At 42.5% G+C, this 115,343-nt stretch carries 93 protein-coding genes and 2 riboswitches (1 of these 95 running past the window's edge); of the genes, 39 read left to right on the forward strand and 54 right to left on the reverse strand.

All coding sequences use genetic code 11. The features are described 5' to 3' along the window. Positions 1-4 precede the first annotated feature (4 nt). A complete protein-coding gene (locus tag LCH52_04305) occupies positions 5-1,708 on the reverse strand; it encodes a T9SS type A sorting domain-containing protein (protein ID MCA0387695.1) in 1,704 nt (567 codons plus the stop codon). Positions 1,709-2,128: 420 nt separating this feature from the next. Between LCH52_04305 and LCH52_04310 the strand changes: the two genes are divergently transcribed. The 7 genes from LCH52_04310 (at position 2,129) to LCH52_04340 (ending at position 10,564) form a co-directional block, all read left to right on the forward strand. Further along, positions 2,129-4,759 carry a RecQ family ATP-dependent DNA helicase gene (locus LCH52_04310; GenBank protein ID MCA0387696.1) on the forward strand — a complete coding sequence of 877 codons (2,631 nt, stop codon included), beginning with the start codon at positions 2,129-2,131 and terminating at the stop codon, positions 4,757-4,759. Positions 4,760-5,018: 259 nt separating this feature from the next. Further along, a riboswitch (SAM riboswitch) is annotated at positions 5,019-5,094 on the forward strand. A 70-nt stretch (positions 5,095-5,164) separates the two neighbouring features. Next, positions 5,165-6,328: a methionine adenosyltransferase gene (metK, locus tag LCH52_04315; protein ID MCA0387697.1), complete on the forward strand. Its 1,164-nt coding sequence runs from the start codon at positions 5,165-5,167 to the stop codon at positions 6,326-6,328. 94 nt (positions 6,329-6,422) lie between these two features. Beyond that, entirely contained in the window at positions 6,423-7,061 is a 639-nt protein-coding gene (locus LCH52_04320) for a hypothetical protein (GenBank protein ID MCA0387698.1), read from the forward strand. A gap of 52 nt (positions 7,062-7,113) precedes the next feature. Beyond that, complete coding sequence (locus LCH52_04325) at positions 7,114-7,722, forward strand: hypothetical protein (protein MCA0387699.1); 609 nt, start codon at positions 7,114-7,116, stop codon at positions 7,720-7,722. 101 nt (positions 7,723-7,823) lie between these two features. Further along, positions 7,824-8,081 carry a hypothetical protein gene (locus tag LCH52_04330; protein ID MCA0387700.1) on the forward strand — a complete coding sequence of 86 codons (258 nt, stop codon included), beginning with the start codon at positions 7,824-7,826 and terminating at the stop codon, positions 8,079-8,081. 94 nt (positions 8,082-8,175) lie between these two features. Next, entirely contained in the window at positions 8,176-9,894 is a 1,719-nt protein-coding gene (locus LCH52_04335) for an ATP-binding protein (GenBank protein ID MCA0387701.1), read from the forward strand. Positions 9,895-10,153: 259 nt separating this feature from the next. Next, positions 10,154-10,564, forward strand: coding sequence for a HEAT repeat domain-containing protein (locus tag LCH52_04340; GenBank protein ID MCA0387702.1), 411 nt, complete (start codon positions 10,154-10,156; stop codon positions 10,562-10,564). Between the two features lie 59 nt (positions 10,565-10,623). Here the strand turns inward: LCH52_04340 and lptB are convergent, their stop codons facing one another. Genes lptB through LCH52_04380 form a run of 8 tightly spaced genes read right to left on the reverse strand, consistent with a single transcriptional unit; the run spans position 10,624 to position 17,818 of the window. Next, on the reverse strand, positions 10,624-11,358 hold the full coding sequence (gene lptB / locus LCH52_04345; GenBank protein ID MCA0387703.1) for an LPS export ABC transporter ATP-binding protein: 735 nt from the start codon (positions 11,356-11,358) through the stop codon (positions 10,624-10,626). Further along, entirely contained in the window at positions 11,333-12,826 is a 1,494-nt protein-coding gene (gene lptC, locus LCH52_04350; protein MCA0387704.1) for an LPS export ABC transporter periplasmic protein LptC, read from the reverse strand. Before lptC (LCH52_04350) ends, lptB begins: the two co-directional genes overlap by 26 nt. Next, the gene (lptC, locus tag LCH52_04355; GenBank protein MCA0387705.1) at positions 12,819-13,412 is read right to left on the reverse strand and encodes an LPS export ABC transporter periplasmic protein LptC; all 594 of its coding nucleotides are present in this window, start codon (positions 13,410-13,412) and stop codon (positions 12,819-12,821) included. The genes lptC (LCH52_04350) and lptC (LCH52_04355) overlap by 8 nt, the downstream gene beginning before the upstream one ends. Continuing rightward, positions 13,409-14,428, reverse strand: a complete 1,020-nt coding sequence (locus LCH52_04360) for a KpsF/GutQ family sugar-phosphate isomerase (protein ID MCA0387706.1) — start codon at positions 14,426-14,428, stop codon at positions 13,409-13,411. Before LCH52_04360 ends, lptC (LCH52_04355) begins: the two co-directional genes overlap by 4 nt. Positions 14,429-14,432: 4 nt before the next feature. After that, entirely contained in the window at positions 14,433-15,239 is an 807-nt protein-coding gene (gene kdsA / locus LCH52_04365; GenBank protein ID MCA0387707.1) for a 3-deoxy-8-phosphooctulonate synthase, read from the reverse strand. A gap of 2 nt (positions 15,240-15,241) precedes the next feature. Beyond that, a complete protein-coding gene (gene ruvB, locus LCH52_04370) occupies positions 15,242-16,267 on the reverse strand; it encodes a Holliday junction branch migration DNA helicase RuvB (protein MCA0387708.1) in 1,026 nt (341 codons plus the stop codon). Further along, positions 16,268-17,356 carry a DUF1624 domain-containing protein gene (locus tag LCH52_04375; GenBank protein MCA0387709.1) on the reverse strand — a complete coding sequence of 363 codons (1,089 nt, stop codon included), beginning with the start codon at positions 17,354-17,356 and terminating at the stop codon, positions 16,268-16,270. Positions 17,357-17,362: 6 nt separating this feature from the next. Continuing rightward, complete coding sequence (locus LCH52_04380; GenBank protein MCA0387710.1) at positions 17,363-17,818, reverse strand: RidA family protein; 456 nt, start codon at positions 17,816-17,818, stop codon at positions 17,363-17,365. A 67-nt stretch (positions 17,819-17,885) separates the two neighbouring features. Between LCH52_04380 and mazG the strand changes: the two genes are divergently transcribed. Further along, positions 17,886-18,644 (forward strand): nucleoside triphosphate pyrophosphohydrolase, encoded by a 759-nt coding sequence (gene mazG / locus LCH52_04385; protein ID MCA0387711.1) that lies wholly within the window; start codon positions 17,886-17,888, stop codon positions 18,642-18,644. Between the two features lie 33 nt (positions 18,645-18,677). Here the strand turns inward: mazG and dnaX are convergent, their stop codons facing one another. Genes dnaX through lon form a run of 3 tightly spaced genes read right to left on the reverse strand, consistent with a single transcriptional unit; the run spans position 18,678 to position 23,141 of the window. Beyond that, positions 18,678-20,168, reverse strand: coding sequence for a DNA polymerase III subunit gamma/tau (dnaX, locus tag LCH52_04390; GenBank protein MCA0387712.1), 1,491 nt, complete (start codon positions 20,166-20,168; stop codon positions 18,678-18,680). Between the two features lie 9 nt (positions 20,169-20,177). Continuing rightward, positions 20,178-20,678, reverse strand: coding sequence for a GAF domain-containing protein (locus tag LCH52_04395; protein ID MCA0387713.1), 501 nt, complete (start codon positions 20,676-20,678; stop codon positions 20,178-20,180). Continuing rightward, a complete protein-coding gene (gene lon / locus LCH52_04400; protein MCA0387714.1) occupies positions 20,679-23,141 on the reverse strand; it encodes an endopeptidase La in 2,463 nt (820 codons plus the stop codon). Between the two features lie 270 nt (positions 23,142-23,411). On the opposite strand from lon, the gene LCH52_04405 reads away from it, so the two are divergent. From LCH52_04405 to LCH52_04440, 8 genes are all read left to right on the forward strand, one after another. Beyond that, positions 23,412-27,683, forward strand: coding sequence for a choice-of-anchor A family protein (locus tag LCH52_04405; protein ID MCA0387715.1), 4,272 nt, complete (start codon positions 23,412-23,414; stop codon positions 27,681-27,683). A gap of 358 nt (positions 27,684-28,041) precedes the next feature. Beyond that, on the forward strand, positions 28,042-29,286 hold the full coding sequence (locus tag LCH52_04410; GenBank protein MCA0387716.1) for a hypothetical protein: 1,245 nt from the start codon (positions 28,042-28,044) through the stop codon (positions 29,284-29,286). A 117-nt stretch (positions 29,287-29,403) separates the two neighbouring features. Continuing rightward, positions 29,404-30,138, forward strand: a complete 735-nt coding sequence (gene truA, locus LCH52_04415; GenBank protein ID MCA0387717.1) for a tRNA pseudouridine(38-40) synthase TruA — start codon at positions 29,404-29,406, stop codon at positions 30,136-30,138. A gap of 2 nt (positions 30,139-30,140) precedes the next feature. After that, positions 30,141-30,587 carry a hypothetical protein gene (locus tag LCH52_04420; protein MCA0387718.1) on the forward strand — a complete coding sequence of 149 codons (447 nt, stop codon included), beginning with the start codon at positions 30,141-30,143 and terminating at the stop codon, positions 30,585-30,587. A gap of 6 nt (positions 30,588-30,593) precedes the next feature. After that, complete coding sequence (locus tag LCH52_04425) at positions 30,594-31,088, forward strand: hypothetical protein (GenBank protein ID MCA0387719.1); 495 nt, start codon at positions 30,594-30,596, stop codon at positions 31,086-31,088. Then, positions 31,088-31,678, forward strand: coding sequence for a hypothetical protein (locus tag LCH52_04430; protein ID MCA0387720.1), 591 nt, complete (start codon positions 31,088-31,090; stop codon positions 31,676-31,678). Before LCH52_04425 ends, LCH52_04430 begins: the two co-directional genes overlap by 1 nt. 14 nt (positions 31,679-31,692) lie before the next feature. Then, positions 31,693-32,475: an enoyl-CoA hydratase/isomerase family protein gene (locus LCH52_04435; protein ID MCA0387721.1), complete on the forward strand. Its 783-nt coding sequence runs from the start codon at positions 31,693-31,695 to the stop codon at positions 32,473-32,475. A 17-nt stretch (positions 32,476-32,492) separates the two neighbouring features. After that, positions 32,493-33,512 carry a hypothetical protein gene (locus tag LCH52_04440; protein MCA0387722.1) on the forward strand — a complete coding sequence of 340 codons (1,020 nt, stop codon included), beginning with the start codon at positions 32,493-32,495 and terminating at the stop codon, positions 33,510-33,512. On the opposite strand, the gene LCH52_04445 is transcribed toward LCH52_04440, so the two are convergent. The 5 genes from LCH52_04445 to LCH52_04465 form a co-directional block, all read right to left on the reverse strand. After that, on the reverse strand, positions 33,502-34,881 hold the full coding sequence (locus tag LCH52_04445; GenBank protein ID MCA0387723.1) for an insulinase family protein: 1,380 nt from the start codon (positions 34,879-34,881) through the stop codon (positions 33,502-33,504). The genes LCH52_04440 and LCH52_04445 overlap by 11 nt on opposite strands. Continuing rightward, a complete protein-coding gene (locus LCH52_04450; GenBank protein MCA0387724.1) occupies positions 34,878-36,143 on the reverse strand; it encodes an insulinase family protein in 1,266 nt (421 codons plus the stop codon). The genes LCH52_04445 and LCH52_04450 overlap by 4 nt, the downstream gene beginning before the upstream one ends. Positions 36,144-36,153: 10 nt before the next feature. Continuing rightward, positions 36,154-37,005, reverse strand: coding sequence for a signal peptidase I (lepB, locus tag LCH52_04455; protein ID MCA0387725.1), 852 nt, complete (start codon positions 37,003-37,005; stop codon positions 36,154-36,156). A 79-nt stretch (positions 37,006-37,084) separates the two neighbouring features. Next, positions 37,085-38,542: an Asp-tRNA(Asn)/Glu-tRNA(Gln) amidotransferase subunit GatB gene (gene gatB / locus LCH52_04460; protein ID MCA0387726.1), complete on the reverse strand. Its 1,458-nt coding sequence runs from the start codon at positions 38,540-38,542 to the stop codon at positions 37,085-37,087. 3 nt (positions 38,543-38,545) lie between these two features. Next, positions 38,546-38,860: an alpha-glucosidase C-terminal domain-containing protein gene (locus LCH52_04465; GenBank protein MCA0387727.1), complete on the reverse strand. Its 315-nt coding sequence runs from the start codon at positions 38,858-38,860 to the stop codon at positions 38,546-38,548. Between the two features lie 345 nt (positions 38,861-39,205). Here LCH52_04465 and LCH52_04470 point away from each other — a divergent pair, with 345 nt between their 5' ends. Then, complete coding sequence (locus LCH52_04470) at positions 39,206-40,702, forward strand: AAA family ATPase (protein ID MCA0387728.1); 1,497 nt, start codon at positions 39,206-39,208, stop codon at positions 40,700-40,702. 51 nt (positions 40,703-40,753) lie between these two features. Here LCH52_04470 and LCH52_04475 read toward each other — a convergent pair whose 3' ends face one another. The 8 genes from LCH52_04475 to LCH52_04510 all read right to left on the reverse strand — a co-directional run bounded on the left by LCH52_04475 (position 40,754) and on the right by LCH52_04510 (position 49,283). After that, positions 40,754-42,049 (reverse strand): DUF4147 domain-containing protein, encoded by a 1,296-nt coding sequence (locus tag LCH52_04475; protein MCA0387729.1) that lies wholly within the window; start codon positions 42,047-42,049, stop codon positions 40,754-40,756. After that, on the reverse strand, positions 42,036-43,154 hold the full coding sequence (locus LCH52_04480; protein ID MCA0387730.1) for a response regulator: 1,119 nt from the start codon (positions 43,152-43,154) through the stop codon (positions 42,036-42,038). The genes LCH52_04475 and LCH52_04480 overlap by 14 nt, the downstream gene beginning before the upstream one ends. 219 nt (positions 43,155-43,373) lie before the next feature. After that, positions 43,374-45,593: a TonB-dependent receptor gene (locus LCH52_04485; GenBank protein MCA0387731.1), complete on the reverse strand. Its 2,220-nt coding sequence runs from the start codon at positions 45,591-45,593 to the stop codon at positions 43,374-43,376. 95 nt (positions 45,594-45,688) lie between these two features. Beyond that, positions 45,689-46,144 (reverse strand): hypothetical protein, encoded by a 456-nt coding sequence (locus LCH52_04490; GenBank protein MCA0387732.1) that lies wholly within the window; start codon positions 46,142-46,144, stop codon positions 45,689-45,691. A 119-nt stretch (positions 46,145-46,263) separates the two neighbouring features. Then, entirely contained in the window at positions 46,264-46,632 is a 369-nt protein-coding gene (locus LCH52_04495; protein MCA0387733.1) for a hypothetical protein, read from the reverse strand. Then, complete coding sequence (locus tag LCH52_04500; GenBank protein MCA0387734.1) at positions 46,613-46,933, reverse strand: rhodanese-like domain-containing protein; 321 nt, start codon at positions 46,931-46,933, stop codon at positions 46,613-46,615. The genes LCH52_04495 and LCH52_04500 overlap by 20 nt, the downstream gene beginning before the upstream one ends. Positions 46,934-46,978: 45 nt before the next feature. After that, on the reverse strand, positions 46,979-48,076 hold the full coding sequence (locus tag LCH52_04505) for a TRAP transporter substrate-binding protein (protein MCA0387735.1): 1,098 nt from the start codon (positions 48,074-48,076) through the stop codon (positions 46,979-46,981). A gap of 4 nt (positions 48,077-48,080) precedes the next feature. Then, positions 48,081-49,283: a PP2C family protein-serine/threonine phosphatase gene (locus tag LCH52_04510; protein ID MCA0387736.1), complete on the reverse strand. Its 1,203-nt coding sequence runs from the start codon at positions 49,281-49,283 to the stop codon at positions 48,081-48,083. A 160-nt stretch (positions 49,284-49,443) separates the two neighbouring features. Here LCH52_04510 and LCH52_04515 point away from each other — a divergent pair, with 160 nt between their 5' ends. From LCH52_04515 to LCH52_04525, 3 genes are read left to right on the forward strand one after another with little or no spacing between them, the layout of a single operon-like run. Next, the gene (locus tag LCH52_04515) at positions 49,444-50,226 is read left to right on the forward strand and encodes an ABC transporter permease (GenBank protein ID MCA0387737.1); all 783 of its coding nucleotides are present in this window, start codon (positions 49,444-49,446) and stop codon (positions 50,224-50,226) included. Continuing rightward, the gene (locus tag LCH52_04520) at positions 50,211-50,966 is read left to right on the forward strand and encodes an ATP-binding cassette domain-containing protein (protein MCA0387738.1); all 756 of its coding nucleotides are present in this window, start codon (positions 50,211-50,213) and stop codon (positions 50,964-50,966) included. Before LCH52_04515 ends, LCH52_04520 begins: the two co-directional genes overlap by 16 nt. Then, the gene (locus tag LCH52_04525) at positions 50,959-52,023 is read left to right on the forward strand and encodes an MlaD family protein (GenBank protein ID MCA0387739.1); all 1,065 of its coding nucleotides are present in this window, start codon (positions 50,959-50,961) and stop codon (positions 52,021-52,023) included. The genes LCH52_04520 and LCH52_04525 overlap by 8 nt, the downstream gene beginning before the upstream one ends. A 159-nt stretch (positions 52,024-52,182) precedes the next feature. On the opposite strand, the gene LCH52_04530 is transcribed toward LCH52_04525, so the two are convergent. The 6 genes from LCH52_04530 to LCH52_04555 form a co-directional block, all read right to left on the reverse strand. Next, positions 52,183-52,704: a hypothetical protein gene (locus LCH52_04530; GenBank protein ID MCA0387740.1), complete on the reverse strand. Its 522-nt coding sequence runs from the start codon at positions 52,702-52,704 to the stop codon at positions 52,183-52,185. Between the two features lie 84 nt (positions 52,705-52,788). Then, positions 52,789-53,856 carry a hypothetical protein gene (locus tag LCH52_04535; GenBank protein MCA0387741.1) on the reverse strand — a complete coding sequence of 356 codons (1,068 nt, stop codon included), beginning with the start codon at positions 53,854-53,856 and terminating at the stop codon, positions 52,789-52,791. A 1-nt stretch (position 53,857) separates the two neighbouring features. Next, positions 53,858-56,077 (reverse strand): TonB-dependent receptor plug domain-containing protein, encoded by a 2,220-nt coding sequence (locus tag LCH52_04540; protein MCA0387742.1) that lies wholly within the window; start codon positions 56,075-56,077, stop codon positions 53,858-53,860. 34 nt (positions 56,078-56,111) lie between these two features. Further along, positions 56,112-56,301: riboswitch (cobalamin riboswitch) on the reverse strand. 261 nt (positions 56,302-56,562) lie between these two features. Beyond that, a complete protein-coding gene (locus LCH52_04545) occupies positions 56,563-56,757 on the reverse strand; it encodes a hypothetical protein (protein ID MCA0387743.1) in 195 nt (64 codons plus the stop codon). Positions 56,758-56,773: 16 nt separating this feature from the next. Then, positions 56,774-62,011: a hypothetical protein gene (locus LCH52_04550; GenBank protein ID MCA0387744.1), complete on the reverse strand. Its 5,238-nt coding sequence runs from the start codon at positions 62,009-62,011 to the stop codon at positions 56,774-56,776. Positions 62,012-62,108: 97 nt separating this feature from the next. Next, positions 62,109-62,303: a hypothetical protein gene (locus LCH52_04555; protein ID MCA0387745.1), complete on the reverse strand. Its 195-nt coding sequence runs from the start codon at positions 62,301-62,303 to the stop codon at positions 62,109-62,111. Between the two features lie 602 nt (positions 62,304-62,905). Here LCH52_04555 and ppk1 point away from each other — a divergent pair. The 8 genes from ppk1 to LCH52_04595 all read left to right on the forward strand — a co-directional run bounded on the left by ppk1 (position 62,906) and on the right by LCH52_04595 (position 70,755). After that, positions 62,906-65,020: a polyphosphate kinase 1 gene (gene ppk1, locus LCH52_04560; protein MCA0387746.1), complete on the forward strand. Its 2,115-nt coding sequence runs from the start codon at positions 62,906-62,908 to the stop codon at positions 65,018-65,020. Between the two features lie 9 nt (positions 65,021-65,029). Further along, a complete protein-coding gene (locus tag LCH52_04565) occupies positions 65,030-66,139 on the forward strand; it encodes an Mrp/NBP35 family ATP-binding protein (GenBank protein ID MCA0387747.1) in 1,110 nt (369 codons plus the stop codon). Beyond that, entirely contained in the window at positions 66,129-66,365 is a 237-nt protein-coding gene (locus LCH52_04570) for a NifU family protein (GenBank protein ID MCA0387748.1), read from the forward strand. Before LCH52_04565 ends, LCH52_04570 begins: the two co-directional genes overlap by 11 nt. Before the next feature lie 60 nt (positions 66,366-66,425). After that, positions 66,426-67,061: a cobalamin-dependent protein gene (locus LCH52_04575; protein ID MCA0387749.1), complete on the forward strand. Its 636-nt coding sequence runs from the start codon at positions 66,426-66,428 to the stop codon at positions 67,059-67,061. 180 nt (positions 67,062-67,241) lie between these two features. Then, positions 67,242-68,003, forward strand: coding sequence for an ABC transporter permease (locus tag LCH52_04580; GenBank protein ID MCA0387750.1), 762 nt, complete (start codon positions 67,242-67,244; stop codon positions 68,001-68,003). Beyond that, positions 67,996-68,733 carry an ATP-binding cassette domain-containing protein gene (locus LCH52_04585; GenBank protein ID MCA0387751.1) on the forward strand — a complete coding sequence of 246 codons (738 nt, stop codon included), beginning with the start codon at positions 67,996-67,998 and terminating at the stop codon, positions 68,731-68,733. Before LCH52_04580 ends, LCH52_04585 begins: the two co-directional genes overlap by 8 nt. A 1-nt stretch (position 68,734) precedes the next feature. Continuing rightward, positions 68,735-69,796: an MlaD family protein gene (locus LCH52_04590; protein ID MCA0387752.1), complete on the forward strand. Its 1,062-nt coding sequence runs from the start codon at positions 68,735-68,737 to the stop codon at positions 69,794-69,796. Further along, complete coding sequence (locus LCH52_04595; protein ID MCA0387753.1) at positions 69,793-70,755, forward strand: hypothetical protein; 963 nt, start codon at positions 69,793-69,795, stop codon at positions 70,753-70,755. The genes LCH52_04590 and LCH52_04595 overlap by 4 nt, the downstream gene beginning before the upstream one ends. On the opposite strand, the gene gltX is transcribed toward LCH52_04595, so the two are convergent. The 8 genes from gltX to metG all read right to left on the reverse strand — a co-directional run bounded on the left by gltX (position 70,745) and on the right by metG (position 84,691). After that, on the reverse strand, positions 70,745-72,205 hold the full coding sequence (gene gltX / locus LCH52_04600; protein MCA0387754.1) for a glutamate--tRNA ligase: 1,461 nt from the start codon (positions 72,203-72,205) through the stop codon (positions 70,745-70,747). The two genes, LCH52_04595 and gltX, sit on opposite strands and share 11 nt — an antisense overlap. Positions 72,206-72,235: 30 nt before the next feature. Beyond that, complete coding sequence (locus tag LCH52_04605; GenBank protein MCA0387755.1) at positions 72,236-74,608, reverse strand: response regulator; 2,373 nt, start codon at positions 74,606-74,608, stop codon at positions 72,236-72,238. An 83-nt stretch (positions 74,609-74,691) separates the two neighbouring features. Next, positions 74,692-75,669, reverse strand: a complete 978-nt coding sequence (locus LCH52_04610) for a MoxR family ATPase (protein MCA0387756.1) — start codon at positions 75,667-75,669, stop codon at positions 74,692-74,694. A 10-nt stretch (positions 75,670-75,679) separates the two neighbouring features. Continuing rightward, on the reverse strand, positions 75,680-76,954 hold the full coding sequence (locus LCH52_04615; GenBank protein MCA0387757.1) for a peptidylprolyl isomerase: 1,275 nt from the start codon (positions 76,952-76,954) through the stop codon (positions 75,680-75,682). Positions 76,955-76,979: 25 nt separating this feature from the next. After that, positions 76,980-78,971, reverse strand: coding sequence for a peptidylprolyl isomerase (locus LCH52_04620; protein MCA0387758.1), 1,992 nt, complete (start codon positions 78,969-78,971; stop codon positions 76,980-76,982). A gap of 151 nt (positions 78,972-79,122) precedes the next feature. Further along, entirely contained in the window at positions 79,123-80,874 is a 1,752-nt protein-coding gene (locus tag LCH52_04625; GenBank protein ID MCA0387759.1) for a S8 family peptidase, read from the reverse strand. Continuing rightward, positions 80,874-82,598 (reverse strand): S8 family peptidase, encoded by a 1,725-nt coding sequence (locus LCH52_04630; GenBank protein ID MCA0387760.1) that lies wholly within the window; start codon positions 82,596-82,598, stop codon positions 80,874-80,876. Before LCH52_04630 ends, LCH52_04625 begins: the two co-directional genes overlap by 1 nt. An 8-nt stretch (positions 82,599-82,606) precedes the next feature. Beyond that, positions 82,607-84,691: a methionine--tRNA ligase gene (metG, locus tag LCH52_04635; GenBank protein MCA0387761.1), complete on the reverse strand. Its 2,085-nt coding sequence runs from the start codon at positions 84,689-84,691 to the stop codon at positions 82,607-82,609. A 155-nt stretch (positions 84,692-84,846) separates the two neighbouring features. Between metG and LCH52_04640 the strand changes: the two genes are divergently transcribed. The 5 genes from LCH52_04640 to LCH52_04660 all read left to right on the forward strand — a co-directional run bounded on the left by LCH52_04640 (position 84,847) and on the right by LCH52_04660 (position 91,563). Then, on the forward strand, positions 84,847-85,716 hold the full coding sequence (locus LCH52_04640) for a hypothetical protein (GenBank protein MCA0387762.1): 870 nt from the start codon (positions 84,847-84,849) through the stop codon (positions 85,714-85,716). Between the two features lie 29 nt (positions 85,717-85,745). After that, entirely contained in the window at positions 85,746-86,642 is an 897-nt protein-coding gene (locus LCH52_04645; GenBank protein ID MCA0387763.1) for an ABC transporter ATP-binding protein, read from the forward strand. Next, positions 86,642-87,478, forward strand: coding sequence for an ABC transporter permease (locus tag LCH52_04650; GenBank protein ID MCA0387764.1), 837 nt, complete (start codon positions 86,642-86,644; stop codon positions 87,476-87,478). Before LCH52_04645 ends, LCH52_04650 begins: the two co-directional genes overlap by 1 nt. An 11-nt stretch (positions 87,479-87,489) precedes the next feature. Next, positions 87,490-88,164 carry a hypothetical protein gene (locus tag LCH52_04655; GenBank protein ID MCA0387765.1) on the forward strand — a complete coding sequence of 225 codons (675 nt, stop codon included), beginning with the start codon at positions 87,490-87,492 and terminating at the stop codon, positions 88,162-88,164. A gap of 81 nt (positions 88,165-88,245) precedes the next feature. Continuing rightward, positions 88,246-91,563 (forward strand): CHAT domain-containing protein, encoded by a 3,318-nt coding sequence (locus LCH52_04660; GenBank protein MCA0387766.1) that lies wholly within the window; start codon positions 88,246-88,248, stop codon positions 91,561-91,563. 18 nt (positions 91,564-91,581) lie between these two features. Here the strand turns inward: LCH52_04660 and glnA are convergent, their stop codons facing one another. From glnA to LCH52_04715, 11 genes are all read right to left on the reverse strand, one after another. Then, a complete protein-coding gene (glnA, locus tag LCH52_04665; GenBank protein ID MCA0387767.1) occupies positions 91,582-93,009 on the reverse strand; it encodes a type I glutamate--ammonia ligase in 1,428 nt (475 codons plus the stop codon). Positions 93,010-93,045: 36 nt separating this feature from the next. Then, positions 93,046-93,492 carry an Lrp/AsnC family transcriptional regulator gene (locus LCH52_04670; GenBank protein MCA0387768.1) on the reverse strand — a complete coding sequence of 149 codons (447 nt, stop codon included), beginning with the start codon at positions 93,490-93,492 and terminating at the stop codon, positions 93,046-93,048. Positions 93,493-93,670: 178 nt separating this feature from the next. Beyond that, on the reverse strand, positions 93,671-94,486 hold the full coding sequence (locus tag LCH52_04675) for a glycosyltransferase (GenBank protein ID MCA0387769.1): 816 nt from the start codon (positions 94,484-94,486) through the stop codon (positions 93,671-93,673). Beyond that, complete coding sequence (locus LCH52_04680; protein ID MCA0387770.1) at positions 94,487-95,701, reverse strand: peptidase C1; 1,215 nt, start codon at positions 95,699-95,701, stop codon at positions 94,487-94,489. It lies immediately after the preceding gene. 243 nt (positions 95,702-95,944) lie between these two features. Next, positions 95,945-97,660, reverse strand: a complete 1,716-nt coding sequence (locus tag LCH52_04685; protein MCA0387771.1) for an ATP-binding protein — start codon at positions 97,658-97,660, stop codon at positions 95,945-95,947. Positions 97,661-97,854: 194 nt separating this feature from the next. Continuing rightward, on the reverse strand, positions 97,855-98,154 hold the full coding sequence (locus LCH52_04690; GenBank protein ID MCA0387772.1) for a 4Fe-4S dicluster domain-containing protein: 300 nt from the start codon (positions 98,152-98,154) through the stop codon (positions 97,855-97,857). Positions 98,155-98,402: 248 nt separating this feature from the next. Next, positions 98,403-100,406, reverse strand: coding sequence for a TonB-dependent receptor (locus LCH52_04695; GenBank protein MCA0387773.1), 2,004 nt, complete (start codon positions 100,404-100,406; stop codon positions 98,403-98,405). A gap of 40 nt (positions 100,407-100,446) precedes the next feature. Continuing rightward, positions 100,447-100,953 carry a hypothetical protein gene (locus LCH52_04700; protein ID MCA0387774.1) on the reverse strand — a complete coding sequence of 169 codons (507 nt, stop codon included), beginning with the start codon at positions 100,951-100,953 and terminating at the stop codon, positions 100,447-100,449. A gap of 35 nt (positions 100,954-100,988) precedes the next feature. After that, positions 100,989-101,585: a thymidine kinase gene (locus LCH52_04705; GenBank protein ID MCA0387775.1), complete on the reverse strand. Its 597-nt coding sequence runs from the start codon at positions 101,583-101,585 to the stop codon at positions 100,989-100,991. 110 nt (positions 101,586-101,695) lie between these two features. Beyond that, positions 101,696-102,091: a cytidine deaminase gene (cdd, locus tag LCH52_04710; protein MCA0387776.1), complete on the reverse strand. Its 396-nt coding sequence runs from the start codon at positions 102,089-102,091 to the stop codon at positions 101,696-101,698. Next, positions 102,092-103,498, reverse strand: coding sequence for a TIGR00366 family protein (locus LCH52_04715; protein ID MCA0387777.1), 1,407 nt, complete (start codon positions 103,496-103,498; stop codon positions 102,092-102,094). A gap of 93 nt (positions 103,499-103,591) precedes the next feature. Here LCH52_04715 and LCH52_04720 point away from each other — a divergent pair, with 93 nt between their 5' ends. The 6 genes from LCH52_04720 (at position 103,592) to LCH52_04745 (ending at position 109,980) form a co-directional block, all read left to right on the forward strand. Beyond that, a complete protein-coding gene (locus LCH52_04720) occupies positions 103,592-105,658 on the forward strand; it encodes a choice-of-anchor D domain-containing protein (GenBank protein ID MCA0387778.1) in 2,067 nt (688 codons plus the stop codon). Between the two features lie 123 nt (positions 105,659-105,781). Then, positions 105,782-106,315, forward strand: a complete 534-nt coding sequence (gene ruvC / locus LCH52_04725; GenBank protein ID MCA0387779.1) for a crossover junction endodeoxyribonuclease RuvC — start codon at positions 105,782-105,784, stop codon at positions 106,313-106,315. Next, the gene (gene ruvA / locus LCH52_04730) at positions 106,315-106,914 is read left to right on the forward strand and encodes a Holliday junction branch migration protein RuvA (GenBank protein MCA0387780.1); all 600 of its coding nucleotides are present in this window, start codon (positions 106,315-106,317) and stop codon (positions 106,912-106,914) included. Before ruvC ends, ruvA begins: the two co-directional genes overlap by 1 nt. A gap of 87 nt (positions 106,915-107,001) precedes the next feature. Continuing rightward, on the forward strand, positions 107,002-108,177 hold the full coding sequence (locus LCH52_04735) for a nucleotide sugar dehydrogenase (GenBank protein MCA0387781.1): 1,176 nt from the start codon (positions 107,002-107,004) through the stop codon (positions 108,175-108,177). Positions 108,178-108,192: 15 nt separating this feature from the next. After that, a complete protein-coding gene (locus LCH52_04740; protein ID MCA0387782.1) occupies positions 108,193-109,212 on the forward strand; it encodes an NAD(P)-dependent oxidoreductase in 1,020 nt (339 codons plus the stop codon). A gap of 3 nt (positions 109,213-109,215) precedes the next feature. After that, entirely contained in the window at positions 109,216-109,980 is a 765-nt protein-coding gene (locus tag LCH52_04745; GenBank protein MCA0387783.1) for a glycosyltransferase, read from the forward strand. Positions 109,981-109,999: 19 nt separating this feature from the next. Here LCH52_04745 and LCH52_04750 read toward each other — a convergent pair whose 3' ends face one another. The 4 genes in view from LCH52_04750 to LCH52_04765 are tightly spaced (at most 26 nt apart) and all read right to left on the reverse strand, a layout consistent with a single transcriptional unit that may run on beyond the window. Next, the gene (locus LCH52_04750) at positions 110,000-111,790 is read right to left on the reverse strand and encodes a hypothetical protein (GenBank protein ID MCA0387784.1); all 1,791 of its coding nucleotides are present in this window, start codon (positions 111,788-111,790) and stop codon (positions 110,000-110,002) included. A 26-nt stretch (positions 111,791-111,816) separates the two neighbouring features. After that, positions 111,817-112,473 carry a fumarylacetoacetate hydrolase family protein gene (locus LCH52_04755; GenBank protein ID MCA0387785.1) on the reverse strand — a complete coding sequence of 219 codons (657 nt, stop codon included), beginning with the start codon at positions 112,471-112,473 and terminating at the stop codon, positions 111,817-111,819. A gap of 8 nt (positions 112,474-112,481) precedes the next feature. Further along, on the reverse strand, positions 112,482-114,911 hold the full coding sequence (locus LCH52_04760; protein MCA0387786.1) for a DUF5686 and carboxypeptidase regulatory-like domain-containing protein: 2,430 nt from the start codon (positions 114,909-114,911) through the stop codon (positions 112,482-112,484). Positions 114,912-114,917: 6 nt separating this feature from the next. Continuing rightward, positions 114,918-115,343 carry the 3' portion of an O-antigen ligase family protein gene (locus LCH52_04765; protein ID MCA0387787.1) on the reverse strand. 1,620 nt of this gene lie beyond the right edge of the window, so the window shows 426 of its 2,046 coding nt (coding positions 1,621-2,046); the start codon falls outside the window, past its right edge; the stop codon is at positions 114,918-114,920.

Consider the following 115,343-nt stretch of genomic DNA (forward strand, 5'->3'; position numbering starts at 1 on the left):
AGTTCTACTTATTCACCACCATCTTAATTGCAGCCGAGTGGTTACCCGTTTCAAGGCGGAAGATGTAAACGCCCGAGGGGAGACCTGCTGCATTGAACTTCAGTTGGTGACTGCCGGCAGGGGTTTCACCATCGATCAGGGTTGCCACTTCTCGCCCGAGGATATCGTAAACCGTGCCGTTCACCCAACCGGTAACGGGCAACGCGTAACGGATAACGGTTTCAGGGTTAAAGGGATTCGGGTGGTTCTGTTCAAGTGTAAAACCCTGGGGGAGCGTTCCCGTGGTTTCCTCAATGCCGAGCGGTACATCAGCAGTGCCGAGATGAACGCGGTTAAGTATTGTATCATAAGCGGCACGCGTAACCGTGATCGAGTTGAACTGATCGCTTCCCCTGCCGATAATGATACCCGTGTGGAAGGTTGCCGTGCTGCCGGCGGAAAGATTAAACCTGCCCGATGACACAATGTTCCTTTTATCCGCAAGGTGATTATCGATCCACCCGGTATTCGCAACAGGGTCGCCGGAGTAGATCAGTCTGTTATCGATGCCCGCGCATGGAACACCACCTCTTACTTCACCCCACTGCCAGTTGCAGGGATCCATCGGGTCACCCGAGGGGCGTTTCCCCTCCATGTAGTTGCGGAGCTGCGAAGTGGTGAGGAAGTCTCCCTGTGTGGGGTGGGAGCTCAGGAACATTATGCTTCCCGTTACTCCGGAGTTTTTTGCTCCCGGGACATACTGTTTCGGGAAAGGTTTGCCGAAGTGGAGCACCGCGCTGTCGAGGGGGATATCGGTACCGGGATCATAAACACCGTTGTTGTTGTTGTCGGTGAAGGTTTCTCCGGGGATAAAGACCGGGGTTCCGAGCAGGAATGAGTGGAATACCGCCGGAGGGTTGTTGCCAAACTGACTGTCGGGTGTCCGGTTGTAGTAGTATGCCGAGTTTCTCGCCACATCGGTACCCGTGAGGTCGTCGGAGTAGTTCCCAAGGTCGGTGTCGGAGTACATTCCGAATATCATATCCGAAAGATCCTGCACAACACTTCCCGTGTTTTTCACTTCATACCTGAAGAAGACGGCATCACGGATCTCTGCGACATCCGAATGGGGAAAGGCATATACCGTCTGCATCACTTCAATTCCCATCGGGAGAACATCTTTGAACTTCCGGAGGGCGGTGTCGGCGGCATCGTTAAAAATACACCAGACGGAGATCTCACCGAGTATTTCGGGCATGTCCTCGTTTGGATCCCATTTGCCGTTGCTGTTCAGATCGACGGGGTTATAGTTGCCGTCGTTGTTGCCGTCCCAATAACGGGCACCGAGGGCTACTGCATCGCTCCAGTTCTGCCAGCTTGTACCGAAAGCGGGATCGTTGAGGGAGACCACATAAAGCCGGTTCTTAGGGTCATTGGAGGGTGTGCCGGCTTTCCCGGGGATGAAGTCCCACACACGGGCGGCAGACATCACGCCGTTAGCCCAGAGGGTTGAGTTCTTCATGCCCGAGAGGGCAAAACCGCCCGAGTAGATGGTGGAAATGCCGTCATACTTCACTCCCGAACTGCCGTTTACCGTTACTTCACCAACCACACCCCGGTTGTCCAAAGGCAGTTTTATCCGCCCCGTGTTAAGCTCATACACGCTTTGAGCTGTGAGCAGGGTGGCCATGCTTACAAGGAATAACAATGTGCTGTAAAATTGTTTCATTTGGGTTCCTCCCACTCTTTGTTAATGAATAAATTCTTTGTTATGTTATTAATAAAATACATATCAAAAAAAAACAAAGTACCATCATAAAATAGGCAAAAAACAGTGACCTAAAAGTGGGGGAGTTTGTTCAGTTGGTACCACATCACGGTACTCCTTTTGATAAGCCATTTACTGAACACCGGGTCATCCGTCTAATACTTTCCGGCAAGTTGATGACCATTACTCTTTTTTAATTCTCATTTAAGTTTACAATCCTGTTATTTTTCGCTACTGTTTGTTATCCGTTGGCAGCGTTACAAGTGGAGTATGAAATCTCTCCCCGTTGGGCACAGGTATAAGTTTTTAATATCATTCAACTCCTCGAAACAGCCCTGAATGATTTTCTCATGTCGTGTGAATTTTATACATTTGCATCTGATGACACCACAAGAAGCATTAAAAAAATATTTCGGCTACAACTCTTTCCGGCAGGGACAACTCGAGATAATCGAGGCGATCCTGAACAAAGAGAATGTCCTTACGATTCTTCCTACAGGGGGTGGGAAATCGATCTGCTATCAGATTCCGGCGGTTATTTCCAAAGGTTTCTCTATCGTTATCTCACCCCTTATCGCCCTCATGAAAGATCAGGTTGACAACCTGAGAAAAGCTGGGATCACAGCCGAATTTATCAACAGCTCACTCGGAGGATATGAGATCGAGAGAATTCTCCGTGATCTGGAACAGGGACTGATAAAGCTGCTCTATGTAGCACCTGAAAGACTCGAAAACACCTCTTTCGCAGAAAAAATAAAGGAGTTAAAGCCTTCTTTTGTATTCGTGGATGAAGCACACTGCATAAGCGAGTGGGGACATAATTTCAGACCGGGCTACCTTAAAATTCGTGATTTTATCACCTGGACGGGAATAAAAAACATCTCGGCATTTACCGCCACCGCCACGGAAGAGGTTCGCGAAGACATTACCAGACAACTGAACATGCGCGACCCCCTCATCTTTGTGAGAGGATTCGAGAGAGACAACATTTCTCTTTCCATTCAGGAGGTGAAAGACAAAAAAGCCAAAACAGCGGAATTATTGAGAACTTACGGAACCCCCGCAATAATATACACAGGCTCACGAAAAAAAGCGGAAGAACTTTCAGAACACCTCACTATGAGGAAGATAGAAAATCTTTTCTATCACGCGGGACTCCCGAACGAACAGAGGAAAAAGATACAGGACCACTTCCTTTCGGGACGGGTTAAGGTGATAGTTGCTACCAATGCCTTTGGAATGGGAATCGACAAGGAGGATGTGCGGCTTGTAATCCATTATAACATGCCCGGCACTATCGAGAGCTACTACCAGGAATTTGGAAGAGCGGGAAGGGACGGCAAGGATTCTTTTGCAGTAATGCTTTTCGAGAGAGCTGACTTGAAACTGCAGCAGTTTTTTATCGATTCCGCCTTCCCGCGAAAAGACCTTGTCGGAGAGATTTATGATGCCCTCCTCGATTCGGTTTCAGTGCAACAGGGGGAACTCCCCGAAAAGCTGTTAAAAATTGATTATGACCTGATCAACCTGATCCTCGGTAAAAATATAGCCAGAGGCACGATACTCGGTGCCCTCTCAATACTCGAGAAGGCAGGTTACCTCGCAGCCATTTCCGACTTCAGGCAGAAACACTTCTTTTCATACATCCTGAACAGCGAGCAGCTAAAAAAATATACCAAAAACCTCCCCGACAATATTAAAAAGGAGGCAATACTGTATCTGGTGAGGGAATATGGAGCCATCCCTTTCGAAAAAACCGTACTTCTCGACATGGATAAAATGTCCCAGGAAATGTCGGTGGGTGAAAATACACTTCGCGAAACCATGTTCGAACTTGATAACAGCGGGATACTCTCATTCTCCGCTCCCTCTTCAAAAGATACTTTCAAACTGCTCATTCCCCGGATAAAAAGTGCCAAACTTGTTGTTGATTCCAGGTACATGGATCAGAACTACAACAACTCTTTCAATAAGCTGAAGCAAATGGAATCTCTCGTTTACCATACAGGCTGCAGATTTGCATTTATACTGAAATATTTTGGGGACAAAAAGGAATATAAATGCGGGAAGTGCGACAACTGCATGAAGGAGAGCGAGACCCTCCCCGCGGATGCATACCAGTTTATAAATGAGTCGATACTTCGAACAGTGCATCTCTTTTCGGACGGCATCAGTCCTGTCCATATTTTTACAATTATTATGGGGAACTCGAAGTCGGAGGGTTATCAGAAACTGCCCGTTTTTGGCATCTGTTCCGGCTTCAAATACGGACACATCAAACCGGTGTTCAACCAGCTCCTTAATACGGGATATATCTTCGAGAACCGCTCAAAATCGAACAGGATTTTTCTTTCCAACAAGGGATATGCGGCTCTGGTGGAATTGCGGCTTGTAACCGATGAACAATCAGGCACCCCCACCGATCCCAACACCGATCTCGAACTCTATTTCAAGTTGAAAGCATTAAGGGAGAGAGCGGGTCTAAAATTCTCACAACCGCCGTATCTTATCTGTAATGATGAGGTGCTGCTGAAGTTCTCCCAAATGAAACCGAAGACCAAAGAAGAGTTTCTGGAAGTGGGGGGCTCAAACGAGCGGATGTTCAACAAAATCGGCGATGAAATTCTTTCGGTAATAAACAGTATCACGATAAAAAATGAACAGGGACAAAAGAAAAAACTGAATATACCCGCTTCCCACTTCCCTGTTTGGGAGATGGCGAAAGAAGGGAAAACCCTCGCCGAAATGGCAAGTGCAAAAAATCAGAGTGAGACGGTAATATCGATGCAACTGGAAGAACTGATTGGAATGGATCCTTCGATAGACCCCGAAAAAATTCTCACTCCACCCAGGTTCAAAATAATGTATGCAAAATACAAGGAAGGCTTTGTAGAACTTAAGGCTCTTAAAACAAAGCTGGGTGAAGGCTTCTCATACCCCGAGGTGCGAATATTCCTCGCCCGGTTTAAGCATCGTGAACCAAATTATGGAAAAGGATCGCAGTTGCATTGAGATAAGGCTGAGGGCTGAAGGTCGACGGCTGAATAGCCAATCATGGTAAAAACAGAGTAAAATCATAAAAAAATGAAAAATAATTTAAAAAGTACTTGCATATGTCAAATATTAGTTTTACATTTGAGCATTAGGAAATAAAAATTCTGAATGTCGTTTTTATCAAGTTACTTGCTGCGACAAAAAACAAGAGCTAAAGGCTGACCCGCCTTGAGCGGGTTTTTTGGTTTTAAGAGGTCAGTTGATAGCTGAACAGGGTTTTGAGGACGGTCGTGATTTGTGCGTATTGCAAGCGACCTTAAATAATTTGCTAAAAAGTACCCCGAGATACACCTCCCCGCTTTTTTCGCACATAACTAATTCCAAAAATGATTGAATTTTTCAAAAAAAACAAAAGGAATAATTATGTCCAACGAATTTTATTTTACATCCGAGTCAGTTTCCGAAGGTCACCCCGATAAAGTTGCCGATCAGATATCCGATGCCGTGCTCGATAACTGCCTGGCTCATGACCCGAACTCAAGAGTTGCATGCGAAACACTCATCGGGAAAAACCTGGTAGTATTGACAGGTGAAATCACCTCAAGCCACAAACCCGATTACGAAAAAATTGTCAGAGATACACTAAGGAAAATTGGTTACAGCAAAAATTTCCCCGGAATCGACCCCGATGCCTGCACCGTCATCATCAATATCGTAAAACAGGTCGAAGAGATCAACCAGGGAGTTGACCAGGCTTCAGGTAACACGGGAGCCGGTGACCAGGGAATAATGTTTGGCTATGCCACAAATGAAACTGATGAATACCTGCCCGTAACTTTGGCCTTGTCGCACAGAATATTAAAAGAGCTTGCCCGTATCAGACACGCCGGTGAGGTGGATTGGCTCCGTCCCGATGCAAAGTCACAGGTGACTGTACGGTATGAAGACGGCAAACCGGTTGCGATAAACACAATAGTGGTCTCGACACAGCACTCTGAAAAGATTGCACAGACAGAAATAAGGGATTTCCTGACAAAACGGGTGATTGAAAACGGTAAAATTATCCCGCAGGAGCTTTTGAAGGAGGGATACAAATTACATGTGAATCCGACGGGTGCTTTTACAGAAGGTGGTCCCGTCGCGGATGCCGGACTGACAGGAAGAAAAATAATAGTTGATACCTATGGAGGTGCTGCTCCCCATGGTGGTGGTGCCTTTTCGGGGAAAGACTACACAAAAGTGGACCGCTCGGCGGCGTACATCGCCCGTTATGCTGCCAAGAATGTGGTAGCCGCCGGTCTGGCTGACAAGTGCACCATCCAGCTATCTTATGCAATTGGAGTCACCGAACCAATTTCGATACTGATCGATACCCATGGAACGGGAAAAAACGACGAAAATGAAATAAGCGATGCAGTGAAAAAGGTGTTTGATTTCAGTCCAAAAGGGATAATCGAAACACTTCGATTGAAAAGACCGGTTTATGCAAAGACGGCTGCTTACGGACATTTTGGAAGAGATGATGAAGATTTTACCTGGGAAAAAACAGATAAGGTTGATCAACTGAAAAGTCTGCTGAATAAATAAAAAAAGATAAAATATATTCGCCCCGGGAGTTCTGCTCCGTGGTAACTCCCGGGATTAAATTAACAGATGTTAAGATAAATTACAGAGGTTGCTGATGTATCCAATAAACCGCGTTTTAAAGTGCCGGGTTGAAGAACTTGGCTTGACAAAAAAAGAAATTGCCGAAAAGATGGGCTACAAAAATCTCTCAAAAGGGATTTCAAAAGTCCATGACCTTGTTTACCGTGACTACTACTCCCCCTTTTTCCTGAAACAGTTTCTCGAAGTGGTGCCCGTGGACGAATTTGTCCTCGAGCTTGCTGTGGAAGCCACCGAGTCGATATTCGCCCTGAGAAAAAAAATTGAAACCGAAAGAGACAGGACATACGACTATGAAGAGGCAGTGCTGATTGAGAGAACTGTTGACCCCTACATCCTGAGAAGAACGCAGCGAAAAGTCTCCCCCTGGGCTTTTCAGAATCCGAAGAACAGATGGATGATGCCGAAATTATGTCCCTCGTTCCTCGGAACGATTAAAGACCTTGGCAGAGCCGAGGCACTTGCACTCGTGAAGGAGTTTATCAAGGAGGATTTTGCCGCCACAGGGGGTTCGGTAAGAGAAGCCGGGAAAATAATCTGCTACTACTTTGTCCGCGATTTTAGAACAGCCTGCCAGCTCGATACCGAGGGGAATGTTATCAGACCAAATGTAAGGCTGGTTTCGGGCGAAATCGTAGAGTGGTCACGCTATTAATCCGGTTTTTGAAAAAATAATATTTGAGCATTAAACAGAAGGAGAATTTGATATGTACCCGATAAACAGAATAATTGCCGCAAGAATGACTGATCACGGTATCAGCAAAAGAGAGCTGGCTAAAAAAATCTATCATAAAAAAGCTGAAAAAGGTCTGAAAATCATTAACGATTTTTTGTATAACGACCGCTACAACCCGGAACTTGTGCAGCAGCTTTTACAGTATGTACCCGTTGAGGGTTACATTGTGGAGGCTTTCCTCGAAGCGGGAGAACAGATTAAAAGACTGCATGACAAACTCGCCGAGGAGAGGGCAAAGCAGAGCGAACAAAGAGCCATCAGAAGACAGATGAAAAACTTTGAACCCAAGTTGATAAGAATCCCCGCAGAGTTTGAGGCAACTGAAAAAGCCAAAAAGTCGATGTTTCGAAAATACCCGCTCGAAATTTATCTGTTTACCAGGGATGAGATTCAAAAACGCTCCTGGAATAACCAACTGGAGCTTGTTAAGGAACTGATACTTGAGGATTTTGCCCTCTATGGGAACAAAAAGTTTACCCCCTACGACATTACGGGATATCTATTCCATAAGGAATATTTCGAGAAGTATGAATTTAATGTAGAAGGCGAACTGACATACTTCGACAACAGGTTGGATTAAAATCCTGTTCTCCGGGGCATCCGCTCCGTGTGTCCCGGGGAACTCTTCTTTCTATTATACTAAACCGTTTATATTGGATTATCAACACAGGAGGATTTGAAATGTATCGATTTGTAATGTTTCTTGTCTCGGCAGTCATTTATATATATATCGGTGTGTGGTTTTTCCTCGCAATAGTGGCTTTTATGATTGTCGTCTGGTTCATGTTGATTCTGTGGAACCGGGTGCTCTCCGAGATTTTGCCCCTCCCCGAAATCGGCTGGTTTGGGGGGATAATTTTCACAATTTTTGTGATTGTCATATCGACGACGCTCTGGGGTTTTTGGGTTTTAGCTACTCTTCCCCATGTCGCGAAATAAAAATATTCTCATTATTTTGGTGACGGACGAGACGGCACAATACTATTTACAAATCGCTATATTTGTGCATGCGAACTATAAAAAATCCGACAAAATGAAAAAGCTAATTCCTTCAAAATCTGCCAACTTTACTGCTCTCGTCAACGGAAATGCGTTTTATGTTGACAAAACAGCATTTATTAAAGAATTAGAGCAACTGAGCGATAAATACCTCTTCTTTCTCCGTCCAAGGAGATTCGGGAAATCTTTACTTCTTTCAACATTTGAACATTATTACGGAATTCAACATAAAGACAACTTTGAGAAACTTTTTGGTGGTTTTCACATCGGCAAACCCGGAAACAGTACACCACTAAAAAACAGCTACTATATTCTCCCCTTCAATTTCAGCGGGATAAAAACAGAGATTGAGTCTGAGATTTTTTATCATTTCACAATGGAAGTAAAAGGTTCCGTCGAGTCATTTCTTAAAAGATATGACCTTCTGTCTGAAAGCGACAGGCAGGATATCCTCTCAGTCGATGATGCCATCGCGATAATACGGAAGTTGTTCCATAAATTGGAATCTGCCGGTTTATCTAACAAATTGTATATTCTTATCGACGAATACGATCATTTCACCAACGAACTATTCTCATTCAATGAGGATTACTTTAAAGAAATAGTTTCGGGTAACGGCTGGGTTCGTAAATTTTATGAAGTAATCAAACAATTTACAGGTTCGGGACTCATCGACCGTTTTTTTGCGACGGGAGTCACACCCGTAACTCTCGACAGCATGACAAGCGGGTTCAACATCGGATTGAATATCACCTTGGACCCCAGATTCAATAACCTCGCCGGGTTTACAGAGGCTGAGTTAAAAGAACTTATTATCGGTACAATTTATGAAGAGGGTAAATTTGATCTTGATAAACTGCTCCTCGACATGCGTGCCTGGTTTAACGGGAGCCGGTTCAACCGCAGCGGAGGTGAAAGACTCTACAATCCTCAACTCGTTTTAAGTTTCCTTGCGGCTTTTAGTGTTGGTTACACCTACCCCGCTGAAATAACCGATAATAATGTTACAAGCGACTGGAAAAAGATAAGCAACATTCTGGCTAAACTTCCAAAAAAAGACAGAGATTCGATCGTTGAAGAAGTTTACATTAATGAAGCTATCGAGGGTGGTCTCGCCACTCAATTCAACCTTGAAATGCCTTACAGAAGAGCTGACGCTATATCGGTTCTTTACTACAACGGACTCCTTACCATTGACAAAGAAGAGTACGGCATCATCAGGTTTGTAATCCCCAATTATGTCATTAAAACCATTTATTGGGAATATCTGCGGGCAAAATATGAGATTGAAGAAAATATCGCTTTTGATCTCTCCGAAAAAGCACCGATCTTCAAACAAATGGCAGGTGAAGGTAAAATCGATCTTCTTGTGGAGGAAGTGTCAAAAATCATGGAACCTTTAAGAGACAACGATTTTCAGAACTTCAGAGAGAGCAACATAAAGATGATTGTTATCTCCATACTTTCACTGAACAAAATCTTCATCATCGACAGCGAAAGAGAGATTTCGAACGGTAGACTTGATTTGTTACTCACAAAATATGAACACTACGATTCAAAATTCCAGTTTCTGATTGAATTCAAATATGTCAAGATAAAAGACGAAGCAAAATACGAACAAATAAAGAATGAGGGGATCGCACAGCTTCAAAAATATAAATCATCCGATGAAATAAACCGCCTTGAAAACCTTAAATGCTACCTTGTACTCTTCAGCAACAAAAGAAAGGGAGAAGCGTTTTTAATCCAATAATGCAATAATGCAAAAATCCAATAATGATTGTGGATTTTTTAAATTGTTTACTTCTAAACAGGGGTTTTAAATTTCCATTTTAAGATTGATTCAACCAACAGTAATCTCATTTCACCCGCTATCATCATTTTAGTTCGATGATACATATCTGCTGTACACCACACCTTTAAACATGCATATTTCGCCCAGTTAATAATTAATTTATTGTAATCGATATCCTGTTCTGAAGAGATCAAACAAACAAAACCGGGAGTTCATTATGCGAACCAGAATTTTATCCTTCATCCTTTTTGCTCTGCTTTTTGCAGCTTTTGTTGCACCTGAAATCAGTGCAAACAACACACCAAAAAAATCCGACTCTTACAAAAAAGCCGAATTAAACTACATCCACGGAGTCGAATCAGACAATGCGGGACTGAGAGTAAGTGCAAGTTACTTCCTTGGCGAAATGCAGAGTGAGGCAGCAGTTATACCATTGTTAAGAGTATTGAAAAACTGTACAGATGAGGAATGCAGAATTGCTGCGGCACTTGCCCTTGTCAAAATAGGCGATGCCAGAGGTGTTTACGCAGTAAAGAAGGCTGCTGAATTTGATGACAGTAAACGCGTGAGAGACCTTTGCTGGAAGTTTTACATGTCTACTGTCAAGGCAGGAGCATCCAGATTCTAACTTCGGGACCTCAATCCTGAAGATAAGGCGTGTCCCATGCTTTCCGGGATGCGCCTTTTTTAATATCTGTCCAATTTGAAGTTTTCGCCCAGATACATCTTCCTTACCTCTTCGTCTTCAGCAAGTTCGTTCGCACCCCCCGAACGGAAAATAACTCCCGAAATTAAGATATATGCCTTGTCAACGATACTTAAAGTTTCATGCACATTGTGATCTGTAATCAGGACACCAATACCGCGGTTCTTCAGTCCGGCTACAATCTGCATGATATCTTCAACTGCAATCGGATCAACTCCCGCAAACGGTTCATCGAGGAGGATAAATCCCGGGTCAGTGCAGAGGGCACGGGCTATTTCAGTCCTTCTTCTTTCGCCACCACTAAGCTGATAGCCAAGGCTTTTTCTGATGTGTGTTATTCGAAAATCTTCCAGGAGTGATTCAAGTTTTTCCTTTCGTTCCTGAGAAGTCATCGGAAGCATTTGAAGTATTCCCTTGATGTTATCTTCAACGGAGAGTTTCCTGAATATGGAGGCTTCCTGAGGCAGATAACCAATACCAAGGCGTGCCCTTTTATACATCGGATAGGATGATATCTCGGTATCATCGAGAAAGACTCTTCCCTCATTCGGTTTAATCATCCCGACCATCATGTAAAAAGTTGTTGTTTTGCCCGCTCCGTTAGGACCCAGCAATCCGACGATCTCGCCTCTCGAAACAGATATTGAAACCTTGTTTACAACTGTTCGCTTTTTATAGATTTTTACTAAATTATCGCTGCTTAGATTTTCCGGCATAAAAAGGGTGCTCTACTTCCCGTATCTTGTTTAAAAATTCTCCAAAATGCTCCTTCTTCACGGGAGCCTTCCCGTAATCCATATATGTTGGAAGGAAATACTTCTTTTCGTTTCCCTTCACCAGATTTTCGGGATAATATTCGCTCACCGGATCACCATATAACCGGACATCCTCTACCTTGTTACTGTCAAAAGTAATTATCGCACTGTTGGAACTTGAGCGAATCAGTCCGTTCGGTGCCCCTTCATCGTAAACGAAATAGAAACTTAAAACATTCTCATAGATGTTGGTTTGTTTAAGCCTCCCCTCATCAAAACTCATGACAACATCCTTGCCCGAAACCTGATCATATCTGAATTCACCATTCTTTGAGATGATGAGACTGTTCTTTTTGATGAGTACTTTTTCAGCTTTTTTATTTTTTATAAAAAGATTTACCGTATCACCGGAAAGTTGTGATTTTTCGAACCAGAGGACCGGCGGAATTTTCTCGCCTCCCTTTTTGTAGGTATAGATTGCCTCGGGTGCTTCGGTATACTCGGTATATGAATTTTTCGATGCAAAATCCCCTTTAATAATCACAACTGAATCGTATGCAATCATTTTTACGCTGTCTCTCGTTGTGAAAGATTCCAGTTTTAATGCGCGAATGAGTAGTGTATCGACTGTGCTTCCTGCCGTATCAATCTGCATCACAAATGGTGAACCTTCGACTATTGTGTGCTTCTCAGCTCTGAAGTCCTGTACATGCTCACCAAGAATCAGTGTGTTTTCTTCAAAATTTTTGATCTGGACATTACTCCATGCATCGGTCGTTCTGTTCTTCTGATCGTAAACCAGACTGTCAGCGAGGACAATTGTGGCGCTGTCCATCACAGTAACATTTCTGAAGGCATGTGTGACGAGTGTAATCCTGTTATGCACCAGACTGTCGGCATCGAGAGAGCTCGACTTGTCCCACAACCGCACACCGCCGGAGGCATAGGCAGTCTGTGTATTGCGGAAATAGATCAACTCCGAAGAGGTCATCGTACCTGTGCTGTCGTAGAGTCTGACATTCTTCACAAAACGGGCTTTCGTCTCGGTAAAGAGGTACTCCCCTGTTTCTGCTTTTAGAAAGACTTTTTTGTCATCAAGCTCGACGGGTGTCGAGGCATAGGCTCTGCGGGTATTTCCGTAATAAAAACCCCTGTCCGTTTTAATCGTAAGTGTATCCTGAGTGATTACCACATTTCCAATCAGCTCGGCTTCATTTCTGTCGACAAAATGTACTGCAGAATCACAGGTAATTCTCACATTCAAGTGTGTAATTACCACATCACCGCCGAATCCTCTTATTTTTTCCTCATCGTTTTCCCTGCCCGTCATCCGCTCACCAGATATAACGATTTTCGGTTTGTCCTGAGAGAAAAGGAACACTCCGGGATAAATGATCAATACCGTGAGAATTACCAGAAGTTTATTCATCTCTGAATTCACTCCCCTCGGTAATCAGGGTAACTTTGTAGATTGTATAATTTCTCAATGACTGGTCCGATTCAAAACCGTAGCCTTCAATATCTTCTGTTTTGGTCTTTATTTTCACGAATTCATCCGTCCAGATCTTTCTGTCGGAGTTTCTCCACATCAGTTTTTCCGATTTCAATACCATACCGCTGTCGTTTTCCACCACCACATTTCCATAAATAAAAACATCTTTTGTAACATCGTCAACTCTTCCGCTATCACCCGTAAGCACCGCTTCCACTTTTCCCTTTTCATTGTAAAAATCAACTCTTACCTTGTTCTCCAGAAGTGTTTCATTTCTCAAATAGTAAACCTTTATTACCCCGGAAGTGAGGGTTGCGACAACCTTTCCCGAATCAGTAAAGTTGATGGTGGAATTTATACTCTGCTGATCGGGCAACACCTCGGTTTTGATCCCTTTTTGAAGCGGATTCAACTTTTCGGTACTGTCACAACCGGAAAGGAGAATCAACAGGAACAGCAAGGAAAAAATAACAGATGTCCGACACAAGATACCTGACGGATAAAGTCTGATATCCAAATTCATCTCATTCTCAAGCCCAGATTGACCAGGTCGTGCAGGTGAACTATGCCGACAGGTTTGTCTTCTTTATCGGTGACAGGAAGGCAGGTAATTTTATGGCTTTCCATCTTCTGAAGTGCGAGGGATGCGAGTTGTCCTGGTTTTACGCTTTTCGGATTTTCCGTCATCATCTCTCTGGCAACAAGTCCAGAAAGGTCGGTAGTCCTCTCCAGCAGTCTTCTTAAATCGCCATCGGTTATCACGCCGAGCAGTTTTCCATCATCATCAACCACGCAGGTAACACCAAGTCTTTTTGAAGTGATTTCGAGGATTGAATCCTTGAATGAAGTATTTTCGTGTACAACAGGTATGGCATCACCCGTGTACATTATCTCTGATATTTTAAGTGAGAGCCGCTTACCGAGGCTTCCGCCGGGGTGAAGCATCGCAAAATCCTGCTGGGTGAATCCCCTGAGTTTAAGAAGTGCAACCGACAGGGCATCGCCCATTACAAGTGATGCAGTCGTGGATGCCGTGGGTGCGAGATCGTATGGACAGGCTTCTTCCAAAACCTCTACATCCAGTATCACATCCATTTGCCTTGCCATCCTCGACTTCACATCACCAAGCATGCCAATCAGAGGCACCTTCAATCTTTTTAACATCGGAATCAACATTTGCAGTTCTTCAGTGGCACCCGACTTCGAGAGCAATATCACCACATCCTCTTTTCTCACCATCCCAAGATCGCCATGAAGCGCATCGGTCGGGTGAAGGTAGATTGCAGGGGTACCTGTGGAATTCATGGTTGCCACTATCTTTCGGGCTATCAATCCGGATTTTCCGACTCCCGTCAGTACCACCCTTCCGTCACTCCTCATTATAAGATCGACAGCTTTGGCGAAACCCGCATCTATCTTCTCATAAAGATTCTTAACAGCTTCAGATTCTATCCGGATGACTTCCTTCCCGATTGTGATTATCCGGTCGAGACTGTATCGTTTTTTTTGAGTCTTTGTGACTGATTTCTCTTCGTGCATGGCTTTACCTGACTGCCTCATCAATTTTTTTAATGCCCGTCAGAAATTCCTCGAGCTTCTCCAGAGGAAACTGACTTGCAGCATCACTTTTTGCATTTTTTGGATCAGGGTGAACTTCGAGGAAGAGAGCATCTATTCCAACAGCTACAGCAGCCCGGGCAAGTGGTTTTATATATTCAGGCTGGCCACCGCTCTCTGTCCCTTTTGAAGGAAGCTGAACGGAGTGTGTAGCGTCCATAACAACGGGATAACCTGTTTTTCTCATAATGACCAATGAACGCATATCCACAACGAGATTGTGATAGCCAAAGGTGGTTCCCCGCTCGGTCAGTAAAATATTCCTGTTCCCTGTAGAAGCCACCTTTGCGGCGGCGTGTTCCATATCCTCGGGGGCAAGAAACTGTCCCTTTTTTATATTAACCGCCTTACCTGTCCGACCCGCCGCAAGAAGCAAATCTGTCTGTCTGCAAAGAAACGCCGGAATCTGCAGCATGTCAACGGAGTCGGCTGCCATTACGGCATCTTCAGGGGAATGGATATCAGTGACGACGGGCAGCCCGAGAGTGTTCCTGACGCTTGACAATATCTTCAAGGCTTTTTCGTCACCCGGTCCTGTAAACGAGGAAACACTGGTGCGGTTCGCCTTTTTAAAGCTTGACTTGAAAATGAACGGTATCCCGAGCCGTAAAGTAATTTCCTTTATCTTTGTTGCAGTAGCAAATATGATATCGGAATTTTCTACGACACACGGACCCGCAATGAGCACAAGAGGGTTTCCCCCTCCAATTCTAATATTGTTGATCTCAACCATGTTTACTCATCAAATAAAGAGACCTGGTCTCTCCTGAAAGGTTTGTTAAAATGTCTGTATGCAAATTCTGTGGCAATCCTTCCTCTCGGGGTTCTTTGTAAAAACCCTCTTTGGATCAGGAATGGTTCATAAACTTCTTCTATTGTGTCCTTCTCTTCACCTACTGCCACTGCTATGGTAGTAAGTCCGACGGGACCCCCGCCGTATTTCTCGATTATCGACATGATTATGTCTTTGTCCATCTCATCAAGCCCGAACTTGTCAACATCGAGGGCAGTAAGGGCAGTTTCGGCAACTTCCATATCTATGGTTGCTTTCTTGAGGTAGTCGGCAAAGTCTCTCGTCCTTTTCAGAAGGCGGTTTGCAATTCTTGGTGTGCCACGCGATCTGCCTGCAATTTCAAGAGCAGCTTCGGGGTTTATCTTTATACCAAGTATTGAAGAAGACCGCTCAATGATTCCTTTCAGGGTTTCATTATCGTAATAGTCCAGCCTGAAATTTATCCCGAATCTGTCCCGAAGTGGAGAGGTCAGCATGCCGGCTCTCGTAGTGGCACCCACAAGTGTGAACTTCGGAAGGCTGATCTGCACAGTTCTCGCAGCAGGACCGCTCTCGATCATGATATCAATCCGAAAATCTTCCATTGCAGAATAAAGGTACTCCTCGACTACGGGGGAAAGTCTGTGAATTTCATCGATGAAAAGGACACTTCTCTCCTCAAGTCCGGTTAAAATGCCCGCAAGGTCGCCCGGCTTTTCCAGTACAGGACCCGAAGTCAGCTTGATTGGTACCTTTAATTCATTCGCAATGATATTCGAAAGTGTGGTTTTACCAAGTCCCGGAGGTCCGGTTAAAAGAGTGTGATCAAGGGATTCCCCTCTGTTGTTTGCAGCACCAATAAAGACCTTCAGGTTATCGACTATCTTTTTTTGACCCTGGAAACCTGTAAAAGAGGAGGGTCTAAGATTCCTCTCAAGTTCTTTTTCTTCGCCGGTGATTGTTGGATCGAGAGTTGAATTCTTTCCCATTTACCCTCTCATCATCGAGAAGTTTTTAAAATTTAGTTTGTTCAGGATAATCACAATTAAAATCATAAGTGAAGTGGTTCCGAGTGAAACAAGGAATGATTCCTGGACAGTATAGTCCCTGGTAAAATAAATACTCAACGGAGTGTAATCGATCAATAACTTGTTGATAACATACACCAGCAGTGTATTTCTTGCCATTAAAATAAATATTTTTGGATTCTGCTCAAGAATGATCGAAGTGTGAATGACAGCGATCAGTCCCATGATTATAAGTCCCGCTTTCCGTGAGACTCTGACAACCATTCCTGTTGTAGTGGCACTTTCCAGAGGAAGCGCATCGAATGCAAGCTGCAGGATAAATGAAAAAATAATCAGCAGCAATCCTGCAATCAGCAATTTCCTCACACCTGTAAGGTCCTCGAACGACGAAGGGTTACTCGATATAAAACAACCCGCACAGCATCCCGCTGTAAAATAGAAAGCATGGGGGAAGAATGTAAATGCAGACCCGACAGACCTTGTAAAATAAGCTCCCGCCCACAGTGGAAGTATCCTGCCAACATTCAACAATTCAAACACAACCGTCAAAAGAAGGATCAGGATGGAGACGAATCCTATAATATATTTAATCTGAAAAGGGAGTTTCGATGCCATCCACAAAATGAAAATGGTGAAGAGCATCGATGCACCAAGAATCTGCAGTATGTCAACAGTTAAAAATTGCTGCCAGTCAGCCTCAGTTATGGATTCTCCGTTATACAGCCGTCTGAATCCGTGAAAATTGAGAAGGTATCCTGTAAGAATCAACAGGAATCCCCTTTTTATGACCCTCTTTACCAACGGATTCTCCTTAAAAGGAAGTCCCTGGGTCTTGTAGAGGTACATAAAGAGAGTGCCTGAAGTAAAAATAAAAAACGGAACAATGAGCGTATTGATGTATTGCCAGTAATTCAAAAGGAAATCATTGGTGTTTTTGAATTCAGGTGCAAGTGTATGATCCAGATTCAGCGCAAAAATCAACAGGATAATTGCCACTGCCCTTAGCAGGTCGAGGAAAATGACACGGTTTTTACTCAGGCTTTCTGACATGGTTTCTTACTTTAATAATGCAATCATTTCAATTTCCACTGCGGAATCAAGAGGAAGCCCGCTCACTCCAACGGCACTTCTTGTATGCTTGCCGTTGTCACCGAAAAGTTCAACGAGCAATTCAGATGCTCCGTTGGCAATTTTCGGTTCATTGGCATATCCATCCACACAGTTCACAAAAACCGTTAATTTAACAATTCGCTCAATTTTATCGAGATCGCCGAGCAGTTTTTTTGCAACAGCGAGGCAGTTTATTGCACAAATCCGTGCGGCTGCAATTCCTTCTTCTTCAGAAAGATTGCCACCAACTTTCCCTCTGTAAGCAATCGTCCCCTGCTGAAGTGCGACCTGTCCTGAAGTATAAAGCAAATTCCCGACAATCTGACCGGGTACATAAGCTGCGAGAGGTGTTGGAGCATCAGGAATGACAATTCCAAGTTCTGACAGTTTTTCGTTTATCATAATATTATCTAACTTTAAGTTACTGATTTCATTTTTGTTCAATTACACACAATTCCGGAAAGTATGTATGACAGAGTTTAAATTTAAGGAATTTATCGATATTTTAAGGCGGTTAAGAAAGGAATGTCCATGGGACAGAGAACAAACCAACGATTCGATCAAAATGGCGACCATCGAAGAAGCATATGAAACACTTGATGCCATTAATAATAAAGATTTTAAAGAACTGAAAGAGGAGCTCGGCGACCTTCTCCTCCATGTTGCTTTTCACTCTGTTATAGCGGAGGAAGACGGGCATTTCACTCTGGATGATGTAGTTCAGGGAATTTCAGACAAACTGGTCCGTCGCCACCCGCATGTTTTTGGGAATGTGGAAGTGGAGAATACAACTGAAGTGATGAAAAACTGGGAAGCAATCAAAATGGCTGAAGGGAAAAAATCCCTTCTCTCGGGCATTCCCGTCTCCATGCCTGCACTGCACAAGGCATACCGCATGCAGGAAAAAGCAGCAAAAACAGGATTTGAATGGCAGAGTATTGACGAAGTGAAAGAAAAGATGCTCGAAGAGCGGGGTGAACTTGAAGAAGCCGAGCTATCGGGAGACTTTGACAAACTTGAAGAGGAGTTCGGTGATTATCTGTTTGCCCTCACAAACTATGCAAGATTCAAAAAGATAAACCCTGAAAATGCATTAAACAAAGCGAATAAAAAGTTTGAAACCCGTTTCGGTTTTATTGAACAGGAACTCGCAAAATCAAACCGGATACCTTCCGATGCATCGCTTCAGGAGATGTTCGATCTTTGGAATAAAGCAAAGGAGTTATGAGTTATAAATTATGAATTATGAGTTGGTGGTGAATTAGATTTCCCTGCCGCCAAACTTCTCTTTTATAAAAAGGACATAGGGGTCTGTTTCTTCCTTGTCATGGATGATTTCTTCTTTTTTCCTTGCGAGGGATGCGAAAAACTTCTTCTCTTCTGCGAGAGGAACCTCATTTACCACCGGCTCATCAATTTCTTCAGGATACCCCTCAACCATGGTTTCTTCCATGATGTTCTCGTATTCCTGTTCAATTTCCGATTCCAGTTCCTGATTTTTCAGATCTGAAACGGGAGTTGCCTCTGCTACTCCGGCTGGTTCAGGCTTTTTTTTTTCTTCGTCCTGTTCGGGATTCCTTATTTCTGTTTCAGGTCTGGTAACAGTGACATTCTCTCCAAAATTGGTCTTCGACAGTATCTCCACAAGACCGGAAATCGTCTCAGAAGTCTCAAATCCCGTTATCTGACTCAGGGCGAGTTCACTTCTCAACTTGTGATTTTGCGAATACCTTAGTTCTGAGAGCAATCTGCTTAGATAGTTCATCACCCTCAAGAGGTCACCTTCGGAAAAATATTTTGCGAGCTTCACATATCTCTCGAAATATACCGCAGCACTTTCAATCAGTGAAGTGTCTTTCGTGGCAGCCACTGAAAGAATGTTCCTGAAATGCTCAAGCAAACCGTTAAAGAAGTCGATAAAACTCCAGCCGTTTTTGTAAACACGGTCGCAGACGAAGAATGGCATCTTAAAATCTTTGTTGATCAACCCGTCTGTCACTTCAAAGTAAATGTCTTCATCAATAAAATTGAAAACCTTTATTACGGACGAATAATCAATTTTATCACCCGAGAATGCGGCAGCCTGATCGAAAAAGCTCTCGGCATCCCTCATTCCCCCGTCAGCTTTTTTAGCTATAAGTGTGAGGGTTTTGTCATCAATCTCAATATTTTCTTTTTCAGCAATCTCCCTGAGACCTTCTTTTATGATGTCAAGGGGAATTCTGCGGAAATCATATCTCTGACAGCGCGAAATGATGGTAATCGGTACTTTGTGGACATCAGTAGTGGCAAAAATAAAAATGGTATGCTCGGGTGGTTCTTCCAGAGTTTTCAGGAATGCGTTAAACGATTCCTTGGTGAGCATGTGAACCTCATCTATAATATACACTTTGTACTTGCCGGTAACAGGTGCATATCTGACTGATTCTGTCAGGGAACGGACTTCATCAATTCCCCTGTTCGAGGCGGCATCGATTTCAATAAAATCTATCGACTGTCCTGATTGTATTGCAAGGCAATTCGCACACACATTACAGGGCTCGGCTTCCACCGGATTAAGACAGTTGATCGATTTGGAAATTATCCTTGCAGTCGTCGTCTTTCCCACGCCCCGGGGTCCCGTGAGCAGGTAGGCATGAGCTATTCTTCCGCGTATTATCGCATTTCTGAGAGTGACTGTCACATGCTCCTGTCCAAGAACAGTCTCGAATGTCTGGGGTCTGTATTTCCGTGCTGAAACCTGAAAGCTCATAATCTCTTCTTAAATGTTTGGAATTGTTGTTTTTGACAATAACAGTGCAACAAGCTGCTCAAGATATAATCGGTCAGTATCGTTGAAAGTGGAAAAATCGTAACTGTCGAGATCGAGCACCCCGTAAAGTTTTCCCTCTTTTAGAAGCGGCACCACGATCTCGGAATTGCTCCCTGAATCACATGCAATATGCCCCGGAAAATTGTGAACATTTTCCACAATCTCCGTCTCCCTGGTTACCATTACCTTTCCGCATACTCCCTTTCCCGGTTGAATTTCGGTGCAGGCAAGCTTCCCCTGAAACGGACCGAGTATCAGTTTCCCATCTTTGACGAGATAAAATCCCGCCCAACTGACCCTCGGGAAGCTCTCTTTAATGATCGCAGTGAAATTGGAGAGCGACGCCAACCAGTGATCCGCCTCCTGAATCAAATGAGGCATCTGCTCAAGAAGGGATTTATATACTTCCTCTCTGACTGCAGAAACGGGTAAATTCAACTCGGAACTCATTTAATTGAGACTTTCCGCCGGAGTCCGGCGTTTCTTTTTCACTTCAGAAACTGTTTCGGCATTTTTCTCAATTTTCCCGGCAACTGTCGTTTTCCAGTCAGGGAAAACCCAGTCCAAAGCCTCCTCAACAGTTTCGACCGGAACGATGACAAGGTCCTTTGTGATGTTGGCTCGTATTTCTGCCACATCCGCTGTATTGTCATTCGGAATCAGAACTGTTTTATAACCGTTTCTTCTGGCAGCAAGAAGTTTTTCATTGAGTCCGCCGATTGGTAAAACTTCACCTCTAAGCGTAATCTCACCCGTCATTGCAACTGTGTCGCTCGCAGGAATCTCCCAAAACGCAGAGAGCATCGCCATGATCATGGTGATTCCGGCAGATGGTCCATCCTTTGGAATCGCTCCCTCAGGCAAATGGATGTGTATCTCTTTATTAAGAAGAAAATCGGGTTTAAGACCAAATTTTTCGGCATTCGACCTGATGAAACTCAAACCGGCCTGTGCTGACTCTTTCATCACATTGCCGAGCTGACCGGTAAGTGTAAGTTTTTCCTTGCCGTGCATTACTGTCACATCAACCTTCAGGATGTCACCTCCAACACTCGTCCATGCAAGTCCTGTTACACTTCCTGTTCTCGCACCTTTTTCATAAATATGTTTTTTGTAGCGAGGGGCACCGAGATATTTTTCCACAATTGCAGGTGTAATGATATTCGGTTTCTTCGAGTTTTTCTCGTGTGTCTGAATCTTTACCACAAAATCTTTGGCAACTTTTCTAAGAACACCCGTGATTTCCCTCTCCATGTTCCTTACTCCCGATTCGCGGGTGTAATTATTTATTATCTCAAGAATCGCCTCATCCTCAAACTTCACCTTGGCTTTCCCCAATCCATGCAGTTTTATCTGTTTAGGAATGATGTGTCGCTTGGCTATTTCAAGTTTGTCAACCTCAAGGTAACTCGAGAGCTCGATAATTTCCATTCTGTCCTGAAGCGGCAGAGGGATGTTATATCTTACATTTGCTGTAGTTATAAAAAGAACCTGCGAGAGATCATAATCAACTTCGAGATAGTGATCGTTGAACGCGAAATTCTGTTCCGGATCAAGTACCTCAAGCATCGCCGAGGAAGGATCTCCTCTGAAATCGGAACTAAGTTTGTCGATTTCATCTAAAAGTATCACGGGATTTACAGTACCAGCCCTCTTCATCGACTGAATTATCTTACCGGGCATCGAACCGATATAGGTCTTGCGATGGCCCCTTATCTCGGCTTCATCCCTGACACCACCAAGACTTATCCTGACAAACTGTCTGCCAAGTGCACGGGCAATCGATCTGCCAAGCGAGGTCTTCCCCACTCCCGGAGGTCCTACGAGACACAGAATCTGTCCCCTCATGTTCTTCACGAGATTGAGTACAGCTATGTGCTCTATTATTCTCTCTTTTGGTTTCTCAAGTCCAAAATGATCTTCATCAAGTATTTTTTGCACATGAGCAATATCGAGCTTGTCTTTTGTCCGCTTTTTCCACGGAACTGCTATCAGCCAGTCGAGATAATTTCTGATAACTGTGTATTCAGGCGACATCGGAGGAATTTTCGAGAGCTTGTTATACTCTTCGATTGCCTTGTCTTCCACTGATTCTGGCATCCCGGCAGATTCGATGCTCTCGAGAAGTTTCGCTTCCTCTGAAAGGGCATCATCTTCTCCAAGTTCTTCCTGTAGAATTTTGATCTGCTCCTGAATTATAAACTTTCTTTGCGTTTTTGCTATGTTCTCCTGAACCTTGTGGTCGATCTCCTTTTCAACTTTAAGAATTTCAATCTCACCACGAAGAAGTTTTATCAACTCATAATACTGGTCTTTTAATTTCCCCTTCCTCATTATTTTCATTTTGCCGTCGATTGCCTGGTTAATGTTCGCAGCAGCAAAATAGAGTTTTCTGTCGGGTTCGGAAATGTTCTCAAATGAGACAAGAGTTTCAGCATTAATATTTTTATTTAACGAGGCATACTCCTTGAAGGCGATTTCAGCCTGCCTTATCAGCGCGGTGATCTCAGCATCGTTCGACATCTGCACTTCCCGCAATTGAATTGCAGCTTCAAAATACTCGGTTTCGGAGGTGAAATGCTTAATCTTCCCCATAACCAGACCGTCGACCACTATTTTTAGCAATCCGTTTGGCAGTTTCATCGTCTGAACAATTTTCGCTATCGTCCCCTCACGATATAACTCATCGGGTCCCGGTTCATCAATATTTGAATTTTTTTGGGCTGCAAGAAATATGAGTCTGTGGTTGTTTAGTGAGAAATTGGCTGCGTTTACAGAGAGGTCTCTGCCAACCAGAACAGGTGAAATCATATATGGAAAAATGACAAGATCCCTTAATGGCAATACAGGTATTATCTCCGGAATTTCGACTGTAATGCTCTGCTCTTCAGGCTCGTTTATAATTTTACTCATGTTTGTCTAATTTGTGAAAAATAACCTGTAAAAATATCAATAAAGATCTGGTTATTCAAGGCACTCTTTTGGGAGTGGATATTATTTTATTTTTTGCGATATTCCACCGCTAATTTGCCTCTATTTTATACACTCAACTGAATAAATTCTCATTTTGAGGCACTCCTGAAATGAGAAACAGCAATTTTGGGGCAAAAAAAGAGCTTTTCCTTTGGTATGATTTTTGCATCAAAATTGAAGGTTCTTAAACAATTAACCATGGATAATATTATGAGGTCTAACAAGATCACTCTATACAATTTTCTTTTTGTCTTTTTGATGTTCTCCCCGACATTGTTTGCCGGCAGTAAAGTGCTGGATTACAATGTGACGCTTAACGGCGTAACCTGGGATGTCACCAATAACAGGACAACTTTTACCTATCTCGTGGTAGGGGATGGTTCCGGAAAAGACCTCTCTCACTGGGTGATAGCGCTTTGTAACAACCATACCGGGGTAACGGGTTCACCAAGCCCGACTGCCATCGGTACCGACCCGACCACACAATTATACGGATTTAAGTGGGACTGTGGACAGAAAATTGGTCAGTCGAAGGTTTATACACTTGTCGTGCCGGGAATCTGGGATACAGCCCAGGTGCAGATAGCCGCCAAAGCCGGTCAAAATATTGATTACGGTACTGTAACCGGGCCTGCATGTACTGCTTACAACCCCAAGGCTTCGGTAGGAGACAGGGTTTGGCTTGATACCGACAAGGATGGCATTCAGGATGCCGGAGAGAGTGGCGTGTCGGGTGTTACGGTTAAACTTTACGATTGCAACAACAACCTGATCGCAACCACAACCACAAATTCAAGTGGCAATTACCTTTTCAGCAATCTCATCCCCGGAGATTATTATGTAAAATTTGAACCATCTTCAAGTTATGTTTTCACAGATCAGAATGAAGGTTCAGACGATTCAAAAGATTCAGATGTCAGTGAAGCCACCGGAAAAACTGGCTGTACTACACTCTCACCCAACGAAAATGATCTTTCGTGGGATGCGGGTCTTACCACCGTACCGCTTCCTGAGGGAAAAATTGGCAATAGGGTATGGAATGACCTGAATTTCAATGGTGTCCAAAATGATGGTGAACCAGGTCTCGCAAATGTTACCGTTAAGTTATACACTTGTGATGGTACTCTACTGAGTACCAAAGTAACCAATTCCAATGGAAATTATCTTTTTGAGACACTTCCGACCGGATCATACTACCTTGAATTTATAAAACCAAACGGTTTTGTTTTTACAACAAAAGATGCCGGATCTGACGATGAAAAAGATTCAGACGCCAATCCAGCAGACGGAAAAACCGCTTGTTTCAACCTCCTGACAGGAAATGAAGATGAAACCCGTGACGCCGGTCTTTATGACCCTCTAACTATGAAGGGTTCTCTTGGAAATCTTTTCTGGAAAGATATCAATGCAAACGGTCTTCAGGATAACAACGAACCGGGCATAAGTGGTGCTACTGTGAAGTTGCTCAATTGCAGCCTTAATCAGGTGGCTACCACAACAACAAACAGCAGCGGAATTTACTCTTTTACCAATCTCACACCCGGTGATTATGTTGTAGAATTTACACTTCCATCAGGATATGTTTTTTCTCCATCAAACCGTGGTTCAGACGATAACAAAGATTCTGATGTCGATCCAAATACAGGCAGAACTGTCTGTATCACTCTAGCCCCCGGTCAAACCGACCTCACATGGGATGCCGGAGCTTATGTGCCTGTAACCTGTGCCACTGACTGGTCAGGCACTCTTGGACCCGACTCTGCAATCTGTCTTTACACTCCCCAGTGGATTACAATAACCGGATCAGTCAATTTGTTGCCACCGAATACCCGTGCGCAGCTTCAACTCTCCTGGAGAGTTGTGAAACCTTCGAATGTGAACAACTGCCCTCCGGGATTCGACCCTTGCACACAGGACCATTATTCACAGAAATGGATTTACGGTGACACCACATTCACAATGCAAGCCTGGTGGCCCGGAATTTCACCAACCGATACCCTGGTTGAGATTCACTATGGAATGAATATCCTCGACTGCGATGGTAACCCGATTAAGAACGGTATTGGCAGAGACCTCTACTGGTATCCCTGGGTATGTCCACCACCGAATTCTCCGGATGCCGATCTGAGCCTGATTAAATCGGTTTCAAATCCAACTCCGCAAAACGGTGAAACTATCCAGTACACTATAGTTTTGAACAACGCAGGTCCCGGAACCGCAACCGGAATCAAAGTTAGCGATGTTCTTCCCGCAGGTATTGTGTATGTCAGCTCCAGCCCGACAGTTGGAAGTTTTGATTCCAATACCAATCTGTGGACAGTTGCATCACTCGCTGCAAATGCAAGTGCAACACTTGTTATTAATGCACGGGTGAATATCAATCTGATGAACTCACTCTCATTCGACCTTGGAGTGGCAAAAAATTACAACCTTTTTGTACTGAACGACTATACTGCTCCTTCCTCTGATACAGAGGGCAAGGTAGCTGTTGGAAATGACTGCAGAATAGGTAACTACAGCATCGGTGATAAACTTCAGAATTCAAACGGTACCGAAGATGTGCTTGTGGTTGGTCATAACCTCTACTTCACATCAGGCAGAGTTTACAACGGTAATGTGGTGTATGGAAACTATGCCGAAGTAACTCCCTACCTTGCCACAATCACTGAAGGTACGCTCAGAAAAGATTCAGTTATCGATTTCCCTGCCGCATCAGCTTATCTGTTGAACCTTAGCAGTCAGTTTGCAGCCTATGGAACAAACGGTTCTGCCGGACTGCAGTATGGTAAACTCTCATTGGTCGGATCAAATCCGTCATTGAATGTTTTTAAGATCTGGGCTGACACACTTTCGATGGCAAACGATTTCGAGATCAGCGTTCCCAATGGAGCTTCTGCCCTCGTGAACATTTTTGGATCGTATGCCAACTGGAAAGGCGGACTGAATGTTTATGGAACTCCGTATTCGAATGTTCTTTACAACTTTGTTGAAGCCGATTCCATAACTATCTCCAATATCGATGTCAGAGGCTCTATTCTTGCTCCAAGAAGTGATGTGAACTTCATCTCCGGTGTACAAAACGGTCAGATGGTTGCAAAGAATGCAAAAGGAAAAGGTCAGTACAACCTCGTACTCTTCAGAGGCAATATCCCCGTTGACACAACTGTTGTGAATACCGCAGAAGTGGTTGCTGTTGTTCAGAATGACCCTGACTCACATCCGAACAACCATAACAAAAATGAAGATGACATGAGCTCTGCTTCCATCGTTATCAACAGAGAAGTAAACAACACTACGGGTTCTTCTTACAATTGGCAACAGGTATCAACTGTAGGATTCAACCAGATTATTCTTACTATGGTTACAGACCAAAACGGCAACCTGCTCGCAGGAACCTTTGGTGGTGGAATCTACAGATCGACAAACGGCGGTGCAGAGTGGACTTTGATAAATTCAAATATGCTCTCTGTCTATGTCTGGTCATTGATCTCGGTTCCGGGTGGAAAAATCTACGCCGGTACTGAGTCAGGAATCTATGCTTCAACTGATAATGGTAATACATGGTCTGTGGCAGGTTTGAGTAACCGTGATGTAAGAGCCCTGCTGCTTGGAAACGGCGGAACAATATACGCCGGTGTCTGGGGAAGTGGTATCTATTATACCGATGACTTCGGATCAAGCTGGACAGAATTCAGCACCGGTCTTACCGATCTCGCTGTTCATGCACTTGCTAAAAACAGCAACGGTGACATCTATGCAGGTACAATGGGCGGCGGAGTTCACAAACTCTCCCTCGGAAGTGGCGCATGGATCCATCTGAATTCGAACCCTGTAAGCAGATTCATCTGGTCACTCACCGTTGACGGTAACGGTGTTGTTTATGCCGGAACCTATGGCGACGGTGTAATCAGAAGTGAAGATGCCGGTGCTTCATGGCAGAGAATTTCCTCAGGAATGACCGCTTCGCATATCTATGCAATTGGTCACGATGCAATGAACAATATCTTTGCAAGTGCCTGGGGCTCGGGTGTTTATATGCTTCCTGTGGTTGTCTTCAGAGGACTACCCGATTTCTGGATGGATTTTGGTCTGTCAGGGAAGAATATCTCCTCGATAGCTGTCAATTCTTCAACCAACCAGGTGGTTGCAGGTACTGATGCCGGTGATATATATAAAACAGACATTATCCTGTCCGCCAAGGAAAATTCAACAGTTCCGACAGAATTCAAGCTGTTCCAGAATTATCCGAATCCGTTCAACCCTGCCACTGTGATTGAGTTTACTCTTCCATCAGTTCAGGATGTTAAACTGGTTGTGTATAATATCCTTGGCCAGCAGATTCAGGTTCTGAATAATGGACAACTGAAACCCGGATATCATAAATTTACTTTCGATGGCAAGGGCCTTGCGAGCGGTGTATATTTCTACAGACTCGTAGCCGGTCAGTTCAATGAAGTGAAGAAAATGATTCTCCAGAAATAAGCAGATGAAATTCGGATATCGCTTTTTAATTCGAAAAATCGATACCTGACTCTCAATAAATTAGATCTTAAAAGCTGCCCAAAGAAATTTGAGGCAGCTTTTTTTTGTCCCATTCGTCATTTATATCCTCCATTCATCCATTTTTTTGCTTTTTTCCTTGTTATAACATCTTTTAATTTCGCTTTTTTGTTATATTTGCATCGCAATTTTTTATTTACATAATAAACAGTTGCACACAGACTTAACGAAAATTTAAACTATTTGCATATTAAATGAGTAAAGTCTAATTTACATTGAAGCTTTTTTTGCTTTTTGGAAACTTAATTCCATTCAACAATCCACAATAAGGAGTTATTATATGAAACAAGTATTTGCATTTGTTCTTTTAGTTGCATTTCTTGCTACAGTAACCAATGCCCAGTCAGGTTTGGTACCTAAAGAAAAAAGTGGCGGCTACGCCAGAGTACAGGCAATGGGCGGAGAAGGTGGAACAAATCCATTTTTAGTAGACGCTTTTAACATGACAAACAACCCTGCTTTTGCCAAATATTATGGCAATTTCCTTTGGGGTGATATCGGTGCTTCAGCCGCTGCTGCTAATGACGGTGATGGTCAGTTCGCCGGATTCAACTTTGCACTTGACAACAAACTTACACTCGGTGCCATCCTTGCAAGAAACGACTTCAAGGGTGCCGGTATCTCGAGTGTTTCGATGACAAACAGCCTCGTAACCATCCTCAATGGTTTACCAGGAACCGGAAGAAATGCTGTCAACCTCGACAACAACTTCCAGCTTCTCGGTGCTTATGCTCTTTCTGATGCTACAGTTCTTGGTCTTGGTGTTTCCTTCGCTTCCACACAGAACGATTTGACACCTGCTACTGGTACTGCAGACAAATCTTCAGCTTCACAGCTTGGATTAAACCTCGGACTTATTCAGCATTTCTCAAAAGATAACGGTCTTGATTTCTCATTTGCTTTCGTTTCCGGAAGTGCCAAGAATGAAGCTGCCAAGACAAATAAAGTTTCTGCTTCAACCATTGGTATTGGTGCAAGATACTTCCACAACATTGGTAAAGGTTTCTCATTCGTTCCTGTAGCTTCATTCACAACAATGAGCGGAACTGTTGATGTTGCCGGAACCAGCACCGACATGGATTCATACAGCAACCTCGCTATTGGTGCAGGTCTCAACTATACCGCAGGCGACCTTTTCCTCGCTGGTGGTGTTAGCTTCGCTACAGAATCATGGACTGCCAAATCAACATCAACTTCACCTGAACTTACAAGAAACCATATGTGGTTCCCTGTTTGGAATCTTGGTGCAGAATTCAAAGTTACCGAATGGATGAAAGCAAGACTTGGTTACAAAGTTGCTACCAACAAAGACAAAATGGAATCAGCAGCAACCGCAACAACCAAAAATGAAACAGTTGCTACCATGTTCGACAGAACCGGTGTTACACTAGGTCTCGGATTCAAATTCGGTGCCTTCAACCTCGATGCAACAGTTAATGACGAAGTTTTGAGACAAGGTTTCAAAAACCTCTCAACAGGTGCTGTTAATACATTTGGACATATCTCTGCAAGCTACGCTTTCTAAGATATTACTCAAGTTTATTCACCAAGGCTGTCTGAAAAGGCAGCCTTTTTTTATGTTCATTCTGATTAAATTTACTCTCGCTTTTTTTTAAATTTACTCTCCCCTTGTGCAAAATGAATGAATAACTACAAACTTATTATCCAATACGACGGATCAAACTTTAACGGCTGGCAGATTCAAGCCAAGGGTAAAACTGTACAAGGCGAAATCAAAAGAGCTCTTGAAGTCCTTCTTAAACATGAAGTGGTGCTAACAGGCGCCGGCAGAACAGACACGGGTGTGCATGCCCTCGGTCAGGTTGCCAATTTTAAGAGTGAACAAACTCTCGATTTTTATCGATTCAAGCACTCGCTTAATTCGATGCTCCCCTTCACAATAAGAATTAAAAGCATGGAAGAAGTCCCTGAATCTTTCAATTCAAGATTCGATGCTCTGTCAAGATCGTATATCTATTTTATCTCGAACTCCCCTTCCCCATTTAACTACAGATTTGTTTTCAATTACCATTATCCTTTGGATTTGTCACTTTTAAACAATTTATCCCGTCCGTTGACCGGTACGCATGATTTCTCCTCTTTCACTAAATACGCCAAAGACCGTGAAAATTTCGATTGCAACATAAAGACACTAAAATGGACACAGATAAAGGATAATGTAGTTGTCTTCATAGAAGCTGACAGATTTTTGCACGGTATGGTAAGGGCTATAACAGGTACGGTGTTGAGACTGGCAAAAGTAGGCGGAACCGAAAATGACATGAATGACATCCTCAATTCCAAAAACAGGGAAAAAGCGTACGGCTCGGTGCCTGCAAAAGGGCTGTTTCTATACAAAATTAAATATCAGGTATAATATTGCTCACATTCAGAAAATCAGTCACGATCAATTCAGATAAGGAAAAAATATTTAATTTTCACCTTGATACCACAAATATATCTGTGATCTCTCCCCCGTTTCCAAAAGTAATAAAAGTGGAAATGAGCGAAAAGCCACTCATTAAAGGTTCGAGTGTCAGTCTCGAAATCGATTTTCTTTTCTTACGGCAGGAATGGCTGATAAAAATTACAGAGGTAATTCCCGGCAGGCTGATTACTGACCTGCAGGAAAAAGGTCCCTTCAAATTTTGGGAACACAACCACAAATTTTCCGGTGATAACGGTGCCGTTGTAATGTCGGATGAAATTAGATTCCTTCCGCCGTTCGGAATATTTGGGTGGCTTGCTCTTCCTTTTGTATATTTACAACTCTATTTAATGTTTTCTGACAGACATCGAAGAACCAAAAAATATTTTGAGAGGTAACAGAATTTGGATTTTTTCGCAGAGATTCATCCAAAAGCAGTTCACTACCCGGTCGCTTTGCTCAGCATCTATCCGCTGCTTTTAATTATTTACAACTTTTACAAAAATGAGGTTCTTGCAAAATCATCACTTTTGATGCTTGCCGGTGGAATCGCCGGTGTGGTATTTGCCCTCTTCACAGGAAACAGTGCGTTTCAATCTTTTGTGCAGGCAAATTCGTCACACCCTCAAATAAAGATGATTACCGAACTCATAGAAGTTCATGAGGATTTTGCAACAGCACTTACTTTTGTCTTCTCTGCTGCCTTTGTTCTTAATTTTCTCTTTTTCGTAAAAATGTACATCAAAAAGGAAACTGATTCGAAGTTTGTCGTAAATGCACCGCGGATTCTTCTTGCCTTATCGGCACTCGGACTCTATTTCCTTTATAAGACAGCCGAGATCGGCGGAAAACTTGTTTTCGATTATGGTGTCGGCACCAAAAATTTCCATGTGAATTAATGAAAAAACTTACCTTTTTCCTTTTGTTACTTTTATCCTTTAATGCCTTTGCCGGTGATCCGGGTGAAAGCAGAGCGAAGGGCTATTTCTTTGCCCTTGGGGTTGGTCCCCGGGTTCCTTTCGGCAATTTTAGCTCCAAAACCATAATGGGTTACGGATTCAACGCCGAGCTGTCGTATGTGGACAACAAAATAATGCCCTACTTCATCTTTGGAAGAATTGGTTTTGAACAGTTCCCGGGCAGTCAGGACTTCTATCAGGATACAGAATATTCCCATTACAGCATGCAATACCTCCCCCTCTCAGTGGGAGTCAGGCACTACTTCCCGCCGATTCTGAAGAATGTTTTCCTGCTTACCCCTATCGCCGAAGTTTCAGGGTCGATGGTTATCTTTCAGGAACTGCACGATTTTAAACAGGGAATTAATAAAAACGGTTACATCGAAGACGGTGTCCGGTTTGGGGGAAGTGCCGGATTTGGAGTCTCTGCGTTTGTGCTTGAGGCAATGGCATCCTATAACATTTATAACGACAGTCACTTCATTTCGTTTGATTTGAGGGTCAGACTTCCTTTGTTTGTTTCATTCTAATCAGGAAATTTCAAATGAATTACAATTTTCTTCTGTTTTCTCTCGAAAACAATATCGCCACAATTACAATTAACAGGCCGGACAAACTAAACGCCCTCAACGGCGATTTGTTGACCGAATTGGAAAATCTCATCGATCTTGTAAAAGAAAACATTGAGGTCAAAGTGGTTATTATTACGGGTGCCGGTGAGAAGTCATTTGTCGCAGGTGCTGATATTTCCGAGCTGGCAAAACTCTCTGTTTCAGAGGCAAGAAAATTTGCTCTCAAGGGTCAGAGAATTTTTTCCAAAATTGAGACTCTCGGAAAACCCGTTATTGCAGCAGTAAATGGTTTTGCATTGGGTGGCGGCTGTGAACTTGCCCTTGCATGCCATATTCGCTTCGCCTCTGCTAATGCCTTTTTTGGTCAGCCGGAAGTGAACCTTGGCACTATTCCGGGATACGGCGGTACTCAACGGCTCGCCAGACTCGTGAACACCGGAAGAGCTCTTGAAATGATTCTCGGCGGCGACAGAGTCTCAGCTTCCGAAGCCTTTGAAATGGGGCTTGCGAATAAAGTATATGAAAAAGAAGAACTCCTCTACAAGACGATGGAATTCGCCCAAAAACTCGTTCAAAAGCCCGGTCATGCTCTGAATTACGCACTTGGTGCGGTTCTCGCCACTAACGAGCTAAATCTTGATGCCGGACTCGATTTTGAAGCATCCCTATTCGCCTTGAGTGCGGGAACGGGTGACTTTAAGGAAGGGACTTCTGCTTTTCTTGAAAAAAGGAAGCCAGAATTTAAGGGGAATTAATTGCCGGGTTCACACAGTTGATCAAATTTAAACTCGTAATTATCGTTCTTTTGGTGGTTGCCAATATCTTTGTCTTTTTCAATTACAAAGAGGCAAAAACTGCAGAGAAAAAGGTGGTTGAAGAGGCTGTTCCGGTCAAAAAAAGACCACTCTCTCCCTTTATTGTCGATTCTGTTGTAAAGGCAACCCTGACCGAGTTCTCAATCCCCGATTCTTTTTATGTGAAAAGTAAAAAGAAAAAGAAAATCCACAAACTTTTTGTACCGGAAGATTTGCCTCTTCCGACAATTGAAAATATCATATACAACAAGCTGGGTGAATTCGAAGGAAAAGTTAAGGCGGGCTATAGTAAAAAGGAAAAAGGAACTCTCTTTTCGATCCCTTTTAGTGATACTCTGGACTATGCATTTTTGGTACAAAGGAAGAAGGGGTACACCAGACCTTCCCCGGTCATTTCAATTGTAATCAGCGGATACGAAAAATCTGCCGAAGAAACCAAAAAATATCTGAGAGACTACCCTGAGCCATATGTCATTCTGCTGAAACCCACAAAAAGTGTCCAGGTTTTATCGAAAGACTTTGACGATCAGCAGCTCCCCTACGCCGTCCTCGTGGGAAGTGAAGATGCCGATCTCGAATTTCGAATATCAGAAGACCATCCTAAAAAAAGAATTGAAACAACAATATCCGGTCTCATTAACTCATTTCCGAATGCAGCATTCTTCTATGTCGATCATTCCTCGGCTCTTGGCAATTCTGTAATTCTTCCCTTTGTCAAAGAAAAATTTGAATTGAAAAAGAAGCTGCTGATCAAATCGAATATTTTCATTCCTGTAAGTGGAAACGATTCAACGGAGACTGTGAATGCTTTTAATGAAGAATATTCAAAAAACAGGAAGAAACACAATCTCGTATTTATCCTGAAACCTGAGTCAATCATCTGGCTCGAGGGAGAGATAAAAAAACTCCGTAAAAAAGGGGTTAAAATATCAGGAACATTCGAGACAGGCGGACAAACAGCCCCTGCTACTCCCTGATTACTACCATACCTTTGTCATTAACTTCTACCACTCCCCGCATTAACGGTTTGGGGATGGTCTTTACAATTTCCTCCATGTCACCGACAAGCACAATCTGCATGTTTTCGAGCAGCATATATTTGTTGGCGGCAGTAATTGCCTGATCGATGTTTATTTTACCATAGCCTTTTCTGCTGACACTGAAGTAATCAAGAGGCAAATCCCGTTGTACGAGAGACCTTTGCAGCGCAGAGACCATGCCGTAGGTCTCAAACATGAATGTATCACTCCGGGTCGACTGGTTTTTAACAAACTCGAGCTCTTCTTCGGTTATATTCTTTCTGATCAGATTCATTTCTTTCAGGATTTCAATAAGTGCCGCTCCGGTATTTTGTGTATCCACTGAAGTACTTATGATATACTGACCCGAATATTTCATCATGTACATAAATGAGTGAATCCCGTAGGTGAATCCCTTCTCTTCACGCAGGTTCTTAATGAGTCTGCTGTTGAAGTGTCCCCCGAAAATATTGTTTACCAGAGTGAATGCCAGATCATCAACTGAAAGCTTCAGTGGATCCAAAGGAAAACCACCAAGCATTTCTGTTTGTGGAGCATCTTTTCTGTCTAAAATGTAGATCCTGAGATCACGAAGTGAGTAGTCTGTGTCAACCTTTTCGCAATTGTGTACTCCCATTCTCCCTTTAAAGTTTCTCTTTATTGCGTCTTCCACGGTGGACCATTCAAGGTCTGTGACGACTGTAAATACCGGTTTAACGGGTTCAATTCTTTCTGCATGGAAAAAGGTGACATCCGAAAGCGTCATTTCCTCAATCGATTCTTCGGTTGCAGCCTGAGAAGTATAAGCATTAGGTCTCCCCTGCACGATTTTACCAAACAGTCTCCATGCCATCGCCTGTGGCTGGTTTTTAGCCTGCTGGATTGCATTTCTGATCTTGTCTCTCTCCCGTTCAAAATCCTCAAGTTTGAAATGTGGATCGTAAACCACCTCGGACACTATTTTCATCATCAAATCGAGGTCATCGGAGAGTCCGCTGATGCTCACCTCAAAATTGTCACTTCCTGCCATTATACTGAGTGACAGTCCCCTGCTTTCGAGAAGTGCATTAAGCTGCAGAGAATCCCACTCTCCGGCGCCTTCATCGAGAAGTGCCGCAGTAAGTTGTGCAAGCCCCTCTCCGCCAACGGGATCATACTTTGATCCGGCTTCCACAATGAAAGTCACCACGGTTATCGGCAGACCCTCTTTCCTCTGAAATATCACCCTTGAGCCATTCTCGAGGAAATATTCCGGGAATACAGGTGGAACATAGTCATTTTTTATCGCAGGAGCAGGCGCCTTTGATCTGTCCAATGTTTTTATCATTTTCCACCTCCGGGTACAATCAACAATCTGGCATAATTTTCAGTTGTATATTTTAGTGCCACAGCTTTCAATTCATCTGCATCGATGGATTCAATCGTATTCAGGATATTCTCCATCTCATTTGGATTACCTGTGTAAAAATTGTACTCGTTCATTCGCGAAGCAATTGCATTCACACTCTGCATATTATAGATCGCTTGAACTTTATAGTTATATTTAATTCTTTGCATCTCTTCTGCTGAAATTTCGCTGTTCAGCGCTTTGTGCAACTCATCAATTATCTCCTTCTCCATCTCTTCCGGATCAATTCCGGGTTTCACAAGGGCGGTCAGAAGGTTCATACCGTGATATTTCCCGGTGTAGTTGGAAAACTCGATGTTTTGAAGAGACTCATCTGTAAAGACAAACTTTTTGTGCAGACGGGAGTTTTTTGATGAAGTCAGGAAATCGCCTGTCAGAGCAAGAGCTATATCTTCGCGGGTAAATGCAGTTGTTGAAGGCCAGGCAAACATCAGTTTTGGAAGGTAAACTTTGTCGACAAATACTTCTTTTACGGTTTCCCGGAGTGAAAATTCTTCCACTTTTCCGGGTGCAGGTGGAGGGACAGTACCTTTTATTTCACAAAAATATTTGTTTATGAGTTCTTTTGCGTGGTCAATTTCGATATCTCCGCCAACCACAAGAGTGGCATTGGAGGGAGAATAAAATGTGTTAAAAAATTCCCTTACATCATCCAAATCAATCGATAAAATATCGTTCATGTATCCTATTACGGGTCTCCGATAAGGGTGACCTTCAGGATACACAAGTTTCAACAACTTCTCGAAACCAAGACCGTAGGGTGCGTTATCGTACCGTTCCAGTCTTTCGTTTTTTACTACATCTATTTGATTTGAAAGTGTTTCCTGAACAAGTGCTGGCAGGAACCAGCCCATTCTGTCTGATTCGAGCCACAAACCGAGTTCGAGGTGTGTGGATGGTAGTTTGTCGAAATATACTGTCCTGTCGAATGTTGTGTTGGCATTCAGGTTACCGCCGGTCTCCTGAATATAGTGAAAATGTTTCCCTTTCGGAACATTTACAGACCCCTGAAACATCATGTGCTCGAAGAGATGCGCAAGTCCCGATTTACGGTTTCCTTCATTTGCACTGCCGGTTTTGTAAAGCAGGTTGATCGAAACAATCGGATTTTGATTGTCCCTTGAAAGAATTACTTCAAGACCATTGTCCATGAAATATTTCTCATAATTAATGTTAATCATTTTACCCTCATTAGTTGAGTATTTTTAGAATCCTGTCTCCTCTTATTGATCCCAGCAAACGGAAAAGATCGCTGAACGGGATCTTGTTATCCCAGGAGAACAGGACAAAAACCGCCTTGCCAACGATCATATTGCGTGCAACGGGACCCCAAAATCTTGAGTCAGAAGAGTCATCCCTGTTATCACCCATCATGAAATAGTAGTCTTCCTGGAACTCGTACTCATCAACTGCCTTGTCTTTTATAAACACCTGACCGTTGGTTATCTTTACCACTTCCTCACCAAATTCCCTGTTGATGAAGTGCTGCCATCCGATTGCGGACTGAGGCGTAAGTTTTACCTTGGCGCCTTTTTTAGGCACAACAAAAGGACCAAAATTGTCAGGGTTCCAGTTCTCGTAACCCGGGAACATGTATGCAGCAATTCTTGGATCGTTCTGAGAAGCCCCGTACTGAATGTATGGTGGAAGTGGTGCCGGTTTACCGTTTACAAATACTACCTTGCTACGAACGACAAGTGTGTCCCCGGGCAAGCCGATGCATCTTTTTACATACTGAATATTCTCAGGATTCGGTCTGAATTCCCCTTTTTCGCCGGGGAAATCGAAGACAACAATGTCACCTCTGTCAGGGTCTGTAAAGATATCCCAGCGGAAGTGAGGTATTTTAATCTCTGTGTAAGGAATGAATTTCGGTGAATTGATTCCGTAGATGAATTTGTTGACAACAACAAAATCACCCACTAAAATTGTGCTCTCCATCGATGGAGTGGGAATTCGGGTGTTCTGAAAGAAAAATGATATAATAAAGAGTGCTGCAACAAAAGCTTGAAGCAATGACTTCAGCTCTTTTTTTACATTCAAGATTTTTTCTCCAAATTAAAATGTAAATTTACGAAAAGAGGAGTTATTAAGAGGTTGAAAGTTTTGTGACCTTCCGGTTTCAAGCCCGGTTTTTCAGACTTTTAAGCAATATTTCGTTGACGACGGCAGGATTTGCCTTACCCTTGGTTTCCCTCATGATTTTACCCACAAAGAAACCTGCTACTTTTTCCTTACCGCTTAAATACTCCTGTACCTGTGCCGGATTTTCGTCGAGGAGTTTTTCAACCACCTGCTCAAGCTCAGCGGTATTCGATATCTGCATCAAACCCTCTCTCTCCACAATTGTCAGAGGATCCGTCGGTTCCTGCAGCATGAAGGCGAATACTTCCTTGGCAATCTTACCTGATATGACCCCCGAAGTGATGAGATTCACGAGTTCTGCCAGTCGTTTTGGTTCTATGGTGAACCCGGTAAGTAAAATCTTTTCCTCATTGGCAACCTTCAAAGCTTCAGTCATTATCCAGTTGCTAATCTCTTTGTAATTTTGGGTGTATTTTACACATTCTTCAAAGTAATGAGTATAGTCCGGTTGTTGAGTCAGAATTGAGGCATCATATGGAGGAAGATTGAAAACGGTTTCATAGCGAATCCTCTTTGCATCAGGAAGCTCCGGCAGTGATGTTTTTACCCTCTCAAACCAGTCATCGTCTATTTCGAGCGGCATCAAATCCGGGTCAGGGAAATATCTGTAGTCATGGGAATCCTCTTTCGATCTCATCGGGGTTACAATTCCTCTGTCGGCATTCCATAGCAGTGTCTGTTGCACTATTTTTCCGCCATCCTCGAGAATGTCTATCTGTCTTTCAATCTCAAAATTGATTGCCCTTTCAACATTCCGGAACGAGTTCATGTTTTTTACTTCTGTTTTGGTGCCCAGTTTTTGTTCACCGCGCAACCTTACTGAAATGTTGGCATCACATCTCAAAGATCCCTCTTCCATATTGCCATCGCAAATGCCGAGGAAAAGAAGTGTCTGTCGCAGCTTTTTAAGATATGCGGCGGCTTCGGCACCACTTCTCAGATCAGGTTCACTCACAATTTCAATGAGAGGAACTCCACACCTGTTGACATCTACAAGAGTGCTCTCTCCCCTGTCGTGGATTGATTTTCCCGCATCTTCCTCAAGATGAGCTCTTGTTACACCAATCTCCTTTATTGTGCCATCTTCCGACTCGATTTTCACAACACCCCTGCCGACAACAGGAAGCGAGAACTGGGAAATCTGGTATCCTTTTGGCAGATCAGGATAGAAGTAATTTTTTCGGGCGAATATGGAATGGCGGTTCACTTCAGCATCGAGTGCAATCCCGAGCCTGATGGCAAATTCGACAGCCTGCCTGTTTAATACCGGCAGAGTTCCGGGATGTCCGAGACAAACCGGACAGAGATTACTGTTCGGGTTTTCTGAAAAAACCGCTGAACAGCCACAAAATATCTTTGTTTTTGTTTTGAGTTGTGCATGAACCTCCAATCCAATTACAGGTTCATATTTTTCAAGCAGGGAGTGAAATGTCATGCTCTATTTTTTTGAGTAAATGGCATTCCCGTAAGGCGAAAGGGTTAATTTTATCCTGTCCTCGAATTGTTCAGTCTCTCCGGAAAATGCCTCGGTGTAAACTCCCGAGTAATTACCCAACTGAAGTTCAATCGTTTTTTCTTCTCCGGATAAATTGAAACAGGCAAGAACATAACTGTCGTCAGCTTCACGCATAAATGCGATTACCTTACCATCAAGATTCTCGTCGAGTCGAACCAGATCACCACCTTTAATCCCCTTGTATAAAGCAGGATTAACTTTTTTAAGTCGCGAAAGGGTCCTGTAGAGTTCTGTCATTTTATTTTTTCCGTTTTTATTCATCAAATCAAATCTTCGTATTTTTGCTGTTGGAATGTCTGAACTGATATAGCTGTAACATTCCGGCTGAACCTGCGAATCGTTTATTTTGAGCAGATCAGGAACTTAAGGTTTCAAGATACTGTTGTATAATTTATATGGTTTATGCTCAAAAGTAACCTGCTAATTTAACGATATTGGCTAACATAAAAAACAGCTAAAATTAATATTTTTTTTAGTAGGGAATTAATAATTATACCAGAATTAGTAATAAATTTATATCTTTACATTTGAGAATCAGAAAATTTAATTCGCTCTTTATTAATAATAAAACCGTTTATTCAGATGAAAATTTATTTCAGAGAAAACCAGTTAGCCTACTTAAACCAGATTGCTGCGAATACAGTGGGTCATTCCAACTTTACTCTCCTCGTTGGTAAAAGAAAAGTTGGAAAAACCACACTGATAAAACAGTTTCTGAGAGCAAATGCCGGTGCTTACTTTACTATAAGTAACAAATCGTCATTCCTGCAATTACAGGATATTTCAGAGTATCTGAAATCTTATACATTTCCCGACAGTTTCATACCTAATTTCCAAAGTTGGGGTAACTTCTTCGAATTTCTGTTCTATATCGCTCGAAACAGACCTGTTAATATAGTTATTGATGAGTTTCATAACTTTGAATTGATCGAATCTGAAGCTTTTGACGAATTGAGAAGAGCCTGGGACACACACTCGAAAAATTCCATGCTCAACCTGATCGTTGTCACTTCAAATATCGATTTTATGAAAAGAAAATTTGAGGGTGAAGACAGCCCGTTGTTCCGGATTAACAATCACTTTATCAAACTTACTCCTTTCCGCCTCTCCGATGTGATTGTTATTTTCAGAATGAACAATTCGAAATTGTCAACGAATCAAATTATCGACCTTTACACTATTTTTGGCGGTCTCCCAAAGTATTACTTTCTTATAGAGAGGCACCACCTGTGGAACAAAGACCTTGAGACCATTTTGAAGGAACTGGTATTTGTCGATTTTGCACCTCTCGCCTACGAATTGAAGGAATTGCTTATCAATGACTTCACAAGAGGCAACAAAATATATCTCTCAATCCTGCAGGCAATTGCCGCCGGCTTCACAAAGATGTCTGATATTGCAAAAACCGTAAACATTCCGGTTACCAATCTGACAAAATATCTTTATGAACTCGAAAAGAAAAAGAGACTTATCGAGAGACAGCTCCCCGTGAACACGAGTGATGATGCAAAATCTAAATTCGGAAGATATTTTATCAGAAATTATTTTGAAAATTTCTGGTTCAGATTTATCCAGCCCGACATTATCAATTTTGAAATGGGCGAATACGACAAGATGCTTGTTACCATCAGTGACAAACTGGGTGAATATGTAAACAGCAGACTCGGAATATTCGTGAGAGAAATCTTTCACGACTATCAGAAAAGCCCTTACATACAGTATCTCTTCCCGTTCGAAATCACGAGCGTTGGTTCTGTTTGGAACAGAAGAGACACAATTGAAATTGTGGTGGTAAGCGAATCTGCCCGTGCCGTACTTTACGCAAACCTGGTTCTTCAGGATGAACCGTTGAACAAGTATGATGTAAATCTCGCTTCAACGCAGTTCTTCAAATTCAAAAACCTCTATTCCAACTATTCGAAAAGGTATCTTTTGATTACGAAGAATGGTCTGGATGAGGGTGCTGAAGCATTCTGTAAACAGAAAAACATTTCAACAATCGACATAAATGTATTCTTTGATGCTCTCGTCAGCGACACAGTTGATGCAGATGCACAGATAATCGAAATTGTCCTTTGATTAACTGATTCCCCCGTATTTTGAAGCTGCCCTGACCCGGCAGCTTTTTTTTTATTCCAACTCTCCGTATATCAGAATGTCTGTCAGATTCACCCCTGTATGTCCCGTCCTGACTGCAGATCCTGTCCTTGCAATCCACTCACCGGAATTGCTGGAATTAAGATAACGGTCAAAATCAAGACCTTCTTTCAAACTCTCCGGAAAAGTGTCGCCATCGATAACAGCTCCGGCAAAAGAGGTCGTGCCATCTTTACCATCTGTACCAGCGGCAAGAAGCACCGCTTCCCTTCCGGCTATGAGTCTTGAAAACCTCATGGCGAACTCGCATGCCCTTCCCCCGGTTCCCTCTCCTTTTACTGTCACACCCGGTTCAGCTCCGGCTATGATCAGAAAAGGCAATCCTGAGATTCTCCGCCTCTCTTTTGTTATCCTGCACTTTTCAAAGAAAGCAGTAGCCGCCTCTTCAACATTGCCTGTTAGAGGATCGTCGCAGACCACAAATTCCATCTTCGATTCTGATGCAAAATCTGCCAGAGTATGAAGAAATTTTCTGTTCGAATCGATGATCCTTGTTTCAGGGATGAATTTTGATTTTTGGATGGATGCATCTGTTTTTTGAAGAGTTTTTAATATCCGGTCGATAAATCCGGCATCGGTATCATCCGAAAACCTTTGCAGAATATCTCTTGTCTTTCCGGTATCTGCCTCGGAAGGAACCAGCATCCCCGACCCGATAACCCTCACATCATCGGACAATACATCCGAAATAATGAGATTAAGAATATGTTCTGTATTAATAAAATTGAGCAATCCCCCGCCCTTTATTTTTGAAACAGAAGTCCTGACCTCGTTCAAGTTTTCAATTTCGATCCCCCCGTTCATCAAAATCGCTGTGAGCCGGCGTTTATCTTCAAGAGTTATACCATCCACCGGTGCAACGGCCATTGCTGAGGTGCCACCCGACAGAAGGTAGATTAAGAGGGAATCAGGCGGGACGGTTCTACAAAACCCGATCAGTCTTTCACCGGCAAAAAGACTTCTTTCATCAGGAAGAGGATGTGATGAAACCAGAATTTCGAAGGGGGGAATTTCCTGCGGTTCGTCTGAATTGGTGATTATCAGTCCTCGTGAAACTCTGTCACCAAAAAATCTGAGGGCACCTTTGGCCATGTCAACAGCAGATTTTCCCGTCGCGACTATTTCAACACTCTTGTAATCCTTAAGCTTCGAATGGTGTTCCCTAAGAGCATTATAAACGATTACAGAAGGATTGTGAGAGACTAACGCCTCCCGGAATATTCTTTCGACCTCCTGCTTCAAAGCAGCCGTTTTACTATACGCGCTCAAGCATTTTCTTTCGAATATTCTCCAGAGTTCCTGTTGCCTCGGTCGTCATTTTAATTATCTTCTCAAGAATCAATGACTGACCGTGCTTGTTAATATCAGGCTTTTGAAGATTCAGATGAAATTTCTCCATCAGCGGAATAATCTTTTTTAATCCCATGTATGAAAGAACGGGTTGAAACTTGTGGCACAATTCTCTGGCCCTTTTAATGTCATCATTCCCAAGGGAAGATTCCAACTCACGAAGTAAAGGTCCGGAATTTTCGAGAAAACTCTTGACAATATCTGAAGCAAAAAGAATGTCATTATTAGATACTTCCTTCAGGTATGTAAGATCGACAAGCTCATCAACAATAAAGATATCATCATCTGATCCGTTGTTAATGAATTCAAAACGGGGTTCTTCAAACAGAAAGGATTGGACAGCAGCAATCAGTTCCTTTGAAACAATCGGCTTTCCTATGTAACCATTCATGCCTGATTCAGCCACCCTTGCTTCACTTTCAGACCTCAACGCTGCCGTCAATGCTATTACCGGAGTGCGACTTTTCGGTTCCGGAAACATGTCCCTGATTCTTCTGGTGGCTTCGTAACCATCCATAACCGGCATCGATATGTCCATTAAAATCAAATCATAATCGTTTGCAGCTACTTTTTCTATCGCCTCCTCACCATTCCAGGCATGATCGAGAAGCAGATCGAGGTTTGACAGAATGCTTTCCACCACTTTCTTGTTAATTTCATTATCCTCCACAAGAAGTACCTTTTTCCTTCCCTTCGATTCCTCTGACAGGTTTCCTTTTTCCCGGTCAGAATCTGAGTTTTTCAGATTTTTCGAACCCGAAACCGCCTCCTTCGTAATTGAAACCTGAATCACTCCCCTGTAGAGGTCTTCATCGATCGACAGAATAAAAAACTCAAATCCTGTACCGTCAATTTCTTTGTAAAAACGCAGCGAGCCGGCTCTTAGTGATGATTTTATCCAGTCACAAAAATAACCTGTGAAACTGTCTGTTTCACCATCGGGAAATTGAATATCATCATCGAAAATGAATTTGTGAATGGAAGGAAAGTAGCTGAATCTTGCTGTTGAAATGACTTGTTGCATTCTGCTTCTCTATCTTTGGAGCAAATAATAATCTTGAGGGTAAAGATAAAAAAAAGGCTGCTAAAAAGCAGCCTTTTGGGGGGAGTTTCGTATGTTAAACACTAGCAGGGAATCATGTTTAACTACGATGTAAACTTAAGGGTCAATGGGCATTTAATCAATCAAGTTTCGATAAACAGCCCTTTTTACTCGACAAACACCCTTTTTTACTCGATAAGATTAGAAAAAATAGTATTTCAAGGTTGTCCTTAAATTCCTCCCGGTCTCAGGCATTATACTTTTTACCCTCGAAAGGTGATTTCTGTACTCCGCATCGAAAATATTATCGATGCCGATAGATAAAAGTCCGGTAAATCTTCCAATGGAAAATGACCTGTGGAAGTTGGTGTTTACAGAGATGTAACCGGCAGTTGGTGTCTCAAATGTATCTGTCTCCTCCTGTGCAGCAGCAATTTCAGCAGAGAGCTCAAGCGTTGTGGCTTCAAACATTTTATAACTCGCCTCAAGGTAAAGTTTTGCGGGGGGAATCTGTGGCAGTTTCCCGCCATCAGCCATCTCTCCCCGGGTAAAACTTGCTTTCACTAAAAAAGTAAAGGAAGGGGAATATTTTAATTCAGACTGAAACTCCACACCTGAGATTTTAGCAGAAACACCCTGGGTGGTATACACGGGAAGAAATGTCTGGTAGTTTATTCTCCCTGTGTTCCTTGGAATTATGAAGTCAGCAAGGTTGTAGTAATAAATATTTACGAGTGTGTAAAAATTATCGAGCTTATAATAGGAGAAGAGTTCTATCCCCGCCCCTGCTTCAGAGGCAAGATCAGGGTTGCCGGTTTCATATGAATAAGCTGCCAGATGTGGTCCTTCGGAAAACAACTCTTCGATAGTGGGAACCCGGGATGACCTGCTAAGGTTAACACCAGCAAACAATTCGTCCGTTATTCCGTAAATCCCCGACAATGCAAGCGAATATGTAACGAAATCCCTCTCCCTGATGTCACCGATGTCGGCTTTTTTAGCCTTTTCCGGTGAGATAATGTCATAGTTAACCCTCCCTCCAAATTCAATGCTAAGCCCGTTATAATTGAAAGGCTGCCAAAAATAGAACGAAAGGTTCTTCGATTGTGATTTTGGAGTAAAGACAAATCCGCCGGTTTCAAAGTCCCGGTACTGCCCAGAGGCACCTATCACTCCGTCCTCATTGAACCCAAAAAGGTGATGCTCAAAATTCATGAACCCGGTGTAGTCTGTTATACTGAATTCAGCGCCAATCAGGTCGTTCCTTTCATATTCCTTGTGCCTGTAAAACGATCTGTTCACATGAAAGGTGGCATTGTGAATCAGTGATGAATTTACATTGAAGGAGGCTTTTGCCGAGTAAACATTTCTGAAAATTGATATCCGAACCCCGTTCGGATGAGCACCAACAAAACCTCCGGGTATGCCGTAATCCATTTCCATGCTCCGGTATGAGTAACCCGCATATCCAAAATCACCAAGATATGATGCTCCCAGAGACATTCCGGTGGCATCGGAAAATGAGTTTTTAAGGTTTCCGGCAGGTGTTCTCAAGTCACCTGACTTTCTTGAAGTGATGCTCCCTTTAACTACCATGCTCCCGAATCCGTACTCGGCATTCCCCCCAAACAAAAGTCCGTTGTTGGCACTTTCGTAATACGACCCTGCAGTGCCGGAGAATCCATCTGACTTTTCCACCGGAATGTCATGCCTGATAACATTCACCACACCACCGATCGTGACGGGAGAAAAAATAATTGTTCTCGGTCCCCTTATGATGTCTGCTCTTGTTATGGAGAAAGGTTCAATTGTAAGGGCATGATCGGGTGAAGTGGCACTCAAGTCCGTGGTTTTTACCCCGTCTTCTGCAAAAAGTATTCTGTCACCACCAAGACCCCTTATCACGGGACGGGCAGGTGCAGGTCCCATTGAACGAATTGCCAATCCTGCTTCATTTTTCAGGGTAGCAGCGAGTGTAAGTCCCAGATTTTTCTGCAAATCAACCCCCTCAACAGAACCTTTCAGGTTGTCAATCTCTTCAAATTTTGAATGAGAATGATTGCCCGTGACAAGCACGGTTCCAAGCTCGAGATTCTTCGGGATCAGATATACCAGCAGATTGAAAGGTATACCATTGTCGGGGGTGGTATGAAATGTATATGTAGAATAACTGATGTGAGTAATGTGAATCACAGACTTTCTATTTTCCGGGAGCATGATCTCAAAAAAACCGTCTTCATCAGATATCACGCCTGACTTCATTCCTTCTACACTCACAGAAGCGGCGGATACCGGCTCCTTGTTGTATGAGTCCAGTATTTTTCCCGTCACCGTTATCATTTTCATCGATTGTCCCGAAACCTGACTGACATAACCCGCAGTAAAAAGGAGAACTAAAAAAATAATGCTGTTAATTTTCATGTTAAATCTAAGAGAGTCTATCAAAATTTTATATTAAAGTGTTGAATTAATTAAACCTGATAAACTCCCTTTTTAGTAATGTTGTTAAATCAGTTCTATTGAACAATCACTTTAATATTTCCTGAGCGAAAATCGTTGTGTCCTTCATGCGTAAGATAAAACTCAACGGTAGTCATTCCTGCCTTTTTTCCGCGGAAATGAATCTCATATTTTGCATCCGGTTCATCCTGATGCTGCCATATTTCCACTAATGAGGTGTCTGCAAAACTCCAGTTCAGTTTCTTCGCAGCATCTGCCGGTGGATTGATTATGTTTTTATTCGCATCAAAGAATCTTACATTCATGTGATCTGTGGAGTTACCGAGAGGTACTTTTATCGTATCGGTGGAAACACCTCTGAAAATGGATGCCACCGGAATACCTGAGGTGGAAAAATATACTCCCTCCGCTGCAAAATGCTCTTCCTGCGGTACAAGTACATTGTCTTCTTTTTTACATCCGGAATAAAGACCAAGCATGGCAATAACAGCCGTAAAAAGTAATTTTTTCATTTAATTTCTCTTTAGTTATGTTAATAATACAATCACACAATGTCCCGGCATCCATTATGTTTGAAAATGGCAGGACAGAACAAGACTGTGATTGGTGTTCAAAATAGCTTAGGGGAAAACTAAAGAGCCGGAGGTCCTCTGAGAGGCGAGATGTTAAATTTTTGACCGCATACTTCATCCTGCTGCCCGGTCTTTACAGGAAGCGACAGCTTTTGGAAATGATCAGTCGAGAATTTACTTTCTGTAAGTGCCGGATTTCCTGCAAACAGCAGGAGCAGACATTCGGAAGCAATTACTGATGAGTGATGTGTAATTCCATTGTGGTGATTTTCAATGAAGACAGGATGGGAAAACCAGTTCTCCTCCATCCCGTGTCTGTGAAACACGGATGTCAGCATCACTGCCAGGTAAAGCAGGAGGACGAGACTGTTTTTCTTTCTGTCAGGCATTTTCTTCAATCCGTCCGGATTATCCTTTTTCTGTTTCAAAACGCCAGCCTAAGATACCACTGTCAAGGTTATAGACTTTAGTAAATCCGTTTTGACCCATGAACAGACCTGCATGAAAACTTCGGCTGCCACTTCTGCAGTAGAGGTAATAGCTCTTTTCCCTGTCGAGTTCAAGAATCTCCTGCTGAAATGAGGGAGAATAGATATCAATATTTAAGGAATTCGGGATTCTCTTTTCACTGTTTTCTTCCGGGGTCCTGACATCAATCAATACTGCATCAGGATCGTTTTTGTAACCGTCCAGAAATTCGGACGGAGAAAGATTTTTTACTACTAACATTTATCTCTTCACATGGTTTATATCAGATAACAAATTAACCGTTACTTATACTTTATAGTTCCTTTCGGTCAACTCATAAAGTGTAGAGGTTAGATTCTGATATTTCCGATAAGATTCATAGATTTTTTTACTTGCAGGTTCTGCCTCTGTCATTTCAGAAATCACTTCTGCTGTCTTCTCTTTCAGTTTCTGTAATACTTCATCCGGGAATTGTACCAGTTTCACTTCGGGATCATTTTTGATAAGCTGAAGACTTTCTGCATTTTTGGCAACCATTTCAGCCGTGATCATGGTATCTATATACCCTGCTGCACCCTTCAAAATCGCCTTCAGATCATCAGCGAGGGAATCGAATGCCTTTTTGTTTATCATAAATTCGGTTGCTCCCGCGGGCTCCTGCCATCCGGGATAATAGTAGTATTTCGCAATTCTCTGAAATCCCATTTTATAATCGTGAAAAGGACCCACCCATTCGAGTGCGTCGAGTACTCCCCTTTCAAGATTTGTGTAAAGCTCTCCTCCCGGGAACAGCAGTGCACTTGCTCCCATCTTCGCCATTACCTTACCACCAATTCCCGGTATCCTCATCTTTAGGCCGTTAAAATCATCAACACTTTTTATCTCTTTCCGGAACCAGCCACCCATCTGACCGCTCGTGTTACCTCCGGGCATCGGGATGATCCCGTGCTTCGCATACAATTCTTCCCAAAGTTGCATGCCACCACCAAAATGGAGCCATGCAGAAAACTGCGGAGCATTCATTCCGTATGGCAGTCCTGTAAAGAAAATTGCCGAGGGCTCTTTCCCTGCCCAGTAGTAGGAGGCACTGTGAACCATCTCCACATTTCCCTGCTTCACAGCATCAAAACTCTCCATTGCAGGAACGAGCTCACCACCACCGTACACCTTAATCTTGAGCCTTCCCCCTGACATCTGATCGACAAGCTGTGAAAAGAGCGTCATCATCTCACCGTAAACGGGGAAATTGGGGGGCCATGTGGTAGCCATTTTCCACTTGATACTTTTTCCGGAAAAACCGTCGGCTTTGTTGTTTTTTCTCATACAGGAGGAGAAAAAGGCAGGAAATGCAGCGGCAGTACCGACAAGTGCCGCCTTCTTAATGAAATCTCTTCTTTTGCTCATATTTTTATGCAGTTTTTGTTTTTTTAATGATCATCAAAGTTGCATCATCGTCCCACTTCACCCCGCCACCAAATTTATCGGCTTCGTCGAATATTATCTCAATAATTTCTGCAGCAGGTTTCCCGGCGTGCTTCTTCACAAGTTTTATAACTTCCTTAATAGTAAAAAATTCCTCATTCGCATTCTGTCGTTCAATGATCCCGTCACTGTAAAGAAGGAGGATATCTCCCTCATCCATGTGTGCAAATGAGCGTTTTATACTTATATCAGGAAATGCTCCGAAAATCAACCCTGTTGGATGGAGTTCTTCAATTCCATCTTTCTTAAATATCAACGGCGAGGGATGTCCCCCGTTTGCATAAAAAAGATTTCCGTTGTTTTCGAACTCGGCAAAGAAGAGGGAAATGAAACTTGTTGAGTATGACCCTCTGTAGATAACTTCATTCAATTTTTTTAATGTGTAAACCATCTTCATGTGTTTCTCCACACCCATTCGCAATCCCGTCACCACATCCCTTACCATCAAAGCAGCGGGAAGTCCGTGTCCGCTCGCATCCCCGAAACAAATACCAAATTCATTGGCATCAAATCTGAAATAATCATAAAGGTCACCCCCCACAAGTTCTGCCGGTTTAGATCTTGCTGCAATCTCCCATCCCGGAATTGCAGGAGGCACCGATGCCAGAAGCGATTGCTGAATCCTCGCTGCCTGCTCCATCTCACCGATTACAGCCTCTGAAAAGAGTCGGTAATTGACTGCCCTCCTTACAGCGTTTAGACAAAATTCTATCTCTTCCCTTACCCACCCGCTGCGAAGTTCGAAAACAAAAATATATTTCCGTTCGGGACTGTTTACAACCACCACCGCGGGAACAGAATATCCCTCCTGGTCTGCCGGTTTAAATATCGTAATGGTCGCGGGATCATCAAAAATATAGAGTCTGGTCTTCAAAACCAGTGCCACTTCGGAAAGATCCACAGCCACTTTGTGAGCATAACTGTTCTCATCAAGACCGTCGGGATAAATCAATTCGAAGTTCCCCGTAACCTCTTCGTAAATCCGCCCGTTCCCTATTTGTAAATCATTTCCAAAAACCGTCTGAAGTCTGGTTACTATGTTCACTAAAAAATCCTGACCGGTCTTTTCTTTTCCAATGCCGGCAAGCAGTGCGTCTAATTTTCTGTAAAAGTATTTTGGTTCTAACATTTTAATTCATCTTTTTTGGTAAAAGGGGAAATTTGCCCCTTATAAATATAGGTAATTGTCCTTTATTTTTGAGAATTCAGTCACATAAAATTCAATCTTTAGCGAAAAAATTGTTAAATTGTAAATTGATTTTGTCATATTTTCACTATCCGGAACAATTTTGGCACGCGAATCCACATTCGAACAACTACGGAAATTTTTCGACATTATTGGAGCTCTGTCCCTTTTTACACACAGATTCTTCATGAATGTCCTTAAACCACCTTATGAATTCGCCGAAATTGCCAAGCATATGTACGAACTCGGAGTGAAGACATTCCCGATAGTAAGCGTGACGGGTGTAATCATCGGCGTGGTGCTGACTTTGCAGTCTCTCCCGATTATGATTAAATTCGGAGCCGAGGCTTTTCTGCCCTACATGGTAACCCTTTCTGTCATCAGAGAATTGGGACCGGTGCTTACCGCTTTGATTTTTGCAGGGAGGGTTTCAAGTGGAATTGGTGCCGAGCTCGGGTCAATGAGAGTAACAGAACAGATTGATGCCATGGAAGTCTCCGCCATCGATCCCTTCCGTTTTCTTGTCGTAACCAGAGTGATTGCTACAACACTTATCCTACCAATACTTACTGTTTATGTCGATTTTCTGGCAATTGGAGGCGGTTTTTTTGCTTCCTTTATTTCGATGAATACAACTTATGACCTGTACATGTCACAGGTAATCGAAGTTGTAAAGTTTGGTGACATTATTCCCGGCATCGGGAAGACTGTTGTTTTCGGTTTCATCGTTGGCATTACAGGCTCATTCCTTGGATATACTGCCGATAAAGGGACGGAAGGGGTAGGCAAGGCATCGACAACCTCGGTGGTTTATTCGTCGTTGCTGATACTTGTTTTTGATATGATTCTCGTTCAAATAGCGTTGTGGTTATGGCCCGTAAATTAGTGGAAATTCACGACCTCCATAAAAGTTTTGGGGAACAAACTGTGCTCGGTGGCGTCTCTTTGGATGTAACAGAGACCCAAAATCTTGTTATATTTGGTAAATCAGGCACCGGAAAAAGTGTATTGCTCAAATGCATGGTTGGTTTGTTAATCCCCGACAGCGGAAAAATTACGATCAACGGAATCGATGTGCTCAATATCCCGTTGAAGCAGATGAATGAACTAAGGAAAAATATCGGTTTTCTCTTTCAAAGTGCAGCTCTGTATGATTCAATGTCTGTAAGGGAAAATCTGGCTTTCCCGCTTATAAGAAATTTTAATTTCACGCAAAAGGAAGTAACTTACAAAGTCGAACGGGCATTGGATATGGTGTCGCTTTCCTATGCAATCGATAAAATGCCCAGCGAACTTTCCGGAGGAATGAGAAAAAGAGTGGGGCTCGCACGCTCCATAATTACCGAACCGATGCTCATGCTTTATGATGAACCAACTACAGGTCTCGACCCCATTACAACAAAGGAAATCAGTAAACTGATCCGCGATCTCCAAAAGGAACTCAAAATGACCTCGATTGCCGTTACTCACGACTTGATATGCGCCCAGATCATCGCTGATCGCGCAATCGTGCTAAACGATGGTATCATATTGTTTGAAGGAGATCTGGCGACACTGACCACGCTCGAAGATCCCTTCCTGAAAAACTTTTTTAGCCCCGAATATTTAGAGGAAAATTATGGCTGAGCCACATAAATTTTTACGACTCGGTATTTTTGTATCTATCGGAATGATTCTGCTCTTGATAGGAATTTTTTATGTCGGCAGTAAACAATCACTTTTTACTCCCACATTTAAGGTAAAAGCCTATTTTACCAACATTGAAGGACTCAGAAAAGGCGCACCAGTCAGGATGTCAGGCATCAATGTCGGGGCTGTGGCAGATATCTTTTTAGCACCAGACACCTCAGGGAAAGTGCTCGTGATACTCGACCTCGAAAAAGATGTTCAAAGGTTCATTCGCACAAATACACAGGCTTTTGTGGAAACAGAGGGTCTCGTCGGAAATAAGGTTGTTAATCTTCAAAAAGGAACTGCCGACCAGCCCGCCGTCGAGGATGGTGGTACTATCGTCGGAATGAATCCCCTCGGTCTCGGAGCCATTCTTAGCGAAATCACCGAAATTCTCGGTTCCACTAAATCGATGAGCGCCGATCTCGCCGGAATTGTAGCCAAAGTAAATTCAGGAGAAGGAACCTTCGGTAAACTTATTAATGACGACCGCCTCTACGAGAATACCAACAGAATCCTCCTTACTGCAAACCGCGGACTCGAGGAAGCCGTCTCAAAATATGACACACTTGCCTCAATCGTAAGTGAACTGGGTAAAAACATAAACTCTGTGGTCAAAAATGCAGACCGCGTGATGTTCACAATGGATACATTGATGGCACATGTCGACGGTGTGATCAAGGATGTTAGAGCAGGAAAAGGAATAGTCGGTAAACTCGTTACAGATGGCAGCGATGTGGATGTATCGGTAAAAACCATGCTTTCTGAGCTCGTTGGTATCACAAAAGAAGTAAGAGTGGGTGCAGGAAGATTCGCCGAAAACATGGAAGCCCTCAAACGCAACTGGTTATTCTCATCATACTTCGAAGAGAGAGGCTACTACGACAAATCAGGCTACGAAGTAAAACTCGAAGACTACATCGAGCAGATAAACAAAAAAATCAAAGATCTCGACGACAGAATCAAAACCCTCAAAGACCTGGAAAAGAAAACCACTTCAGCAAAGAAATAAAAACTGAAAAGCTGAATTAATGAATGACTGAATCACTGAATAGCTATATTATTGGATTATTGGATTATTGGATTATTGGATTATCTGCATTATTGCATTAAAAAAAAGGCTGCCCCTGAACAACAGAGACAGCCTTTTTTATTTAATTCCTGTGTGGTTTTATGCTTCAGAGAAGGCAGGAACCTTTGCTTTTGCGAGTTCGAAAGCGCCGAACATCACGCCGGTGTAGAAAAGATCACCAATTACGCTGTACTGGAAGAATGGTATCGCTGCTGTGTAGCACTGAACCAGACCTGCCATGTCCATCGAATAGAAACCGCCTGCAAGCCATACTGCAAAGTTGGTAACCACGAAGAAAATTATGCTGGAGGCAAGCGCTGCTCCCGCGGTTTTTACAACCGAGTTTTTGTCACGGAGCAGGAAACCAATTCCGACTATAGCTGCAAAGCTTAAATATACCGCCCACATTGTGCTGTGAAATCCCAGTACCAGATCGGAAAGTATCATGGCAAGAAACGGTACTGCAAATGAGAGCTTTTTATCACTGAAATACGCTCCACCGAACAACGCCATGGCTGCAATCGGGGTAAAGTTTGGGAAGTGTGGAACCAGACGCATTCCGGCTGCTATCACCACCATCACAATGGTTAATATCAATGTGTTTTTGTTTTCAATTTTCATTTTATCTCCGCTATCTCAATAAATTCTTTTATCGTAAAGATGTAATTTAAACTAATTTATTCTAAAAATAAAACTAAATTCAAATTATCTGTAATTTATTATGGCTATGCTTCCGGGATTTAGTCCTGTATCAAATCTTCTGATTTCATTTCCCTGCAGATCAAAAACCGCCACCTCACCATTTTGTGTAAAATCCTTCGGATTACCGAGATACAACAACCTGTCAATCGGGTCGAAACTCATTGAATAAATAAAGCCGTAAATGGTGTTAACCTGCATGCCCTGAATTACCAATGTAGAACCGGCAGATAAATTATTCAAATCAACTTTTAAAACTCCAAGATTATTGGTCAGATACATTACATTTTCAGGTGTAACAACCGCATCTTCGGGGTTCTGTGTAATTACGAGTGAATCCATCACTTCGAAACCTGAAGGATCGATTTTGTAAAGTGCCCCGCCAATATTGCTGGAATCATACCTCCCCTTGCAAACGGTATAAATAAAATTGTTGTTGTCCTTCACAAGGTTTATCGGATTTGTTCCTACTTTAATCGTCTTCACGACTGCATCGGTTGCCATATCGATCACGGAAACAGAATTCCCGCCTCCAAGTCCTGAATTGGCAACAAGAAGTTTTCCATTATGTTCGAGGATTCCTTCCGGAAAACTGCCGACAGTTATCTCCTTCTCAATCGAAAGAGATTGTGTGTTTATTTTATAAACTTTTCCTGAAAAACCTGTTATGTAGGCTGTAACAGAGTCTTTTGCATAAATTCTACGCGGACCCGAAAACGCTCCAAGATCGATACTTCCCTTCGACTTAAAGGTATTAACATCGATAATCTCAACTTTGTTCGAAACATTTACGGTTATAAATCCCGTCTTTCCGCTTATAATGATCTCGTTTCCGGTATCACCAAGTGGTTTCCCGGTATTCGCCGTCTGGAATACATTCTGAAAAACCTTTTTCGATGTAAGTTCGTAAAATGAGAGCGACGAGTTGTTCTGACTGTAGAGCCCTTCATTCAGAACATAAACTCCTTTATTCACCTGTTCAACCGGCACAACTGGATTTGTCGAAGTGTCGCTGCAACCGGTTATGGTCAAAATCGCCACGATTAAAAATGGTATAAAAATTATTTTCCTCATGTTAGTCCTGTATTTTTGTAGTGAATGAAAAAACGATTGATCTTAGCGGCATCGGATACGACTGAATAATCTTGTAATTCTCGTTAAACAGATTGTAGAATGAGACACTTATTGCCTGCCGTGCATTTAATAAATTAAAAAATGTTGTGATGTGGAGGTCGAATACACTGTGGTTTTGAATAACGAAGTAAGGGTCGTTGTCAGAGGTAAAATATGAACTCCCGATAAACCTGTGATCCAGCACCACTTTAAAAATGTCCGAATTATAAGACAAGGAACTGATCATCCTCTCCCTCGGCGTATAAACAAGCTGTTTACCGTCGCTCCTGTCACCACTTCCAAAATTCGAGATATTACGGGCAGAAAGCCACGAAAAAGCAAAATCAGCCCTTAATGCATTATCAAAAAAGGTGAGGGAGAGAGCCAGGTCGATCCCCTCCGACTTGACTTTCGAGATATTCCTCGGTATCTGAAGAGCAATTATCGAGGGCACCCAGATTATCTTGTCAGCAGTCTCAAGACTGTACCATATTGCTGAAACACTCCTCACAAATGGAAGAAGATTACTAAATTCAATACCTGTCTCAAGTCCGGTTGTCTTTTCAGGATTCAGGCTCCCTGTCGAAAGCAGTGAGGAGTAGTAATATTCGTTGTAGGAAGGTATCCTGTCTGTCGAAAAGAAATTAAATTTCACTCTCAGACGGTCAAAACCTGCTGGAACTAATGTCAGTCCCCCGTTCCAGTTGATGCCGTTTTCATTTCTCTCGCCAATCCCCTCCTGACTGAAAAACTCCCCGTTTACACCTCCCGTGATGAAGAGACCGGCTAAAACTTCGGGCAGGATTGCAGGCTCCCAGTCAACTTTTGCAAGCAGCCTGTTTACCCTTCTCTTTACAAATGATTCTTTTCTGTAGTTGGAAAGCACTGTTTTGATGTCAGCGAGCTCACCCCCCTCAAACCCGTAACCACCGCTCAGTGTTACACTTCCGAGTTTTAGCCAGCTTTTGGCATTGAAAGAGAGGTTGTTCAGGGTGGAATTGTCGGCACCATTCACCTTGTAGTAAGCCCTGTTAGGGTCGTCGAAATTCAGGCGTTGATGGCTGAAACCGAGTGAAGATTCCAGTCCCGAATTTTCAGCGATCGCGGTGGAAAATCTTAAAATTGTGAGTGTCCCTTCTGTGGTGTTCGTTGCCCCTGATGAGGAAGTATTGTTCGAAACCACAAATCCCGGTACTCCCGCCTGATAAAATCCATAGTTGGAATAAAGATCGATCGCGGTGCTGCTCCCTGTGTAACCTGCCGATAGAGAGATAAAAGATCTGTTGAAATGAGCGTTTTCCCGTGTCAGTTTCGTTCCGTTAAACTCATATTCAAATCTGTTTGCCGACCAAACCCTTTCCGCTGAAACCCCTGCATAAAACCTGCCGAAAGAGATATTTCCACTCCCGGAAAAGGAAACCATCCCGGCATCATCAATTTTTTCTGTCGATATGAAGGAATAATCCCTCTTGCCCCGTGTCTCAAGGTTAAGCACACCTCCGGCTGAAATTTCGCCTTCACCCGATGCAGAAGTGGAAAACTCGGCAGCCCTCAATTCATCAGTAAATACACCCGAAAGATCAAATCCACCTGTCCTTATATCGTTCACCCTTACTCCGTTAAATAAAACCAGACTGTTTTCTGCACTCATTCCTCTGAATGAAATCTGCTTCAACGAACCCGATCCTCCGTAATCTTTTATCGACAATCCGAAATCCCTGCTGATTATGTCAGCCAGAGTTCTGTATCCCTCACCTTCCTTTGTTTCCAGATCGACTTTCTTTGTGAAACTACCCCCCTTTTCGCCGGAACCCGTTATCACAACTTCATCCATAACAGAAGAGGCAGCAACAAGTTTTACCAGATGCAGTTTTTCACCGGGGATTATTTTGAATACAGATTTGAGCCACGAAACATGAGTTACTGTCACTTCCAAAGAGGGATCGAAAGATGAAATGTCTGCAATCCCCTCTTCACCCGTCACAACAATTTTCACACCATTGCTTACAACAGCACCGGAAACGGGAGCACCACTGACGGAATCAACCACCAGTACAGAGGTCTGGGCAAATAAAATATTCGCACATATAAAAAAGAAAATCAGATATTTCATGTTTTGTGAGGTGGAACGGGGAGTATAAAGAAGTGTAAATAAGCAGGAGCCGTAACTGTATACAAGCATACAGCGAACCAATAACGACCTTTTACGCGAAGGTTGTTACCTGTTTATTTACGGCAGGTCTCCTGGCTCGAGGTAAATTGCCAAGCCTTCCCAATATATCATGGTGGCTTAAATGGCAAACTGGAAATGCTATATCCTCACACAGTTGCGCGACAGCGCCGGATTCTCACCGGCTTCCCTATTCTTTCTGCTCCCTGCAGAACACCGTAAATTGTTTTTAAGAACTCCACAAATGTACAACCTTTTTGGGAGAAAACAATAAGTACTTGAGTACTTGAGTGACTTGAGTGACTTGAGTGACTTGAGCACTTGAGTAACTCGAGTAACTTGAGTAACTCGAGTAACTTGAGTAACTCTGGTCTCTCAAGTCTCTCTGGTTTCTCAAGTTTCTCAAAAAAAAACCCGCCACTCTTTCGAATGACGGGTCCAACTGGTTAGGTTTTTTCTTTTAGAGTAAATCTGAGATTTACTTTGTCACTGTATTTCTATTTACCTGCGGCATATGCAAGCACTTTGAAGAACACCTGATATGTCAGGAATGCAGCTCCTAACCAAAGGAGGGTTCTCACGATCTTGTCCTTTTTCTTTCCTTTGTGGTAGAGCTTGTCGTAGTCACCGTTTTGACGGTGGTAGTCACCGTTCTTGATTGACCAGTTATATAAATGTTCGTTATTGATCATTTTGTTCTCCTGCTTTTTACTTAATTAATGAAAGTTTTTTGGTTGAAACGAAACTCTTGCCGAGTGCATCAGTAGCTATCATTCTGTAGATATAGATTCCCGATGCCATATTGTGGGTATATGAATCTATCATCATCGAATAGTAGCCTGCTTCCAGTTCCTGACTAAGAAGTGTCGCCACTCTTTCTCCGGTAATGCTGTATAGCTCTATCGTAACCTTTGCATCCATTGCCAACTGATAGTCAACCTTCGTGGACGGGTTGAACGGATTCGGATAGTTCTGGCTTAGTGCAAACTCTGTCGGTACATCAATAGTAACTTCCACTTCATTACTGTATGAAGTTGTGCCATCGTTGTCGATCTGTTTCAGTCTGTAGTTATGTTTTCCGGATGAAAGTTTCTTATCCTCATAAGTATAATACTTCGGTGAGTTTGATGAACCAAATCCCTCAACAAAACCGATCTTCTTCCAGTCGCCGTTTTTGTCTTTTCTCTCAACTTCGAAACCGGAGTTGTCTGTTTCAGTTTTGGTTTCCCATGTGAGATTCACATTGCGGCTCTTCGCTTTTGCAGAGAAGTTTACGAGTTCAACAGGAAGAGGGACACTAGCCTCATCAGCACCCATATAAGGAAATGTAGCGCTTCTCGACTCATTATCTATATCCTTATCTGAGATGGATAAGATTGGTGTTCCAATCAGGTTCAAATCACCAACAGAAGCTCCACCCAAATGAAGGTCTGTAGGGCTCAGAAACTGCGTTGCTCTGGTCACTGAATTATTATCCCCGGCGGATGAATTTTTCCACTCAGAAAAATCCTTTAAAACCGATACCCACTCTCCAATAGAAGCGGAATTGGAGGAATATAAATTGTTATAATTACTGGAAGTGGCAGTCCAGCCAGTTGCAGATGAAACACCAATTGCAAAATGGTAATTACCGGTGCCTCCAGTTCTGGTATTTACTAAAATATTATTTCTAAGATTATCCGTAGATGGAGTTACTGTTACCGGTCGACTGAATGAATAACTGTTGTTCGTTCCCGAGCCTGAATGAGATCCACTAATAACTACTGTGTTATAGTAGAAACCATTTGTGCCTGAAGCTGAGGTATCTGCGATACCACTTATTCGTGCATCATTGGAAACTGTTTCACCAACTGTAACCATATTGTTGATGTAATTGGCAGTACCGGCCAATATCAACATACCCCAAACTCTTGATGAATTCAGGCCAACACCAGTTGCAACTGTAGTTATAGTATGCACTCTATTTCTTTGAACAATTGCATCGGTCGCAGCGGTTGGAATTGAGATTACAAATCCAGCAATTGTGTAAGCCCCAGATGTATTGTTGGTGTGCTGAATGTTATAGACTCGATTTGAATCCAAGATATTGCCTGTGGTGGCTGTAGGTGCAAAAACAATTCCGGCAGGGAAAAAGGAGGTAACCCCCGAGGCTGTACCTGTCGAGTTCGATTTTATGTCCCGAACAACATTATTCTTAACAATCCCAGTACCGGATGATACAATAATTCCGAATGCCCTGTCACCACCTGCATCCCAATAATTGATGTTCCCGATCTCATTATTCTCAATTCTGCAAACACCTGTCCCCGAATAACTAATCATCTCTGAGTCGTAGCCCAACCTTATCGTGTCTGGGCTGGAAGCATTTCCTCCTATAATATTACCGGCGGAAGATCCAATTTCCACATTCCCGGCAGAAACACGAATCATTCTGGCTACACCTGTAGAATTATCACAAAAGATATTCGATAAAGTATTACCATTGACCTTTGAAGCAGTTACGGCTCCGACACTTAGTTGGATCCCAACAAAAATACCTGTGGTGCTTAATGGCGAGCCACTTCTATCAATTGCCGCACCACCTATACTATTCCTGTTAACAGTGTGGTTGTTCCCGGTTCCAATATTTATGCAAGTTAACGCAGTTGTTTTTGAGCTAACTTGAAATATGTAGTTTGAATCAACATTCCAATTATCACCTGCTGATGATAAATTGACACCAGAGCCGGTAAAATTATAGAACTGATTATTTCTGATGATACCAGATGAATTTAATGTTGAGGATGAATAGATTAGATTAACAGGTAGAGCAGTTAAATCTGACCGGTCTCTGACCTTGTTATTTCTGATCTCATTGAAAGAATTACCAACGGTCCCTGCTCCAAACATCACAACACCATTCGTTGTAGTGGTATTTCCACCCTCAACAGTACAATACTTGATAGTGTTATAGGTTGCATCAGAAGCAAAATTGATGACAGGGGCTGTATTTAGTGAATTCCTAATTAGAAATGAAGAAGGAGACTCAGACCCGTCTATAGTCACATAGTCAGCACCGTTAAGATTGAAGATAGCTGTCGAATTGCTTCCGGTGATGGTAACATTTGTACCTGTTTGCGGTTTAATCGTTACAGTATTTGTTGCAGAACTACCGGAAAATTGATTAATGGTCAGTGGGAAAGTCTCGGATGTAGAATAGCTGGCATCGGTTAAGATAAACCTCACAGAACTAGAGACACCTACTGCGTTTAACCGGTTAATGGCAGTTGACAGTTTATCGAATGGGGCGGTTTGTCCGGTTCCGACAAGGTAATCTCCTGAGAGAGGACCTGCAACTGAAAAAGTTGTGGTTAATGTGTCATTAGTTGGAAATTCATCTCCACTAAGTTCTGAAATAACTTGTAAAGTATATGCTCCTGCTGCAAGACCATCAGTTCCTGAAGAATTAAAGTCAACCGATAGAGATGCACCAGCTGTCAAACTCGATACAGTAATTACTTCATTATACACTTCACTGACGGCCGGTAATGGACCTTTGATGATCATTCTGACATCAAAGCCGGATTGATCAATTAATCCATAATTCTTAAAAGTTGCTCGTGGGGTAAAAAGTTGACCTTCAATTTGAGTACCGCCGGCGGAAGGCGTAACGAAGGCAAGTGAACCTATGTCATTATTATAAATCGGTGTAAAGTTACCCTCGTAGGCACCGATATCAGGATTGGTAGCGTTCCTTGTTGTGTTGTTAAAATCTAATGTTATAGAGACTGGAGTACCCCCGTTGGCAATAAAAGTGGGTACACCCAATTGAATATTCAAATCATATGTACCACTCGTACTGACAAATGGAACATCCTCTGTTTTTGCATTTGTTTCTCGTGGTGACACTAACCATGCTCGATAAGTCGTCAATGTTTGATACCCGGTGGTAGCATCATATGCGAGTAAATTTTTTGAACTTGCTGTTCCAGCAAACAACAAATTGTTGTTAGATGTAGTGGCAATCTGTGTTCCGATTGTTGCTGTCGTTTTATAGAATGCTACCGCTCTGGTTGCCGTACCCGTAGGTGCTGTGGTACTTTTATTAACAAAAATGTTGTTCCTGGAATCAAGAATTGTCGATGTACTGGAAGCCATGTATAAACACGCTGTCTGAAAAGATGTTGTAGTCAATGTTGAGGTTGCATCAAGATATACAGTGTTATAGTATAAATTAACCGTAACTGCTGAATTAAGCTCTATACCTCGAATTCCGGGAGCCCCGGTGCACGCAGGATTATTCAACTGATATATGAGATTGTTATTGCAATTTATAACCCCGGATGCAGATGAAGCGAGCAGCATTCCACGAGTCGATCCAGAACCTGTAGAAGCACCTGTTATCTTAAAAATACGGTTCCTCGATATGTTAAAAGGTCCCACCCCAGCTGCTCCATTAGTCCATAACCCATAAACAACTTGAGTACCAGTAGAGGATGAAGTAAAATCGTGAAGTATGTTTTCACTGATAGTGGTTGTTAAGTTTGTAAAAGTACTGTTAATGACTATTCCTGCCAAATCATTAGTGGATGAAGTGCTTGTGTTAACGAGATTTCGAATTTCACACTTTTCCACTTTGACATTATCCTGACCCAGTAACTCAACACCCCTTAGCCCGGAACTCTGACTTACTGTTGCATTTCCAATGTCATTATAACCTGTTGCTGCACCACTAATAGGTGAGATGTACGAAGGATCGGCAGTAATAGTGTTATATCTGTCACGATTTGTTGAACTACCTCCTGACAACAGGATTCCTCGATATGCATTTTGAGACGACACATTTTTAACTGTGTTATAGCTGTTGTTTCCGTTCGTATCTGTTGGTGCTGTCCAAGCATGAATTCTAAACGCAATGGACGCGGTGTTTGAAGAGGATGCGGTATTTTTCAAGTTGACGTTGCAGTTTATCACATTATTGAATCTTGCACCGTTTGTTGAGGTTGCATTGACCATGTTCAGACCAAATTCGACAGTTGTTGATGTACTCCTCGTTATAAAGTCAAGACCGTTTATCGTTACGAAATCTGATCCGAATAACATAAAAAGTGCATCCCCTGCTGTACCTGATGCCCCTGAACCTTCATTAGTAATTACCGGATTAGCACCCACTCCTGATTTTTGAAAGGTAATTGTACTCAATGATGTTCCGGTTGCCTTTAGAGTATCTACATAATTATCAAATGTTTGCCCCGCAGCAATGTTGAAAGTCACAGAACTGGAAATTCCATGCGCATTGAGAGCGGAAACAGCTTCACTCAGACTTTGAAAGTTAGAGGAAGATGTCGATGAGGTATTGTCAACGGTATATGAACCCGCAAGCGGAGTTACTGCCTTGGAAAGCAAAGTTATATTATCTACCGCTCCGGCCGGACTAGAGCCACTGGTTGCGTCATTTTTCCAAGAAAATACCAACCTTTGAGTGGTTCCTGCAGCTGAAGCAGGTATAACAAAAGAGTAGGTAGTATAACCTGTTTGTAGATTAATATATTGATTTCCAAGTCTTACTTGAGTGGCCGAAGCAGTCAATTGTGTCCCGGCGACCGGAGTTACAGTTGTGGGGATTAAAAACACCTGAACAAAATCAAAAGTGCTTTCACCAACCCCTTTATAATCAAATGTCAAAGTAATTGCTGTTTCGCCAACCGGGAAAGTCACATCTCTATAAAAATGATTTGTTGAGGCACTTGTTAAAGTATAGTTATTATTGACCCCTAAATCATTGGATATATAAGCACCATTCGTTCCACTTTTTTTTGTGGCGGTACCAACATACCATGGATTCGCAACGCCATTTATTTCAGTCCACCCATTTGCAGCGAATGATGCACCGCTTTCAAAGCCACCATCTCCTGAGGGATTTATCAATACTGTTTGAGAGAATAGATTTGGACTTAAAGATCCCATTAAAACTGTCACCCAAAACAAAAGGGAGCGACAATTAATTTTGTTACAATAAATGAATGTGTGTAACCTTTTTTTCATAAGATAACCTAACCTGTTATTATTGATGAGAAAACTTTTCTATAGTCAGCTGAACCACTTTGATGGGGCTGTAGAGAAGCAAAACGAAACCGATCGTGACAAGGACCGGTATGAGAACTACAGTAGCGAGCCAGCTCCTCTTCCCTGCTTTAGCCTTCGCAGGGACAAGGGGTCTGTCGTAAACTTCGTCAATCGAGTATTTGTATGTAAGCATTTATATATACTTTTTGTTATTAAACATAATTCTTCGCTTCAACCGGGGGAACCGGATTACACATAAGTATACAGTTATTGAGAAATTATTAAGCAGAAATCCGGGGCATAAAACACCGGTTAAAGCATAACAATTGGCAAATCAAATTTTGACTGAGAGTTGGATTTGTAGAATGTCTCTTTGTAGATCAGGTTACGATTACGGGGATTTGAATATTAAAAAGGAAAGCGAACCACGCCCCGAAAGGCGATTTAGAAGCTTTGGTGCGATTTTTCCCTCACGACACTAAACTTGACTCGTAAGATCGCTTTCCAAATTAAAATAAACAGGTGACATTTTTATCTAAAAGAATCGGACTCCTTTGTTGGTGATTGTATCCAGTTAACTAAACCTCACATAACCTGAATGCAAGTTACCAAAAATTTATTTTAAAGTCAATAGGTCTGGAAAATATTTTTTTGAGAAACTTGAGAGACTTGAGTACTTGAGAAGCTTGAGTACTTGAGTCTCTCCGGTCTCTCCGGTCTCTCCGGTCTCTCCGGTCTCTCCTTCCCTTTCTCCCTTTTTCTTCGTATATTTAGGGTTAAAATTTAAAAAAGCCCATGAAAAGAAAAGACCGTCTGAAAGATCAGATAAAAAAGTATCTTGTACCGGAAAACTTTATAAACAGAGACCTTAGCTGGATTGAATTCAACAAAAGGGTTCTCGAGGAAGCTTTGCATCCGGGACTCCCGCTTTTGGAGAGAATAAAGTTCATTTCGATCTTTTGTTCCAATCTCGACGAATTTTACATGATCCGTGTTTCGGGTATAAAAGAGCAGATTGCTGCGAACATTGCCGAGATTACAATTGACGGTCTGACACCTCAAAAAGCACTTTATGAGATCGACAAAGAAGTGCGTCCCCTGGTGGATGATCTGCTTGAATACTGGAATCATACCATTGTTCCGGAGCTCGAGTCGAACGGTGTGGAAATTACCTCGACCAGTAAATTAACCGGACAGGAAAAAACAAAGCTGAACTCGTATTTTGAGAATCAGATTTTTCCCGTGCTCACTCCCCTTGCACTCGATCCGGGGAGACCTTTCCCCTACATATCAAACCTTTCCCTCAGTCTTGCTGTTACAATCAAAGACACCGACGGTGAACTGCAGTTTGCGAGAGTGAAAGTGCCGGCGATACTTCCCCGGTTGCTGAGGATCGACACAATTCTGGCAGGCCCCGAAGGTAACGGAAGTGCGGGCGAGATCCGGTTTATCTGGCTCGAAGACCTGATAAAGGCGAACATCGGACGACTTTTCCCTAAAATGAAAATTCTGGATTCCTGCTGTTTCAGGATTACCCGTGATACTGATATCGAAATTCAGGAGGATGAAGCCGATGACCTGCTCGAATTAATCGAGGAGAACATCAAACAAAGAATGTTCGGAAATGTGGTCAGACTCGAAGTGGAAAAGGATATGCCGGCATATATCCTCGAGACCCTTGTGTCAAATCTTGAGATTAAAAACTCCGATGTCCATCCTCTGCAACCGCCTCTCGGTTTGAGCGATGTCATGAATTTATACGGGCTTCCACTTCACCAGTTGAAGGAGAAACCATTCATTCCCAGAGTTCCGAAGGTTTTTGAGGAAGAAAAAAACATCTTCTCAGTGATTAAACAGCGGGATGTACTGACGCACCACCCCTTTGATTCATTTAAACCCGTTATTGATTTTATTAAACAGGCTTCGCAGGATCCTGATGTTCTTGCGATAAAACAGACGCTTTACAGGGTTGGGAAAAATTCGCCCGTGATCGATGCCCTCATTGAAGCAGCGGAGAACAGAAAGCAGGTTGCGGTTCTTGTTGAACTGAAAGCCCGCTTCGACGAAGAAAACAATATATACTGGGCGAAACAGCTCGAGAGTGTCGGTGTACATGTGGTCTACGGTCTTGTAGGACTTAAGACACACGCCAAGATGACACTTGTTGTTCGAAGAGAACAAAACCAGCTTAGCCGGTATGTGCATGTTGCAACCGGAAATTATAACGCCAGCACGGCGAAATTGTATACAGATATCGGCCTGTTTACCTGCAACGAGGGAATTTGCAACGATATCAGCGACATATTCAATATCCTCACCGGTTACAGTGCTCAAAAGGATTTCAGGGATGTTAGTGTTGCCCCGATAAACCTGAGACAAAATATAGAAGGACTGATTTGTCGCGAAATTGCCAACGCAAGGGAAGGTAAAAAGGGACGGATAATCATTAAAGTCAATTCCCTCGTCGATCCCGACATCATTGGCTACCTTTACGAAGCTTCGCAGGCAGGTGTGGAAATCGATCTGATTGTAAGGGGGATATGCTGCCTCGTCCCGGGAATTCCCGGCATTTCCGAGAATATCAGGGTTAGAAGTGTGGTCGGCAAGTTCCTCGAGCATTCAAGAATTTTCTTTTTCCACAACAATGGCGATGAAGAAATATTCATCACCAGTGCCGACATAATGCAAAGAAACCTCGACAGAAGAGTCGAACTAATGACACCAATTTACGACAAGTCGATCAAAAATTATTTAAGAAATACAATTCTTGAAGTGTATCTGCACGACAATGTGAAGGCAAGGATACTCTCAAGCGATAAAAAATATTCGTATGCCCCTCAACAAAGTATTGAGGAGCTTTGTGCACAGGAATGGCTGATGAACCAGCAATTCGAATACTCAAATTACTAAAGGACAAACATGGCTGTAAATAAAGAACAGATTCTTAAAGCTCTAGGAACTGTAAATGATCCCGATCTGAAAAAAGATCTTGTAACCCTAAATATGATTGAGAAACTCACCGTTGAGGGGAATAATGTCTCTTTTGATGTTGTTCTTACCACTCCAGCGTGTCCCCTGAAAGAAAAAATAAAAAATGACTGTATCTCTGCCATTAAAAGCAGTGTACCTGAAGTCGGTGAACTGAATATTAACATGACATCGAATGTGACTTCGTTTGCTTTCAAAAAGAATAATAACGGTTTCCTTTCGAATGTTAAAAACACCATTGCTGTAGCAAGTGGCAAAGGGGGTGTTGGAAAAAGCACAGTGGCAGTAAATCTGGCTGTTTCACTCGCTCTCGACGGTGCAAAAGTGGGACTGATAGATGCTGATATCTACGGACCTTCAATTCCTCTAATGCTCGGAATTAACGAAAAACCTCTCGTAAGACAGGTTGACGGCAAAGTGAGAATCCTCCCGTTGCAGAAATTTGGTATCCAGTTGATGTCAATCGGTTTCCTTGTGGAAGACAATGCCCCTGTTATTTGGCGCGGACCGATGGCTTCGGGAGCTGTAAGACAGTTTATGACCGATGTTGACTGGGATGAGCTCGATTATCTCTTTTTCGACATGCCTCCGGGAACAGGTGACATACAACTTACACTCTGCCAGACAATCCCACTGACGGGTGCCGTGATTGTCACCACACCTCAGGAAGTTTCCCTCGCTGATGCAAGAAAAGCCGCTTCGATGTTCGAGAGAGTAAATGTCCCCATCCTCGGCATCGTGGAAAATATGAGTTATTTTATTGCCCCTGATACAAACATAAAATATGATATCTTTGGAAGTGGCGGTGGTGAAAAACTTGCTGCAGAATGTAATTCGGAATTTCTCGGATCCATCCCAATCGATCCAAGGATCAGAGTGGGTGGCGACAAAGGAATCCCTGTGGTGTACGACATCCCCGACTCCTCCGAGGCGAACATCGTTACCGGCATTTCAAGAAATCTTGCAGCACAGATTTCGATCGCCAACTCTAACTCAGCAACACAGAAACTCGAAATAATTTTAAGTGACGATGACCAATAACCTGAATCAGAGAATCCTCGACGCACTCGAAAAGATCAGACCTTACCTCAAGGCTGACGGCGGCGATATCGAACTGGTAAATGTTACTCCCGACGGAATTGTAGAAGTGAGACTGACAGGGGCGTGCAGCTCCTGTCCCATGTCTCAGATGACACTTCGCGCCGGTGTGGAAAGAGCTATCATTAGAGAAGTACCGGGAATAAGACGAGTTGAGGCTGTCGCATAGTTTTGTGGAACTGATTTGATCTTTTTATGGTTACTACATTAAATCAACTATTGTGGTAAAATGATCAAAGATGTACACTATTGGGATTACTTCAATTCCCTCACCCAAGGTAACAAACACCGGTGCAGAGAAATTGTAGTATCCCTCGCTGAAGAAAAAACTGATATCAAAGATATCTACATTAACCTCCTGCAGAAATCCCTCTACAAAATCGGGAAAATGTGGGAAGAAGGCAAAATATCCATTGCCGAAGAGCATGTAGCCACCAAAATAACCGAGTATCTGGTGGATATTTCCTGCGAACTCTACGCTAAATCACCTTCGAACGGCAGAACCATTCTTCTTACCGGTGTGGACAAAGATTTCCACGACATAGGTGCCAGAATGGTAGCGAACATCTTCGAACTTCAGGGATGGACTGCGGTCTTTCTCGGAGGAAACACCCCCAAAAGGGAAGTTCTCAACATGATCGAATCCACAAAACCTGAAATTGTCGGCATCACATACAGTCTCTATATAAACTTTTTAAGATTCATCGAACTTCTTGATGCCATCAGCACACAGTTTCCAAACCAGAAAATCCTCATCGGCGGCCAGGGTCTCTCATCCGACACCAACAACACCCTCGCCAAATACCCGAATGCCGAATACATCTGCTCCCTCACCGAGCTGGAGAAAAAACTGGTTAAGTATTAGTTATGATTTATGAATTATGAATTGATGGTAAATCAAGGCGGGCGGTTTCCATTTTGATTTACACGCACTAATAACTCATAAGTCATAATTCATAACTAATATCGGTTTTTTCTCTCCCGAATTATTCTTAAATTGGGTTTTCAATAATTGATCATATTGTAAAAATACCGAGTCAATTAAATGATACCCGGACTTCAAAGCCAGTCATTTTTTAATTTCATGGTGACAGTAGTGAGTGAGTTTATTTCCAAGAGAGAAATAAAGCACATCACTTATGCTGTCGTTTACCGGCAGATACTGTTTACCGGATTTGAAGCTTTGTCTATCATCACTCTTGCGGCTGTTGCTGTGGGTGCTGTGATCATCATTCAGGGTAACTCGGTTCTCTCCAATTTCTCACAAAGTCCGATGTATTACACCATTCTCGTGGCGATTATACCGCGGGAATTAAGTACTCTTCTTACAGCTCTTATTGTGATTGCCCGTTCAGGTACTGCCATTTCGACAGAGCTCGGGAACATGAACATCAACAATGAAACGCTGGCGATCTACTCATTTGGCATTTCACCGGTAGCCTATCTCGCTGTTCCCCGTGTAATCGGGATGGTAATTTCTGTAGTATGCCTTACAATTTATTTTAATGTTGCTGCTTTCGCAACGAGCGGATTTGTGAGTTTTCTTTCGGCTGCCGTGATTCCGACACAGTTCCTTTATGATCTTTTTACCGCGCTTAGTGTTACCGATCTTCTAATCAGTGTGGTTAAATCGGCTTTCTTCGGATTTTTTATCGGAGTTATTGCGTGCTATAACGGCTTCAAGGTGCAAAAGGCGATTACAGAAGTGCCGCAGAGAACAATAAAAACAGTAGTTAACTCGGTGGCAACACTCGTAATTCTGGATATTACCGTAACTGCTTTATTCTATCTTTTTCTCTATGATTAGTCTTAAGCTCGAAAATGTGACATGTACCCGTGAGGGACAAACTGTAGTAAGCTCATTTTCTGCCGACCTGACGGAATCAAAACTTACTGCCATTCTGTCGGATTCCGAGGAGTCTGCCGTCGCATTTCTTCGTCTTGTTGCAGGTCTGCAAAAGCCTCCAGCCGGTACCCTGATATATAACGGAGAAAATTTCTACGATAAAAGCCCGGAAGATCAATCTAAAATTTTACGACACAACAGCTACATTTTCGACTCAGGGGGAGTTGTTTCAAACCTGTCAGTTTCCGAGAATATTCTTCTTCCATTCGATTTCATAAATTATTCGGTGCCGGAAAAGGAAAAATTCGCAAAGATTGATGAATTATTAAAATTTTTCGAACTCGATTCAGAACTTCTTCAGAAACGGCCCTCGATGCTTACCAAGGGAGAGATAAAACTGATCAACTATATCAGGGCGTATCTTATCAGTCCTGAGATGGTTTTTATCGAATCACCTTTTGCAAGGATGATGAAACAAACAGCCGGTTTAATCGAAAAAATAATTGTGGAGACAGCTTATGAAAAGGGTATTCCCCATTTCTTCTCGAAAAACAACAATTCAAGTCTTGTTGAGAAAGCTGACACAATAATTTTAATAAAAAAAGGTGAAGCAACACTTCACAAAAGAGGTGTCGACTTCACCGACAAGTTTGACTACCCGAAATTTTACGATCAAAAAGAGATCAAATAATATGTCAAAATTACGATATACAAAGATCCTTGTGATCTCATTCATTGCACTCGCTGTTTTTGCCGTGGCAAGTCTCACTCTTTCCATCCTGATCAGTGAGAAGGTTTTTTCCACCAAACTTAACTTTCGGGCAAAATTTTCTGATGCTACCGGTTTGAAAGGGAATGTCCCTGTTATCTTTAAAGGTTTTAAGATTGGCTACCTCAATAATCTTACTCTTGGAGCTGATAACAATATTTATGCCGATCTGAACATCTATGAGGACTACAGAAATCTCATCAGAGACAACTGCATTCTCTATAAAAATGTGAATTTCATTACTTCAGTTACAAATATCCTCCTTCTCACAGGTACGGGAAAAAGCAGACTCCTCGAGCAGGGTTCCATGATTCCGGGTTTTGATACACGGGAGGGTAAAGCCATGCAAAGGCTTCACAATGTGGAATATCAGGGAGAGGTGATAAATGCCTTCATGTTCAAGATAGAAGCATTTTTGGATGAAGTAAATCCACAGATTTCCCCCGGTGCCGGGGAGGCAAATTCCGGTATAATGAATGCACTTAAATCGATTGATTCAACCTTCGGGAAGATTAACTCGATTATCACCAATGTTGACAAAACTGTTGCTATGGTGAAAGACGGTCTTGCCGGAAGCAAGTCAGGTGTTTTTGGCGGTATGGCACAACTCGACAACCTTATGAGCGAACTTGTTGCCACCACAAAGAATGCCCGCGGTCTGATGGGGAGGCTCGATGCCACATTGGTCAATTATCAGAGACCTGACAGCCTTGCAATCAAAATGATTGACCCTACCGGAGAAACTTTCCTGAAGCCCGTGAAGACCTCTCTCAACTCAATAAACGAGCTTCTTCCTGAAATCAATAAACTCCTTGTGTATTCAAATGACCAGACTACTAATTTATCCCTGATTCAGGAAAAAATAAAAAAAGTGCTCGATGATCTTCAGGTCACACTTCAGATTATTAATAAGAACCCGATTATAAATTTTGGCACAAACATCAACAACAAAAAAGTTGAGCAGGGAAAGAAGAGGCCAAGATGAAAAAAATTCTTCTCTTTTTAGCTCTGGTTTCTCCCCTCTTTCTGTCGGGTTGCTTCTCTTCAACAGTGATTGATGAACAGAAGACAGCATCGCAAAGTGACGGGGACGATTTCTTCAACCTCGCAAACGACCTGATAAACCGGAACAAAACGGGTCCGGCTCTTATTTCCCTTGATGAGGCTTTCAACAGCTATTCACTTCTCGATGATGTTTCCGGGAAAACAAAAGTTCTTCTAAAAAAGGCAAACATCTACGCTTCGATGGGTGATTACAAAAAGGGAGACAGCATCCTCTCAGCGGAGTTTCTTTTATTGCCCGGCAGAAGTGATTCGATAAATTACCTTAATTCCCTCTCGGAATACTACTACACTTCGCAAAGATATGACAGTGTTATAGCCCTTTCGAAGAAATTCAAGGAACAGTATTTTTCCTCTTCACTCGCTCTTATTTCAACAGCTTATCTTGCGCTTTCAAAATTTGCAGTTAAAGCTGATTACGGGATCGAACTGACGAATCTCAACAGTGCTTTTGTTGCTTTCGACCGTGATTCCCGATACCCGGGTGACCAGCTGGCCTTTTCATACTACACACGGGCGTTTATTGCTTTGGCGGAAGGTAAAACCGAAGAGGCTTCGTTCTGGGGTGGAAAGGCGTATGATCAGGACTTGAATAATGAAGACTATCTCGCCATAGCTTATGATTTGGAATTCCTCGGAAAGGTAGCTGAGAAGAAGGGTAATCCCGATAAGGCATCCGGTTATTTCAAACGGGCATCTGATTCTTACTTTGCACTCGGTATTGAGGAGCCAGCAATCGTCTGCGAGGTGAAAAGCCTCATTCACCGGTTAAATACAAAAGGCGATAATCCATTTCTGAAAAATCGCCTCAAATTTCTTAAGGACAGAATAAAAGATCCAAACCTGCTGGGTGAGATCGAAAAAATCGTCCCTAAACAGTAAGTTTTTTACTTCCCGTTTCAATTCGGAAAAGCACTTCATCTTTTCCAAGAGCATCGAGTATCTCGAACAGTCCTGGACCCGATGACACTCCGGATACCAGAAGCCTTACGGGGTGTATCAGCTTTCCTGCTCCGACACCGTTTTCCTCTGCTGCGCTTCTGAGAGCTGTTTCCCAGTCTTCCTTGGAAGGTGCATCCATTGCATTTATTTTTGCAGAATAAGCCTCCATCAATTTTGGAGTATCTTCCTTCCAACCCTTTTGAACACCCTTTTCTTCATACGAATCGGGACGGGAGAAGAAATATGGTGCATTTACGGGAATCTCTTTTATGAACTTCACTCTTTCCTTCATACATGAAACGACCTTGGTCAGATAATCTTCAGTAATTTTTTCTGTCAAAGTCATCTCCTGAGCTATCAGTTCTTCGCGGAGCAGACGGGCAAGTTCGTTATCAGTCTTCGATCTCAAATGTTCCGCATTCAGCCAGTCGAGTTTCTCGAGATTAAAAACGGCACCCGATTTGTTTATTCTCTCGAGCGAAAATGAAGCGATCAGTTCATCCATATTATAGAATTCCCTGTCGTCACCGGCATTCCAGCCCAAAAGGGAGATAAAATTGATCAATGCCTCTTTCAGATATCCTTTGGCACGGTAGTCTTCAACCGCCACATCACCCTGTCTCTTGCTCAGCTTTGAACGATCGGGATTCAGAAGAAGCGGCAGATGTGCAAATACAGGCACTTCCCAACCGAATGCTTCATAGAGGAGCACATGCTTAGGAGTCGAGGGCAACCATTCTTCACCGCGAATGGTGTGTGTAATCTTCATCAGGTGGTCATCAACCACATTAGCGAGGTGATATGTCGGAAATCCGTCACTTTTTATCAGAACCTGATCGTCTATAATTGAAGTATCAAAATCGATATTTCCTCTTATAATATCCTTTACGAGTACTTTGCTGCCGTGTCTGACATTCATACGAACAACATAGGGGATACCCGAAGCAAGTTTTTCTGTCACTTCCTCTTTGGAAAGCTTCAGGCAGTGTTTGTCGTAAACAGTCTGTTCGTTCCGGGCTTTTTGAGCCTCTCTCAGAGTGTCGAGTCTCTCTTTGGAGCAGAAACAGTAGTAGGCATGTCCCGACTCGAGAAGTTTGTCCGTGTGTTCTTTGTAGATGTGCGGCCGTTCCGACTGTGTGTAGGGCCCGTACTCACCCTCGATTCCCGGACCTTCATCATAATGCAGGCCCGACCACTCGAGAGTTGAAATAAGATTTTCCACGGCTCCGGGAACATACCGCGTGCGATCGGTGTCCTCAATTCTGAGGATAAACTTTCCACCCGATTGTCTGGCGAAAAGGTAGTTGTAAAGTGCGGTTCTTAGTCCCCCGATGTGTAAATAACCGGTAGGGCTGGGGGCAAACCTTACCCTTGGGTATTCTGATATCATTTAACGCTTTATTCCTGTAGAATTCACCGGTTAAGCCGGATTGTTTGTATATTTCTTTACTTTTTCAATAAACTCAACGCTGTCGATCGGTTTTGGGATATAATCTGTTGCACCGGCGTCAATACATTTTTCGCGGTCACCTTTCATTGCGAATGCAGTAAGAGCGATTATCGGAGTATCTTTATACTCGGGCATCTGTCTAACCCGTTCGGTCGCTTCAAAACCGTTCATGACCGGCATCTGCATATCCATCAGGATGATGTCATATTTCATCTTTTTAGCCTGTTCCACAGCCTCGGCGCCATTTTCACAAACCGTTACATTATTGAAACCGTTCTTTCTGAGAAGACGGGTAACAATAATCTGAGAGTGTTTGTAATCTTCCACAAGAAGAATTACGGGACCTGTTGGCTCGGGAGCTGCTGCTGCCTGACCTGTGCCACCTGAAGCGGCACCACCGGTATTCGAAACAGGTTCGGTTCTGTTAACCATTCTGCTTATTGTATCAGCGAGGTCTTCAATTTTCGTACTTTTTTTGTCGAGAAGCTCTGTGAAAAGTCCGTTAATCTTTGCGAGGTCTTCCTCATAATTCTCTTTGCCGGTGTAAATAATGATCGGCAGACTTGCAAAACGGGAGTTTGATTTAATCTCTTTTATCAGCTCAAAACCGTTCATCTGAGGCATGTCGAGATCGACTATCGCCAGATCGAGGTCCATGTTGGCAATCTTTGCAGGTACTTCGTATGAGAAGTTTTCAGCGACAGGATTGAAACCTGCCGACTGTATCGCCTCTTTTACAAGATTTAGAGTGTTCAGGTCATCATCCACGCAGAGGACATTGGCATCGCGCCTCAATTTGTAGCTCGTCAGCACTTCAACAAGGTCTTTATAGCTGATCGGTTTTACAAAATACTCTACCGATCCCATCAAAAACGCCTTTTGCTGCTCGGCTTCGACTGAACAGACAATCACAGGCGTATGTCTGTGAAGCTTGTTTTCCCTGATTTTCCGGAGGAGTTCGAGCCCGTTTATATCGGGAAGTGTAACATTAGTAATGATCGAAAGGAAACTTTCATTCTCAAGAATCTGCAATGCCTTCAAGCCGGCATTTACGATTGTGGGTTCATATCCCCATTTGTTGAGATAATTGCTGAGAAGTTTCGAAGTGGCGTAATCATCTTCAATGACAAGAACACGGTTGTTCTGGCTTGCGGGTTTGGGAAGTGATTCCATCTGGCTTGCAAACATCGAACTGCCGGTAAGCAGAAGATTTATGGAAATACTGACTCCCTGTCCACTCTCCTTGCCAATTATGAGTTCACCTTTAAGGCTCTCAATGTATCTTTTGGCAAGATTGAGCGAGAGAGCTGAAACGCTGGTCAGTTTTCCTCTGCCGTCATGAATCTGGCTGATCCGGAATGCATCCTTCAGTTTCTCAGGAGGCATCATTAGTCCCGAATGATATACCTTGATTGTCAGAATCCCACTCAAGGATTCGGTAGCTGTTACTTCGATTCTGCCGTAAGGATTTTCATTCAACAAAAATGCAAGGATGGATGAGATTGCAGTTTTAAGTTTCTGTTGATCAGATTCAATTTCCTTAGGCACTGCTTCACCTATTGCAAACTGGAGTGAGGTAACATTGGCATCTGTTTTTTCTTTGAAACTTTTCTCGATTTCATCCAAAAGTCCCTTCAGTTCGAAAGGAGCATTCTGGACAACCGCACTTCCCGCGGCAACCTTTGAAATATCGATCAAATCATTAAGCAGACTGGATATCTTCTGAGCGTTATCCTTTATCAGCTTGACATACTCTGTCTGAACAGAACTCAATTTGTCATCATAAAGAAGCGATGCAAAGCCAAGAATGCTGTTTGCAGGAGTCCGAAGATCATTCGAAACATCGAGCAACAGTTTATTTATTGATGAATCGGAAGTGTAGGTGACGAATTTCGCGGAGCTCAACACTATCAGCAAAAATTTCCCGAGAACTTCTATATTATCAATGTCACTTTGACTGAAAGGCGACTTCCGGGTCAGTTTCAAAACGAACTGTTCCTCTGAATTCCCCTTCATTTTCAGGCATCCCTCGTACACCAGGAAATCGGTTGACTGAATCTGACATTTTTTGTCAATATCAAAAGAAGAAACACCCGATGAAGTGTCGTGAAGCTTGCAGACACCACAGACTGATTCACTTCCGATGACAAGGCTCTTTTTTACATTGTCAGACTTGCCAATTAGCACCAGTTTATCGTTTACAGGTTTGAAAAGGGCGGCGGAGTAAAACTCAAATTCAGCAGAGATGAAGTTGCATAACTGATTCAGGAGGTTTTCCCCCGTGCTGTCAGACTGAAACAACTGATTTATTGATTTAAACAAGGATATGATATTCGATTGCATCAGGCATACCGGGGTTCATTAATGAATTACATCAAGAACACAAATTAAACAGAAATTTAGAGAAAAAAAAGTACACTATGAATTTAAACTGTTTCAATCAGTTTTTTTACAATATCCACCGAGGTTATACCCTCCGCTTCCGCACTGAAATTAGGGATAATCCTGTGCCGCAGTATCGGATTGAGTACCGACTTTACATCATCTTTGTTGGGGGTAAACCTTCCATACAACACAGCTCTGGTTTTTGCTGCAAGTATAAGATATTGTGAGGCTCTCGGGCCCGCTCCCCATCTTACCCATTCCTTGATGAACTGAGGTGAATCGGGAGTTCCCGGTCTGGTACTGTGAACTATTTTTGCTGCGTACTCGATAATGTTATCAGCTACCGGTACCGAACGAATCAGCGACTGATAAGAGAGTAATTCGGAAGCAGAAATAACAGGACTGACCACCGGCATAAATGCACTTGTGGTCGATTTGATTATCTCAACCTCTTCATCGTAAGAAGGATAATCGAGCCACAAATTAAACATAAACCTGTCGAGTTGTGCTTCAGGAAGAGGATATGTCCCCTCCTGTTCAATAGGGTTTTGTGTGGCAAGAACAAAAAAAGGTGTTTCAAGAGAATAAGTCTTCCCGGCAACCGTCACTTTATATTCCTGCATTGCTTCGAGAAGTGCCGCCTGGGTTTTTGGCGGAGTTCTGTTTATCTCATCGGCAAGAATCACATTCGAAAAGACCGGTCCGGGAATGAAACGGAATTCACGCCGTCTGGTAATCGGATCTTCCTCAATGATGTCGGTACCTGTAATATCAGAGGGCATCAAATCAGGTGTGAACTGAATCCTGCCAAATTTCAGGTCTGTGGCTTCAGCCACCGTTTTGATAAGAAGAGTTTTTGCGAGACCGGGAACCCCAACCAGCAGACAGTGACCGCGGGAAAGGAGTGAAATTAGAAGCTGTTCGACGATGTCTGTCTGACCGACAATTACCTTGCCGATTTCAGCTTTAACTGTGTTAAACTTCTCGTTAATCTCCCGTACGAGTGTTACTTCGTCCAATTCAACCCCTTTATTTGATCTCCCAAAAGATTTTTGTTTTCAAATCATTCAACCATTCCTGCTCAAGTCTCTTCTGCTTGTACATGACTGCCAATTCCTTAATCTCATCATAATCTATTTCAAGGTTTGGCTCGTGTCTCGGAATTCTTGAATCAAGCTTTACTATGTGATAGCCATATTCATCCTGTCCGTAATCGATTCTTTTAGGGAAACTTATTTCGCCCTCTTTGATTCTGGCTACCGTTTCCTTTAAAGCAGCATCCAGTTTATCAATAAAGAATGTGCCGAGTACACCACCCGATTTGGAGGTTCTCTGATCCTGGCTGTATTTTTTGGCGTAAAACTTAAAATCACCTTTGTCTCTGACCAGGGTATCACGAAGATCGGTGAGGAAATTGATCAGTTCATAATCTGTCTGTTCATCAGGTTTTACTCTCACAAGGATGTGACGAGTCTTAATCTGCTCACCTCTCCGGTCGAGTAACTGTATGATGTGGTATCCGGCAGGAGATTCAATCACACCTGACATTTCACCAACTCTCAGTCTGAATGCCACCGACTCATATTCGGGGAAGAGCATACCTCTTGCCGTAAATCCGATATCACCACCATTGACGGCACTTCCCGGATCATCTGAATATCTCTTTGCAAGTTCTCCAAAATCAGCACCGTTTTTCAACGAATCGAGGAGTTTGTTGGCAAAATCAACAGCAATTTTCATGATCCGTTCCGACTTGGAGGGGGAACGGAAGATATGTGAGATTTTTACCTTTTCAGGGGTTGTGCCGAGACTGTCGCGATACTTCGCAAAAAACTCTTCCACTTCCCTTCTGCTTACTTCGATTGTGCCAAACTTTTTATCCTGAGCTTTTTTCATCAGCAGATTCTTCTCGATCTCGGGCTCAAGTTCTTTTTTGATCTGTGCCATCGACTTGTTGTATGTTTTCTCGACCGCTTCCTCGGAACCGAACTGCTTTATAAGCTGAGAAACCTGATAAGTCATATACTGATCAATTTCGGGTTTGGTTACGATTATCGAATCGAGAATCGCATAAGCATAGAGAAGTTTTTCCTCTATCATACTGTTAAGCACTGCAGCAAGAAAAGCAGGATTGTCAGGATTTTCACCTGTCCTCTTTGCTTCAATGGCAGCACGGAGCGAAACTTCACTCTGGAGAATAACATCATTGTCAACAATTGCTGCAATTTTTTCTGCAACCTCTTGTGAAAAAAGTGTTCCCCCTCCGAAAAGGAGAAGGAACACCAGTAAAGCTTTTTTAAGCATTAATAGTCTCTGTATAAAATAATTGTTAGTTCTTGAAGGCTTCTTTCAATGCATCATAGAAATAGACCGGTTTATATTTCGCTTTGAGCGAATTGATATAAACATTCTCAAGATTTTTCTGTTCCTGCTCATTGTAACCGCTTAATACTTCCGGTTTTGCTTCCTCGTAAGTCTTAGTGCGGCTTTTGTCTTTTTTGTAAACTTTGATGATCGAGAAACCACCGTCAATGCTGAATGGAGCGGTAATAAATCCCTCAGGGTGTTTATTAGCTTCCTGATAGAGGTTGTTGAAGTTAACATCCTGAAGTGGATGTTTCCCCATTTTGCCTCTCATGTTGCTTCTTTCGGTGTATTTGCCGGCGAGTGACTCGAAGTCAGCTCCGGAAATTGCTTCTTTGTAGATTGATTTCGCAAGTGAATCGGTTTTAACAAAAATTTCACCAAATTCAACTCTGTCGGGCCAGTTGTATCCTGCTTTGTGAGCATCGTAGTACTGAACGAGGTATGTGCTGTCGCTTTTTATTTTGTTCCAAACCTCCAGTTCCTGAAGTTTGAAAATATAGATACCGTTTCTGTAGTCTTCCATCAGTCTGGCGAAATCTTCATTTCTTTTCGGCAGATATTTTGCATCTATTTCGAGAACCTTGTCGTTCGCCATCTTCACAGCACCTTCACTCAGCATGCTAAAAGTGAAAGGTTTACTTATGAATTCGAATCTTTTGTTCATGTTGGCTACAAGCGAATCGAGCGGGTATGTCACATTTTCAATAGTGAAGGCAACGGAATCTTTGTAGTCGTTTCTCCACTCTGCATTAAAATAACCTTTGGTAATGTCGACTGTGTCACCGATCGATTCGAGAAGGGCAAACAACTGTTCGTTTTCAGTGAAATTGTATCTGTCTCTGGTTTTCTTCAGGAGTTCGGCATATTCGTTGTTATACCTGATCTGGCGGTACATTTTCTTCAGGTTTTCTTTGTCTTCGTCAAAGGAAGGATAAGGTTTGATCTCGGTGACCATGATCAGATGAAGACCGTAACCTGTTTTTACTACAGGGGAAAGCTGACCAAGTTTCAGGTTGAATGCCGCTTCATCAAACTCGGGTACCATCATTCTTCTCTCAAAAAACCCGAGGTCACCTCCGGATGATTTTGATCCAGGATCATCTGAATAAACTCTTGCCAGATCGCTGAAATTCTCACCGTTTTTCAATCTCTGAACAACTGTATCCATTCTTGCTGTAGCATATGCAGTATCCTGATTACCGTTCGGATCAAGATAATTGATGAGTATGTGACTTGCCCTGATCTGCGGAACTCTGTCTCTGATCTCGGTTACTTTAATCAGATGGTAGCCAAACCTTGTAGTCACCACTCCAGGATACACCTGACCGGGTGCGAGTGTATAGGCTGCATCTTCAAATTCAGGAACGATCATTCCCGAAGTGATATAATAAATATCTCCGCCATTTTTGGCACTGTATTCGTCTTTTGAAAATTCGGCAGCCAGTTTCTCAAAACTTTCACCTGCATTTATTCTTTTTAAGAGTCCCTCAAGCAACAACTTGGGTTCCTCTGAATCCAATGAATCAGGTCTGGTCATAATATGACTTACTCTGAGTTCTTTTTTTCTTCTTTCCCACATCTGTTTAACTGCGGGCTCTATCAATTCTTTCTCAACAATGTAGGTCTGACCAACCTGTTTGAGGTAATCATCAAGTTCCTGATTCATTGCCTGATCTTTATCGAATCCCCTTTCGACACCATCCAGAAGTTTCATTTTGAAATTGGTATAAACCTCAAGGAAATTTTTCAGTTTTTCCTGATCATCTTTCCTTGCGTTTTCAACCCCGCCAACTGTCTTGGCATATGCTCTTTCAAATTCAGAAAGTGTAACTTTATTGTTTTGTTTGTTCGCTCCGGTGAATTCAGCCACTGCGGTCTGTCCACCACCTGAACATGCTGAAAGGAAAAATCCGGCAAGTAATGTCAAGCTAATAAACAATGTTTTTTTCAACATTAACGGCTCCCGATTATTTACAGATTACCCGGAACTCTCTCCGGGTCTGTTCTATTTATGGTTTATAAATGATTGTTTTATTTAATAATTATAAAAAATCGTGACAACAATGTTACCGAATTGCAGGCTCAAAATCAAGGTTAATAAAAAGTTACTTTGAAAGAACAATCTTTACAACTTTTGAGCTTTTCGAGGTTTTTAATTTTACAAAATAGACTCCCGAATTCAATCCACCAGCTTCAACATCAATTGTGTGTCTGCCGGGTTCGAAAAATCCTCTCCCGAGTCTTTTTACTTTCTCGCCCGTCGCATTATAAAGATCTATCGTCAGTTCGGATATCGATGACAATTCAAAATCAATTTTCGTTGAGGGGTTGAAAGGATTCGGGTAATTTCCGTAAACTCTTATGTCTGAAGGCGTTTGAGCCGCATCATCGATGTTCATGGCAGGAATTGAGTTCAATGCTGCAAGTCCGTTTATGATCCCCCAGCCATACTCTCTGTTTGGATTCGAAGCGTTGTCTGCTGTCGAGCAAAGCGAGTTCGCAAGTTCCACAGGAGAGATGTTTGGTCTTTGGGAAAGGATGAGTGCCCCCACACCGGCAGCCAAAGGACATGAGAACGAGGTACCTGAAGATTGTGAATATCCATTCAGTGTATAAGAACTCGCAACCCTGACTCCCTGACCCATCGCCATTATATCCGGTTTTATGCGACCGTCAACTGTCAAACCGACGCTTGAGAAATATGCCCGTGCACGGGATGCATCGACAGCACCAACTGAGATAACACTGTCACCATCTGCTGGTGCACCAAGAGTATTGTGAGTTGCATCCATTCCTTCATTACCGGCAGAAACAAAAACAGCTATCCCTTTTGAAACAGCGAGGTCAGCAGCTCTTGTGATTCTTGCCGTGTTTCCATCCATATCCTGCCATGTGTAACTCTGAAACGGAGGGTCATACTCAAGGTATCCAAGCGATGATGTTGCCAAATCGGCACCGAGGCTGTCTGCCCACTCGATACCTGCTATCCAGTTGTCCTCTTCTATTGGAGTTTCACTGTCGGTATTTTCAGTCTTGGCAAGGAGATAAGAGGCACCATATGCAGGACCGATCAGTTTCCCCGGTTTGTATCCGCCAATTGCCGAGAGTACATTCGTTCCGTGACTGCCGCTTCCCATATCAAGACTGTCACCAACACCACCGTCGTTGTTCACAAAATCCCATTTGTCCAAAATTGTCATTTGCGAAAACGATTCATGCTGCAAATTGTTAAAACCGGCATCCAGAACACAAATAGTTACACCCGCACCTGTGACACCGAGGTTGTGCATCGCCGGCACCGACATCATCTGATTTTGTGTCAGGCTCTGACCGTAATCAAGATCAAATTTATCTTTATTGTCAAGGATCATTTTTGTCTGATCAACAGAAGGAGCCTCGATAAGGTCACTAGAATACTTCTTGGAAAACCGCACAACAAGATCAATATGACTCACAAAAGGAAGTTTTTCAATCTTCAGTACTTCCGACTTTGCAACATACATGCTGACACTGTTCAGCCATTTTGACTTTCCTTTTACCTGCAACCCCATCTTCTGAAACTCGTCGATGTATCCGGAATAAACCGGCAGGTCGGTTTCGTCAATTAAATTTTGCTCGCTCTTGAATTTTCGTCTTCTTTCAATCGATTTTTGTGTAACCACAAGTGAAGGGTTTTTAAGGTACTTTTCGGTGGAAGGACCCTTGTCCTTGAAAAAGACCCAGCAGAGAACGGAGTCTGTGTCAGACATCCTTCCAACGACCGTCTCCATCGATCTGGACAGTTTTGAAGTGGAATAATTTCCCTGAAATGCAATCAGAACAAGGAAAAGGAAAGGGATGAGAGAAAGTTTTTTCATTATTTCAGTAAACTTAATTTTTGTGTGTAAATTCTATTGCCGTCATTCAATAAAAGAAAATAATTTCCTGAAGAAAGTCCGGAAGCGTCCAACTGTATTTTACCCGTTCCGGCTGAATATGTTCCTTCTGTTACCATTTTAACCAGTTCTCCGGATGAATTATAAAGCTTTAGCGAAATAAATTTTTCAACCGGAAGTGTAAACTGAATGGTAGTTACCGGGTTAAAGGGATTTGGATAATTTCCGAGAAGTATGATGTCTGAGGGGACAGCACTTTTGCCGTCCTCAAGACCTGATGGGACATTATCAATCGCTGCAACAGCATTCATTATTCCCCAGCCCATCAACCTGTCGGGTGAGTTTGGCTGAGAAGCAGTATTCCGTAAAATCTGTCTGATCTGGATTGGATCCAGATTCGGGTTCTTTTGAAGCATGAGAGCAGCTATTCCTGCTGCAATCGGACATGCAAGCGAAGTTCCTGAAGTGTAGGTGTATGAGGTTCTACCCCCTGGTGCAGCAGCATAAACCGAAGATCCAACCGCCATCATGTCAGGTTTTATTCTTCCGTCAAAAGTCAATCCAACGCTGCTGAAACCTGATCTGGCTCCCTGTGCTGTTATGGAACCGATCGAAATTACAGAATCACCGTCTGCTGGTGCTGCGAGAGTATTCTGCGTCGCGTGAAAACCGTTGTTCCCGGCACTGTTGAATACAACAATTCCTTTTGACACCGCGAGATCGGCTCCCTTTGTAATGCGGGCAGTATTTCCATCCATATCCTGCCAGGTATAACTGGTAAACGGAGGGTCAAAATCGAGATAAACAAGTGAAGTGGAAGTGACATCTACACCAATTGAATCAGCCCACTCGGCAGCGGCAATCCAGAAATCCTCTTCTGCAGGTGTTTCTGAATCGGTATTCTCGGTTTTCGCAAGAAGGTAATTTGCCCTGTAAGCAGTTCCGATCAGCTTGCCCGGCTTGTAACCACCAATTACAGAAAGTGTGGAAGTGCCATGAGAACCGTTTCCCATACCACCATCGCCAACATCGGGGTCGTTGTTTACGAAATCCCATGTGGAAACTATCCTGAGTGAATCATACACCTCGTGAGCAAGATTGTTAAATCCCGCATCCATCAGACAAATAAAAATACCTGATCCGTCATATCCCATATTATGTGCGGCAGGGATCTGCTGAGGAGCAAGCTGGGCAAGTGATTCACCATAATCAAGCGCACTGGTAGTCTGATTAAAGAAATTTCCGTTAAAAAATGAATTATCAGTTTCTTTGCTAACCTTGGAAGCGGTTCGTCCCTTGGCAACAGGACTGATTTTCTTCACAAAATTCTTTTCTGCAAGTTGAATCAGCATATTTCTGTCAGCATTTACAGTGACCGAATTAAACCATTTTGATTTGCTTGTTATTCTGATTCCCGATGCTTCCAAATCCTGCAAGTATCCCATCCACAGCGGAAGATCGGTCTCATTTATGGCATTACCTCTGAGAGCCCGTCTTTCAATCGATCTTTTGCTCAGAAATGATTCCGGGTTCGAAAGCATGTTCAGGTTTTCACCTTTGTCGACAAGATCCACCCATACCTTTACCGATCCGGTATTCCCATGGTTTGCCAGCCAGCCATTCAGTTCGGGGGAGAACTTTCCGGCGATGCTGCCTTGAGAGTAAGCCAGTACAGGAAAAATAACGATCAGAAAAAACTTTTTCATCTTGCTTTTTACTTTACTTTAGTGCTGTTTTTGATTGTACCCGCCACTTCTACAACATTCAAACCACCATCAGGAGTTTCAACTGCAAGGATCATACCTTGTGATTCGAGACCCATCAGCTTTGCCGGCTTAAGATTGGCAACCACAATCACTTTTTTGCCGATTAAATCTTCAGGATTGTAAGCCTTTCCGATCCCGGCTATCACCTGTCGCTTCTCTTTGCCGAAAGAGACCTGTACCTTTATCAGTTTCTCACTTTTCTTCACTCTCTCTGCCTCAACTATTTCGGCAACACGAAGATCAGTTTTGAAAAAGTCGTCGATGGAAATTGATTCAATTTTTTCAAAATCCTCTTCTTCAACAGGTTCAGGAGCAGTTTTTTGCTTTATCTCTTCAATTTCACTGTCTTCGATCTTCTTAAACAAAATCTCGGGGGTTCCGAGCACTTCGCCTTCAACAAGATTCAGCTTTCCGGCATTCAGCCATTCAACAGATCTTTTATTGAGCATCTTAAGAATTTTTGCCGATGTGTTCGGGATGACCGGCATAAAAAGTTCTGCCAGGGTGTATATCGTCTGAACACAGAGATGAAGTGTTGTTGAACACCTTTCCCTGTCACTTTTCAGAGTTTTCCAGGGCTCGGAATCGTTGAAATATTTGTTTCCGGCTCTCGCAAGATTCATCACTTCAAGGGTTGCATCCTTGAATCTGTATTGCTCCATCAGTTCAGCTATTTTAGACGGATGATCCTCAAGCATGTTCAGAAGCTCGTTATCCCTCTCGTCAAGCGTATACAGAGGCGGCACTTTACCTTCAAAGTTTTTATGGATGAAGGTTAATGTCCTGTTTACAAAATTTCCGAGTATATCGGCAAGTTCATTATTGTGTTTTGCCTGAAAATCTTTCCACGAAAAATCGGTATCACGGTACTCGGGTGCATTCATCGTAAGCGTATAACGCAAAGAATCAGCCTCAAATTTTGCGAGAAAGTCGATAACATCAATGCCCCATTTCCTGCTTTTGGAGAATTTTTTCCCTTCAAAGTTCAGGAACTCATTTGCAGGCACATTCTGTGGGAGAACGAATTTTTCAGAATGTCTGTCGTTCCATGCCATTAGAAGGGCAGGAAAAATTATTGTGTGAAAAACGATGTTGTCTTTCCCGATAAATGCCACATATTTAGTGTCGGAGTCCTGCCAGTAATCACGCCAGCCATCTTCTTCACCGCGATGTTTAAACAACTCTTTTGTAGCGGAAATATAGCCAAGAACTGCTTCAAACCAGACATACAAGACTTTATTGTCCACACCTGCTATCGGAAGCTTCACTCCCCAGTCAAGATCACGGGTGATGGCTCTGTCCTGCAAACCGGCAGTAAACCACCCTTTGCAGTATTGAAGAACATTCTCCTTCCAGCCGTATGTCACATCCATCTCGTTCACATACTTTTCAAGCCTCTCCTGAAACTTTCCGAACGGGAAAAACCAGTGGGAGGTCTCCCTCAGCTCAGGTCTTTCTCCTGTTATTTTGCTGACGGGATTGATAAGTTCCGAGGGATCATAAAGAGAACCACAGTTTTCACATTCGTCACTTCTTGCACTCTCATTTCCACATTTCGGACAGGTACCTTCAACATATCTGTCAGGGAGGAACATCTTTCGGGAATTGTCATAAAACTGCATCGACTTCTTTTCAACGAGAAGTCCGCTGTTATAATATTCGAGAAAAAATTCAGTTGCCGTTTTGTGATGCTCAGGAATGCTTGTCCGGCTGTAGATGTCGAAACTCATCCCGAATTTATCGAAAGACTCTTTGTTTATTGTATGAAAACGGTCAATAATTACATTAGGTGAAACCTTTTCATTATCTGCGGTTATGGTTATCGGTACTCCATGTTCATCAGATCCGCAGACAAATATAATGTCTCTTCCTCTAAGACGCTGATATCTTACATATGTGTCTGCAGGAAGATATGCTCCTGCGAGGTGCCCAAGATGTATTGGCCCGTTTGCGTAGGGAAGTGCGGCGGTTACCAATATCTTTTCGTGACTCAAATTCTTATCCATAAATTTGTTTTTAAAAACATTAAATATAGTGAATTTTTGTGCAAATCCGTTGGGTCAGTCTCTTCCGGGAACAATTCCCTCTTTGAGATTTTCCCGTCCTGTGTCGTTCAATTTCAAATATTACTCTAATTATACCTATTTTTGACACCGAAAATAATTTTAACACCGAAACAATTTACAGAATGCCCAGACTCGTTTTTTTCATATTCCTTTTGTCCGTTTTGTCATGCGCAAAAATATTCCCTCAAACCGTTGAATTCCTGCCGGGGAAGAGGCTCTTTAACATGCTCAAAGCAGCTGATACCGAGCCGAAATTTGGACTCACATTCTTTCCCGATGACAGATCGATGAAGGTGGATGTGGGGAACGCATTCGATGCCATTTCATTCAAAATTGATTCCACCTCTACGATTAATGCAGGCACCGAGTTCTTCGCTTACGCCAAAGTTATCGAGTACAGGGATTATCGTTTGCAGGTTGCGGCGATTGACGGATATTTTGGAGGAAACATCTCCTGGCTCAAACAGATATCCGGTACACCCCACTTCATAAATGCCCGCTTACGGTTCATCCACCGCAGTGCCCATTTGGTTGATGGTGCGTGGGATCCATCAAATAATTCATGGAAGGATGCCGCAGGTCCCGTACCTTTCGCCGATGACTTTTTTGAATTAAATCCGGGTATCCAGTTTAAGTTTTCCGGTGCTGATCTAAGAGTTTACGGAGGAATAACCTATTCCATTCTGATTAGACCAGTCGACCAGAAAAGAACAAGTTTTTCCGTCGGTAGTGAATTATTTATTAACGATGTGTTGTTTACCCTTTTGAACAGACCCGCAAGACTCTATGCAGCTTATGACTTTAAAATGCGGGGACGACCCGAATACACCCCTTCGCATTCATTGATGACAGGGTTGAAGCTCGGTGAAAAAGCAGGAACAGGACTATCCATTTACGCTTTTTATTACTCGGGATACGACTGGTTCAGTTCTTACTATAAAAACCGTCTGACAAAATTTGGACTTGGTTTTTTTATTGATTTTAACCCCTAACAGGAGTTGTTACGGAAAAAATAATTGAAATAAACGGCCTCCACAAAAAATACAAGGATGTTTATGCCGTTAACGGTCTCGACATCACCGTGTATGAAGGAGATGTCTTTGGCTTTCTTGGTCCCAACGGAGCCGGCAAAAGCACCACGATAAGAATGCTGATGACCCTTATCTTCCCTACTGCAGGTGACATCAAACTGTTCGGAAGGGACATCTACAAAGAAAGAAAATATATTCTTGGCAGAGTTGGCGCCATTGTTGAGAAACCCGATTTTTATGGTTACCTCACAGCCTACAAAAATCTTGAGATTCTTGCCCGCACTTCAGGATATCCTGTTACAAAAAAGAGAATAATGGAAATTCTTGAAATGGTGGGACTTGAGAAACGCTACTCGTCGAAAGTAAAAACTTTCTCCCATGGTATGAAACAGCGCCTCGGAATTGCACAAGCCCTGATTCACGACCCGAAACTCATAATACTCGATGAACCGACAACAGGACTCGACCCTCAAGGGATGAAGGAGATTCGCGAACTCGTGGTCTCTCTGAGCAAAGATCATCAAAAAACAATCTTTCTCTCCTCCCATATTCTTTATGAAGTGGAACTGATCGCCAACAGGATGGTTATCATCGATAAGGGAAAAGCCGTCATTGAAGGATATGTAGAGGATCTGCTGAATGCCGCTGAGACCAGAGTAAATATCGAAGTAAGCAACCCTGAAAAGTCGGTGCAAATCATCAATGAGAGCGATTTTAAAGGAAGAATTGATGATGTTTCGAATTCAACGATTATTATGTTCATGAAAAAAGATGAAATTGCCCCGCTCAACAGAAAACTGGTGGAAAATGGAATAGAGGTAAGCTCATTAATCCCTACAAGATCACTTGAGGAGTACTTCTTAAACCTGACAGGAAAGGGAGAATAATGATCGATCTCGTAAGAATTGAGCTTTATAAAATTTTCAGGAAGTGGAGAACTTACATCGGCTTCATAACCATTGCTATAATTGTCTCAATTATCGAAATAGCAATGCTAGTTGAGGGTGAAAGCTACCTTAAGTTTCTGACCCAGAATCTGCAGAACATTTTTGTTTTCGAAGGAAATTTCCTGAATGGTTACCTGATGTCGTTCCTTGTGCTTGGAGCACTTGCCATTCATATCCCGTTCCTGATAACTCTTGTAGCCGGTGACCTCCTCGCTGGTGAAGCAACTTCGGGAACATACAGAATGCTGATAACGCGACCTATCACGCGAAACCAGCTCCTTACAGCGAAGCTTATCGCAGCCACCATCTATACAAATCTGATGGTACTCTTTCTTGGCGTTATGTCGCTGGGTCTCGGAGTCATTCTCTTCGGAACAGGCGAGTTGATTGTCATCAAGGACATACTGATTATCTTCGCGAAGGATGACATTCTGTGGAGGTTTGCAATTGCATATGGAATTGCAGCTTTAAGCATGATGGTGGTTACATCGATGGCGTTTTTCTTCTCCTCAATGGTTGAAAATGCAATAGGACCGATCGTCAGCACAATGGCGGTTATTATAGTATTCTACATTCTATCAGCCATCAACATTGAAGTGCTGCAGGACTTAAAGCCATATATGTTTACCACTTATATGCAATCGTGGAACATTATATTTACAACTCCCGTAGAAATGGATGAGCTCTATCAGGCAATGGGAATCCTCTCGTTTCACATAGCTTTGTTCCTCGGCTTGACTTATTATTATTTCAACAAAAAAGACATCACTTCCTAAGAAGGTTTACAATGACAAATAAAATTCTGTTATTATTTACTCTTTTGCTTTTTACTGCATTCCCGCAGACGGAAGCGGAAAAGATACTCAACTCTGTAAAGAAAAAATTTGATGCTGTTAAGGATTATCAGGTTGATGTCAGGATAAAAATAGATGTGGAATTTCTGAAAGTCCCTGACAACGATGCAAAAATATTTTTCAAGGCTCCTGATAAAATTAAACTTCAAACAGGCGATGATTTTGCTTTAATTCCTAAAGAAGGACTCAACTTTAATCCTGCCAATTTATTGAACGGGAAATATACAGCCGTTTATGAAGGAGAAACCAAAGTAAATGGAGCTGCTCATTACATAGTAAAAGTGATTCCAACCGGAGGTACCGGAGATGTGGTTCTCTCTACATTATGGATTAATAAATCGACTTTCTTCATCTCAAAAGTTGAAAGCACCACCAAAAACAACGGTACCTTCCAGATAGATATGGTTTACCCAAAGGAGAGTAAATACCCGCTTCCTTCCAATATGACTTTCAGTTTTGAGGTAGGTAAATTTAATCTTCCCAAAGGTTTTGGGGGCAAGAAGAAAAGAGAGACTACTGATTTGAGGGCTCCCGGTAAAGTTTACATTACATACAAAAATTATATTGTGAACAAGGGGGTTCCAGACAGCGTGTTTAAAAAGAAATAACGGTTCTTATGCGGCCGGTTGCTCCCTTGCACCGGTCTGATAAAATTCATAAATTGCCGTGTCCAAATCGGAATTACTGCGATGCATAAATATTTGACCCTCATCTCTCTTTGTTTTCTCTTGTCTTCAGCGAAGCTTGTTGCTCAGAATGACTCATTAAAAGCCGTGGAAACTTTTGCAAAAGGTGTGGAAGCATACGATGCCCAAAAGTTTGATACTGTCATTGTTCTCATGAATGAAACACTGAATCTGATGAAGGGTTACAGTTTCTCTTCAGATGAGGGGCTGGTAAGATATTTCATAGCAGAAAGTTATAAATCCATTGGTGAATATGATCTCGCAAAGTCATATCTCGAATCGGCTCTGAAAATTTTTCAATCGTGGGAAAATGAAGCCGGGTTCGGATATATTTACAAGTGCTACGGCGATATCGAAACCCTCCTCGGTAATTATTCTCAAGCAGTCGACTACTATTACACTTCTCTTCAACACCTCATTGTAGTCGAAGATCCCTACACAAAAGGGTATGTCTACACTTCGCTTGCCAATCTAATACTCAACCGTGGCGACAATGAGGAAGCTGCCGGACTGTTCGCAAACGGAGAAAAATTGTATAAGGCAGCCGGTTATGAACCGGGCCTCGGTGACATCTATTACGGCTATGGCTTGATTGCAACCAATACAGGCAAAAATGTCGCAGCCGATTCCCTGTTCGATATCTCACTCAAAATTTTCTCCAAATACAATATCCCCCTCGGTGTAGCGAACGCTTACTATGGCAAGGGTATTGTAACGATGAACCTTGGGAAAAACAGCGAAAGTATCGGTTACAGTTCGAAGGCACTCGAGCTTTATCTCTCCTCAAATTATCCCCTCGGCATCGGCAACTGTTTCACAAACATTGGAATGGTGAATATAAACATCGGTAAATATGAAGTGGCGGACAGCAATCTTCGAGCCGCTGTTCCATGGCTCACCAAAATCAATCATCAGATCGGACTTGGAAATGTACATTACGGTCTCGCTGTAATTGCTCTGAATCTTGGCAATAACAAGGAGTCGTACGACAACTACTCACAGGCACTGAAATATTATGAATTCACCGGCTACTCTCTTGGACTTGGCAGAATCTATCATGGGCTCAGCACTCTCGCTCTGAATACAGGCGACAACAAAACTGCCGAAGAAAATGCAAAGAAAGCCGTTGAGTACTACGGTAAAGCAGGTTTTCCTGTAGGAATCGGGCAGGTCTACGAAAACCTTGGTAATATCTTCATGAACGCCGGGAACATGCCAAAATCAGAGGAAAATTTCCAAAAGGCTCTGGAATACTATGAAAAAGCCAATTATCCCATCGGAATGGGAACCATTTGGTTCAGCCTCTCACAAATCAATTTTATGAAGGGCGATTTTGTTGAGACCCGAAAAAATGCCGGACTTGCAATTAAATACTTCGAACTTGCGGAATATCCGCTCGGACTCGGAAACGCAAATTTCATTCTTTCACAAATTGCCCAGCAACAGGGAAACTATACTGAGGGAATAGACTATGATTTGAAAGCCCTCGACTTTTATGACAAAGTGAATTATCCACTTGGTATTGGAAGAGTCTGTTACTCAATTGGAACCGCCGCATATCTCCTTGGAGAGTATGAGGAAGCAGAAAAACAATACAAAAATGCTCTTGCAGTTTTTGAAGAATCGGAGTACAATTTCTTTAATGTCATTGTCTCCTTCGCATTGGCTGATCTCTATCTCGGGTGGGATGCCAGAGAGGGACTTACCCTCCCCTACCTGGAAAAAGCAATGAGCTATTTGGAAAACTTCAGGGCAAATCTTGTTAGGGAAGAAGACAGGACAAATCTCTTCGAAAAATTTTCAGTGTATCTCGATTTTGCTGTCCGGGCTGCCATTTCCATTAACAACAATGAAGCTGCTTTCAGATATCTGGAAAATGTCAAGGGACGGTCGCTGGCTGATATTCTTTCTGAAAGAAAAGTTGACCTCTCTGCGAAAATTGACCAGAGCCTGCTGCAAAAAAGAAATATCCTTGAAAAACAGATTTCTGCTATTAAAACAGCACTGAATACTAATGCTGCCTCTGATGCTGCGACTCTTAAAGAGGAACTGAAAAAACTAAATGATCAACTCGATGAATTAATTTTCAAGATCAAGTCAGGCAGCCCCGAGCTCGCTGCTCTCGAATACCCCAAACCTGCTGAAACAAAGGAAATACAATCCAAACTTCATAAAAATGAAGTGCTCCTGCAATACTTCAATGCAGAGTCGGGTTGCTGGGTTTTTGTGATCACCCCGAATGATTTCCAGCTTGTGAAGCTGGACTCTTCGGATGCTGCCGTAAGAGAAAATGCTCTCGCTCTTCTTGACGGACTTAAAAGGGATAAATTTAACGCAAAAAAATCGAAGTCAGAAATGGATGCAGAAGAGGAACTTTCACTTGAAGCATCTCATAAACTCTACGATCTGCTGATTAAACCGGTAGAAAGTTTTCTGACATCTGAATCAGACCTGACTATTGTTCCCGACGGAATTTTGAATCTGATTCCTTTTGAAACCTTAACCAGGGATACCACATATCTTATCGAAAAGCACCCCGTCAAATATTATCAGTCAGGTACTCTTCTTAGCCTTATGAGAGGAGCTCTCAAAAAAGAAAGAAAAAGTTCAGGTTTTGCCGGTTTTGGAGACCCTGTTTATGACATCGAGAATTTTGAAAAAGGGATGGAGGAAAGAGGTGTAAAACCGGGTGATGCCGGAAGAGGTGCCGGTGATCCTGAAGCAAACAACGATTTAAGCAGAGCGGGTCTATCTCTTTTCAGGCTCAGAGGTACAGGAGAGGAAATTACTGCAATTTCAGAACTGTTTGCCAATGCCGGACAACCTGTAGATATTAAGCTAAGAACAAGTGCCACTGAAGAAAACGCAAAGGACACAAATTTGAAAAATTTCAGATACATCTCTTTTGCCTGCCACGGCATCGTCTATCCCGGATTTCAAAGTCTGGCGCTTTGCACAGTAAAAGATTCAACAAAAAGCTCACAGGATGGATTTCTCACCTTTGAGGAAATTCTTGCTTTAAATTGGGATGCAAAAATGGTGGTACTTTCAGCCTGTGAAACCGGAACAGGTGACATGAAAAAGACGGAGGGAATTATCGGTCTTACCCGTGCGGTGATGTATGCCGGTTCTGATGCAGTCCTTGTCAGCCTCTGGACCGTTTCCGATAAAGGCACCAGGGATCTAATGATCAACTTTTTTGGAAATATAGTATCGGAATCCATTCCAACGGATCAGTGCCTCCGACTCGCAAAGCTTGAGCTCATAAAAAAAGGTGCCACACCTTATGTATGGTCACCTTTCATAATGTTCGGGGAGTGAAGACTCCCTATTCAGCCACTAACAATCGTAATACATGTCGTATTCATAAGGATGGGGTCTGAGCGCCATCGGCTTCACTTCCCTGTCCATCTTGTAGTTGATCCATGTCTCAATAACATCTGAAGTGAAGACATCGCCTCTTGTGAGGTAATCATGATCCTCGGCAAGAGCCTGAAGTGCTGCCTCAAGTGACGGAGGTGTTGATGGTACATCCTTCAACTCCTCGGGTGACATGTCATAGATATCTTTGTCAAGCGGATCACCCGGATCGATACGGTTCATAATTCCATCGAGTCCTGCCATCAAAATTGCTGCAAATCCCAAATACGGGTTGCCCGAAGGATCGGGACATCTGAACTCAACTCTTTTGGCTTTCGGTGACATATTGTACATCGGAATTCTGATTGATGCACTTCGATTTCTCTGTGAGTAAGCAAGATTAACAGGAGCTTCGAATCCGGGTACCAGTCTCTTGTAGCTGTTGGTTGTAGGATTTGTAAATGCAAGAAGTGAAGGAGCGTGTTTCAGCAGTCCGCCAATAAAGTAGAGAGCCATCTCACTCAAACCGGCATATCCGTTACCTGCAAAAAGAGGTTCGTTGTTCTTCCAGAGACTTACATGTACATGCATACCACTTCCATTGTCACCATAGATTGGTTTTGGCATGTAGGTTACAGTTTTATTGTTTTTTGTTGCGGTGTTTTTTACCACATATTTGAAGAGCAACAACTGATCAGCCGCTTTCAACAGGGGCTTGAATTTCATGTCAATTTCGCACTGACCACCGCTCGCCACTTCATGATGCTGTGCCTCAACTTCAATACCTACATTGATAAGATTCTGCACCATTTCATTGCGAAGATCCATCAACATGTCAGTTGGAGGAACCGGAAAATATCCTTCTTTATATCTTGTCTTGTATCCGAGATTTGGATTTTCCTGTCTTCCTGAATTCCATCTTCCTTCTATCGAATCAACTTCAAAATAGCTAAAATTGTTGCCAACTTCGAATCTCACATCATCAAAAACAAAAAACTCCGCTTCAGGTCCATAGTAGGCGGTATCAGCAATTCCGGTCGATTTCAAAAAGTCAACTGCCTTGTTCGCAATATATCTCGGGCAACGGGAATATTTTTCTCTCGTGGCTGGTTCATAAACATCACAAATCAGGCTTATTGTTGGCGCTTTGACAAAAGGGTCGACAAACATTGTTGCGGGATCAGGTAAAATAAGCATGTCCGATTCGTTGATCCTCTTCCACCCTCTCAAAGAAGAACCGTCAAATCCGAAACCGTTATCAAATGACTTTGAGTCAAACTCCTGTATCGGTATGGTGACATGCTGCCACTGCCCGGGGAAATCCATAAATTTAAGATCCACAAACTCAATGTGGTTATCCTTCGCAAACGAAAGGATATTTTCGATCTGAGATGATCTGTCGCTCATATTAAATGTACCTTATTAATTGGGAAAAATGAATGATTACAAGTTTATTTTTGTGGTTTCTTTTAGAGTCGATAAAACAAAGGAAGTGCGGGTTGAGAGCACCCCGGGCCACTGCTGAATTTCCGCCAGCAGTTTTTCCAGTGATTCGGAATTTTTTACAACAGCTTTCAGGATATGGCTCCCCTCTCCAAGTATCGAATGACATTCGAGTATGTTATTATGCTTGGATGCATTCTCGATCAAGTGACTGTACTGGGAGGATGATTCCGATATTACCGTAATGAATACCATTATGTCATAACCGAATTTTTTTCGGTCTATCTTTGTGTAGTATCCCTGAATTATCCCTTTATCCTCAAGTTTGTGCAGGCGGTCACTTATTGAAGGAATGGACATCCCAAAAACCTCGGCAAGCTGGCTACGGCTCGTCTTTGCATTGTCCTGTAGAATGTTCAGAGCCTTAATATCTATTTCGTCAAGCATGTTCTATTATCATTTAGTAAAATAAATTTTCTTATCCTTAAATATAAAGGATTATCCAGATATTTACCAAATAATATTAGGTAGAAAGCGAAAATTATTTAAATAATTTTAACAAAATTGAAGCGCAACAAAAAATACTCAGGTACTCAAGTACTCAGGTTCTCAGATACTCAAGTACTCAGGTTCTTGTAATCCCAAAAGGTGTGAAAGCATTCCTTTCTCTTTTTACCTGATCAAAAAGATCGAGGTTTTCCTGCGGGCGGGGTTGGAGTTTGTGATTGAGGTGGTATTGTACAGCGATATGATTTAATGATTTGACTTTTATCCCCAGAAGTTCGAGCCGGTATTGTATGTCAGAGTCTTCACCCACAGATGCAGCTTCGTAGCGTTCATCAAATCCATTCACTCGAAGGAGGTCTTCGCGGTAGAGGCCAAAGTTACAGCCGACAATTCCCCTTTTCTTCCTGTTAAAGAATTTAAGAATCTGCCGGTTTTCAGAATAAAAACCTTTTTCGACATCGAATGAGTCTCCGAAAAGTCCATCCAAAACAACTTGAGTAAAATTTTTCTCAAGCCATCCAGCTTTTACATTTTCAGGTGTCAGTTGCCGTGTAATCTTGTCAGAGAGGTTAACTCTTCTCCCCGTCAGAGCGACACCATATGATCTGTGGTTCAGATATCCAGACACAAATTTTGCATGTGGAATACAATCGCCATCCACAAAGATTATATAATCTGATCGGGCTGCCGTAATCGATTTATTGAGGATTTTGTTTTTTCGGAATCCTTTATCGGGATGCCACAGGTGGAGGAGAGGGAAAGAAGTGTTGCCTCCCATTTTTTCCACATGCCTGACCACATCGGGAGGCGAACCATCGTCGGCAATTATCACCTCAAAATCTTTGTTGTCCTGTCTTTCAAAACCGGAAAGTACAAGTTCGAGATATTTCAGATTTTTGTAAAATGAGATAATTACCGACGATGTGATTTTCAACTATTTTAATCCTTTTACTGCACTTTTATGTATCATGTAACTCATCATTTTCAGTTTTACATAGTCTTCCCTGTACGACATGTAACCGGGATTTGGTGAGTTGAATGAGCCGGCAGCAGATTCCCTTATCAGAAACCAGGTGACTCCATCTTTCTCAGTGGAACCGACACAATGAATACCATGATCATCGGTGGTCTGTCCATTCAGGAAACGGAATATTCTCGAATCTTCATTGATGTCAGCGGGTTTAATATCAAAATCAGGGATTATTCCCACCCCTTCAAATCCGTTTATTCCCGGCTCTGAAACATCTCCTGCCAGAGCTACGGTGTAGCCTTTTTTGACAGCATCTTTCAGGGTTTGCATAAAATCATCGAGGGGAATGTTGTAGTAGTCGCTGTTTCTCCACCAGTTATCAGGAACATCATAAATGATATATGAACCATAAGGCTGATTTTTAACGGAAATTAAGGCGACATAATCATCCGGATTGATCTGAAGATAATTCTTCAAAAATGTCTCAGGAGTGTAGGTTTTTCCTTCATAATCAAATTTGTCAGGTGGAGCTCCCATATATTTATTGAGGATTGCCTTCACATTGTTTTCAATGAATCCCTCAGCCCATGTGTTATTTTCTTTGGCTTTGGTCAGAAAGGCATAAAATTCCTCGAACAGTTTTTGGTGATCAATGAATTTTTGTCCCGGCAACATCCCCGAATAAGCCGAATACGGGACTGCGCCATATTTCTTAAAATTTTTCTGAACAGCATTCCCCTGAGAACCCTCTCCCAATGCAGAGTTACCCCTTTCCTGTGCGTAGCGGAGAGCCTTCTCGACATACTCCCAATAAACGGTATAGAGTTCAGAAATCTGTACTTCCTTACCTGTCAGTCTTTTTACTTCCGATTCGAAAAATGAGGTGGTCGAGAAACACCAGCAGGTACCCGTTCTTCCCTGGGATTCGGGCTTGTTGTGCCAGGCAAATTTGAAATCGGCCGGACCGGAAGGTTTGCTTATTCCGGAAAAATCAGCTTTCCAGGAAGGCTTTTTAAGTTTTGGATTAACTGATTCCAAATAAGTATCTATCCCCTTTTGAATCGTATCCCAGTATCCACCCTTTGCTTCATAAAAAGTAACTTTGGTGGAATTGTTCTGAGCAAAAATTGCAGGAACAAAAAACATTAAGACTAATGCCGAAACGAATAACTTTTTCATCTGCCTACTGCCATAATAATTGAAAATTGTCTTTAAAAATAAGGATATTTCAGTAAATCAAAGAGTATCTGATATTTTCTGCCGGTTCTCATTAAATCAGTCTCATCCGGGTTCCATTCCCTCCCTCTGTCTTCTCTGCGTGCTCTGTGGTTTATTCCTTCAAACCCAATCCGTGTCAATCCATTAAATCAGTCTCATCCGTGTTCCATTCCCTCCCTCTGTGTTCTCTGCGTGCTCTGTGGTTTATTCCCCCTCAACCACAGCAAAATCAGATTTCCCCGTGAACACTATAGCAAATGCCTTACACATCATACCCTCCGCTTCAAGTTTCGCTTTATACCTCGAAACCTGTTCAGCCGCTTTTATCTTCTCCATTTCAAGATTCTCCTTGCTGCTTTTCTTCAGATATTTTAGTTCAAGCAGAAAATTGTCCCTACCGGGATTCAGCTTTGTCGGGAGTAAAACTAAATCAGCATATCCTTCGTTATTCTCCAGTTCGCTCTTTACAAAATAGGCGTTGTTTCCCATCAAGAGAGTCATGAATATCATCTTGATGTTCTTTTCGCTGAATTTCTGCAGATCGCGGTTGGAGAGGTTTTTCAGAACTGAATGAACATACTCCACCAGCTTGTCAATCTTCCCTGACTCCGACATCTCAATCAAAGCATCTCTCACTGGTATACTGTCATATTGTATCTTATGCCTCGTCTCAAAAAGATATCTGAAATATTCCCAGTACATCACTTTTATTACATAATTTGGTATCACATAATCATATACCTGAAACCTCTCTCCTTCTATGGTCAGCAATCCGTTATAAAACAGGAGGGAAACTGCTTCGGTCTTTCTGTAGGGTAATTCAAAATTATATTGGATCGTAAGTCTTTCAGAGAATCTGTCAGTCTCCAATACTGTGGATATAACTTCATCCGACTCTTCCTGAGATAACGGTGCAAGTATATTCGCAATCTTTTTGTAATCCGATGTTACATTTTGATCTGCCATTTCCCGCGGATATGTAAAATTTCTGCTGAAGTTGGAAAGAAATGTGATTACCATTTGAGGATTATACAGTCTTTCTGATGAATCGGGTGAGAATCTGCTTCCGTTGTACCAGGATCGCATATCGGAAACTACGATATCAACATCAAATCTGCCTTCTTCGTAAATGGTATTTTCAATCATCCCTCGAAGTTCGGCTTCAGTGAATCCTGCCAAATTATGGAATTTATGGTCGAGTGTAATGTTTTGTGCGACATTAAATCCACTTGTCATGCTGTCCAAAGTTACTGGTGTAACACCCGTCGCAAAGAACCGGTCAATTATCCCCTCACCCATGAACTGCTTTATTACTTCATAGAATTTCCGTACCCATCCGTTCCGGGAAACAATCTCTTTGAAGTGATCCTTATTGAAGGAAAAAAGTTCATTTGTGAAGTGGTCGTATTCGTCAATTAAAAGATATATTTTTCCATCTGATTTATACTTCCTAAACAATGTCATAAAATTTCTCAACAGTTCACTGCTACCGTCTATATTCAGATTTTGATTAATCTCGATATCTTCACCGATACCATATTTGTAAAGGAAACTTTTAAGCGCTGTTCTTATTTCCACTTCAAACTTCCGTTTGATTTCACTCTCTACATCTGTCTCTATTCCACTAAAGCTAAAATTCAGGATGTAATAACTGTTCCTCAACGGTGTAACATTTCCCGGTTGTCCAATAAAGTATTGCCCGAACAACTCATCAAATTTCTCTTTATGTTGAATGCCGTAGTAATGCTCGAGCATTGAAATAAGGAGTGATTTTCCGAATCGGCGGGGACGAAGAAAGAACAAATACTTAAAGTTAAAATCCTCAAGTTGCCTGATGAATTGAGTTTTGTCTATAAAATATGCACCTTCTTCAATAAGACCTGCATAATTCGGTGTTAATGACGGAATCTTCTTCTTCATTTCTCGGCTCATAAAATTTCTTGTTATTCTTTCACGAATATAATAATTTTTGTTTCAATGATTCTTAAAATGAAAATTGCAAACTGATGAATCTTACTCCATTTCGTTGTTAGAGTAATCAAATGTTACACCCAAAGATAAAAAAAAGCCGGACCCGCTTCCGGATCCGGCTTCAACCATCATAAATAAGGGGATTATCTTCCTATTTCATCCAATTTTGCTTTTTTAGCAAGAAGTTCTTCTTCACTTTCCTGTCTGTCAGGATCGGGAACGATTGCGTCGGACGGGCAAGCAGGAATACACTGTGGTTCATCGTGGAAACCAACGCATTCAGTACATTTATCAAAAGCGATATATGTATGATCATCATTAAGAGCAGGATGTGATTCGCCACCGAGGTTCCATTCGTCGCCTGCTGCATATATTGCGTTATTTGGACATTCAACTTCACATGCCTGGCATGATATGCAATCGTCAGTAATTAAAACTGCCATGATACAATTCCTTTAGTTAATTTTATTTGTTCGTGTGTGTTTAATAATCAATCCAAAACCAATCGCAATAAATTAAGCAAGTTTCGTGCCAAAGGTGGCAAATACAGATAAATAGTCCTGTTTCATTGGATAATGCAGGTTTTTACCACAAAAATATGTTTAAAAGAGCAAAACAGGAACTTTTTCAAGCTCCTGTTTTTTCAAAATGTAGAATAATTCCCAAAAATAAAAACCGATTTTCTCGTTTTTTATAATCTGAGAGAAATCCCGCCGGTAATATTCCTGCCCGGTTCAATCAATCCAAGTTGATAAACCCGGTAGTGATCGAAGATGTTATTCACTCTGAAAAAGATATCAGCCGAATAACCGGCAGTGATTAGAGCATAAGAGAGCCTGATATTAAAAACTGCGGATCCGGCGATTTCAATCTTTTCGGAAGGCTTTGCCGGGTTTGTTTCAACCTGCTTGCCGGTGAATTCAGATTCAAGAGCAATCCCTGCCCTCGGAAATGGCTTTATATTGATGTTTATCCCGCCGAGCAATTCTGGTTTGTTATCAATTTTATCCTCATTCACACCATCAGCCTTGCCGGTTGCTTTCATCCAGGTGAGATTCCCTTCAATTCCGAGAAAGCGGGAAATTCTGTAATCGAAGACAAACTCGGTTCCAAGAATGGTTGCGTCAGCAAGATTGACTCTCATTCTCCTTCTCTGAGGATCTTCTGCGGCAGTCAGTCTTATCTGTGTCACAAGGTCTTTATATGAGTTGTAGAATCCTGATAACTTCAGTAAGATTGACTCCCTTCTGAAAAGCACTCCGAAATCAGTGAGAGTCCCTTTTTCAGGTTTCAGATCGGGGTTTGCCTTAAATCTGTTCAAGGCGCCTGAAAATGATTCCCGAAGCGACGGGAATCGATTCCTTATTGTCACTCCCGCAAAAATTTCCCATTCGTGAGAAATGTTGTACGAACCTGAGAAGAAGAATCCGGGAGCATTTGCAGAAGTGTTGCCATATTGGGTGAAAGCACCGGTCTTGTTTATCATACTGATATCATAGAGTCCGCCTGCCAACAGTGAAAAACTCTCTTCCCTGAAGGCATATTCAATTCCGGTACTCAGGAAACTTTGAGAATAATCGTAGTCAGAAGTCTGAACGCCTGAGGCATTCGTTATTTTTTCGTTATGCCCGGTTGCAGAAAAATTCAAAACACCCGTAAATGAGTGATTCTCATTAACACGAAAAGTGGAAGCCAGTCTGCCGCCAAGAGTCAGGTCTTTATCCTTTTGGGTCTCACTGACTTTGTTGTAGTTCAAATCAGAGAAGGTCTCAATGGTCTGACCAAAATTATCGAGCCACAGCACAGCCGTCAGGTCCCACCTTCGCGATATTTTGAACCGGGAGTTGGAGGAAACGGTCAGTCTCTGCCAGTCAGGATATTGCCACAATCTTGCATCAGCAGTTGCAATATGAGTCTCAGGAGCCACACCCTTCGAACCCGAAACAAAATTCACAGACAACCCCGTCTTGATGTTCTCGTTGAAATGCAGTTCTCCTCTTGTGTAGAATGAGAACCTCTTTCTCTGTGTGTTGGTGATGAATTTTGCATCCCTGTCCTGATTACGAATATCTGCCGGGGAGCCCGCAGGCATAATACTCCCTTTCGAGTCAAGATATGATGCCGAAGCTAAAAAATTAAAATTCCTGTACCTCAGATCATAAGAAGCAGATCCCGACCATGTCTCGGAATTTGAACCACTCAACGAAACAGTTCCCGTACTGCCATCGGAACTTCTTTCATATGTGTTCACATTTACGGCACCACCGAGAACATTCGCACCATAAAGAACAGATCCGGCATTTTGGCTAACTGTTATCTCCCCGATCACATCAAGAGGAAGAAATGTTAGATCAAACCTGTTGTCCCAGGGAACATTGAATGGTACTCCGTCAAAAAAGAGGCCAAGCTGTCTCTCACCTGCGCCCCGTAAAAAGAGGATCGACTCACCACGGGAGTTCGTTCTGATCCTTCCGGAGGGGATGTTTTTTTGAAGTTGAGAGAGGTCAAGCGCATCTGCATTCCGCAATTGTCTGAAATCTATCTTCGTATTTTGGGGAAGTGGTACTTCCTCTATCTTGAAGCCTGTTATTTCAATTTCGCCAAGGTTATAGGTTTTCACAATACTATCCTGCGGCGATTGCGCATAAATCGCCATCACCTGCATTAAAATCATTAATGCGGTCAATTTTTTCATAAAATCTCCGATTGTTTAATTAAATATTAAAACGGCTGTTTCAGGAGAAATATCTTGGGGGGTGTTCAGGAAGGTTTTTGATACCCGTCAAAATTGCGGGCACAGAAGTATGGTTATAATTAATGTCGGATTCAGTAATGCATTTCACCTCAATTATCGAACCCGTACTTATAAAAATATTTGACAATAATTTAAATGCGGCAAAATTGAACGGTTTGTTCGATTTATTGTGCCGGGCAAAAGCAGCAATCAATTCCTCTTCCTGCTTGTCGTTCACACAATAATACTTGATCGAATCCCCCTGTTTCTCACTTCTGACCACATCAAACATCATTCCATTAAACCGGAATTCCTTGTCATGAATGAACACTACTCCGGCTTTTTCACAGGAAATTTTATCTGCAGGGAATGTAAATATGTGGAGCCGGGAGGTATCAACCTGAGAAAGAACGAGATTTTTCATCTCCTTTTTTATCTTTTTCTGCATGAATACAAACAGAACCGGAACTCCGAAAAGGTTCAGAAACATTACTGTGAGTAACAGCATCGCAAGAGATTTCCTCCTGCTACGGTATTCAATCATCAAAAAAGAGTCGGATCCTCTTCATCACCGGGGATGTAATGACATTTCCTGCAACGGGCTTCATAACTGTCAGATGCACCTATTAAAACTCTGTCACCTGAGGCTGTTTTTCGCTGTGTTCTCGAAGCAGGACTTCCGCAAACCACGCAAATTGCCAAAGGTTTAGTAACAAATTCAGCTATTGCCATAAGCTCCGGCATTGGGTCGAAAGGAATGCCTTTATAGTCCTGATCCAACCCGGCGACAACGACCCGCTTTCCGCTGTTTGCCAGATCGGTGCATACCTTCACCAAATCACCACTGAAAAACTGTGCCTCATCAATCCCTACCACCTGAGCATCTCCAACAAGATCATAAACTTCATTTATATCATTGATATTAACTGATGGCAACGAGAGTTCACTGTGAGAAACAATTGATTCCTCCGAGTATCTGTTGTCGATCACCGGCTTAAAGACCAATACCCGCTGTTTCGCGATTTTTGCTCTTCGCAATCTCTTAATCAGTTCTTCGGTCTTTCCGCTGAACATACAACCTGCAACCACTTCTATCCATCCGGATTCTCTTGGTTGCATGTGGGGGAATTCATTCATCATGTGCGATACAATTTTTCCATTTTGTGTGAGTGAGTTTGGGGTACCTCAGAACCTCAGCACTTCAGAACCTCTGTATCTCCGGAGTTCTGAAGTTCTGAATCTCTGAAGTTCTATTTAAGGTGTTCCCCGCCAAACGAGTGAGGTAAAATCTCATCCATCGAGAGGATTTTTATTTCATCTTTCGAATTTATCAAAACGATTTCGAAATCCTTACGGCAAAATTCCGCAAGGAATTGCCTGCAGGCTCCGCAGGGAGTACAGAAATCATCCATGTCACCAACAACGGCGATCGCTTTGAAATTCTTCTTCCCTTCTGTGATTGCTTTCACTATGGCTGTTCGTTCAGCACAGATACTTAATCCGTAAGATGCATTTTCAACATTGGCGCCAAGCACCACTTCACCATCGCTGGTAAGTAGTGCCGCACCTACTCTAAATTTGGAATACGGGGAGTAACTTCCCGACTGAGCTTCGCGTGCTTTCAGGGCAAGTTCTTTGTGATTCATTTATTGCCAGATAAAAAATGGAGGAATCATTAAAATACATGCCAAAATTATGAAAATTATTTCAAGTGGCAACACCCAAACTGCCCATTTTTCATAAGGAATTTTTGCGAGGGTTAAAATACCCATCGTTACCGCTGATGTAGGGATAATCATATTGGCAAATCCCTCACCAAACTGGAATGCCAAAACCGCTGTTTGCCTCGAAACTCCAAGGATATCACTTAACGGAGCCATAACAGGCATTGTAAGAGCGGCCTGCCCCGAACCCGAAGGCACAAAGAAAACAATCACTTTCTGAACAAAAAGCATCACTATCGAAGACCCGATTGGATGCAAGCCATCAAGGGGGGCTGAAAACGCATATAAAATTGTGTCGATTATTTTTCCATCTGATGCGACAATCAAAAGTGCTTTTGAAAGTGCAACTACAAAAGCGGTCGAAATAAGGTCCTTGGCTCCGGCGACAAAAGCGCCTGAAATTTCATCAGCCGAGAGTCCGCCGACTATTCCTGTAATTATGCCGGTTGCCAGAAAAACAGCACAAATTTCTTTTATATACCAGCCATAATTCAGCACACCGAACACAACAGTGATTATTCCGAGAAGAAAGGTTATCAGTACAGCGGTATGCCTTTTGTCTATTCCTTTGAAATTATCAAGCTCTCCAAAATGGAGGTCTTTTTTCTTTTCGATATCCTGTTCGTAGGTTATGCTAAGCTTTGGTTCGTTTTTGATCTTTGCTGCATATCTCATCACAAAAAATATTGAAACAGAAGTGCATATAACCCAGATTATCAGGCGGTAACCAATCCCCGACATTGGAGGCAGTCCGGCAATCCCTTGTGCAACCCCAATGGTAAAAGGATTCATGAAAGCAGCAGCAAAGCCTGTGGAGGCGGCTACAAATGGAATTGCCACTCCGGTAACCGTATCGTATCCCAAAACTAATGCAAGCGGAATAAATATCATAATAAATGGAATTGTCTCCTCACTCATGCCAAAAGTGGCACCCCCCAACGAAAAAATCACCATGAAAATGGGAATCAGCATCTTCCTTACAAAATTCGATCGTTTGTGTGCCTTTGCAAGCGCCATAATACCGGCATCGATTGCCTGGGTCTTCTGGAAAACATAAAAAGCCCCCCCCACGAACAAAATAAATACAATTATCTCGGATGCCGCCATAAATCCTTTTATGGGTGCAAGGAGAATATTTAAATTGAACTGTGACACGGGGGTTATTTCCTTGTATGAACCGGGCACAACAAGATTTACCGACTGACCGTTTATTTCTTTAACAAGTCTGTCGTATTCACCGGCGGGAATCACCAGTGTGAGCGCTGCTGTAATCACAAGTAGTGAAGTCAGAAGAACAAGGGTGTTTGGAACTTTTACTTTTAGCTTCATTTTGACGCTTTTTTTATTAATTACTTGACATTTATTGAAGGAATAGTTAAGTTATTTTTTCGACCTTTAAAATTATTAAATAAAGATGATAAAATGAAAACATTTGTTACATTTTTTCTCCTGACTGTAAAATTTTTTTCACAATCATTGACCTTCCCAGTCGATACACTGGTGGCTGACGATAAATTTAACAACCGCCAAACAATGATTCTTGATTCCGACGGGAAAATCAGACTGGTCTACTCCGGTCAGTCAGGCACACAAAGCAATACACGGGAAGTTTACTTCCTCGAAGAAAGAGCCAACGGGCAGTTCAGCAAGGAGCAGATAACAAATAACAATGTCGATGAAAATTATCCGACTGTTTCTCTTGATGCTGATGGTATAGTGCATATCGGAATGATAGGCAGGGATGCCTCATCGAATTATCAGGTTCTCTATTCAAACAACCGAAGCGGAACATTTTTCCCGCCGAGATTTATCACAATTGGAGGTGAGAATAAAGCCACCCCTGCCTCATGTGTCGGTCCCGATGGTAAAGTTCATTTCTTATATTATACCTTCACATCGAATCCTGACAAAGTATATTACAAGTGGTTCAACCCCGCAGACTCCACTTCATCCACTGATATTTATCTTGCAGATGGTGAAACCTCGGGTGACCTGGATGGACAAATTCTTTTTGACGGAAACGGAAAAATGCATCTGGTTTTTAAAGGAGGAAATGTGGGTACCGGGATATTGAGATACTTCAATGATATCAGCGGAACACTTACGGAATATTCCACCGGAGTGACGGCGAACATCTCAAATCCGAAACTGGTAATTGATAAAAGCAACAAAGTCCATATCATTTTCAGAAACGAGTCGCAAAGGGCACTTCAGTATATTAACAATGTTGCAGGTGCTTTCTCAACACCCGTGAGCTTTACACCCGCAGGGCAACTTCCTGCTGGATATGCAAATTTTGCAATCGATGATGAGGGTACCCTCTTCTTTGTTTATCAGTCATCGCAGTCAGCTTCCGGGAAAGGCTTTTTCCTCAAATATCTAAAAAACGGCACTTTTTCTGATACGCTTAGGATTTATGATTTGACTCCGGAGTATGTTACCAGAAATACCAGTGCAGTAGTTGCCAAAGGAAACGGAGAAATCGCAGTCACATTTTCACCTGCCGGGGTTCGAAATTCTGTGGTTTTTTGCGATATTCTTATGAAAAGAGGAAAACTGTTTAAGGAACCGCATATCGTTGTAAATGATTCAGTGATAGATTTTGGAAATGTGGCTGTACAGCAACACATGGAGAAACAATTGCTCATCAAAAATACAGGTGACTCCACCCTTGTAATCAAGAGCTTCCAATGGAACAGCATTGAATTTGCAATAAGACTTGACTATCCCGAACAGATAGCACCTGGTGACTCCGATATTGCGACTTTTGCATTCCATCCTCTCACACCGGGACCCAAAACGGATACTTTGTATGTTCGGTCAAACGATCCGAGGGACTCTGTAATAAAGGTCGTTCTGAAAGGTTACGGATCAGCTCCACCTCAGATTTCACTCTCAAAAGACTCCCTCTTTTTGTTCTACTCGACAGGATGGCATACCAGAGATTCTTTTTATGTAAGAAATACAGGATTTGACACACTGAGAGTTGATACTGTAACAGCAACAGGCTGGTTCGATTTTTTCAAAAGGATAGAACCTGAAAGCGCAATTGTTCCGCCGGGTGATTCAGTCCGATTTATCGTTGAACTTTTAATTCCCGTCTTTACGACTCCACCGGTCTTTACGGATACTGTCATTGTACACTCCAATGACCCGCTTAAGCCAAGAGTGTACCTGATAGTAAGATGGGAACAGCCACAATCTGCAGAAGATGAACTGCTGCCTGTAGAATACTCCCTGGAGCAAAATTACCCGAATCCCTTTAATCCGGAGACGATTGTTGAATTTTCCCTGAAAGAATCGATTCCTGTCAGGCTGGAACTGTTTAGTCCAGAAGGAGGACTGATAAAAGTCCTGATTAACAAACAAATGGAACCCGGGCGGCACTTCATAACCTTTAATGCTCAGGATTTACCTTCAGGAGCATATTTTTACAGAATAGCTGCGGGTGATTTTACAAAAACAAAAAAAATGATTCTGCTGAAGTAGAAGATTTTGTCCGCCGGGATATCACTGATATGCTTAAATTTGAAGACGGTTTTACAGAAAATCGGAATGTCCTGTGATTTGCAAAAGGAATTGGATGGTTACAATAAACGATAAGATGTTTTTTTGATAATTCTCGGAATCGACCCCGGAACGGTGAAGTGTGGGTATGGGATTATTTCCAAAGATGAGAACCTGCGGAAGTGCCTCGGCTACGGCATCATCAATGTTCCGTCGACACTAAAAATGCCCGATAAGCTTGCCTATATTTACAATGAGATTGATAATCTTATAAGGCAATACAGCCCTGCTGAGTGTGCAGTGGAAACTGCATTCTACGGTAAAAATATTCAGTCTGCCCTTAAGCTTGGGTACGCACGGGGAACAGCGATTATCGCAGCAGTTAGAGCCGGACTGAAGATTTCGGAATTTTCCCCCAAGGAAGTGAAGAAATCGGTAACTGGGAAAGGTTCGGCTTCAAAGGAACAAGTGGGATTTATGATTAAAACCCTCTTGAACCTTGGCGCAGTGGAAATCCCGCTCGATGCATCCGATGCCCTTGCAATAGCCCTTTGTGCCTCTTTTCAGGAGAGTGGACAGGCAACCAAACCCAAATCGTGGTCAGATTTTATTAAAAACAATCCGGATAAAGTTTTATAATGATTGGATACCTGAGCGGAAAATTACTGATTAAAAAACCCACCCAGCTCCTTATTGATGTCAATGGAGTCGGTTATGAAGTGGCAATTTCTCTCATGACTTTCGAGAGAATTGGTGATTCTGCGGAAGCCTCCCTCTTCATACATACGAATGTAAGTCAGGATGCAATTACCCTCTTTGGCTTTATATCTGAAGATGAACGGGAGATGTTTCGACTGCTGATTTCCGTCTCGGGTGTTGGACCTAAAACAGCTCTGGCACTTCTTTCTGGTATAAGAGTTGATGAACTCCGCTTTGCCATAGAGACAGGAGACACTCACAGAATTCACGCGGCGCCCGGGATCGGTAAAAAGACCGCCGACAGACTCGTCCTGGAATTGAAGGGGAAGGTATCCTCAATCCAGTCCTCATCCACAACTGTGTTCTCTCAAAGAGGAGCACGAGCCGAAGCCCTGACCGCACTGATTACCCTCGGTTTCAACCAAAAGTCGGCAGAGAAGGTTGTGGGTTCATTGTGCGATGAAAACCCGTCGGCATCGGTAGAGGAAATCGTGAAGCAGGCTCTGAAAAAACTGACCGGGTTACAATCTCCCTATTGATTTAATTTCCTTATATTTCGGTTTGTTTTATTTGTAATTTCAAGCAAAATTTATCTTTGTATTAAACTACCTCTGAAGAGAATAAAAATGAAGAAATATGATATTTGCGTTATAGGCGGATGCGGTCATGTCGGCTTGCCTTTGGCAATTGCCTTTGCTGATGCCGGAAAAAATGTCGGGATTTATGATATTAATTCCAAATCGGTTGATTTTGTTAACAGCGGCAGAATGCCTTTCGATGAACCCGGTGCCGAACCCCTCCTGAAAAAGAATATTGGTAACAGACTGATTGCCTCAACTGACCCCTCAACAATAACTCAGGCTAAATTTGTTGTGATTATCATCGGTACCCCGGTGGATGAACACTTGAATCCTAAAATGGATTTGATGGAAAGAGTTTCCGAGGAAGTCCATCCCTACATCACCGATGATCAGATAATTATCCTGAGAAGCACTGTTTATCCGGGCACTTCTGAAAGATTCAGACAGCTTCTTCAACGACTCGGAAAAAATACTCCGGTCTGCTACTGTCCTGAAAGGATTGCAGAAGGAAAAGCGATGGAAGAACTCGGGTCACTGCCCCAAATCGTTTCCGGTTTCGACAACGAAAGCGTTGAAGCTGTGAAAGAGCTATTTTTGAACATAGCTTCAGAGATTATTGTTACACTTCCAAAGGAAGCCGAACTTGCGAAACTTTTTACAAACTCATGGCGCTATATCTCTTTTGCCGTTGCAAATCAGTTCTACATGATGGCAGAGGATCAGGGGGTTGATTTCAATAACATCTATAATGCCATGACTCACAACTATCCAAGAACGAAGCATTTCCCAAAACCGGGATTTGCTGCCGGTCCCTGTCTTTTCAAAGATACGATGCAGCTTTCAGCCTTCAACAACAACTCCTTCTTCATTGGTCACAGTGCCATGCTGATCAACGAGGGTCTCCCAAAATTCATGGTTGAACAGGCTAAAAAGCGATTCGATCTTAAAAAGATGAAAGTGGGCATCCTGGGTATGGCTTTCAAGGGCGAAAGTGATGATCCCCGTGAGTCGTTATCCTATAAACTTTGGAAAATAGTGAAAACGGAAGCTGATCAGGTTTACGCTGCCGACGACAATATTAAAGACCCAAGATTCCTCTCTGAAAAGGAATTTATGGAAACCGTGGATCTCGTGATAATCGGAGCTCCTCATAACAGATACAAAACTTTTTCGTTTGGAAACATGGAAGTTTTGGATATCTGGAATATCATTAACAAATAAACCGGAAAACTGAAAATGAAAATACTGGTTACGGGTGCAAAAGGCTTCATCGCAGGTTATGTGATCGAAGAACTTCTTGCCAATGGATTTGATGTAGTTGGAATTGATAATTTATCAAAATATGGCATGGTTGAAAAAAGTTATGACAACCATCCAAGATATCAGTTTGTTTTGGGAGATGTAAAAGACACTCCTCTTATGAAAGAGCTGCTCGAGGATTGCGATCATTTTCTCGCCGGCGCTGCCATGATTGGTGGAATTTCTTATTTCCACGAATTTGCATATGACCTCCTCGCTGAAAATGAAAGAATAACTGCATCATCATTCGATGCCGCCATTTGGGCATTCAAAAACAAAAAACTTCAAAAAATTACGGCTATGTCTTCTTCCATGGTTTTTGAAAGTGTTAATCACTTCCCCACTGAAGAAGGTGATCAGCTAACCTGTCCGCCGCCTCTCTCAACCTACGGTTTCCAGAAGCTCGCTGTTGAATACTTCTGCAAAGGTGCTTATGAGCAGTACAAACTGCCATATACAATCCTTCGCCCCTTCAATTGCGTTGGTATCGGTGAAAAAAGAGCCCTGTCAGACAAGGAGATCACTTCAGGTAATGTGAAACTTGCCCTCAGCCATGTGGTGCCTGATTTTGCCCAGAAGATACTTAAAGGGCAAAATCCCATGCACATCCTTGGAAACGGAAACCAGGTCAGACACTATACTTACGGTGGTGACCTTGCAAAAGGAATCTATACAGGTATCGTCCATCCCAAAGCTTTGAATGACGATTTCAACCTCTCCACACCTGTGTCAACAACTGTGCTCGAACTTGCCGAACTGATGTGGAAAAAGATCAATCCGGACACACCTTTCAATTATGTAACGGACAACGCCTACTTGTACGATGTTCAAAAACGCGTTCCTTCGGTTGCAAAAGCGAAAAATCTTCTCGGATATGAGGCATTGACACCACTCGAAGTCGCCCTCGACGAGATAATTCCATGGATTAAACACCAGATTCAAATCGGCGGCATTTAACGAATGGTTGAACCTCCAATTCTTGCACTTTTAATTCCGGTTTATCATGAGGAGGATAACATTATCCCCCTCTTCAACCGGATTGCTGAAAGCATCAAAATACCGGTAAAGATATATATCCTTTATGATTACGATGGTGACCCCACCGTGGGAGTAGTAAACAGTATCAAGGATTCTTTTAAATTTCCTGTCGTCATGGTTAAAAACGAGATGGGAAAAGGGGTGTTGAATGCTATTAAAACAGGCTTTAAAAGTTTTGAAGAGGAGGCATGTGTCGTGATAATGGCTGATGGATCAGATGATCTGAATACCATCAACGGTATGTACGGTCTCTTTTGTCAGGGATTCCATATCGTCTGCGGATCAAGATACATGCGTAATGGAGATCAACTCGGAGGTACCTGGTTCAAAAAGACTCTCTCACGAATAGCGGGTATGTCGTTGTATTTCATTACACACCTGCCTACACACGATGTGACCAACAGTTTCAAGCTCTATTCCAAACCCGCTCTCGAGAAAATTACTTTCGAAAGCTCGGGGGGATTTGAAATTGGTATGGAGATAGTGGTAAAGTCTTTTGTTAATAATCTTGCCATTACTGAAGTGCCTACAACCTGGAGAGACAGGTATGAAGGCACTTCAAAATTTAAACTGTGGTCCTGGTTGCCGAAATATCTTAAATGGTATTTCTTCCTGATTTTAAGAGATAACAGGCTTTATTTCAAGAAAAAACCCGTATACAATAAAATCAGACAAGTCGGATACTGATTCCCCGGGTTGAAGGGACTTATTTGACAATAATCCTGGTTTCAGACGGCAAATAATTCCATTGACCGTTCTCTTTTACCAAAATCCTCCTTACATACTCCCCTTTTGCAAGATTCCTGAAGGGAATTAACGCAAAGAAACCCGGAGCCGTATCTTTTTTGCTGTTCCTTTCTGAGCACTCATAATATTCGGAAAACCCGCCATTTTTTAACTCAACAAGAACTTCCGTGTTCACAACATTTTCCCCGCCGGAAATTTTTCCTTGGAACATGTTGTAGAACTGCGTTGTATAGTCATAGTCATATTCGGCTGTCAGGCTTGTTTTGCCGGTGGAAGTCCCGGGTGAAGCAACAACACTGGAAATTATCCCATCCAGTTTCTCATACGGGAAGACTGGATAGTTGTTGAAAGGAGTTATCCCAATCCTTGCCATCACCGCCGGATACTTTGAAAATTCGGTCGAGTCGGGATACACTGACAACAGCAATTCTCTGTTACCCGACATTTTGTAATATTCGGAAAGTGCAGGAAGTGTAGTCCTTTCATAATACAAAAATCTCCAGCTCGCAGAAAATGAATTTATCGCACCTGCAAGCATCACAAGCACCACCACGATAGTCAGTTTGTTTTTTTGATTTGAGATAAACCCAAAGAACCGTGATACGGTCTTCTCACCAAACCTGTCTGAATTTAATATGATCAGGAAAAGTGAAAGATTCGCAACCCAAAACAGTGCTGAAAATGAAGCATACCTTGAAGAAACCGATGTCTCCAGACCAAAACCAATCCTGCCGAACGCAATAACAGCCCCTGAGAGAAGTACCCACAGTGAAAGGGCAAAAAGGAAAAGGAGTCCGCCACCGGCGGATTTTCTGTGGCGAAACAACTTTACAGCATTGAAAAGGAAAATGAGGAGACCTGCAAAACCGGCACCCAGTGACAGACCTGCCAAAATCTTATTCGCGTAAAACGGATAAACTATAACCTGACCAATGAAAAAAAGAAAGAACACCGGCAATTTTGCAAGATTTGGCAATAAGTTTGCCATCATTGAATTGCCGCTCTCTCCCCGGGAGAAAGTTGTAAAGAAAAGAAGTACGATAATTGCCATTCCTGCCAGATAAATAATTATTTTTTTCTTCCTGTCTTCTTTTTCCGATGCATCAAAAAAGAGCAGAAACCCGTTCACCACCAGACCAATGATACCGTTTCCAAATGAAAAGGTCGATATTCCTGCAAAAATCAGGGATAAAACTGTGTTTGAAGTGGAAGACTTTCTTACAAAAAGAAAATATGACGACCAGATAAAAAACACGATACACATGATCAGTTGTATCTGCCAGAATCTTAGGAAGTTTTCCCATTGCAGCAATGAGAAAAAAAGAAAGGAGCCTGCTGTAATCGCAATTTGACCAAGCCTGTTATGTGATTCCTCCTGAATCTGCACTTTCCATATCAAGCGATACCCTGTGAAAGCAAAGACGATTGTCAAAACCAGCAGTGGCAAAACCTGAAAATTAAAAATGGTGAGCATGCCGACCATTACCAATTTTGGGAAAAGAATCTGATGATCGTTGTGCGGTTTCAGCCAGTCACTCAAACCGGCATTTCCTGATGCAAGTTTCTCCCAAAAAGGTACCAGTGCCAGCTCGTCCCAAACAAAAAAATCGACATGGTACGAGATCACGAATGTGAAAAGCACAATCAGTGGTATCATGGCAGTTAAAAAACTTACCTGCTTCTGCCGGTTTGTTGTGCTCCCCTCCATTTTCTTGAAGAGGAATTGAATCAATTTACCTGATGAGTTCATAACAAATTAATTTTATGAAAAATTACTTATTTAACCGTTGCCCTGACAACGGGAACACCTTCCACATATCCTTCAAGCACGGCACCGGAAGTTACTCTGCCGACACCTGCCGGTGTTCCGGTAAACACAAGATCACCCTTTTCGATTGTCATCATTTTTGAAATTTCAGACACTATTTCTACAGGTTTGAATATCATAAGATTCAATGGTGCATTCTGTCTTAATTCACCGTTCACATGGAGCACTATCTTTGCATCCATTGACAGATCAAGATCTTCCTTAAGAATAAACCCGGATACAATCGCTGCATTGTCAAAACACTTTGCCTTCTCCCAAGGGTGTCCCTTCCCCTTTAGTATATTCTGTTGATCACGGAGTGTCATATCAAGACCGGTCGCATAGCCGATTATTGCCTCCTCAGCCTCAGCCGGTGAAACATTTTTGATATCCTTTCCAATAAGAAGTACCAGTTCAGTTTCATAATTCATATCATCCGAGTAGGGCGGCACTTCGATTTCCGCTCCCGACCAAGCAAGGTTCGATGAAGGCTTCATGAAAAAGAGGGGAAAATCAGGCACCTCATTTCCCAGCTCTTTTGCGTGTTCTTCATAATTTCTTCCTACACACAGAACTTTACCCGGAAAAAAACTGCCTGCTTTTGTTTTTATTTCGATTGTTGACATTTTGTATCCTATAAAATAATTACTGAGTTGATACCAACCCTGAACGACCGTTCTTGGGTATGATTCAGCCTGAAGCCAAAATCGAACCTGACGGGAAAGAGTTGATGAAATATTCCAAATCCAACCTCGTACAAAGGTGAGGTGAGTTTTTTAAAGCCCCCGGGCATAAGAGCGGCGGACTGACTGTTATACTCAATCATGCCCGCATTCAAAAATGCTGTAAACTGCAAATTAAGCTTCTTCAAAAATGATATTCCGGTCAGTCTGAGAGGCAAATCCGACAGATTTTGATCGATAAAAACTGTCCAGCCTCTGTCACCGATATACTCACCAAGGTCGAGAGTCCTGAATGTCTGATTCTGTGCTGTTGCATTGATATTGCCCGGAAGCGAGTTCAACATCTGCACGGGAATTCCACCATCTGTTGTGAAAGCGGACGCCCGGACGGTCATAGTGGTATTAAGTGAAGTACGCAAAAACATCCTGCCCCAAACAGAGTATTGTTTATACTCGATCCCCGAAGAGAGTTCCGCGGGCGCATATTTTATCCCGGCTCCCCCCGTGATATGGAAATTTCCCCAAAGCCGTCTTCTGTACATGCCATCTTCGATATATCTTCTGGAGTCAAATCTTAGGCCGGCAGAAATTTCATTCAACCTCATTTCCGTAACGGGCAGGTTAGCCCTGTAGAGTTTATCACCGTTGAAAATTGATGCATTTGAATTAACGATACCGGAATTATCGGTTCTGTTCAGAAAACCAAGATCGATATTCAATTCCGGAAGTATCTCACCCGAATAATCAAATTCGAATCCTTTTGAATAATAATAATCGTTAAAATCGTACTTCGAGAGAAGTGTACTCACCGAAGTGAAAATTTTCCCGTAGTCATTGTTACTTCTGAAAAGAGTGTTCAATTTGTTGAACGCCTCAAAATTAAATCGATGAGTTCTGTAATCACCAAGAAGCCATGTAACATTCAATCTCTGTTTGAATTTTTCATCATTGATACCGTAGCCAAGATTAAGCTCAGCCGTAAGTCTGCTGTCGAACATATTCGCAGCCGTTACTCTGAAATCCACAGTATGCCCTTCCACCGGATTAAAATGATACATCGCAAGTGGTGCACTGACAGAGAAATTATCATTAAACTGAAATCTCTCCGAAAGGAGTGAGAAGTTGTCCCAAAAACCTGTCGGCTGGTTTTGCAGTGAATCTATTCTCCGGTAGGCGCTTATTTCCTCCTGAGTGTTCGGAATCCCCTGATAAATACTCCAGAAAGAGGAGTCTTTTTTGTCGGCATCGGGTACAACGGTAATAAGAGCCTTGTCAAACAGATCATCGCTGAGGGGTAAATTAATCTCATAATTGGTAAGTGAAGTGTTGAGATCGAATCCGGCTCTCAGGAGACCAAGATAATTTACTTTTGCATTTATCCTGTAATCGGACGGCATAAAAATCTGCTCTGAACCATACTCAAAATACTGTTGATAGAAATTAAGAGTATCAAAAAAATTTGCTACCGTCCCCGTCCTGTTGGCTGTAAGTTCGACTTTTATCAGGTCGAATGACTTGTCCAGAATATACAGATTGCCGATAAACCCGGGATCGGCTGGGTCGTCAGGTTCGATATGTATCTTGAAAACATTTTTGTGGTCGATGGAGAGTGTATCTTTTATGTAATAATAGTAGTGTTTTGTCGCATTGTCGGCGATGGGACCGATAAAATTATTATTGCCAAAAAAGATAATCTGATCCTCATAGAAATTGGCGATAAATCTCCCGCCTGTAAGTATGTTCGCGAAAGGCGGAATATTGGCAGACTGCCTTCTCCCGAGAATTATCTCCTTGTAACTCGAGGGAGCTTTAAAGTATGATTCAGAAACATTTTCAATAATTCCGCTGATCTTCAAAGCGGATGTGTCGGAGGCAGTTCCCAGAGAGAGTGCTGTGCCTGCACGATTGCCCGATACATTTATGTCCTCGGTTGTTTTAACCGATACTTTAGTGTAAGCTGAAAACTTATAGCTCTTCAGGAACTCCTTTCTCTTGTTTTTCCTCTCAATTGCCTGTCTTATTATACCAAACGCTGGATTCTCGCCGGGAAAAACGGTTATTTCCTTAAGTTCGACAAGCGAACTCTCAAGAGCAAAATTGATATTTGAAAGATTACCAGTCGCATCCACCTCTATTGTCTGAGTAAGGTAACCCACAAACGAGGCGGCAATTTTATATTTCCCCTTTTTTATCAGGAGCTCATATATGCCATCCTTGTTCGAGGTTGCTCCTTCCTTTGAGCCCAAAACCCTGATGGTTGCGAATGAGAGCGGATCGCCTGTCTTTGCGTCAACTATTGTTCCTTTGACCGAGACAGACTGAGGAAAAATAAACGATACCAATCCAAGGAATAAAAAAATAAAAAATCCGGTTCTGATCATCTGATTCTACTCTTGTTCATCATTTTTTATTAAAATCTTTTTTACTGCAAGTACGAGTCCGGTCGAAAACCAAACCATTGTGATTATTTCATGGTCGCCAAAATTAAACTCTGTCAGTCCTGCACCAAGAAAAGCTGCTATACATGCAAGACTTCCCATCACAACCGCACGCTCAAAGGTTTTCAATTCTGTCTCGTTATACACTCTGTACCCGTACCTGATTATCACAAAGAACAAAATTATCAGAGAAATTATTCCAAATCCGCCAAGTGTGGCAAGGATATGGAAAAAGTTATTGTGGAGGTGGCCCTTTATCTCTTTTTCATGAGGCCGGTTATATTGTTTAAATATTTTGGCAAGGTCTATATCCCCTACACCAAAAAACGGGTGGTCTTTAAAAATCTCCCAGCCGATCCGCCACATCGAGAGACG

Source organism: Bacteroidota bacterium (genome assembly GCA_020161395.1).
GTDB lineage: Bacteria > Bacteroidota > Ignavibacteria > Ignavibacteriales > Ignavibacteriaceae > UTCHB3.

What these genes read in the sequence shown, in the direction of transcription:
- LCH52_04375 (MCA0387709.1), bottom strand. Translation starts at nt 17,356, where the DNA reads ATGTCAGAAAGCCTGAGTAAAAACCGTGTCATTTTCCTCGACCTGCTA.
- truA (MCA0387717.1), top strand. Translation starts at nt 29,404, where the DNA reads ATGAATAACTACAAACTTATTATCCAATACGACGGATCAAACTTTAAC.
- kdsA (MCA0387707.1), bottom strand. Translation starts at nt 15,239, where the DNA reads ATGGTTGAGATCAACAATATTAGAATTGGAGGGGGAAACCCTCTTGTG.
- LCH52_04750 (MCA0387784.1), bottom strand. Translation starts at nt 111,790, where the DNA reads ATGAACTCATCAGGTAAATTGATTCAATTCCTCTTCAAGAAAATGGAG.
- LCH52_04625 (MCA0387759.1), bottom strand. Translation starts at nt 80,874, where the DNA reads ATGAAAAAACTTTCTCTCATCCCTTTCCTTTTCCTTGTTCTGATTGCA.
- LCH52_04705 (MCA0387775.1), bottom strand. Translation starts at nt 101,585, where the DNA reads ATGATGAATGAATTCCCCCACATGCAACCAAGAGAATCCGGATGGATA.
- lptB (MCA0387703.1), bottom strand. Translation starts at nt 11,358, where the DNA reads ATGCCGGAAAATCTAAGCAGCGATAATTTAGTAAAAATCTATAAAAAG.
- LCH52_04490 (MCA0387732.1), bottom strand. Translation starts at nt 46,144, where the DNA reads ATGAAAAAATTACTTTTTACGGCTGTTATTGCCATGCTTGGTCTTTAT.
- LCH52_04480 (MCA0387730.1), bottom strand. Translation starts at nt 43,154, where the DNA reads ATGCAACAAGTCATTTCAACAGCAAGATTCAGCTACTTTCCTTCCATT.
- LCH52_04320 (MCA0387698.1), top strand. Translation starts at nt 6,423, where the DNA reads ATGTATCCAATAAACCGCGTTTTAAAGTGCCGGGTTGAAGAACTTGGC.
- LCH52_04715 (MCA0387777.1), bottom strand. Translation starts at nt 103,498, where the DNA reads ATGAAGCTAAAAGTAAAAGTTCCAAACACCCTTGTTCTTCTGACTTCA.
- LCH52_04360 (MCA0387706.1), bottom strand. Translation starts at nt 14,428, where the DNA reads ATGCACGAAGAGAAATCAGTCACAAAGACTCAAAAAAAACGATACAGT.
- gltX (MCA0387754.1), bottom strand. Translation starts at nt 72,205, where the DNA reads ATGATATCAGAATACCCAAGGGTAAGGTTTGCCCCCAGCCCTACCGGT.
- LCH52_04555 (MCA0387745.1), bottom strand. Translation starts at nt 62,303, where the DNA reads ATGCTTACATACAAATACTCGATTGACGAAGTTTACGACAGACCCCTT.
- LCH52_04485 (MCA0387731.1), bottom strand. Translation starts at nt 45,593, where the DNA reads ATGAAAATTAACAGCATTATTTTTTTAGTTCTCCTTTTTACTGCGGGT.
- LCH52_04325 (MCA0387699.1), top strand. Translation starts at nt 7,114, where the DNA reads ATGTACCCGATAAACAGAATAATTGCCGCAAGAATGACTGATCACGGT.
- LCH52_04755 (MCA0387785.1), bottom strand. Translation starts at nt 112,473, where the DNA reads ATGTCAACAATCGAAATAAAAACAAAAGCAGGCAGTTTTTTTCCGGGT.
- LCH52_04525 (MCA0387739.1), top strand. Translation starts at nt 50,959, where the DNA reads ATGGCTGAGCCACATAAATTTTTACGACTCGGTATTTTTGTATCTATC.
- ppk1 (MCA0387746.1), top strand. Translation starts at nt 62,906, where the DNA reads ATGAAAAGAAAAGACCGTCTGAAAGATCAGATAAAAAAGTATCTTGTA.
- LCH52_04615 (MCA0387757.1), bottom strand. Translation starts at nt 76,954, where the DNA reads ATGCTTAAAAAAGCTTTACTGGTGTTCCTTCTCCTTTTCGGAGGGGGA.
- LCH52_04575 (MCA0387749.1), top strand. Translation starts at nt 66,426, where the DNA reads ATGATCAAAGATGTACACTATTGGGATTACTTCAATTCCCTCACCCAA.
- LCH52_04630 (MCA0387760.1), bottom strand. Translation starts at nt 82,598, where the DNA reads ATGAAAAAGTTTTTTCTGATCGTTATTTTTCCTGTACTGGCTTACTCT.
- LCH52_04520 (MCA0387738.1), top strand. Translation starts at nt 50,211, where the DNA reads ATGGCCCGTAAATTAGTGGAAATTCACGACCTCCATAAAAGTTTTGGG.
- LCH52_04740 (MCA0387782.1), top strand. Translation starts at nt 108,193, where the DNA reads ATGAAAATACTGGTTACGGGTGCAAAAGGCTTCATCGCAGGTTATGTG.
- glnA (MCA0387767.1), bottom strand. Translation starts at nt 93,009, where the DNA reads ATGAGCGACAGATCATCTCAGATCGAAAATATCCTTTCGTTTGCGAAG.
- LCH52_04580 (MCA0387750.1), top strand. Translation starts at nt 67,242, where the DNA reads ATGATACCCGGACTTCAAAGCCAGTCATTTTTTAATTTCATGGTGACA.
- gatB (MCA0387726.1), bottom strand. Translation starts at nt 38,542, where the DNA reads ATGACATTTCACTCCCTGCTTGAAAAATATGAACCTGTAATTGGATTG.
- dnaX (MCA0387712.1), bottom strand. Translation starts at nt 20,168, where the DNA reads ATGAGCTTTCAGGTTTCAGCACGGAAATACAGACCCCAGACATTCGAG.
- LCH52_04380 (MCA0387710.1), bottom strand. Translation starts at nt 17,818, where the DNA reads ATGATAAACGAAAAACTGTCAGAACTTGGAATTGTCATTCCTGATGCT.
- LCH52_04310 (MCA0387696.1), top strand. Translation starts at nt 2,129, where the DNA reads ATGACACCACAAGAAGCATTAAAAAAATATTTCGGCTACAACTCTTTC.
- LCH52_04700 (MCA0387774.1), bottom strand. Translation starts at nt 100,953, where the DNA reads ATGCTGTTACTCACAGTAATGTTTCTGAACCTTTTCGGAGTTCCGGTT.
- LCH52_04670 (MCA0387768.1), bottom strand. Translation starts at nt 93,492, where the DNA reads ATGCTTGACGAAATAGATATTAAGGCTCTGAACATTCTACAGGACAAT.
- LCH52_04395 (MCA0387713.1), bottom strand. Translation starts at nt 20,678, where the DNA reads ATGAGTTCCGAGTTGAATTTACCCGTTTCTGCAGTCAGAGAGGAAGTA.
- LCH52_04605 (MCA0387755.1), bottom strand. Translation starts at nt 74,608, where the DNA reads ATGCAATCGAATATCATATCCTTGTTTAAATCAATAAATCAGTTGTTT.
- LCH52_04430 (MCA0387720.1), top strand. Translation starts at nt 31,088, where the DNA reads ATGAAAAAACTTACCTTTTTCCTTTTGTTACTTTTATCCTTTAATGCC.
- LCH52_04330 (MCA0387700.1), top strand. Translation starts at nt 7,824, where the DNA reads ATGTATCGATTTGTAATGTTTCTTGTCTCGGCAGTCATTTATATATAT.
- LCH52_04340 (MCA0387702.1), top strand. Translation starts at nt 10,154, where the DNA reads ATGCGAACCAGAATTTTATCCTTCATCCTTTTTGCTCTGCTTTTTGCA.
- ruvA (MCA0387780.1), top strand. Translation starts at nt 106,315, where the DNA reads ATGATTGGATACCTGAGCGGAAAATTACTGATTAAAAAACCCACCCAG.
- LCH52_04760 (MCA0387786.1), bottom strand. Translation starts at nt 114,911, where the DNA reads ATGATCAGAACCGGATTTTTTATTTTTTTATTCCTTGGATTGGTATCG.
- LCH52_04690 (MCA0387772.1), bottom strand. Translation starts at nt 98,154, where the DNA reads ATGGCAGTTTTAATTACTGACGATTGCATATCATGCCAGGCATGTGAA.
- LCH52_04585 (MCA0387751.1), top strand. Translation starts at nt 67,996, where the DNA reads ATGATTAGTCTTAAGCTCGAAAATGTGACATGTACCCGTGAGGGACAA.
- LCH52_04745 (MCA0387783.1), top strand. Translation starts at nt 109,216, where the DNA reads ATGGTTGAACCTCCAATTCTTGCACTTTTAATTCCGGTTTATCATGAG.
- LCH52_04565 (MCA0387747.1), top strand. Translation starts at nt 65,030, where the DNA reads ATGGCTGTAAATAAAGAACAGATTCTTAAAGCTCTAGGAACTGTAAAT.
- LCH52_04470 (MCA0387728.1), top strand. Translation starts at nt 39,206, where the DNA reads ATGAAAATTTATTTCAGAGAAAACCAGTTAGCCTACTTAAACCAGATT.
- LCH52_04335 (MCA0387701.1), top strand. Translation starts at nt 8,176, where the DNA reads ATGAAAAAGCTAATTCCTTCAAAATCTGCCAACTTTACTGCTCTCGTC.
- LCH52_04405 (MCA0387715.1), top strand. Translation starts at nt 23,412, where the DNA reads ATGAGGTCTAACAAGATCACTCTATACAATTTTCTTTTTGTCTTTTTG.
- LCH52_04305 (MCA0387695.1), bottom strand. Translation starts at nt 1,708, where the DNA reads ATGAAACAATTTTACAGCACATTGTTATTCCTTGTAAGCATGGCCACC.
- LCH52_04540 (MCA0387742.1), bottom strand. Translation starts at nt 56,077, where the DNA reads ATGCTTGTATACAGTTACGGCTCCTGCTTATTTACACTTCTTTATACT.
- LCH52_04650 (MCA0387764.1), top strand. Translation starts at nt 86,642, where the DNA reads ATGATCGATCTCGTAAGAATTGAGCTTTATAAAATTTTCAGGAAGTGG.
- LCH52_04445 (MCA0387723.1), bottom strand. Translation starts at nt 34,881, where the DNA reads ATGATAAAAACATTGGACAGATCAAAGGCGCCTGCTCCTGCGATAAAA.
- mazG (MCA0387711.1), top strand. Translation starts at nt 17,886, where the DNA reads ATGACAGAGTTTAAATTTAAGGAATTTATCGATATTTTAAGGCGGTTA.
- ruvB (MCA0387708.1), bottom strand. Translation starts at nt 16,267, where the DNA reads ATGGGAAAGAATTCAACTCTCGATCCAACAATCACCGGCGAAGAAAAA.
- LCH52_04620 (MCA0387758.1), bottom strand. Translation starts at nt 78,971, where the DNA reads ATGTTGAAAAAAACATTGTTTATTAGCTTGACATTACTTGCCGGATTT.
- LCH52_04545 (MCA0387743.1), bottom strand. Translation starts at nt 56,757, where the DNA reads ATGATCAATAACGAACATTTATATAACTGGTCAATCAAGAACGGTGAC.
- LCH52_04505 (MCA0387735.1), bottom strand. Translation starts at nt 48,076, where the DNA reads ATGAGCAAAAGAAGAGATTTCATTAAGAAGGCGGCACTTGTCGGTACT.
- lptC (MCA0387704.1), bottom strand. Translation starts at nt 12,826, where the DNA reads ATGAATAAACTTCTGGTAATTCTCACGGTATTGATCATTTATCCCGGA.
- LCH52_04660 (MCA0387766.1), top strand. Translation starts at nt 88,246, where the DNA reads ATGCATAAATATTTGACCCTCATCTCTCTTTGTTTTCTCTTGTCTTCA.
- LCH52_04465 (MCA0387727.1), bottom strand. Translation starts at nt 38,860, where the DNA reads ATGACAGAACTCTACAGGACCCTTTCGCGACTTAAAAAAGTTAATCCT.
- LCH52_04570 (MCA0387748.1), top strand. Translation starts at nt 66,129, where the DNA reads ATGACCAATAACCTGAATCAGAGAATCCTCGACGCACTCGAAAAGATC.
- LCH52_04640 (MCA0387762.1), top strand. Translation starts at nt 84,847, where the DNA reads ATGCCCAGACTCGTTTTTTTCATATTCCTTTTGTCCGTTTTGTCATGC.
- LCH52_04655 (MCA0387765.1), top strand. Translation starts at nt 87,490, where the DNA reads ATGACAAATAAAATTCTGTTATTATTTACTCTTTTGCTTTTTACTGCA.
- cdd (MCA0387776.1), bottom strand. Translation starts at nt 102,091, where the DNA reads ATGAATCACAAAGAACTTGCCCTGAAAGCACGCGAAGCTCAGTCGGGA.
- LCH52_04595 (MCA0387753.1), top strand. Translation starts at nt 69,793, where the DNA reads ATGAAAAAAATTCTTCTCTTTTTAGCTCTGGTTTCTCCCCTCTTTCTG.
- LCH52_04410 (MCA0387716.1), top strand. Translation starts at nt 28,042, where the DNA reads ATGAAACAAGTATTTGCATTTGTTCTTTTAGTTGCATTTCTTGCTACA.
- lon (MCA0387714.1), bottom strand. Translation starts at nt 23,141, where the DNA reads ATGAGTAAAATTATAAACGAGCCTGAAGAGCAGAGCATTACAGTCGAA.
- LCH52_04695 (MCA0387773.1), bottom strand. Translation starts at nt 100,406, where the DNA reads ATGAAAAAATTGACCGCATTAATGATTTTAATGCAGGTGATGGCGATT.
- LCH52_04500 (MCA0387734.1), bottom strand. Translation starts at nt 46,933, where the DNA reads ATGTTAGTAGTAAAAAATCTTTCTCCGTCCGAATTTCTGGACGGTTAC.
- LCH52_04590 (MCA0387752.1), top strand. Translation starts at nt 68,735, where the DNA reads ATGTCAAAATTACGATATACAAAGATCCTTGTGATCTCATTCATTGCA.
- LCH52_04550 (MCA0387744.1), bottom strand. Translation starts at nt 62,011, where the DNA reads ATGGGATCTTTAAGTCCAAATCTATTCTCTCAAACAGTATTGATAAAT.
- LCH52_04535 (MCA0387741.1), bottom strand. Translation starts at nt 53,856, where the DNA reads ATGAGGAAAATAATTTTTATACCATTTTTAATCGTGGCGATTTTGACC.
- lptC (MCA0387705.1), bottom strand. Translation starts at nt 13,412, where the DNA reads ATGAATTTGGATATCAGACTTTATCCGTCAGGTATCTTGTGTCGGACA.
- LCH52_04435 (MCA0387721.1), top strand. Translation starts at nt 31,693, where the DNA reads ATGAATTACAATTTTCTTCTGTTTTCTCTCGAAAACAATATCGCCACA.
- LCH52_04735 (MCA0387781.1), top strand. Translation starts at nt 107,002, where the DNA reads ATGAAGAAATATGATATTTGCGTTATAGGCGGATGCGGTCATGTCGGC.
- metK (MCA0387697.1), top strand. Translation starts at nt 5,165, where the DNA reads ATGTCCAACGAATTTTATTTTACATCCGAGTCAGTTTCCGAAGGTCAC.
- LCH52_04450 (MCA0387724.1), bottom strand. Translation starts at nt 36,143, where the DNA reads ATGATTAACATTAATTATGAGAAATATTTCATGGACAATGGTCTTGAA.
- LCH52_04510 (MCA0387736.1), bottom strand. Translation starts at nt 49,283, where the DNA reads ATGTTAGAACCAAAATACTTTTACAGAAAATTAGACGCACTGCTTGCC.
- LCH52_04685 (MCA0387771.1), bottom strand. Translation starts at nt 97,660, where the DNA reads ATGAAGAAGAAGATTCCGTCATTAACACCGAATTATGCAGGTCTTATT.
- LCH52_04720 (MCA0387778.1), top strand. Translation starts at nt 103,592, where the DNA reads ATGAAAACATTTGTTACATTTTTTCTCCTGACTGTAAAATTTTTTTCA.
- LCH52_04530 (MCA0387740.1), bottom strand. Translation starts at nt 52,704, where the DNA reads ATGAAAATTGAAAACAAAAACACATTGATATTAACCATTGTGATGGTG.
- LCH52_04680 (MCA0387770.1), bottom strand. Translation starts at nt 95,701, where the DNA reads ATGAAAAAGTTATTCGTTTCGGCATTAGTCTTAATGTTTTTTGTTCCT.